Annotated in this window: 115 protein-coding genes, 2 pseudogenes, 2 riboswitches and 1 other annotated feature (2 of these 120 cut by a window edge); of the genes and pseudogenes, 28 read left to right on the top strand and 89 right to left on the bottom strand. The window is 41.0% G+C overall.

The features are described from left to right. On the bottom strand, positions 1-105 hold the 5' portion of the coding sequence (locus ACZ5AE_RS12390; protein ID WP_464572683.1) for a CBS domain-containing protein. It extends 363 nt beyond the left edge of the window; the window shows 105 of its 468 coding nt (coding positions 1-105); its start codon is at positions 103-105; its stop codon lies off the left edge, out of view. A gap of 21 nt (positions 106-126) precedes the next feature. After that, a complete protein-coding gene (locus ACZ5AE_RS12385) occupies positions 127-774 on the bottom strand; it encodes a TetR/AcrR family transcriptional regulator (RefSeq protein WP_464572681.1) in 648 nt (215 codons plus the stop codon). A gap of 285 nt (positions 775-1,059) precedes the next feature. Here ACZ5AE_RS12385 and ACZ5AE_RS12380 point away from each other — a divergent pair, with 285 nt between their 5' ends. Next, on the top strand, positions 1,060-1,212 hold the full coding sequence (locus ACZ5AE_RS12380) for a hypothetical protein (protein WP_213115881.1): 153 nt from the start codon (positions 1,060-1,062) through the stop codon (positions 1,210-1,212). A gap of 180 nt (positions 1,213-1,392) precedes the next feature. Next, positions 1,393-2,490 carry a 3-phosphoserine/phosphohydroxythreonine transaminase gene (gene serC, locus ACZ5AE_RS12375; protein ID WP_464572679.1) on the top strand — a complete coding sequence of 366 codons (1,098 nt, stop codon included), beginning with the start codon at positions 1,393-1,395 and terminating at the stop codon, positions 2,488-2,490. Between the two features lie 25 nt (positions 2,491-2,515). On the opposite strand, the gene ACZ5AE_RS12370 is transcribed toward serC, so the two are convergent. Next, the gene (locus tag ACZ5AE_RS12370; protein ID WP_464573612.1) at positions 2,516-3,094 is read right to left on the bottom strand and encodes a DNA-3-methyladenine glycosylase I; all 579 of its coding nucleotides are present in this window, start codon (positions 3,092-3,094) and stop codon (positions 2,516-2,518) included. 2 nt (positions 3,095-3,096) lie between these two features. Beyond that, complete coding sequence (locus tag ACZ5AE_RS12365) at positions 3,097-3,792, bottom strand: Dph6-related ATP pyrophosphatase (RefSeq protein ID WP_464572677.1); 696 nt, start codon at positions 3,790-3,792, stop codon at positions 3,097-3,099. A gap of 134 nt (positions 3,793-3,926) precedes the next feature. On the opposite strand from ACZ5AE_RS12365, the gene ACZ5AE_RS12360 reads away from it, so the two are divergent. Further along, on the top strand, positions 3,927-4,586 hold the full coding sequence (locus tag ACZ5AE_RS12360; RefSeq protein ID WP_464572675.1) for a hypothetical protein: 660 nt from the start codon (positions 3,927-3,929) through the stop codon (positions 4,584-4,586). A gap of 55 nt (positions 4,587-4,641) precedes the next feature. Here the strand turns inward: ACZ5AE_RS12360 and ACZ5AE_RS12355 are convergent, their stop codons facing one another. From ACZ5AE_RS12355 to ACZ5AE_RS12245, 23 genes and pseudogenes are all read right to left on the bottom strand, one after another. Next, on the bottom strand, positions 4,642-5,577 hold the full coding sequence (locus tag ACZ5AE_RS12355; RefSeq protein ID WP_464572673.1) for a manganese-dependent inorganic pyrophosphatase: 936 nt from the start codon (positions 5,575-5,577) through the stop codon (positions 4,642-4,644). A gap of 99 nt (positions 5,578-5,676) precedes the next feature. Further along, positions 5,677-6,537 (bottom strand): GNAT family N-acetyltransferase, encoded by an 861-nt coding sequence (locus tag ACZ5AE_RS12350; RefSeq protein ID WP_464572671.1) that lies wholly within the window; start codon positions 6,535-6,537, stop codon positions 5,677-5,679. 156 nt (positions 6,538-6,693) lie between these two features. Further along, the gene (locus tag ACZ5AE_RS12345) at positions 6,694-7,902 is read right to left on the bottom strand and encodes an iron-containing alcohol dehydrogenase (protein WP_464572669.1); all 1,209 of its coding nucleotides are present in this window, start codon (positions 7,900-7,902) and stop codon (positions 6,694-6,696) included. Positions 7,903-7,921: 19 nt separating this feature from the next. Further along, positions 7,922-9,445 (bottom strand): aldehyde dehydrogenase family protein, encoded by a 1,524-nt coding sequence (locus tag ACZ5AE_RS12340; RefSeq protein WP_464572667.1) that lies wholly within the window; start codon positions 9,443-9,445, stop codon positions 7,922-7,924. Between the two features lie 105 nt (positions 9,446-9,550). Then, positions 9,551-10,444, bottom strand: a complete 894-nt coding sequence (locus tag ACZ5AE_RS12335) for a R2-like ligand-binding oxidase (RefSeq protein ID WP_464572665.1) — start codon at positions 10,442-10,444, stop codon at positions 9,551-9,553. A gap of 44 nt (positions 10,445-10,488) precedes the next feature. Then, on the bottom strand, positions 10,489-12,006 hold the full coding sequence (locus ACZ5AE_RS12330; RefSeq protein WP_464572663.1) for a class I adenylate-forming enzyme family protein: 1,518 nt from the start codon (positions 12,004-12,006) through the stop codon (positions 10,489-10,491). Between the two features lie 261 nt (positions 12,007-12,267). Continuing rightward, positions 12,268-13,080: an enoyl-CoA hydratase/isomerase family protein gene (locus ACZ5AE_RS12325; protein WP_464572661.1), complete on the bottom strand. Its 813-nt coding sequence runs from the start codon at positions 13,078-13,080 to the stop codon at positions 12,268-12,270. Then, positions 13,077-14,171, bottom strand: a complete 1,095-nt coding sequence (locus ACZ5AE_RS12320; protein ID WP_464572659.1) for an acyl-CoA dehydrogenase family protein — start codon at positions 14,169-14,171, stop codon at positions 13,077-13,079. Before ACZ5AE_RS12320 ends, ACZ5AE_RS12325 begins: the two co-directional genes overlap by 4 nt. Then, entirely contained in the window at positions 14,168-15,322 is a 1,155-nt protein-coding gene (locus ACZ5AE_RS12315) for an acyl-CoA dehydrogenase family protein (protein ID WP_464572657.1), read from the bottom strand. The genes ACZ5AE_RS12320 and ACZ5AE_RS12315 overlap by 4 nt, the downstream gene beginning before the upstream one ends. 179 nt (positions 15,323-15,501) lie before the next feature. Beyond that, positions 15,502-16,293 (bottom strand): tyrosine-protein phosphatase, encoded by a 792-nt coding sequence (locus tag ACZ5AE_RS12310; RefSeq protein WP_464572655.1) that lies wholly within the window; start codon positions 16,291-16,293, stop codon positions 15,502-15,504. A gap of 29 nt (positions 16,294-16,322) precedes the next feature. Then, positions 16,323-16,724, bottom strand: coding sequence for an acyl-CoA thioesterase (locus tag ACZ5AE_RS12305; RefSeq protein WP_464572653.1), 402 nt, complete (start codon positions 16,722-16,724; stop codon positions 16,323-16,325). A gap of 71 nt (positions 16,725-16,795) precedes the next feature. Further along, the gene (locus ACZ5AE_RS12300) at positions 16,796-17,566 is read right to left on the bottom strand and encodes a 3-hydroxyacyl-CoA dehydrogenase (protein ID WP_464572651.1); all 771 of its coding nucleotides are present in this window, start codon (positions 17,564-17,566) and stop codon (positions 16,796-16,798) included. A 113-nt stretch (positions 17,567-17,679) separates the two neighbouring features. Continuing rightward, entirely contained in the window at positions 17,680-18,831 is a 1,152-nt protein-coding gene (locus tag ACZ5AE_RS12295) for a thiolase family protein (protein ID WP_464572649.1), read from the bottom strand. 176 nt (positions 18,832-19,007) lie between these two features. After that, positions 19,008-20,159: a CaiB/BaiF CoA transferase family protein gene (locus tag ACZ5AE_RS12290; protein ID WP_464573611.1), complete on the bottom strand. Its 1,152-nt coding sequence runs from the start codon at positions 20,157-20,159 to the stop codon at positions 19,008-19,010. A gap of 265 nt (positions 20,160-20,424) precedes the next feature. Continuing rightward, positions 20,425-21,957 carry a class I adenylate-forming enzyme family protein gene (locus tag ACZ5AE_RS12285; RefSeq protein WP_464572647.1) on the bottom strand — a complete coding sequence of 511 codons (1,533 nt, stop codon included), beginning with the start codon at positions 21,955-21,957 and terminating at the stop codon, positions 20,425-20,427. Between the two features lie 90 nt (positions 21,958-22,047). Further along, a complete protein-coding gene (locus ACZ5AE_RS12280) occupies positions 22,048-23,193 on the bottom strand; it encodes an acyl-CoA dehydrogenase family protein (protein WP_464572645.1) in 1,146 nt (381 codons plus the stop codon). A gap of 29 nt (positions 23,194-23,222) precedes the next feature. Beyond that, a complete protein-coding gene (locus ACZ5AE_RS12275) occupies positions 23,223-24,011 on the bottom strand; it encodes a crotonase/enoyl-CoA hydratase family protein (protein ID WP_464572643.1) in 789 nt (262 codons plus the stop codon). Next, positions 24,011-24,871 (bottom strand): crotonase/enoyl-CoA hydratase family protein, encoded by an 861-nt coding sequence (locus ACZ5AE_RS12270; protein ID WP_464572641.1) that lies wholly within the window; start codon positions 24,869-24,871, stop codon positions 24,011-24,013. The genes ACZ5AE_RS12275 and ACZ5AE_RS12270 overlap by 1 nt, the downstream gene beginning before the upstream one ends. Before the next feature lie 26 nt (positions 24,872-24,897). Continuing rightward, positions 24,898-25,701, bottom strand: a pseudogene (locus tag ACZ5AE_RS12265) (acyl-CoA dehydrogenase family protein). Next, entirely contained in the window at positions 25,701-25,853 is a 153-nt protein-coding gene (locus ACZ5AE_RS12260; protein WP_464572639.1) for a hypothetical protein, read from the bottom strand. Before ACZ5AE_RS12260 ends, ACZ5AE_RS12265 begins: the two are co-directional and overlap by 1 nt. A gap of 34 nt (positions 25,854-25,887) precedes the next feature. Beyond that, entirely contained in the window at positions 25,888-26,091 is a 204-nt protein-coding gene (locus tag ACZ5AE_RS12255; RefSeq protein ID WP_464573610.1) for an acyl-CoA dehydrogenase family protein, read from the bottom strand. A gap of 683 nt (positions 26,092-26,774) precedes the next feature. Further along, positions 26,775-26,948, bottom strand: coding sequence for a hypothetical protein (locus tag ACZ5AE_RS12250; RefSeq protein WP_464572637.1), 174 nt, complete (start codon positions 26,946-26,948; stop codon positions 26,775-26,777). 146 nt (positions 26,949-27,094) lie between these two features. Continuing rightward, on the bottom strand, positions 27,095-27,880 hold the full coding sequence (locus tag ACZ5AE_RS12245) for an enoyl-CoA hydratase (RefSeq protein WP_464572635.1): 786 nt from the start codon (positions 27,878-27,880) through the stop codon (positions 27,095-27,097). A gap of 299 nt (positions 27,881-28,179) precedes the next feature. On the opposite strand from ACZ5AE_RS12245, the gene ACZ5AE_RS12240 reads away from it, so the two are divergent. After that, on the top strand, positions 28,180-28,770 hold the full coding sequence (locus ACZ5AE_RS12240; protein WP_464572633.1) for a TetR/AcrR family transcriptional regulator: 591 nt from the start codon (positions 28,180-28,182) through the stop codon (positions 28,768-28,770). A gap of 135 nt (positions 28,771-28,905) precedes the next feature. On the opposite strand, the gene ACZ5AE_RS12235 is transcribed toward ACZ5AE_RS12240, so the two are convergent. Further along, positions 28,906-29,304 carry a PaaI family thioesterase gene (locus ACZ5AE_RS12235; RefSeq protein ID WP_464572631.1) on the bottom strand — a complete coding sequence of 133 codons (399 nt, stop codon included), beginning with the start codon at positions 29,302-29,304 and terminating at the stop codon, positions 28,906-28,908. Positions 29,305-29,553: 249 nt separating this feature from the next. Continuing rightward, positions 29,554-29,788, top strand: a binding site (T-box leader). Positions 29,789-29,831: 43 nt separating this feature from the next. Here ACZ5AE_RS12235 and ACZ5AE_RS12230 point away from each other — a divergent pair. Further along, a complete protein-coding gene (locus ACZ5AE_RS12230; protein WP_464572629.1) occupies positions 29,832-31,364 on the top strand; it encodes a 2-isopropylmalate synthase in 1,533 nt (510 codons plus the stop codon). Between the two features lie 175 nt (positions 31,365-31,539). Here the strand turns inward: ACZ5AE_RS12230 and ACZ5AE_RS12225 are convergent, their stop codons facing one another. From ACZ5AE_RS12225 to ACZ5AE_RS12125, 21 genes are all read right to left on the bottom strand, one after another. Beyond that, entirely contained in the window at positions 31,540-32,754 is a 1,215-nt protein-coding gene (locus ACZ5AE_RS12225; RefSeq protein ID WP_464572627.1) for an ABC transporter substrate-binding protein, read from the bottom strand. 150 nt (positions 32,755-32,904) lie between these two features. Further along, positions 32,905-33,612: an ABC transporter ATP-binding protein gene (locus ACZ5AE_RS12220; RefSeq protein ID WP_464572625.1), complete on the bottom strand. Its 708-nt coding sequence runs from the start codon at positions 33,610-33,612 to the stop codon at positions 32,905-32,907. Then, positions 33,605-34,372: an ABC transporter ATP-binding protein gene (locus ACZ5AE_RS12215; RefSeq protein WP_464572623.1), complete on the bottom strand. Its 768-nt coding sequence runs from the start codon at positions 34,370-34,372 to the stop codon at positions 33,605-33,607. The genes ACZ5AE_RS12220 and ACZ5AE_RS12215 overlap by 8 nt, the downstream gene beginning before the upstream one ends. Before the next feature lie 2 nt (positions 34,373-34,374). Further along, entirely contained in the window at positions 34,375-35,403 is a 1,029-nt protein-coding gene (locus ACZ5AE_RS12210; RefSeq protein ID WP_464572621.1) for a branched-chain amino acid ABC transporter permease, read from the bottom strand. After that, the gene (locus ACZ5AE_RS12205; protein WP_423802079.1) at positions 35,403-36,266 is read right to left on the bottom strand and encodes a branched-chain amino acid ABC transporter permease; all 864 of its coding nucleotides are present in this window, start codon (positions 36,264-36,266) and stop codon (positions 35,403-35,405) included. The genes ACZ5AE_RS12210 and ACZ5AE_RS12205 overlap by 1 nt, the downstream gene beginning before the upstream one ends. An 81-nt stretch (positions 36,267-36,347) precedes the next feature. Further along, positions 36,348-38,027, bottom strand: a complete 1,680-nt coding sequence (locus ACZ5AE_RS12200) for a long-chain fatty acid--CoA ligase (RefSeq protein WP_464572618.1) — start codon at positions 38,025-38,027, stop codon at positions 36,348-36,350. Positions 38,028-38,054: 27 nt separating this feature from the next. Further along, entirely contained in the window at positions 38,055-38,639 is a 585-nt protein-coding gene (locus tag ACZ5AE_RS12195) for a TetR/AcrR family transcriptional regulator (protein ID WP_464572616.1), read from the bottom strand. A 156-nt stretch (positions 38,640-38,795) separates the two neighbouring features. Next, positions 38,796-39,965 carry a thiolase family protein gene (locus tag ACZ5AE_RS12190; protein ID WP_464572614.1) on the bottom strand — a complete coding sequence of 390 codons (1,170 nt, stop codon included), beginning with the start codon at positions 39,963-39,965 and terminating at the stop codon, positions 38,796-38,798. 48 nt (positions 39,966-40,013) lie between these two features. Beyond that, on the bottom strand, positions 40,014-40,787 hold the full coding sequence (locus tag ACZ5AE_RS12185; protein WP_464572612.1) for an SDR family oxidoreductase: 774 nt from the start codon (positions 40,785-40,787) through the stop codon (positions 40,014-40,016). Between the two features lie 22 nt (positions 40,788-40,809). Further along, on the bottom strand, positions 40,810-42,015 hold the full coding sequence (locus ACZ5AE_RS12180; protein WP_464572610.1) for an acyl-CoA dehydrogenase: 1,206 nt from the start codon (positions 42,013-42,015) through the stop codon (positions 40,810-40,812). Between the two features lie 282 nt (positions 42,016-42,297). Next, entirely contained in the window at positions 42,298-42,672 is a 375-nt protein-coding gene (locus ACZ5AE_RS12175; RefSeq protein WP_464572608.1) for a PaaI family thioesterase, read from the bottom strand. Positions 42,673-42,725: 53 nt separating this feature from the next. Beyond that, positions 42,726-43,106 (bottom strand): PaaI family thioesterase, encoded by a 381-nt coding sequence (locus ACZ5AE_RS12170; protein ID WP_464572606.1) that lies wholly within the window; start codon positions 43,104-43,106, stop codon positions 42,726-42,728. Positions 43,107-43,121: 15 nt separating this feature from the next. Then, positions 43,122-44,312: a thiolase family protein gene (locus ACZ5AE_RS12165; RefSeq protein WP_464572604.1), complete on the bottom strand. Its 1,191-nt coding sequence runs from the start codon at positions 44,310-44,312 to the stop codon at positions 43,122-43,124. Between the two features lie 30 nt (positions 44,313-44,342). Then, the gene (locus ACZ5AE_RS12160) at positions 44,343-45,491 is read right to left on the bottom strand and encodes an acyl-CoA dehydrogenase family protein (RefSeq protein WP_464572602.1); all 1,149 of its coding nucleotides are present in this window, start codon (positions 45,489-45,491) and stop codon (positions 44,343-44,345) included. Positions 45,492-45,514: 23 nt separating this feature from the next. Next, positions 45,515-47,113 carry a long-chain-fatty-acid--CoA ligase gene (locus tag ACZ5AE_RS12155; RefSeq protein WP_464572600.1) on the bottom strand — a complete coding sequence of 533 codons (1,599 nt, stop codon included), beginning with the start codon at positions 47,111-47,113 and terminating at the stop codon, positions 45,515-45,517. Between the two features lie 29 nt (positions 47,114-47,142). Continuing rightward, entirely contained in the window at positions 47,143-48,054 is a 912-nt protein-coding gene (locus ACZ5AE_RS12150) for a ketopantoate reductase family protein (protein WP_464572598.1), read from the bottom strand. Between the two features lie 70 nt (positions 48,055-48,124). Beyond that, positions 48,125-48,892, bottom strand: a complete 768-nt coding sequence (locus ACZ5AE_RS12145; protein ID WP_423802068.1) for a class II aldolase/adducin family protein — start codon at positions 48,890-48,892, stop codon at positions 48,125-48,127. A 139-nt stretch (positions 48,893-49,031) separates the two neighbouring features. Next, positions 49,032-49,433, bottom strand: coding sequence for a MaoC/PaaZ C-terminal domain-containing protein (locus ACZ5AE_RS12140; protein ID WP_464572596.1), 402 nt, complete (start codon positions 49,431-49,433; stop codon positions 49,032-49,034). Then, complete coding sequence (locus ACZ5AE_RS12135) at positions 49,430-49,879, bottom strand: MaoC family dehydratase N-terminal domain-containing protein (RefSeq protein ID WP_464572594.1); 450 nt, start codon at positions 49,877-49,879, stop codon at positions 49,430-49,432. The genes ACZ5AE_RS12140 and ACZ5AE_RS12135 overlap by 4 nt, the downstream gene beginning before the upstream one ends. Before the next feature lie 17 nt (positions 49,880-49,896). Further along, positions 49,897-50,661 carry a beta-ketoacyl-ACP reductase gene (locus ACZ5AE_RS12130; protein WP_464572592.1) on the bottom strand — a complete coding sequence of 255 codons (765 nt, stop codon included), beginning with the start codon at positions 50,659-50,661 and terminating at the stop codon, positions 49,897-49,899. A 63-nt stretch (positions 50,662-50,724) separates the two neighbouring features. Next, the gene (locus tag ACZ5AE_RS12125) at positions 50,725-51,897 is read right to left on the bottom strand and encodes an acyl-CoA dehydrogenase family protein (RefSeq protein WP_464572590.1); all 1,173 of its coding nucleotides are present in this window, start codon (positions 51,895-51,897) and stop codon (positions 50,725-50,727) included. Positions 51,898-52,146: 249 nt separating this feature from the next. Between ACZ5AE_RS12125 and ACZ5AE_RS12120 the strand changes: the two genes are divergently transcribed. The 3 genes from ACZ5AE_RS12120 to ACZ5AE_RS12110 all read left to right on the top strand — a co-directional run bounded on the left by ACZ5AE_RS12120 (position 52,147) and on the right by ACZ5AE_RS12110 (position 54,397). Further along, positions 52,147-52,299, top strand: a complete 153-nt coding sequence (locus ACZ5AE_RS12120) for a YpzG family protein (protein ID WP_464572588.1) — start codon at positions 52,147-52,149, stop codon at positions 52,297-52,299. Between the two features lie 155 nt (positions 52,300-52,454). After that, on the top strand, positions 52,455-52,958 hold the full coding sequence (locus tag ACZ5AE_RS12115; RefSeq protein ID WP_464572586.1) for an N-acetyltransferase family protein: 504 nt from the start codon (positions 52,455-52,457) through the stop codon (positions 52,956-52,958). Positions 52,959-53,071: 113 nt separating this feature from the next. Further along, positions 53,072-54,397, top strand: coding sequence for an ATP-binding protein (locus tag ACZ5AE_RS12110; RefSeq protein WP_464572584.1), 1,326 nt, complete (start codon positions 53,072-53,074; stop codon positions 54,395-54,397). Positions 54,398-54,442: 45 nt separating this feature from the next. Here the strand turns inward: ACZ5AE_RS12110 and ACZ5AE_RS12105 are convergent, their stop codons facing one another. The 3 genes from ACZ5AE_RS12105 to ACZ5AE_RS12095 are packed head-to-tail and all read right to left on the bottom strand — an operon-like array spanning position 54,443 to position 58,402. Continuing rightward, a complete protein-coding gene (locus tag ACZ5AE_RS12105) occupies positions 54,443-55,582 on the bottom strand; it encodes a GerAB/ArcD/ProY family transporter (RefSeq protein ID WP_464572582.1) in 1,140 nt (379 codons plus the stop codon). Positions 55,583-55,604: 22 nt separating this feature from the next. Then, entirely contained in the window at positions 55,605-56,819 is a 1,215-nt protein-coding gene (locus ACZ5AE_RS12100; RefSeq protein WP_464572580.1) for a Ger(x)C family spore germination protein, read from the bottom strand. Then, complete coding sequence (locus tag ACZ5AE_RS12095) at positions 56,819-58,402, bottom strand: spore germination protein (protein WP_464573609.1); 1,584 nt, start codon at positions 58,400-58,402, stop codon at positions 56,819-56,821. The genes ACZ5AE_RS12100 and ACZ5AE_RS12095 overlap by 1 nt, the downstream gene beginning before the upstream one ends. Positions 58,403-58,565: 163 nt before the next feature. On the opposite strand from ACZ5AE_RS12095, the gene ACZ5AE_RS12090 reads away from it, so the two are divergent. Beyond that, a complete protein-coding gene (locus ACZ5AE_RS12090; RefSeq protein WP_464572578.1) occupies positions 58,566-58,811 on the top strand; it encodes a hypothetical protein in 246 nt (81 codons plus the stop codon). On the opposite strand, the gene ACZ5AE_RS12085 is transcribed toward ACZ5AE_RS12090, so the two are convergent. Both ACZ5AE_RS12085 and ACZ5AE_RS12080 read right to left on the bottom strand, forming a co-directional pair. After that, positions 58,808-59,011 (bottom strand): hypothetical protein, encoded by a 204-nt coding sequence (locus ACZ5AE_RS12085; protein ID WP_464572576.1) that lies wholly within the window; start codon positions 59,009-59,011, stop codon positions 58,808-58,810. The genes ACZ5AE_RS12090 and ACZ5AE_RS12085 overlap by 4 nt on opposite strands. 341 nt (positions 59,012-59,352) lie before the next feature. Next, positions 59,353-60,570: an MDR family MFS transporter gene (locus ACZ5AE_RS12080; protein WP_464572574.1), complete on the bottom strand. Its 1,218-nt coding sequence runs from the start codon at positions 60,568-60,570 to the stop codon at positions 59,353-59,355. Between the two features lie 151 nt (positions 60,571-60,721). Here ACZ5AE_RS12080 and ACZ5AE_RS12075 point away from each other — a divergent pair, with 151 nt between their 5' ends. Then, positions 60,722-61,399 carry a DUF421 domain-containing protein gene (locus tag ACZ5AE_RS12075; RefSeq protein ID WP_464572572.1) on the top strand — a complete coding sequence of 226 codons (678 nt, stop codon included), beginning with the start codon at positions 60,722-60,724 and terminating at the stop codon, positions 61,397-61,399. A gap of 44 nt (positions 61,400-61,443) precedes the next feature. On the opposite strand, the gene ACZ5AE_RS12070 is transcribed toward ACZ5AE_RS12075, so the two are convergent. Further along, positions 61,444-61,782, bottom strand: a complete 339-nt coding sequence (locus ACZ5AE_RS12070; RefSeq protein WP_464572570.1) for a phage holin — start codon at positions 61,780-61,782, stop codon at positions 61,444-61,446. A gap of 111 nt (positions 61,783-61,893) precedes the next feature. Here ACZ5AE_RS12070 and ACZ5AE_RS12065 point away from each other — a divergent pair, with 111 nt between their 5' ends. After that, positions 61,894-63,996 carry a transglycosylase domain-containing protein gene (locus ACZ5AE_RS12065; protein ID WP_464572568.1) on the top strand — a complete coding sequence of 701 codons (2,103 nt, stop codon included), beginning with the start codon at positions 61,894-61,896 and terminating at the stop codon, positions 63,994-63,996. Between the two features lie 16 nt (positions 63,997-64,012). Here ACZ5AE_RS12065 and ACZ5AE_RS12060 read toward each other — a convergent pair whose 3' ends face one another. From ACZ5AE_RS12060 to ACZ5AE_RS12025, 8 genes are all read right to left on the bottom strand, one after another. After that, complete coding sequence (locus ACZ5AE_RS12060; protein ID WP_464572566.1) at positions 64,013-64,594, bottom strand: ECF transporter S component family protein; 582 nt, start codon at positions 64,592-64,594, stop codon at positions 64,013-64,015. Beyond that, complete coding sequence (locus ACZ5AE_RS12055) at positions 64,594-65,262, bottom strand: DUF4430 domain-containing protein (protein WP_464572564.1); 669 nt, start codon at positions 65,260-65,262, stop codon at positions 64,594-64,596. Before ACZ5AE_RS12055 ends, ACZ5AE_RS12060 begins: the two co-directional genes overlap by 1 nt. 2 nt (positions 65,263-65,264) lie before the next feature. Then, positions 65,265-66,560: a prenyltransferase/squalene oxidase repeat-containing protein gene (locus tag ACZ5AE_RS12050; protein WP_464572562.1), complete on the bottom strand. Its 1,296-nt coding sequence runs from the start codon at positions 66,558-66,560 to the stop codon at positions 65,265-65,267. A 136-nt stretch (positions 66,561-66,696) separates the two neighbouring features. Then, positions 66,697-66,887: riboswitch (cobalamin riboswitch) on the bottom strand. A 138-nt stretch (positions 66,888-67,025) separates the two neighbouring features. Further along, entirely contained in the window at positions 67,026-67,493 is a 468-nt protein-coding gene (gene ribH / locus ACZ5AE_RS12045) for a 6,7-dimethyl-8-ribityllumazine synthase (protein WP_213115967.1), read from the bottom strand. Between the two features lie 19 nt (positions 67,494-67,512). After that, positions 67,513-68,706: a bifunctional 3,4-dihydroxy-2-butanone-4-phosphate synthase/GTP cyclohydrolase II gene (locus tag ACZ5AE_RS12040; protein ID WP_464572559.1), complete on the bottom strand. Its 1,194-nt coding sequence runs from the start codon at positions 68,704-68,706 to the stop codon at positions 67,513-67,515. A 38-nt stretch (positions 68,707-68,744) separates the two neighbouring features. Further along, the gene (gene ribE, locus ACZ5AE_RS12035) at positions 68,745-69,404 is read right to left on the bottom strand and encodes a riboflavin synthase (RefSeq protein WP_464573608.1); all 660 of its coding nucleotides are present in this window, start codon (positions 69,402-69,404) and stop codon (positions 68,745-68,747) included. Positions 69,405-69,555: 151 nt separating this feature from the next. Then, positions 69,556-69,703: riboswitch (FMN riboswitch) on the bottom strand. 153 nt (positions 69,704-69,856) lie between these two features. After that, positions 69,857-70,324 (bottom strand): GyrI-like domain-containing protein, encoded by a 468-nt coding sequence (locus ACZ5AE_RS12030; protein ID WP_464572557.1) that lies wholly within the window; start codon positions 70,322-70,324, stop codon positions 69,857-69,859. 191 nt (positions 70,325-70,515) lie between these two features. Continuing rightward, the gene (locus tag ACZ5AE_RS12025; protein WP_464572555.1) at positions 70,516-71,355 is read right to left on the bottom strand and encodes an SDR family oxidoreductase; all 840 of its coding nucleotides are present in this window, start codon (positions 71,353-71,355) and stop codon (positions 70,516-70,518) included. A 118-nt stretch (positions 71,356-71,473) separates the two neighbouring features. On the opposite strand from ACZ5AE_RS12025, the gene ACZ5AE_RS12020 reads away from it, so the two are divergent. Then, positions 71,474-72,475: a nuclease-related domain-containing protein gene (locus ACZ5AE_RS12020; RefSeq protein ID WP_464572553.1), complete on the top strand. Its 1,002-nt coding sequence runs from the start codon at positions 71,474-71,476 to the stop codon at positions 72,473-72,475. Positions 72,476-72,911: 436 nt separating this feature from the next. Here the strand turns inward: ACZ5AE_RS12020 and ACZ5AE_RS12015 are convergent, their stop codons facing one another. The 7 genes and pseudogenes from ACZ5AE_RS12015 to ACZ5AE_RS11985 form a co-directional block, all read right to left on the bottom strand. Further along, complete coding sequence (locus ACZ5AE_RS12015) at positions 72,912-73,112, bottom strand: cold-shock protein (RefSeq protein WP_464572551.1); 201 nt, start codon at positions 73,110-73,112, stop codon at positions 72,912-72,914. A gap of 111 nt (positions 73,113-73,223) precedes the next feature. After that, a complete protein-coding gene (locus ACZ5AE_RS12010; RefSeq protein ID WP_464572549.1) occupies positions 73,224-73,970 on the bottom strand; it encodes a Cof-type HAD-IIB family hydrolase in 747 nt (248 codons plus the stop codon). A 140-nt stretch (positions 73,971-74,110) separates the two neighbouring features. Then, a pseudogene (locus tag ACZ5AE_RS12005) lies at positions 74,111-75,829 on the bottom strand (ABC transporter ATP-binding protein). 119 nt (positions 75,830-75,948) lie between these two features. After that, complete coding sequence (locus ACZ5AE_RS12000; RefSeq protein WP_464572547.1) at positions 75,949-76,251, bottom strand: iron-sulfur cluster assembly accessory protein; 303 nt, start codon at positions 76,249-76,251, stop codon at positions 75,949-75,951. A gap of 27 nt (positions 76,252-76,278) precedes the next feature. Further along, positions 76,279-76,980 carry a CDP-diacylglycerol--serine O-phosphatidyltransferase gene (pssA, locus tag ACZ5AE_RS11995; RefSeq protein WP_464572545.1) on the bottom strand — a complete coding sequence of 234 codons (702 nt, stop codon included), beginning with the start codon at positions 76,978-76,980 and terminating at the stop codon, positions 76,279-76,281. Positions 76,981-77,168: 188 nt separating this feature from the next. Next, positions 77,169-77,948, bottom strand: coding sequence for a TerC family protein (locus tag ACZ5AE_RS11990; protein WP_464572543.1), 780 nt, complete (start codon positions 77,946-77,948; stop codon positions 77,169-77,171). A gap of 289 nt (positions 77,949-78,237) precedes the next feature. Further along, a complete protein-coding gene (locus tag ACZ5AE_RS11985; RefSeq protein ID WP_464572541.1) occupies positions 78,238-79,770 on the bottom strand; it encodes a carboxypeptidase M32 in 1,533 nt (510 codons plus the stop codon). Positions 79,771-80,019: 249 nt separating this feature from the next. Here ACZ5AE_RS11985 and ACZ5AE_RS11980 point away from each other — a divergent pair, with 249 nt between their 5' ends. The 3 genes from ACZ5AE_RS11980 to ACZ5AE_RS11970 are packed head-to-tail and all read left to right on the top strand — an operon-like array spanning position 80,020 to position 83,686. Next, on the top strand, positions 80,020-82,365 hold the full coding sequence (locus ACZ5AE_RS11980) for a xanthine dehydrogenase family protein molybdopterin-binding subunit (RefSeq protein ID WP_464572540.1): 2,346 nt from the start codon (positions 80,020-80,022) through the stop codon (positions 82,363-82,365). Next, on the top strand, positions 82,362-83,201 hold the full coding sequence (locus ACZ5AE_RS11975) for an FAD binding domain-containing protein (protein WP_464572539.1): 840 nt from the start codon (positions 82,362-82,364) through the stop codon (positions 83,199-83,201). The genes ACZ5AE_RS11980 and ACZ5AE_RS11975 overlap by 4 nt, the downstream gene beginning before the upstream one ends. Next, positions 83,198-83,686 (top strand): (2Fe-2S)-binding protein, encoded by a 489-nt coding sequence (locus ACZ5AE_RS11970; protein ID WP_464572537.1) that lies wholly within the window; start codon positions 83,198-83,200, stop codon positions 83,684-83,686. The genes ACZ5AE_RS11975 and ACZ5AE_RS11970 overlap by 4 nt, the downstream gene beginning before the upstream one ends. A 51-nt stretch (positions 83,687-83,737) precedes the next feature. Here ACZ5AE_RS11970 and ACZ5AE_RS11965 read toward each other — a convergent pair whose 3' ends face one another. Continuing rightward, a complete protein-coding gene (locus tag ACZ5AE_RS11965; protein WP_464572535.1) occupies positions 83,738-84,124 on the bottom strand; it encodes a hypothetical protein in 387 nt (128 codons plus the stop codon). Positions 84,125-84,304: 180 nt separating this feature from the next. Between ACZ5AE_RS11965 and ACZ5AE_RS11960 the strand changes: the two genes are divergently transcribed. Beyond that, entirely contained in the window at positions 84,305-86,368 is a 2,064-nt protein-coding gene (locus ACZ5AE_RS11960; RefSeq protein WP_464572533.1) for a peptidoglycan D,D-transpeptidase FtsI family protein, read from the top strand. Positions 86,369-86,396: 28 nt separating this feature from the next. On the opposite strand, the gene ACZ5AE_RS11955 is transcribed toward ACZ5AE_RS11960, so the two are convergent. Genes ACZ5AE_RS11955 through ACZ5AE_RS11940 form a run of 4 tightly spaced genes read right to left on the bottom strand, consistent with a single transcriptional unit; the run spans position 86,397 to position 91,081 of the window. After that, on the bottom strand, positions 86,397-86,852 hold the full coding sequence (locus ACZ5AE_RS11955; RefSeq protein ID WP_464572531.1) for a (2Fe-2S)-binding protein: 456 nt from the start codon (positions 86,850-86,852) through the stop codon (positions 86,397-86,399). 18 nt (positions 86,853-86,870) lie between these two features. Beyond that, positions 86,871-87,710 (bottom strand): FAD binding domain-containing protein, encoded by an 840-nt coding sequence (locus ACZ5AE_RS11950; RefSeq protein WP_464572529.1) that lies wholly within the window; start codon positions 87,708-87,710, stop codon positions 86,871-86,873. Next, positions 87,697-90,027, bottom strand: coding sequence for a xanthine dehydrogenase family protein molybdopterin-binding subunit (locus ACZ5AE_RS11945; RefSeq protein ID WP_464572527.1), 2,331 nt, complete (start codon positions 90,025-90,027; stop codon positions 87,697-87,699). The genes ACZ5AE_RS11950 and ACZ5AE_RS11945 overlap by 14 nt, the downstream gene beginning before the upstream one ends. Before the next feature lie 49 nt (positions 90,028-90,076). After that, positions 90,077-91,081 carry an XdhC family protein gene (locus ACZ5AE_RS11940; protein WP_464572525.1) on the bottom strand — a complete coding sequence of 335 codons (1,005 nt, stop codon included), beginning with the start codon at positions 91,079-91,081 and terminating at the stop codon, positions 90,077-90,079. Positions 91,082-91,213: 132 nt separating this feature from the next. On the opposite strand from ACZ5AE_RS11940, the gene ACZ5AE_RS11935 reads away from it, so the two are divergent. Then, positions 91,214-92,593, top strand: coding sequence for an MFS transporter (locus ACZ5AE_RS11935; RefSeq protein ID WP_464572523.1), 1,380 nt, complete (start codon positions 91,214-91,216; stop codon positions 92,591-92,593). A gap of 36 nt (positions 92,594-92,629) precedes the next feature. On the opposite strand, the gene ACZ5AE_RS11930 is transcribed toward ACZ5AE_RS11935, so the two are convergent. After that, entirely contained in the window at positions 92,630-92,797 is a 168-nt protein-coding gene (locus ACZ5AE_RS11930) for a hypothetical protein (RefSeq protein ID WP_464572521.1), read from the bottom strand. A gap of 470 nt (positions 92,798-93,267) precedes the next feature. Between ACZ5AE_RS11930 and ACZ5AE_RS11925 the strand changes: the two genes are divergently transcribed. Beyond that, a complete protein-coding gene (locus tag ACZ5AE_RS11925; protein WP_464573607.1) occupies positions 93,268-94,455 on the top strand; it encodes a TIGR04053 family radical SAM/SPASM domain-containing protein in 1,188 nt (395 codons plus the stop codon). A gap of 41 nt (positions 94,456-94,496) precedes the next feature. Here ACZ5AE_RS11925 and ACZ5AE_RS11920 read toward each other — a convergent pair whose 3' ends face one another. Genes ACZ5AE_RS11920 through ACZ5AE_RS11910 form a run of 3 tightly spaced genes read right to left on the bottom strand, consistent with a single transcriptional unit; the run spans position 94,497 to position 98,026 of the window. Then, positions 94,497-95,597, bottom strand: a complete 1,101-nt coding sequence (locus ACZ5AE_RS11920) for a Ger(x)C family spore germination protein (RefSeq protein ID WP_464572519.1) — start codon at positions 95,595-95,597, stop codon at positions 94,497-94,499. Beyond that, positions 95,594-96,670, bottom strand: coding sequence for a GerAB/ArcD/ProY family transporter (locus tag ACZ5AE_RS11915; RefSeq protein WP_464572517.1), 1,077 nt, complete (start codon positions 96,668-96,670; stop codon positions 95,594-95,596). The genes ACZ5AE_RS11920 and ACZ5AE_RS11915 overlap by 4 nt, the downstream gene beginning before the upstream one ends. Positions 96,671-96,691: 21 nt before the next feature. Continuing rightward, a complete protein-coding gene (locus tag ACZ5AE_RS11910; protein ID WP_464572515.1) occupies positions 96,692-98,026 on the bottom strand; it encodes a spore germination protein in 1,335 nt (444 codons plus the stop codon). A 166-nt stretch (positions 98,027-98,192) separates the two neighbouring features. On the opposite strand from ACZ5AE_RS11910, the gene corA reads away from it, so the two are divergent. Next, positions 98,193-99,143, top strand: coding sequence for a magnesium/cobalt transporter CorA (corA, locus tag ACZ5AE_RS11905; protein WP_464572513.1), 951 nt, complete (start codon positions 98,193-98,195; stop codon positions 99,141-99,143). Positions 99,144-99,212: 69 nt separating this feature from the next. Here corA and ACZ5AE_RS11900 read toward each other — a convergent pair whose 3' ends face one another. Next, positions 99,213-99,920 (bottom strand): DUF421 domain-containing protein, encoded by a 708-nt coding sequence (locus ACZ5AE_RS11900; RefSeq protein ID WP_464572511.1) that lies wholly within the window; start codon positions 99,918-99,920, stop codon positions 99,213-99,215. A 151-nt stretch (positions 99,921-100,071) separates the two neighbouring features. Here ACZ5AE_RS11900 and ACZ5AE_RS11895 point away from each other — a divergent pair, with 151 nt between their 5' ends. The 7 genes from ACZ5AE_RS11895 (at position 100,072) to ACZ5AE_RS11865 (ending at position 106,806) form a co-directional block, all read left to right on the top strand. Then, positions 100,072-101,121: a M42 family metallopeptidase gene (locus ACZ5AE_RS11895; protein WP_464572509.1), complete on the top strand. Its 1,050-nt coding sequence runs from the start codon at positions 100,072-100,074 to the stop codon at positions 101,119-101,121. A 1,122-nt stretch (positions 101,122-102,243) separates the two neighbouring features. After that, a complete protein-coding gene (gene dltX / locus ACZ5AE_RS11890; protein WP_464572507.1) occupies positions 102,244-102,393 on the top strand; it encodes a teichoic acid D-Ala incorporation-associated protein DltX in 150 nt (49 codons plus the stop codon). A gap of 15 nt (positions 102,394-102,408) precedes the next feature. Beyond that, positions 102,409-103,926, top strand: a complete 1,518-nt coding sequence (dltA, locus tag ACZ5AE_RS11885) for a D-alanine--poly(phosphoribitol) ligase subunit DltA (protein WP_464572505.1) — start codon at positions 102,409-102,411, stop codon at positions 103,924-103,926. Next, positions 103,923-105,092, top strand: a complete 1,170-nt coding sequence (dltB, locus tag ACZ5AE_RS11880; RefSeq protein ID WP_464572503.1) for a D-alanyl-lipoteichoic acid biosynthesis protein DltB — start codon at positions 103,923-103,925, stop codon at positions 105,090-105,092. Before dltA ends, dltB begins: the two co-directional genes overlap by 4 nt. Before the next feature lies 1 nt (position 105,093). Then, positions 105,094-105,330, top strand: a complete 237-nt coding sequence (gene dltC / locus ACZ5AE_RS11875; protein WP_464572501.1) for a D-alanine--poly(phosphoribitol) ligase subunit 2 — start codon at positions 105,094-105,096, stop codon at positions 105,328-105,330. Then, complete coding sequence (gene dltD / locus ACZ5AE_RS11870; RefSeq protein WP_464572499.1) at positions 105,327-106,523, top strand: D-alanyl-lipoteichoic acid biosynthesis protein DltD; 1,197 nt, start codon at positions 105,327-105,329, stop codon at positions 106,521-106,523. Before dltC ends, dltD begins: the two co-directional genes overlap by 4 nt. Positions 106,524-106,596: 73 nt before the next feature. Then, positions 106,597-106,806 carry a twin-arginine translocase TatA/TatE family subunit gene (locus tag ACZ5AE_RS11865; protein ID WP_213115994.1) on the top strand — a complete coding sequence of 70 codons (210 nt, stop codon included), beginning with the start codon at positions 106,597-106,599 and terminating at the stop codon, positions 106,804-106,806. Between the two features lie 70 nt (positions 106,807-106,876). On the opposite strand, the gene ACZ5AE_RS11860 is transcribed toward ACZ5AE_RS11865, so the two are convergent. The 6 genes from ACZ5AE_RS11860 to ACZ5AE_RS11835 form a co-directional block, all read right to left on the bottom strand. Then, complete coding sequence (locus ACZ5AE_RS11860) at positions 106,877-107,002, bottom strand: hypothetical protein (RefSeq protein ID WP_464572497.1); 126 nt, start codon at positions 107,000-107,002, stop codon at positions 106,877-106,879. Positions 107,003-107,138: 136 nt separating this feature from the next. Next, complete coding sequence (locus tag ACZ5AE_RS11855; protein ID WP_464572495.1) at positions 107,139-107,699, bottom strand: hypothetical protein; 561 nt, start codon at positions 107,697-107,699, stop codon at positions 107,139-107,141. 165 nt (positions 107,700-107,864) lie between these two features. Then, complete coding sequence (locus tag ACZ5AE_RS11850) at positions 107,865-108,233, bottom strand: VOC family protein (RefSeq protein ID WP_464572493.1); 369 nt, start codon at positions 108,231-108,233, stop codon at positions 107,865-107,867. Between the two features lie 73 nt (positions 108,234-108,306). Further along, positions 108,307-109,287, bottom strand: a complete 981-nt coding sequence (locus ACZ5AE_RS11845; protein WP_464572491.1) for an ABC transporter permease — start codon at positions 109,285-109,287, stop codon at positions 108,307-108,309. Continuing rightward, the gene (locus ACZ5AE_RS11840; RefSeq protein ID WP_464572489.1) at positions 109,280-110,194 is read right to left on the bottom strand and encodes an ABC transporter ATP-binding protein; all 915 of its coding nucleotides are present in this window, start codon (positions 110,192-110,194) and stop codon (positions 109,280-109,282) included. Before ACZ5AE_RS11840 ends, ACZ5AE_RS11845 begins: the two co-directional genes overlap by 8 nt. Positions 110,195-110,206: 12 nt before the next feature. Further along, positions 110,207-110,983 (bottom strand): SGNH/GDSL hydrolase family protein, encoded by a 777-nt coding sequence (locus ACZ5AE_RS11835; protein WP_464573606.1) that lies wholly within the window; start codon positions 110,981-110,983, stop codon positions 110,207-110,209. Positions 110,984-111,211: 228 nt separating this feature from the next. Between ACZ5AE_RS11835 and ACZ5AE_RS11830 the strand changes: the two genes are divergently transcribed. Further along, positions 111,212-112,060, top strand: coding sequence for a DegV family protein (locus ACZ5AE_RS11830; protein ID WP_464572487.1), 849 nt, complete (start codon positions 111,212-111,214; stop codon positions 112,058-112,060). Between the two features lie 123 nt (positions 112,061-112,183). Here the strand turns inward: ACZ5AE_RS11830 and hmpA are convergent, their stop codons facing one another. Continuing rightward, on the bottom strand, positions 112,184-113,449 hold the full coding sequence (gene hmpA, locus ACZ5AE_RS11825; RefSeq protein WP_464572485.1) for an NO-inducible flavohemoprotein: 1,266 nt from the start codon (positions 113,447-113,449) through the stop codon (positions 112,184-112,186). A 223-nt stretch (positions 113,450-113,672) separates the two neighbouring features. Here hmpA and ACZ5AE_RS11820 point away from each other — a divergent pair, with 223 nt between their 5' ends. After that, a complete protein-coding gene (locus ACZ5AE_RS11820; protein ID WP_464573605.1) occupies positions 113,673-114,269 on the top strand; it encodes a YdcF family protein in 597 nt (198 codons plus the stop codon). 21 nt (positions 114,270-114,290) lie between these two features. Here ACZ5AE_RS11820 and ACZ5AE_RS11815 read toward each other — a convergent pair whose 3' ends face one another. Then, the gene (locus ACZ5AE_RS11815; RefSeq protein ID WP_464572483.1) at positions 114,291-114,851 is read right to left on the bottom strand and encodes a GNAT family N-acetyltransferase; all 561 of its coding nucleotides are present in this window, start codon (positions 114,849-114,851) and stop codon (positions 114,291-114,293) included. A gap of 63 nt (positions 114,852-114,914) precedes the next feature. Further along, positions 114,915-115,343, bottom strand: partial view of a proline--tRNA ligase gene (gene proS / locus ACZ5AE_RS11810; protein WP_464572481.1) — the 3' end only. Its footprint extends 1,002 nt past the window's final position; the window shows 429 of its 1,431 coding nt (coding positions 1,003-1,431); its start codon lies off the right edge, out of view; its stop codon occupies positions 114,915-114,917.

Raw genomic sequence — 115,343 nt, 5'->3', positions numbered from 1 at the left:
CATGCCCCCAATTTTCTTTTCCACAAAAATTTTCATAACATCCTTAATTGTATCAGTTGGTTTCGCTGTAATGACGTTCATTATCATAAAATCTCTTACTTTCATCGCTAGTCACCGCTCTTTAGTTTATTCTTCATTTTCTATGCGTAAATTCTTCAAAACTTCGGGAGGGAAAACAATGCGGCAAATGACCTTTGCCAATCCCATAAAGTCCTCTTTTTTACATTGTTCACCTATCTTGGTATTTCCACTCTCTGCCAAAACCATGATAGACCAGGCAACCGTATTTAAATCCAAATCCCTCCAGGTTAATCCTAAATCATAAGCACGCTTCAATCCGGTAAGAATTCTTAAATGAATTTTTTCTCTGGCTTCTCCTAACACCTCGGCAAGTTCTGAATCCTTATGCAGTAACTCTGGCAAAACTCGGTGAAGTCCCATTCCGTTAAGCCGCTTCATATGTGCTTCTAATAATGATGCCAATAGAAGTTCAGGATCGCCGGCAGTCCAATTTGGTTCAGGAGGGAGCAATTCATCTATTTTATCCTCCAAAAGGGACATTAAAAGCTGCCGTTTATCTGAAAAATAGCGATAAAAGGTTCCAGTTGCAACCCCTGCATGGGCGGCTATTTCCTTTGCGGTTGTTTGCTCATATCCTTTTTCAATAAACAATATTCTCCCGCTTTCCAAGAGAGCATTTCTTTTTTGTTGGGCCCGTTCTTGTTTTGGAAGAATCGGAAATTCACCTACAAGTAAATCTTCACGTTCAGTCATTGGACCACCTCGGGCTTATTATAGCACAAAAACAAAAAGTGAACTACAGTTCATCTTTTTATTGACAAGTTCATAGCAGGATGTAATACTTGAACTATAGTTCATGTTATTCATTTCCTCCCCTAACACCCCTGGATTAAAGGAATTTGTCTAACATGAACAACTTTGTTAAAAAATTTTTAAAAAACAGGTTTAGTCAGGAAGGATATCATCATATTTTTCCGAATAATATAGGATAATCTTATTTTTTATTTGGTTTATTAATTTTGAAAGGTGTTGATCCATATGGCCAATCAATCTGACTCCAAAAAAATCTCCGTAAATTCAACTATTTCCTTAAAAGGAATAGTAAAAGCCATTTTCAACGATACCGTTCACGTCCAAATTGGCGGAAAGATCATTACACTGCCAAAAAAGGATTTTCTTGCTGAAAGTTAAGTGATTTATATTTAAAAATAGAAGTAAATTGTCGGTCTGCTGCTTGCATTAGCGGCAGACCATTTTTTGTTTAAAATTTGAACATACCTTTAACTCTGTATAGGAATAAATTTTTCCTGTCATAATAATACGAAAATATGATATATTCATATATATTAAAAAAACATGGGAGTGAACAAAATGAAACTACACATCAAACGGGCCTATAATTTCAATGCCGGCCCATCAGCTCTACCTCTTTCTGTATTAGAAAAAGCCCAGCAGGAGCTGATTGATTTCCGGGGTACCGGAATGTCAATCATGGAATTAAGCCACCGCAGTGCTGCTTATGAAGAAGTACATAATCACGCGATCGCACGCCTAAAGGATTTAATGAGTATTCCTGAAAATTATGAAGTACTCTTTTTGCAAGGTGGAGCAAGCCTTCAATTTTCGATGATTCCGATGAATTTTTTGGGAGAAGGAAAAAAAGCAAGTTATGTGATGACCGGGTCTTGGTCAGAAAAAGCATTTGCCGAAGCAAAGTTATTTGGTGAAGTTGCTCAGGCAGCATCATCAAAAGAAGGCAAATACCGCCGCATTCCGAATCCTGCAGAAATACAATATCAAGGTGACGAGGCCTATTTACATCTGACCTCCAATAATACAATTTACGGAACGCAGTGGAAGGAATTCCCTGCTACTGGCAATGTTCCGTTAATTGCGGACATGTCCAGCGACATTTTATCCAAGCCTGTTGATGTCAGCAAGTTTTCCATGATTTATGCTGGTGCCCAGAAAAACCTTGGACCTTCCGGTGTTACGGTGGTAATTGTTCGCAAGGAGTTTCTTGAGAAGGCTAATTCTAATATCCCTACCATGTTAAAGTACAGCACTCATGCAAAAAACAATTCCTTATATAACACTCCGCCAACCTTCGGCATCTATATGCTCGGTGAGGTTCTTGGCTGGGTACAGGAAATTGGCGGTCTTGAGGAAGTTGTTAGACGGAATGAGGAAAAGGCGAAGCTTATCTACGATGCTATTGATAATAGCAATGGTTTCTATATTGGGCACGCTGAAAACGACAGCCGTTCCCTAATGAATATTACCTTTAACTTAAAATCTGAAGAGCTGGAAAAAGCATTTTTAGCACAAGCCAAGCAAGAAGGCTTTATCGGTGTAAACGGCCACCGCTCCATCGGCGGCTGCCGCGCATCCACCTACAACGCCGTACCATACGAATCCTGCAAAGCATTCAGCGAATTTATGGAACAGTTCCAAAAGCAAAACGGATAAAACAATGGGGGACGGTACTAATGCCTCAAATTTTTGAGGCAAGAGAGCCGTCCCCACGTTTCATTCCACAGCTTTCGATATGGTCATTGACCATTCCTACCGCTTGCATAAAGGCGTAGCAGATGGTGGAGCCGACAAATTTAAAGCCGCGCTTTTTTAAATCCTTGCTCAATTTGTCGCTTATTTCCGTAGAGGCAGGTACCTCGCTTGATTCTTTGAAGTGATTGACAATCGGCTTCCCGTCAACAAATGACCAAATATAGCTGTCGAAGGAGCCAAATTCCTCCACCACCTTTAAATACGCTTTAGCGTTACCAATTACAGCATTAATTTTTAGCTTATTTCTTACAATACCATCATTTTGTAAAAGTTCTTCAATCTTTTGGTCGTCATACATGACAATCTTCTCTGCTTCAAAATTGTCAAACGCCCTCCTGTAATTCTCCCGCTTTTTTAAAATCGTATACCAACTAAGGCCTGCTTGCGCCCCTTCCAAATTCAAATATTCAAACAACAACCGGTCGTCATGAATCGGAACTCCCCACTCATGGTCATGATAATCAATATATAATGGGTCTTGATTAACCCAGCCGCAGCGATTCATACTCAAAACTCCCTTAATGGAATTAAATCGGTAAAGCAAAACCTTGTTTCACCAGTATTTACATCATTTGAAAACTTTTTCTCGCCAACTTGAAACCGGATTGGTTTATTAAAAATCGGACCATCATATACAAATGAATGATACTCGCCGTTTTCACCGCAAGGATCCACTCCTTCAGGCAGGGCTTGAAAAAACCCGTCATTAATTTCTTTTCCAGAAAAGTCCTCAGGCAGTTTGGACAAGTCTACACAGGTTATAATTGTTTTATACCCTAGCGATATAAAGCGGCGAATTAAATCTGTTGTATTCTGCGCCCAAAGCGGAAAAACCGCTGTGAAGCCTAAGGGTTTTAACTGTTCTTCACGGTACTTGCGGATATCCTCAAGAAATATATCGCCAAAAATAATATGGTCAATCCCACTCGCCTTCAATTCAGCTAATTCCCGATTCATTATTTCCCCGTAGACTTCATTGGAGCATTGCTCCGGAATAAAGATTTTTCTTAATGGAATGCCAATGGATTCCGCCTGTACCTGCAACAGTTCCTCCCTTACTCCATGTATGCTTGTCCTATTGAAGCCTTCTGTCACTGTCGTAAACAACAATTTAACCTCATATTCTTCCCCATGAATGAGTTCATGCAATGCCAGTGTGGAATCTTTTCCACTAAATGATAACGCAGCTCTTTTTTTTGCCACGAAAAAATCACCTCTTCCCCTTCTACTATTATAATTTGCCGTGGCCAGAAAAGCGAAAAAGAGGACCTAGCCCAAACGTGTCCCCTCTAATGTTTTGGAAGCATAAAATATGACAAAAAGGAGTGGAGTGAGGTATGGGTTTATACATTAATAAACGTGAACATCCTAATGTTTTTGAAAATAAACAAACGATCAATGCCCCTAATCAGTCATATTCAAGACAGGATTTCCTAACTGAATTAATCAAGGAACAAGAAAAAGCGAATGCCGCCTTAAGAAAAACATTAAGGGAACTGCAATTACGAACTCTTAAACAGGAAGAATCGCAAACTAGCCAATGGAATGATATTGGCAGCCAATTGAATAACTTGTACAAAAGCAGCCAATCGCATCAAGAAATGATGAAAATGCAGGAAAAATTTCAAGAAGAAATAGCAGACAAATTAAATCGACAAGCCGGCTTTCAAAAAGAAGTAACAGAGAAATTAAACAGCCAAGAGGAATTTCAAAATCAAATCTCTGCCAAAATGAACAAGCAAGAGGAATTTCAAGAAGACGTCCTTAGACGATTGGATCATCAAGAAGCATTAACAGAGAAAATTTCACGGCAGCTAAACTTTATTCGGTCCATCCTATTTGAACGGACCAATTATTTGGCCTCCAAAATCGAAGATGGTTACAAACTCTCCTCGGCCTATGTCTATAAACTGATGACAGGTTCTGATAAGCCGCTGACCTTCTTACTGATGAATCAAAATAATGAAGAGCGTCCGAAGTTGACAGACAAACCATGAATGATTACAAGAAAAAACGTTCATGCCACACAGAGCATGAACGTTCTTCCTTATCTTAAACACCCTTTGTGAAAGCTTCCGTTAATACCGGCACGATTTGTTTCTTACGGGAAACGACTCCTCTTAACGTCGCAGTATTATCATCAAGGGTCACATTATATGCCTTTTCCACTGCAGCAGCTTTATTTCCTAGCGCTAAGCCTACAGAATCGTTATTAAGAATATCAGTTACAACCAATAAGAATAAGTCCAAATTCTTTTCATCGATTTTCTTAGAAATAGCTGCTTCTAATTCTTCTTTGCGGGCAAGAACTTCCGCAGTATCTACAGCATTGACTTGGGCAATTTCTACTTTGCTGCCGCCCATATCAAATTCTTTTGCATCCAGTGTTAATAAATCAGCTACAGACTTGTCGCTTAAATCCGCACCAGCCTTCAGCATTTCTAAACCGTACACTTGCTCATCTACACCGGCAATTTCTGCTAATTCACGAGCTGCCGCCACATCTTCAGCCGTGCAGGTTGGAGATTTGAATAATAAGGAATCAGATATGATTGCTGAAAGCATAAGTCCTGCGATTTCTTTCTTAATTTCCTTGCCGTTTTCTTTGTACATTTTATTTAAAATTGTAGCCGTACAACCGACTGGCTCACAGCGGTAATATAACGGATCGCTTGTTTCAAAATTTGCAATGCGGTGATGGTCAATTACCTCAAGCACTTTAACATCAGTGATGTCGTTCGCACTTTGCTGGCGTTCATTGTGGTCAACCAAAATAACAGAGTTAACTTCAGAAGCAACGGTTTCTACAAGACGTGGTGCCTCTGCCTTAAAGGTATCCAACGCATATTGTGTTTCGCCATTAATTTGGCCAAGGCGGACAGGTTCCACGTCCATTCCTAACTGTTTTTTCAGGTCTGCGTAAGCAATTGCAGAGCAAATTGTATCTGTGTCTGGATTCTTATGTCCAAAAATAAGTACTTTTTCCATGTTCCTACTCCTAACCGTATTAAATTATGTAAGGACAAGCCAAATAAGGTTTCCCTATCGGAAATTATATAATAATACGGAAGAGTATTCAAAAATTTTTTATAAAAATTTCACCATCTGCACTTGTTCTGTCATCTTATTAAAGCCATGACTCATTAGGTATGCGATGATTGGACTTGAAATGGAGGCATTGACCGTCATAAAGTCTACGGTTTTTTCAGCTCCCCCGCAAATGCTGGCAAAAATAATTTTCAAAAAATCACTGTTTACTTCAGAAAACAGCTCCAGTTGATAAATAACGACTTTTTCTACCTTTCCATGGTCATTCCAAATTCTTTTAAACAAGCAATACCCCAATGGGTCGTTTCCTGTTCCATAAAAAATTTGTGCTTCGCCGTTTCTAACACTTTGCCATTGGCATTGCCAAGGTACATTTTCTTTATAAAAAGAAAGTGTTGCCAATTGTTCAGGACGGATAGACTTTACCCAGATGGATGCGGCTAAAACTGACTCGAATTCCTCAGACCCATTTAAATGAACAAGGGAGTCAACAATCTCATATCCATATCGTTTATATAAACGAATGGCCCGTTCGTTTTCCTTTATCGCTTCGAGAGTGGCAACTTCTACCCCCTCCTCCGCGTAAATCTTTAAAGTCTCCTCCATTAAAAGCTTGGAAACTCCTTTTCCACGATATTCCGTGGCTACTCCGGTACCTCCATTCCAAGCGGTTTTTTTTCCATCAATCAGGCGCACTCCATTTAAGACAATTGCTACAGGCTTAACGCCATCGAAAGCAACAATCGATAGATTCATTGAAAGCCCCTCATTAACCAACCTGGCAAAAAACAGCTCCGCAGACATTTCCAATTTTACAAAATAGCCTTCAAAACCGCGATTCCAGGCCGTGATAATATCCGTTATTTGACATTCAGATAATTTTTTAAGAAGAATACTCATGAGTCGGCCCCCTAAAATAGCGATGAAGAAAACACAAAAATGGACTGTATAGTTTATTTTAATTAAATCAAAAGCTTCCAGTTTTTACAATCCATTAGAAAAATAAATCCCATTATGGACGAGAAAAAATCCATAATGGGATGATTTCAACTAACATTATTTAACCGTCAAAGGCACAACCCTCTGCCCAATTGTCGCTATTAGTTCCGGCGGCATTGGGAAGTTTAAAGCGGCAGGATCCTTCATGACTGCCGGGATTGCCATTTTTAGTTCCTCTCCACTAATATTATATTCACTAAAATCAGCCGGCAAGCCAACTTTATGCTGCAGCAAACGAATTTTTTCGATTACTTTTGCCAATGCTTCTTCTGCCGAATTACCCTTCGAATCCACATTAAAGGCTTGCGCTAATTCAGCCGCACGAGGCAGGTACAACTGAGGAACAAGCTCCATTACGACAGGCAGGAAGACAGCGTTTGCCAATCCATGAGGAATTCGGAACAGGGCCCCGTAGGCATGTGCCATATTGTGGACCGGTATGGCATTTAATGCAAAGCTAAATGCTGTTATTCCCATTAAGCTTGCTTGCAAGAGGTCACTTCGAGCATCAAGGTTTTCACCATTTGCTACGGCGGCAGGCAGATTTTTTTCAATTAAGCGAATCGCATGCAGAGCATAAGCATCCGTTAAACCAGTTGCTGTTGGTGAGGCTAACGCTTCAATCGCGTGGGTCAGCGCATCAAACCCGGTAAACGCGGTAATCTTAGGTGGTAAGCCGACCGTCAGATCTGGATCTAGAACCGCAATATCAGCCGCAATAAACGGATTGATAATGTTTGTCTTCATTTTAATTTCCTCATTATAAATAACAGCGATAGGCGAAACCTCGGAGCCGGTTCCGGCAGTCGTTGGAATCGCGATATGTGGAATCGGGATATAGCTTGCTTGCGGGAAGGATTCGTAAACAAAACCGCCTGGAATCGCTTCTTTAATATCCGTTAAGTTTTTATGCAGTGCATACTTTACCCCTTTAACGGTATCCAGCACACTGCCGCCGCCAACAGCGAGCAAGCTATCAGCCCCCACTTCCCTCGCATAACGAACTGCTTCATTGACGCAGCTGCTTTCAGCATCTTGGGCAATGTCAAGATAAATTCCCACTAATTCCGGACCGCTGCCGTGGCCGGTCAATTCAAAAATTGAAGCTACTTTTTCAACAACACCAGCTTTCTCCAGGCCCCTATCACTTAATAGAAGAACCCGCTTGGCACCAAGACCTGCAAACATGCTTGGGATTAGTGCCCTGGAATTGGAGCCGCTATTGATCGATGTGCGCAAATTAAACTGAGATAATGTTGTTTTCATTTTCATTGTCACCTCTTCATTAATTTTGGCCAAACAGCAAGCCGTACCAAGGGCGTCTCTCAAGTTCAGAAACCATGGAGGTATGAACATGCTTCACCTGGGTATAGGCATCGAGGGAATGCTTGCCCATCTCCCGGCCAATGCCGCTCTGTTTGTAACCGCCAAACGGTGCATCATTACGAAGCATATGCCAATCATTAATCCAGACAACACCCGCCTGAAGCTTGCGAGCTACCTCATAAGCCTTATTCACATCACGTGTCCACACACCGGCGGCCAAACCGTAAATTGTATCATTGGCCATTTTAATAGCCTCGTCCAAATCGGAATAGCGGATAACTGCGAGTACAGGTCCGAAAATTTCCTCTTGGGCAATTTTCATTTCATTTGTGACATTGGTAAAAATAGTAGGTTCTATGAAGTTCCCCTCTTCACAGCCAGGTATCTTTACCTCCTTGCCGCCACAAGCAAGTGTTGCGCCTTCCTGTATACCAGCTTCAATATAGGAAAGGATGGTTTCCTTTTGCTTTTTCGAAATAACCGGACCCATATCTGTGGTTAGATCGAGAGGATTGCCAAGCTTAAGTTTACTCGTTAAAGCAACAAGACCGGCCACAACCTCATCATAAAGCTTGTCTGGTACAAAAAGCCGTGTCCCTGATTCACAGAATTGTCCGGAATGGAGGAATACACCAAATAAACTTCCCGGCAGCGCGATATTAAGATCAGCATCTTCTAAAATAATGTTCGGAGATTTTCCGCCAAGCTCCAAGGTTGTATTCTTAATCGTACCAGCAGCAAGTCCCATAATTCTTCGGCCCACTTCTGTTGAACCTGTAAAAGCGACCTTATCTACTTTCGGATGCGTGACAAGTGCCTCCCCAACCTCGATACCAGGTCCAGTGACAACGTTAATAACACCCGGCGGGACAACAGTTGATATGATTTCAGCGAGCTTTAGTGTCGAAAGCGGTGTATAGCTGGCAGGCTTGATCACTATTGTGTTCCCCATTGCCAATGCCGGAGCGATCTTCCAGCACCCGATTACCATCGGATAATTCCATGGCGTTATCGCGGCACATACACCAATTGGTTCTCTCCAAACAAAATTTTGAGCAGGACCTGGGAATGGCGGAACAGGCAGCGTTTCCGAAAACGGATAATCAACTAAAAATTTCGCCATCGTTTGAAACAAATCAACCATTTGCAAGATATCGCTACCACCGATGCGCCGGACTGTTCCTCCAGAACTGATGGCCTCCAAATAAGCTAATTCCTCAGCATGAGCGGCAATTTGATAAGAAATGGCATTAAGGGCATTCGCGCGTTCCTTCGGCTTCATGTTTTTCCAGTCACCTTGGTCAAATGCCTCACGTGCTGCCGCCACTGCCCGGTTAACATCCTCAACTGTCCCCTTTGCGACCTTTGCGACCAATTCACCAGTTGCTGGATTGCACACATCAAACGTTGCCTGACTACTAGCGGGCTCCCACTTACCATTAATGAAGTGGGGAAATGTTTGTACTTCAACATTTACTGCCATGACTACGAATCCTCCCTTATATAAATAATTGTTTTTTTAATCCAGCGAAGTACTTTTTCGTACCGTTTTAGAAAGAGGCTGCCCCGAGAACAGCCTCACTCCAAATTAAAGAACACCAATCTCACTTTCAGTTACTTTATAAATCTCTTCGATTTTCTTTCCCTGCGCCCTCGCTAAAACTTCCATCCGGACAGCAAGCTGCTTCATAGTGAAATTCATGACTTCGTCAGGACTAGCGCCAAAAGAACTGACTTCTTTTCCGTCAATCCCTTCTTGATTAAGTTTGATTGCCAGCGGGGCCAATTCTCCCATCTTTGTGGCTATAAATTCATAGAGATATGGATGTTCGCAAATTAACCGCTGCAGCAGGAAGGTCCCATAGCCGATATGCCGGGATTCATCCCGTTTCAAATTTCCGATGCCTTCCATAAGTCCTGGCATGATTCCGGCTGTTTCCAGAGATTGATAGAAAGAGAAATAACCCGTTTCTGCTAATACCCCCTCAACAAACATGTTGTAAACAACCGATGCCTCAGCAATAGCTTCCGGCGATTGATCTGTTACTAGACGTTCCATTGCAGTTGGCAGGATCTCATGGAAAATATGCTGGTAGGTTTCCGAATGAAAATGTGACAGGTCTCCTGTCTCTCCAATCGCATTTAACACCCTTCGAAAAAATTCTGTGTGCTTGGCTTCTTCGTATAAAAATGTGGTTAAAAACATTTCCTCTTCAAGACGCCCTTCTTTGGCAATAGCCATGATAAGCGGCAGCAAATCCAATGTTACAGCCTCTTCTCCTGCCTGGAACATGGAAATGAGCCGCAGGATGTCTTCCCTCTGCATTTCATTCATTGCTTGCCAATCTTTTTGATCTTGGCTGAAATCAATGTCTGCTGGATTCCAAGTTCCTACCCTCTTCGCCTTTTGATATAGACGGTAAGGAAAGGAATCCTCCATTAAACCTCGGCTGCTTGTTGTCAAAATTGTTCTTTTTCCCATAAAACATTCTCCTCTCATCGATTCCTTTATGTGAAAATTGTTTGTTAACGAACCACCATTTCTGCAGCCGTTTTGCGAAGATGCGTTTTCAAGATCTTCCCAACCCCATTTCTTGGCAGTGAATCTAGGAACACAATCCGCCGTGGTGTTTTATTTTTTGCTAAATGTTCTTGGCAAAAACGAATCAATTCTTCCTCCGTTAGCTCTGAATCAGCCTTTTTGACGACACAGGCAACCATCTCTTCCCCCATCCGTTCATCCGGTATGCCGACAACAGCCACTTCAGCAACTTGTTCATGACCATTTAAAATTTCTTCAACATCGCGAGGATAAAGATTAAAGCCTCCTCTGATGATTAAATCTTTCTTTCTATCAACTATATATAGGTAGCCTTCATCATCCAGCCGGGCCATATCTCCCGTATAAAGCCACCCATCTTTTAACACTTTCCGAGTTTCTTCCTCATTTTGATAGTAACCAGGGGTCACATTATCTCCGCGGACAATCAGCTCCCCTACTTCGCCGCAAGGAACCAGCAAACCATTTTCGTCGACTATTTTCACTTCAACTCCAGGAATCGGAATGCCGACAGAGCCCGGCTTTATTTCGATACCTTTGCAATGAGCTGTTACAACCGGTGCTGCCTCTGATAACCCGTATCCCTCAAAAACCTTTGCGCCAAACTTCTTCTCAAATGCGTAGAGCAGCGCTACTGGCAGCGGAGCCGACCCTGATCCTATCGATTCTAGACTGGAAGTATCGTATTGGTCTGCCTCTGGGTAGGACACCAGCGCATAAATCATTGCCGGAACACCAGAAAACGTTTTTACTTTATACTTTTCAATGGCACTAAGTACTTCATTTACATCAAATTTAGGAAAAACGACAATAGAACTTCCCGTTAAGTACAACACATTTGAAACCGTCAACCCATATACATGGGCAAACGGCAGGACACCCAGGGTGGTTCCACGCTCAGTCTCATTATGTTTTGCTGAGTTTTCGGCATTTGAATATAAATTTCTATGTGTTAATAAAACCCCTTTTGGATTTCCGGTTGTTCCCGAGGTATAAAGGATGACAGCGGTGTCCTCGGGCTGGACATCATCATAAAAATGATTTTCATCTCGTGCCATTACATCATAAATATTTTTTGCTTTTTCATTTGTCGGCTGATCTGCAACAATCACTTCGGGTTTAACAGGCAGCCCTTCTAAGGATTTTTCTACATTAGGAAGAACATAGGAGGATGTTATTACTGCTTTAGCCCCGGAATTTAGGGCAATAAAATGAAGTTCTTTCGGATGAAGCGTAAACATGACTGGAACGATGATGGCCCCCGCTCGGGTTATTCCTTGATAGGCAATGAGAACTTCCGGACAATTTGGCATACAGACCATAACGCGGTCCCCTTTTTCTACACCTAGCTTTTTCAAGCCGTTTGCCAATTGGTCGGCGTATTCCTTCGTTTGCACATTCGTAAGGGTCTTTTCTTTGAAGAATAAAAACGGATATTCACCATATTGGTTAATATTCGTTTCAAGAAGATCTTTTAATTTCACAAAATCGTCTCCTTTAACTCTCGCATCTATTAAACTATTTAGCATTCATAGGTTTTTGAAACCGCTATCATTTTAATAATCTCTTTATTAATATAAGAAAAAGACTCCCCCTTTCATACTAACTAGTTGATATTTCACTAACAATTACTATAAACAAAATATTCTAAAAATACAATAATTACCGTTTGACAATTTTCTTGTTTTTTCTTCGCACTAGAATAAAACACAGTGACAATGTATTGCCACTGTGTTTTTATAGAGTTATTTAAAATTTGGCTTTCTCTTTTCCAGAACAGCATGGACCCCTTCTTGGTAATCCTCGAGTTCTGTAACGATCCCCATTGCTGAAGAAATCATATCCAGAGATGTACGTAAATCGATGTTTAATCCCTGGTACACGGCCCTTTTTGTAAAACGCATAACGGTTTGCGGTCCACTCGCCAATTTTTGAACATAGTCTTCCACAAAATCCTGTAGTTTGTCATCTTCCACGACATACGTTACGAGCCCCATGTCTTTTGCCTCTTTGGCAGTTAGAACTTTTCTCGTCCAGAGCAAATCCAACGCTTGGTCGGTCCCGACAAACCTTGGTAAAAACCAAGCAGCACCATCCCCTGGCACAATTCCAACATTTAAATAACTTTCCGAAATTTTGGTGTTTTCAGCAGCAATGCGAATATCACAGGCCAAGGTCATATCAAAGCCTGCCCCAAAGGCAACACCATGCAGAACTGCAATCACAGGTTTATCAATTTCTTTCACCAGAAGAGGAATTCTTTGTACTCTTTTCCATAAAGAATTTTTTCTGGCTAAAGCGGTCGAGGAAAAATCTTCACTCCCATCGCTTTGAAGGAAGCCTTCTCCTCTCCCCATTGATTTGATATCCCCGCCTGAACAAAAGCCGCGTCCATTTCCTGATATTACCAGTACCCGGATGTCATCGGAATCCCGGACAGTCTCTAATGCTTTAATCCAAAGGTCAATCATTTCCGCACTAAAGGCATTTAAACTATCCGGCCGGTTTAAAATAATTCTGGCGACCCCATTTTCCACATTAAAAATTAGATCCGTCATTGGATTCCCACCTTTTTTGCATTATTCACAACACCAGTAATCACGGACCACAATTCGTTATTATCTAACTTTAATAGTTCGTTCGTAATGACTTGTTCCCAATCGGATTCTGTCCCAAATTCCTCGCGCCAAGACCAAAGTCTTCTGGTGCTGTGATGCAGGGTATGTTCATATGTAAATCCAATCGCCGCCAATACTTGATGTGCGATCGTATTGACTTTTCCTGCCGCTTCATTGATTCGGATCTTTGCATAGGCTAACTCTTTTGAAAAAGGATTCGTTCCGAAAGCATCAACAGCATATTTTGCGGCAATTCCAGCACCAGCAGTTTCGCCGGCAAGCGCTGCCAAATGATGCTGAATTGCTTGGAAACGGTGAATAGGCCGTCCAAATTGAGATCGCTCATTTGTATGGTTAATGGTTACATCAAGTACTTTTTCGATAGCCCCGGCCATAAGCACGCCTCTTGTTAATGCCCCTGCATAATACAGTTTCTTTGTTAATGCGCTGTAATCAACAGAAACGGTTTGACATTCGTCAATATAGACTTGATCAAATATCACTTCATCCCGTGCTTCTCCAGCCATGTTTTTACCGGGTTTAATCTCTGCTTTTTCAAGCGGTAGAACTATAAGGACGGTTCCGTCGGCCGATTCTCCCGCTGTAAGCAGTTTGTCTGCATTTCTTGCCCATGGAACATATTTAGCATTTCCGTTTACCACCCAGCCTTGACCGCTTTTTTGCAGCTGGAAAGGTTCCGAACTATTTTGTCCTGGGATCGTGATAATCCCATCAACGACAGATTCTCCCAAATCGCTTAATAACCAATTGGCTATATACGTTTCGGCAAGTGGAATGGGTGCAGAATATTTGCCCGCCATTTGCAAAATACTCAAGGCATCTTCCAGGTCTCCGCCGCTTCCCCCTAATTCCTCCGGCACTCCTACTCCAAGCATGCCGTAGGCCTCCAGGTTCTCCCATAATTCAGCAGCCCATTGACCTTTCTCCGCGTCATTAACCACTTCTTTGGTTGAATATTTTTCAAAAATCTTTTCTGCTGACTCCAAGATCATGTCTTTCATTTCACTCATTGGTTAATAACCCCCTTTGCCACAATTCCTCTAAGAATTTCCGTTGTCCCTCCACGAAGTGTAAAACCTGGTGATTGTAGAATTGATTGCGCCAGGAACCTTTCTAATCTGTTTTCAGAATCGGTTGACGGAATGACAGAAACTAGTAATCTTGTAATCTCTGGTATCTCTTGCTCAAATTGGGTTCCCATGTCTTTTACTAGAGAAGCAATAATATTAGAAGGCACACCTTCTTCCAACAAGCGGGCAATGCCAAGAGACATATTTCGAAGTGTCCACAGTCTTGAGATGAGTCTGCTAACTTCATTTAATCCCTTTGCGTCACCTTTTTCTATTAACACATTCGTTAGCTCATTTAGAAGAGGAAAGGTGCTCAAAATGCGCTCCGGACCACTTCTCTCATAGGCCAATTCCGCCATGCCCTGGGCCCAGCCATTTCCAAGTGTCCCAACTACCATTCCATCAGGAACAAACACATCTTCAAAAAAGACTTCATTAAAATGATGTTCACCTGTCATCAAATGAATTGGGCGAATGGTTACTCCCGGCGCATTTAGATCGACTATTAATTGGCTCATCCCGGCATGGCGGTTGTTGGGATCCATAGGAGTTGTCCGACATAAGACGATAGAGTAATGGGCATGATGGGCGCCACTTGTCCAAATCTTGCTGCCATTTAAGATCCACCCTTTATCAACCTTAACGGCCCGTGCCTGAAGCGCAGCCAAGTCAGATCCTGCATTTGGCTCGCTAAGGCCAATCGCAAAATAACATTCTCCCTTTGCTATTCTTGGCAGGAAGTATTGTTTCTGTTCTTCTGTCCCATACTTTAGTAAAAGCGGACCCGTCTGACGGTCGGCAATCCAATGTCCTGAAACTGGTGCACCTGCTGCCAGCATTTCTTCAGTAACTATATATCTCTCGACTGATGATCGTTCCCCGCCGCCATATTTTTTCGGCCATGTCATCCCAATCCAGCCGCGTGCTCCCATTTTCCGTGAAAAATCCTCTGAGAATCCGCTAAGCCAGCAATCGCATTTTGTTTCGATTGAACCGTTTTCAATTTCTTCTTTTAAAAACTGCCTAATTTCTCTTCTTAGCTCCTCCGTTTCTTTCGGAAGCTTTACTACAGGTATTTCCAGCGTTTTCATTTCGTACCCACCTTTTCGCTCTGCATTTAACAATTATGAGAAACATACTACTATTTAAAATTATACGAAAATTTGACTCTTTGGTCAATTTCAAATATACGCAAATATTTTTTCTTAAATAATAAAAAGGGATCCCTGTAAAAGATCCCCTTCTCCAAATTATTTTTTTCTAAAAACGTTTAATCCACTAAACAATAGTTTTGTATGTTCTTCCTAACCCCTTTCGATATTCCAAATTCCTCTGCAAGGTACGTTTCAAAATTCCCATAACAGCTTAAAATGGCGTTATAGGCAGCATTAAGATAGTCTTCTCTTAGTGGAAAGGCATTTATTAATTGTTCATATTCTTCCGTAGAAAAAACTTGAGATGCTTTTTCAAAAATATTTTGATGTCGTTCTGCTAATGTTATGTTTGAAAGTAAATAATCTTCTAAAACAGTTTCATAGGATACACCTAATGTCATCAATATTAACATTGCACCTACACCCGTTCGGTCACGGCCGCCCGTACAATGGTGGACTAGCGGCAAGTTTTCTTCTGGGCTTTTTAGCAGCGTCATTAATCTTTTGTAAGAAGGATTCTGTATTGGCATCTCAGCATAAATCTTTAAAAATCTTTCTACCGAGAATTGACGATAATAGTCTGCATTAAAACCATCGTCTTTCACAAACATATTTGTGGCTATGTTTTCTTCGCTAATCGCAGAAACCCGCTCAAGGATCGCATGCCCTAAAGGCGGATCTGGCTTCCGTTCCGCCTCTTTTTGTCTGCGATAATCAAACACTCGTTTTAATTGCAGGGTTTCTAATAGTCTTACATCTTCTTCGGTTAATCCTGTTAATTCTGCTGCTCGAAAAAGGATCCCCTTTTTTACTTTTCTGCCATCCGATGTGACCAGTCCGCCCATATCGCGAAAATTAACTGCTCCACTCAGAGACAGGATGCACTCCGGAATTGTTCCTTTTTTCATCACATTCACCTTTCACTTAGCCTATTGGATTATTTTGCACATTTGAAATGCCGCGCAATCTCGTGGACGACTGGGACACCTTTTCTCGTTGCCGTATTAAACATTACAAATGTCTTTGTTGATTCGGTAATAAGAATATCGTCTTGATTATAAATCTCTTGTTTTACGGTAAAACTTTTGTTGCCCACATTCGTTAAAGTTGTCGTAACACTCAGAGTATCTCCTAATCTAGCTTCCTTATGGTAAGAGACATCAAATTTGAGGACGACCGTACCAAGGTCTTGCTTTCTTAACTCTTTAAAACTTACTCCAGCCTGTTTGTACCATTCTCCGATCCCTTTTTCTAAAAAGAGAATATATTTCAGGTAATTGACATGGCCAAGCTGGTCGATATCCTCTGGTGTGACAATAATTGTTGTAAACGTCTGCATTTGTTTCCCTCTCTCTTCAAATCATTGTAAAAAAGAACCTCCAGTCTTTACATGGGAGGTTCTTTTGGCTATTACTTCGGCTGCATCCGAATCGCGCCGTCGAGGCGGATAGTTTCCCCGTTTAAATATGAATTTTCTATGATGCATTTTGCTAAATGAGCATATTCGGATGAGTGCCCTAAACGCTGCGGATACGGAACCATTGCCCCCAATGCCAGGCGGACCTTTTCTGGAGCTGCTGCAAGTAATGGCGTATCCATAAGCCCTGGAGCAATCGTCAAGACCCTGATGCCATGTCTTGAAAGATCTCTGGCAATTGGCAGGGTCATGCCGACAATACCGCCTTTTGAGGCGCTATAAGCTGCTTGGCCCATTTGACCATCAAAGGCAGCTACTGAAGCAGTATTAATGATTACGCCCCTTTCTCCTTCTTCGTTTGGAGCATTCTGTGTCATTTTTTCTGCAGCTAAACGAAGTACGTTAAATGTTCCAATTAAATTGACTTGTATGACTCTAGTAAAAACGCCAAGATCATGCGGCTTTTCTTTGCCGACGGTTTTTTCGGCCGCACCAATCCCTGCACAGTTTACAGCAACATGAATGGCTCCAAACTTTTCAATGGTCTGGTTAATAGCATTGACCACATCGTCCTCACTAGTTACATTTGTTTTAACGAAAAGAACACGGTCTGAACCTAATCTTTCTACTATAGCGGCTCCTCTTTCTTCCTGCAAATCAAAGATGGCTGCATATCCACCGTTTTCAACAATCGTTTCGACGGTGGCTTCTCCTAGACCGGACGCGCCTCCTGTTACAACTGCCACACTGCCGTTAATTTTCATTTAGCATGCTCCTCTTCTATTAAAATCGAAATTTTTAAAAATATGTTTATTACCCTGAGGATAGCTCATTCTGTGTGGTATGAGCATCCTCCAGGGAATTTTATTGATTTCGACTAGCTAATTCTTTCAATAATCGTGGCATTCGCCATTCCGCCGCCTTCACAAATTGCCTGTAAGCCATAGCGGCCGCCGCTTCTTTCCAGTTCATGCAGCATGGTAATCATTAGGCGGGCACCAGATCCGCCCAGCGGGTGTCCCAAAGCAATGGCTCCACCATTTGGATTTAATTTAGCTGGATCCGCTTTCAGCTCATCCATCCAGAGCATTGGTACAGGGGCAAATGCCTCATTTACTTCATAGGTATCCATATCTTCAATTGAAAGGCCAGCTTTTTCTAGCACTTTTTTCGAAGCAATGGATGGACCTGTCAACATTAAAGTCGGATCAGAGCCTACAACAGAACGTGCAACGATGCGGAACCTCGGTTTTAGACCTAATTCCTCTGCTTTTTCCCTCGACATTAATAGAATTGCTGCGGCCCCATCACTCATTTGGCTGGAATTACCCGCATGAATTCTTCCGTCCTGTGTAAAAGCAGGCCTAAGCGTAGCCAGCTTTTCTAATGATGTATCCTTTCTTGGGCCTTCATCCTGAGTCACCACTACAGTTGACCCATCCTCAAGCTTTACTTCAATCGGCATAATTTCCCGATCAAACCTGCCTTCCTCCTGCGCCTTAATAGCCTTGCGATGGCTTGCTAGCGAGAACTCATCGAGGCGCTCGCGACTATAGCCCCATTTTTCAGCAATCCGCTCAGCAGATAAACCTTGATGAATCATTTCATATTTAGATGTTAATTCTTCACTCCAGTCCGATTCCCGGCGGGATGCTCCCATAGGAATTCTCGTCATGCTTTCCACTCCGCCGGCAATGACAACATCCATGTCCCCGCTCAAAATAGCTTGTGCAGCAAAGTGGATCGCCTGTTGGCTGGAGCCGCACTGGCGGTCAATCGTTGTTCCTGGAACGTGAATCGGAAAATCAGCCATTAATGCTGCGCTGCGGGCAATATTTAGCCCCTGCTCTTCCACTTGCATTACGCAGCCTAAAATAACGTCTTCAACAATCCCAGCCGAGATACCTGCGCGGTTCACCAATTCCCTCAGAACTTTTGCAGCCAATTCATCAGGACGGACTGAGCTAAATACGCCCTTTCTTTTTCCTACAGGGGTACGTACAGCTTCAACAATAACAACTTCTCTCATTCTTTATTCCTCCTAAATATTAATAGCATACTAAACATAGAATGAACTATATTTCTTATATGAATAAAATCGATAGAGTTCTTTACCTCATCTGTTTTTGGGCAAACAAATCCTTAATCGATAATATTTCGTAAGCGCTTTTATTTTACGAATCTCTGCACAAAGTACTTTAATTATTATTCTTTGGATGGTTTAAATAGTACTCCTAATTCTTGTAAAATCTCTTCGTTATGTTCTCCGTGACCCGGCGCTTGGCGAACTGTTTTAGCCTGTGTTCTTGATAGCTTAATAGGATTTGCTACTTGTCTCATAGTGCCATGTTGAGGGTGGATAACCTCTTCTATCATTCCCCGGTGCTTGATTTGCGGGTCATGAACCATTTCTTCCATCGTTAAGACCGGGGCAACACAGGCATCGACACCATCGAAGAGATTAAGCCACTCATTTAATGTTTTTGTTCCGATTACGGCTTGAATTTCATGTTTCATCGAGGTTTGCAGATCGGCTGAGGCATTTAACTGACTAATTAGATCTTCCTTACCAATTACTTGACAGAAGTTTTTCCAAAACTTAAATTCTAAAGCTCCAACAGATATATAGCGGTTATCTTTCGTTTCATATGTCTCGTAACAGGCGAGGCGGCCGTTTAAGACAAGATCTCCGCGTTTTGGAAGTTCCCCAGTGGCTAAAAATGCTGGCAAAAACGTTTGCATCCAGGAAACCGCTCCATCCAACATGGAAATATCAATAAATTGTCCTTTCCCTGATTTTTTCGCATCAATGATCGAAACGAGAATGCCGATAACCGCCATTAAGGAACCGCCGCCAATATCCCCTATTTGAACGGAGGAGCTTATCGGTTTTCTACCTTTTTCTCCTTGCAGTTCCAATAATCCTGAATAGCTTAAAAAGTTAATATCATGACCCGGAATATCCTTGTATGGCCCGGTTTGGCCGTAGCTTGTAATCGCACAATAAATCAACTTGGGATTATGTTTTTTCAGTTCTTCATACCCAAGTCCGAGACGGTTCATTACACCCGGTCTAAAGGATTCCACCAGAACATCTGCTGTTTTCACCAATTCAATAAATATTTGTTTATTTTCTTCTTGTTTTAAATCAAGGCTCACGCTCCGCTTATTCCGGTTCAAAGAATGAAACATCGCGCTTGCTTCACCAATTTTGGGATCTCCCCATCGCGTATAATCACCTAACTTTGGGTCTTCAATTTTAATCACATCTGCCCCAAAGTCAGCCAGCATCAACGAGCAATACGGTCCCGGCAAAAGACGCGTCAAATCAAGGACACGAATACCCTCCAAAGGCATGGTCAACAGCACCCACTCCCTCCCAAAAAGATACAGCAAAAAGTAAATTATCTATTTTTAATAATACCAATTTTCACACTATTAAACAATTAATTTATTTTTAAACAAAAATTCAATAATGTGTGCGAAACCACAACAAGACATTTTGCGTTTTGTCAGTTTGGTGTAGTGTCTTGGGGAAAATATTCTAATTCATACACAAAAAACCATTTAGTCAATGCTTTTGCCTTTCGGGTTTCAGTCTTATTAAACTTCACTATTGTTTCTAATTCACCGTCGTAGTAGTTTTATATTTTTCTCTTAATTGATATTTCAAGACTTTCCCTGAGGTGTTTCGTGGAAGTTGGTTAATTTGATAGATGACTCTTGGAATTTTATAACCTGCGAGTTCTTCCCGGCAGTATTGCTGTAATTCATCTTGATTAATTTGTTTTCCTTCTTTCGGAACGATAACCGCTGCTACCGTTTCCCCCCATACTTCATGCGGAACACCAATAACTGCTGCTTCTAAAATATCAGGATGTTTGTAAAGGACATGTTCAACCTCAGTAGAGTAGACATTTTCGCCGCCGGAAATAATCATATCTTTTTTCCTGTCGACTAGGATAATGTAGCCATCTTCGTCTATTTTTGCAAGGTCACCTGTATATAGCCAGCCATTCCTAAGAACCTTTGCTGTTTCTTCAGGTTTTTTATAATAACCCTTCATAACGTTTTCACATTTAATAATAAACTCACCAACTTCACCAGGCTTTATATCCTCACCGTTTTCATCTACCACTTTTGCATCAGTACCGTAAGAAGCCCTTCCAGAAGCGCCAAACTTTGTTTTGTGTTCTTCTGGCAATAGATATACTCCTCCAGGTCCACCCTCCGTTTGACCGCACATATTATAAAATTGATCCGTCTGAAACATTTCCATTGCCTGTTTCAATAGGGCTGTTGGCATTGGGGCTGCCCCATATCCGCACCGTTTCACACTGGATAAATCAAATTGCTCCCTATTCGGAACCTGCAGCAAAAAGTTATACATAGTAGGAACTCCAAAGAATAGGCTGATTTTGTATTGATCAATATCCTTTAAGGTCTGTACAGGATTAAATTCCTGGCGGACAATTTGTGTACAGCCAAGGATTGAACCTGGGACAAGGAATAAATTCAATTGTGCGCAATGGAATAACGGGGCAAGATGAAGTAGTTGATCCTCCGGCCCCATTTTAAATGTAATGATGATTCCTAGTGCTACGTGGATAACGCGGTGATGATCCAGGACCACTCCTTTTGGCAGTCCGGTTGTTCCAGAAGTATACATGATCTCTGCATCATCTGATTCCAAAACTTCCCGTTCAGGATTATCTGCAACCGAGCTTTGGAACGTGGATAAAAGGATTTGGTTCTCTCTTTTGTTCGAACCCGCTATAACCTGAAGCTGAATCTTGTTGTTCCCTTCAGAAGCTTTAAGGACAACCTCTGCCAAATCCTCATCAGCAAAAACAATCATCGAATCCGAATCGTCTAAAATATAACTGACTTCTTTGGCAGTTAAGCGAAAATTAACAGGAACTGCAACCGCTCCTGCTTTTAAAATTCCATAATAAATAAAACAGAATAAATCGGAGTTTTTCATCATCAAGGCAACCTTATCGCCTCTTTTCACCCCATAGCTAATGAGAGCATTGGCAATCCGATTCACCTGTTCATTATATTCCTTATACGTATAAATACTTTCATTAAAAATGATTGCAGTTTTGTCTGGCTGATATCTGGCATTTCGCTCAAGTGCCTCAAAAAGATTCACTTCATATTCCTCCCATATTCAAATACATAAATAAAAAAGAAGAAAAAGGGGTGATGACTTTTTTTCACAATCACCCCACCAATATCAGCCCTATAGACCCAAGTTTTTAGCAATAATTGTTTTCATAATCTCGTTGGTACCAGCGTATATCGAACCTACTGCCACATCCCGGTATCTTCTAGCAATCTCGTATTCTTCCATATAGCCATAGCCGCCGTGCAGCTGCATGCAATCGTTGGCAACACTCTTGGCAAGGTCTGTCAGCCACCATTTCGCCATCGAGACTTCATTGACCACATTCTTTTTCTCCATATGATCGGTGATCAACTGGTCGACAAAAGTTTCGCCAATTTTGATTTTTGTGGCCATTTCGGCAATCTTAAACTGGGTATTTTGGAATTTGCTGATTGGTTTTCCAAATGCAGTCCGCTGCTTGACATACTCAATAGTCATCTCCAGCATATGTTTGCTGGCAGTAATACTGCCAATTGCCAGCATCAAACGTTCCTGCTGCAGCTTCTGCATCAGATAATAAAAACCTTTTCCTTCCTCACCAATTAAATTTTCCCTAGGCACGACCGCATCCTCAAAAATGAGTTCAGAGGTATCATTGGAATGCTGCCCCAATTTACGGAGCTTTTTGCCTTTTCGAAATCCAGGTGTTCCCTCTTCCACCACAATTAAGCTAATTCCTTTATGCTTCGGTACTGCATTTGGGTCTGTTACACATACAACGATAACGAAGTTAGCTGAATACCCATTGGTAATAAAGGTTTTTTCACCATTGATAATATAATTATCCCCATTTTTTATAGCCGTTGTTTTTACACCAGCCAAATCAGAGCCAGTCCCCGGTTCGGTCATTGCAATTGCCGAAATCATATCCCCGCTAACCGCTTTAGGCAGCCATCTTTGCTTTTGTTCTTCAGAAGCAAATTCGGCAATATAAGGGATAACGATATCATTATGAAGTCCGATTCCTCCTGCTCCCGCGCCAACCTTATCAAGTTCTTCGGTAATGACAACGGAATAGCCAAAGTCAGCGCCCGACCCTCCATACTTTTCATCTACCCATGGACAGAGGAAACCTTGTTCTCCTGCTTTTTTCCAAAATGACTTAGGTACCTGCTTGGATTCTTCCCATTCTTCAAAAAAAGGATATGCTTCCTTCTCCAAAAATTTTCTGAACGACCTTCTAAAAATTTCATGCTCCTCTGATAGATATGTTTTTGCCATTACAATGCCCCCCATTTATTAAAGTAAATTTATTGTCCCGACCAATTTGGCCTTCGTTTTTCGGCAAAGGCCCGCGGACCTTCTTTCGCATCATTACTTGCAAAAACTTGACTTGTATATTCATTATTGATGGACCATCCTTCAGGTGGAAACATCATGGAAGTATCCAATCCACGGTAAACAATCTCTTTACTTGCTTTAACTGCCAAAGGAGCATTGCAAATGATCTCTTCCGCAAGCTGAATCGCGGTATTGAGGACTTGATCATCCGGTACGACTTCGTTCACCAGCCCCCATTGTTTTGCTTCTACCGCTGAAATAGGATTTCCGGTAAGAATGACTCGCATTGCCACCTTTAGAGGAATTTGTCTTGGCAGGCGCAATAGCCCTCCTCCCCCGGCGATAAGACCCCTTTTTACTTCTGGCAGCCCGAATGATGCATTTTCAGAGGCGACAATTAAATCGCAGGCTAAGGCAATCTCTGTACCGCCGCCCAGGGCAAATCCGTTCACCGCAGCAATAACCGGCTTTGAGACATGATGTCTTACAATCCCGGCAAATCCCCATTCTTTCATTTCGTCTGTTGTTGAAAATCCCCCACCCCCTATTTCCTTTAAATCAGCCCCTGCTGAAAAGGCGCGTTCGCCGGCCCCGGTCAGAATGGCCACCCAAAGGTCTGGGTCTTCATTAAACTCCTTTAAAGCAGTTCCTGTTTCCAGCCATAGACGGCTGTTAACAGCATTCATGGCTTCCGGCCGGTTAAATGTAATCACAGCAATTCGGCCAATTCTTTCTACTATAATAGCCTGATAGTCCATTATGATTCTCCTTCATTATTCGTTTTCCACCACGGATAAAAGCTCGGCAGATCAGTACTCACCTTCATTGGAAAGTTTGGTTTTCTTTTTTCAAAAAATGCGGTAATCCCTTCTTTTACATCGGCTTGCTGACCTGTCCAATGAATCATTTTGGATTCAACTTTATGTGATTCGAAGGGATGGCTTGCACCAAGCATTTTCCACATTAGCTGCCGTGACAAGGCGACAGAAATGGCAGATGTATTTTCGGCAATTTCTTTGGCAATCGCTTTAGCAGCCGGTATTAGTTCTTCAGGGGAAACCACCTGACTAACTAAACCAATTTTTAATGCTTCCCCTGCCGGAATAATCTTCCCTGTATAAACGAGCTCAGCTGCTTTACTGATGCCTACTACTCTAGGTAAAAACCAGCCGCTGCATGCTTCTGGAGTAATGCCGCGTCTGCTAAAAACAAAACCCATTCTTGCGTTCGAGGAGGCAATCCGAATATCCATAGGAAGAGTCATGGTCGCCCCCACCCCGACTGCAGGGCCATTGATGGCAGCGATAATTGGTTTTTTCAATTCATAGATTCGTAAACTTAACAATCCTCCGCCATCTCGGTATTCCTCGATGGAAGCCTCCTTATTTTCAAATGTGCTAATGCCGCTTCCTAAGTCCGCACCTGCACAAAATGCCTTCCCATCTCCGGTGATTATGATGGCTCTTACATCATCATTGGCATCCGCTTCATCAAACACTTGAATAAGTTCGTTAAGCATTTGATGATTAAAAGCATTTAAATTCTCCCTGCTAAGAGTAATTGTCATGATTTTGTCTTTGACTGCTGTTTTTAACGTTTCATACTGAATTGTTTGCATTCTAATCACCTCAATATTTTTTCTGTTTAAATAACCATTCCTCGGCGAACCCTCTTATATATAGCCGTGTCCCAGCTTTCCTCTTGTTGGTACTTTCGTAAAATGCGACGGGCGATGGTAGCAGTATGAACCTCATCAGGTCCTTCATAGATACGTGCGTATCTGGCTTCCCGGTATATTTTCTCTAATGGAGTATCAGCGGTAACACCTCAAGCGCCGTGGACCTGAATCGCGCGGTCAATCACGTCATGAAGGACCTTTGCTCCATAAACCTTTATCATCGCGATATCAATTCGGGCCTCTTCCCCCCTGACAATTTTTCTTGCCGCTTCAAGGGTCATCAGGCGTGCCGCTTGAATCTCTGTTGCCGAATCGGCAATAAATTTTTGAATCATTTGTTTATCTGATAAAAGAGAGCCATGGGTGTATCGGTTTAAAGCCCGCTGACACATCAAATCAAAGGCTCGTTGGGCTTGGCCCAGCCACCTCATGCAATGGTAGGTTCGGCCGGGACCTAGTCTTTTTTGAGCAATGGCAAATCCATCTCTCCTCGCACCTAATAAATTTTCTTTTGGAACCCTGACATTCGTTAAGCGAATTTCACAGTGGCCGCCTGAGGTATGCCCCATTGTCGGCACGATTCTAACGATCTCAAAACCTGATGTATTCGTCGGAACAATAATCATCGATGCTCTTTTATGACGATTTGGCTCATTAGGTTCAGTCACACAAAAAATAGTGGTAAATGTAGCACGGTTGGCTCCCGTTGTGAACCATTTATGTGCGTTAATAACCCATTCATCCCCGTCCAAGTATGCTGCAGATTGTATTAATTCGGATCGGACCCAGCTGCATTAGGCTCCGTCAATCCTACAGATGGATTGATTTCCCCATTCACCATTGAGTATAACCATCTTTTCTTCTGCCCCTCTGTTCCGAACAGATATAACATCGTCCCGTCCTGAGCAGTATGGGTTCCCAAAGCGAACAGGGCAGCTTCGGAACGGCCAATTACCTCATTTATTTATATAGACGTAGTCCATAAATTTCATTCCGCCGCCGCCAATCTCTTTGGGAAGGCCTAAAGCCCATATCCCCTCTTCCTTTGCTTGGGCTTGTAATTCTTTAAGGATCCTCCTGCCTTCTTGCTCGCCTTTTTCAATGACGTTTTCTACCGGAATGACTTTTTGATCGATAAACCGTCTCATTTTGGTTCGAATTTCAATTACAAACGGACTAATAGCGTATTAATGAGAGTTTTATTTTTTCTGCCAACAACACCCCACCTTTCACCAATTACCGCAAAATTTCTACATTCATTTCTTAAGAGTATTATCCAATGCCCAATCCGTTAAATTCTTAACGAAGATATTAAGCCTGCAAATCTTTCATCCAGGTTTTACCCTGCCGCAACATTTGCATACTTGTTGTGGTCAATGTCCTTCACTCCTCTTTAGTAAAAATTAATAACAACTGTTTTGAAAGCCTTTTCATTTGTTGTTCTAATTTTTATCGGAGTCTATCTCTGAAGCCGATAATAATTTTGATACTTGATTTGTTATACATGTGGTGTGGTACAGAAAACTAGTATTTAAAATATGTAGGTAAATTTAGAGTAAGGAGAGAATGTAGAATGAACAGTAGGTTTCATTTTCTTGAAAGGGTTTCCCGCTGCAAGTATATGAAGCGAGAATAGATATAGATGACATTAATTTATCTATCAATTAACATTACTAAGTTGTCAAAAAATTAAAACAATTCATCAATATTATATATCCTTTTTTTACCTTTGTCTACTTGAAAGTCAAAAATTGAATTATTATTGAATACTACTAAACTTCTTTTAAGCCATATAATGTAAGGTCTTCAAGAGTAAAGATAAAATTACCTGCACCATTATTAATTAGCGCATAAAACTACCAAATCCTTCTTTTACAACTTCCACCATTGCTTGGACGTTTTCTGGAATTCCTGCATCCCTAAAAAAAGGCAAGCAACCGAAGAATCTGGTAAACTTACCTTTTGCAAAACACCATATTCTAATTTGATTATGACAACAAAATTTTGGCAATGACATTTATCGCCCTGCCCAATTCAACAGCAATTTTTTCACGATGCTATTCAAGTGATCCGGGATCAAACTCTAAGCAACCGTCCCGCTCTAGAAATAGGTGACTATCAAACTCCCAGGTAAAACCCGTTGATAAAAATCTTTTATATTATTTATTGATGCTTGAAGGATGGCGGCCGTTTTTCAATAAATGCCTGGACTCCTTCCCGAACATCCTCGGTGCCGAATACTTCAGCAAAGAGTTCTGCCTCCAACTCCAACCCTTCATCAAGGGAAGTATCGATTCCGTCATTTACAGCTTTCTTTATTCTGCTTAAGGCCTGCAAGGAATAACTGGCCATCTTTTTTGCCATCGAGATGGCTGTCTCCATCCCTTTGCCGCTTTCAACAACTTGATTGATCAATCCAACTTTAAGTGCTTCCTCCGCTGACAAAGGTTCACCCAAAAACATTAATTCTTTTGCTTTGGAAGGTCCTATTAATCTAGGTAAACGCTGTGTTCCGCCGCCTCCCGGGAAAAGCCCTAATTTGACCTCAGGCAGCCCGATTTTTACATGCTCCTCTGCAATCTGAATATCACAGGTTAATGCCAATTCACAGCCCCCGCCAAAAGCCAGTCCATTTAGCAGAGCAATCGTTGGTTTAGGGATTCGCTCAATAAAGTTCAATACCTCATGCGATTCTAAATTGTTTTTCTTTAATTGCTCTTTTTCCAACCCAAGTGATTGGGGGAATTCCTTGATATCTGCACCTGCCATAAATGCCCTGCTTCCCGTACCTGTTAAAATAGCAGCAATCACTTCGGAATCCTCCGCAATCGCGGTGAAAACTTCACCCAACTCTCTTATTACCTGTTTGCTTAAAACATTCATCGGTGGATTATCAATGGTGACGATGGCAAGCCCTGCTAACTTTTCAATATGCACTAATTCTGCCAATACAAAAACCTCCCTATTCGTTTATTAATTCAAGCATTTGACAGCGTTTTCATTTATACAAATAATAGCAATTTTTAAATTAATTTACAATTCATTTATTTTTTAAATTTTAGTTCATTTTTTTCGCGAATGATGCTTCTTTTCTATATATCATTCATTTCGAAGTTTTAGTATAATAATTTAATAGGTTGATTTTTTAGAATAATTAATATACTATTTAAACTAACAGTAAAAAAATAAACTACAATTTAAATAAATAATTTCATAAAACATAATTAAAAGGGGTGGGTGTGAGTCAAATGTCTTCATTTAGGGAACAAAAAATAGCGAAGAAAAAAAAAGAAATCCTGCGTTCTGCTGCAGCCGTCCTTGCTGAAAAAGGATACCATGGAACCACTATGGAGGAAATAGCCGCCCAGCTATTAATGACTAAGGGCTCCATGTATTACTATTTTAAGAACAAGGATGATATTTTATATCACTGCCATCAGATGATCATGGAACTATGTCTTGAAAAAATCGAGGAAGTCGTAAACAGTGATTTAAACCCAACTGAGAAGCTTGAAAGTGCCATCAAAGCCCACATCCTGCTTTCCATAAAAGAAAAATCAATGTTTATGATTATGGATAAGCCATATCAAAAATTTACTGATGATCAGTTGAACGAAGTACTTGATGCGAGAAGAACCTATTCTCATTATTTTGACAAAATTTTAAAAGAGGGTATTGAAAAGCAAGTATTTAATATTGATGATTTAAAAATGGTTCGGATGATTATTCTTAGTGCCATAAACTATATTCAACAATGGTACAACCATGATGGCCCGCAAACAGGCGAAGAAATTGCAGAATCCTATGCTGCAAATCTTCTAAAAATGGTTGTTAAGTAGTATTAAATTTCTGACGCCCTCCCTTTGTAAAAAAGGAGGGCGTTTTCGTTCCGGCCAATAAATTGGCAGCAGGTACTTTTATGTCCTCAAAAATGCACATACCAATCTTGTCATGAAATACAATAAGTAATTTGTTTACTTATATTTGCGCATTACTTTAAAAGTTCCGGTAGACTTCGCAAAAACATTGCCGCTATCGTCTTCGATTGTTGCTTCTGCTGTTACAATACTCCTGCCCAGCTGGATAATCTTTGCTTTTGCATATATAGTTTCCCCATTTTGAACGGGTGCAAAGTAATTAATACTCATGTTTATCGTAACAATTGGATGTTGCACCACTGAGCGTGTTGTAGCCCCCATCACTGAGTCAAGAAGAGTAAAATACACTCCTCCATGAATGCCCTGATTGACATTTAAATGTGATGGCCCTGTTTCAAGAGCATAAACCACTTTTCCTTCCTCAAATTCTATTATTTTAATCCCAATTAAATTGTTGAATGAACTGCTCTCATAAATTTTTCGAAGTTCTTCCATTGAAGATTCTACAACCAATATTTTTCACCTCTATTATTTTATTAGGATGGTAAACAACCACGTTGCTTCCATCCTAACTGACTAAATCTTTTATACCTTGTCTACTTTATATACTTTATTTTATATATAAAAACTTTTATCTTCAACAAAAAGGCGAATAATTCAAATAATTTAATTTATTTTCGAAAAAATATTGATTTACGTTTTTTTGTGTAGTACCATATGTTTAAATTGAAATCTGAATATTATTAATTGTCTATGAAAAGGAGTTTGGTTATTCTTTCCTTATAGAGAGCCTGTGGTTGGTGCAAACAGGCAGGAGAAATAATCTGTCTCGCCTTGGAGACTTTCTTCTGAATTAACAGTAAGAAGAACGGGCTGCAAACCGTTATGCATTTGTTTAAGTAATACCTTTACTTACCGAGGCTGTTTTCCGCAAGGGTACAGCGAATGAGGGTGGTACCGCGCGGATTGCGCCCCTCAGGTTAAGTGAAGGTATTTTTTATTTTTAGAAGGAGGGATTATACATGGAAAAGAGGATTTATTTTTTTGATACCACATTAAGAGATGGAGAACAAACACCTGGAGTCAGCTTTAATTTGGATGAAAAAGTGGAAATTGCCCAAAGGTTGGAAAATCTAGGGATTGATATTATTGAAGCAGGATTTGCCAATGCCTCGCCCGGTGATGCCGAGGCAATCAGAGCGGTTGCAAAAGCAGTTTCTAAGCCAATGGTGGTCAGCCTTGCACGCACCAATAAGGATGATATTGATGCTGTCATTAACACCTTGGGGGATATTGACAATACTGGCATACACATCTTTATCGCTACCTCCCCTATCCACCGCGAGCGCAAATTAGGTATGACGAAAGAACAGGTTTTGGAAAAAGCGGTTGAAAGCGTATCCTATGCCGCAAAATATTTTAAACATATCGAATTTTCCTGTGAAGACGCAACTCGTACCGAGCTTGAATTCCTTTCTGAGGTAGCAGAAAAGGTCATCGAGGCGGGAGCAACTGTCTTAAATTTTCCTGATACAGTCGGTTATACAACTCCAGAGGAATATACGAAACTTTTTCAATTCGTCCTTGAAAACGCAAAGGGTATTGAAAAGGTACGGCTGAGCTGTCATTGCCATGATGACCTAGGGATGGCACTTAGTAATAGCATTGCAGCCATCCAGGCAGGGGCTGTCCAGGTAGAAGGCTGTATTAATGGAATCGGTGAGAGGGCTGGAAACGTCGCCCTTGAAGAAGTGGCAGCACTTTTGGAAACACGGAAGGATTACTTCAACATCCAGACAGGTATCAAACTTAAAGAAATCGCCAAAACGAGCAAGCTTATCAGCAGGCTGACCGGGATTGCCATTCCTCCGAATAAAGCAGTAATTGGCGGAAATGCTTTCTCCCATTCTTCCGGTATACATCAGGATGGCGTGATTAAAGATAAAGCAACCTACGAAATCATGACGCCGGAAAGTATTGGTTTTAATGAAACAAAATTAGTTCTAGGCAAGCTATCAGGAAGGAATGCGCTTAAAAAGAGATATGAAGAACTCGGCTATTCAGTAAACGAAGCTCAACTAAAAGAGATTTTCAAAAAATACAAGGAATTGGCCGATCGGAAAAAGGATATTTTTGATGAAGATATTATTGCCCTATTGGAAACCCAGCCAAAAAATACAACTCCTTCTTCCTTTAGATTTCATGACTTTAGCTTACAGATCCTAAATCATAACCAATATCGTGCTTTTGTCAACATTATCGGCTCAGAAAATAACGATATAGAAGGAATTGGGGATGGTAATGGGCCGATTGATGCTATCTACAAAGGAATCGATTCAGCACTAGGTCTTGAGCTTGAGTTAATTGACTATAAGATCAATTCTATATCTAAGGGAAAAGACTCAATTGGAGAGGTTTTTGTTAAAGTCCGGAACAATGAAAAAATGGTTTCAGGAAGAGCGATTAACGTGGATATCATTGTTGCCAGCGCCAATGCCTATATAGATGCTATTAACCGCTTAAAGGCAGCAAATATAAAAACACTAAAAATATAAATGAAAACTCGCCGATTGGCAAGTCCGTTAGGACGGTTCATGAGGCGTAGTTGAATTTATGTGTTAGGAAAGAATAAATTTGGAAAATTTATTCTTTTCTATTAGCTAAATGAAAACTCCCCCTTGAAACCTTCCTTCAAGGGGGAATTATTTTGTACCTGTTTTTTAAATATTATTATTTAACTTTAATAGGTACAATCTTACCATCTTCAACCGCTGCCACTTCTAAATCACCATCGAAGCCGCCGCCTTCAAATTTGTTGAAAACATAAACTTTTGCTTTATCAGGAACATTTTCTACACCTTTTTGCATTGCTGCTTGAATTTTTTCAGCATCATCTACAGACCCGGCAGCCTTCATTGCTTCCGCAAAGATATACATCGCAATATAGTTTAATCCTGCTTCAGAACCAGGGACTTCTTTATACTTGTCTTGATATTTTTTAACAAAATCAGGAATAACTGGGCTGATTTTGGACTCTGCTAACGGCATTACGCCGATTGCACCGTTAAGCATATCGTATGAACCTGTTACTTTCTTCATTTCATCCAATTTGGCCTGGTCCATCACGATGAAACCACCTTTAAAGCCAAGTTCACGGGCCTGCTTGATAACTTTTGCAGTTGGTTCAGATGGACCACCGACAAATAGAACATCTGGCTTTTGTTTCAACGCATTCGTTACAACTGTAAAAAAGTCTGTTTCTTTAGCAAAGTCAATTGCAGATTCAAATACCACTTTACCGCCTTGTTTTTCCCAATAAGGCTTCAACTTTTCAGACCAATCCTTACCGTACTGAGAAGATGTTGGAAGGAACGCAATCTTCTTACCGAATTTCTCCATTTCATAATCAGTAAATGGCTTTAAATATCCATCGTAACGTGGAGGAATACGAACTGTCAGCTTGTTGCCCACTTCAGATACTTTCGGTTCACTTGTGTAAGCACCAATGAGGAATTTATCCTGCTGGTTGAAAACCTGCATTGCAAATACGCCGCCGCTGTGCGGAGTAAAGATGATTGGCGTCTTGTTTTCCTGAAGCAATCTCTTTGCGTTTGCACCTGTTTCGTTTGGAAGGTATTTATCGTCAAGAGAAACAATATTAAACTTGTACTTTTTGCCGCCAACTTCGATACCGCCGGCGCCGTTAAGTTCCTCAACAGCCATTTTAACACCGTTCAATGTACGCTCACCATAGAACGCAGCAGGTCCGCTTAACGGTCCTGAGTAACCGATGTTTACTGTTCCAGCATCTCCAGATTTGCTGTCTCCGCCGCCTGAAGAAGACTTATTTCCAGTAGTCTTCTCGCTTGTGCTGTTACAAGCGGCAAGACTAAATACCATTACCAAAGTAAAAATAATCATAAATACCGATTTCATTCTTTTCATTGGTTTTCCCCCTTAATAATTTTCGAAAGTTTGGTTAAAGATCCTTAGTGATAGCCTGGGAACCACCCCCTTTAAGATAATCGAAAGCTGTTATGCTTCAGGACCAGGCGGTTGAACCTATTACAGTCCATGCCACCTGAGTGCTGCTCTTTATGCTCCGATGTAGGCTTTTCTTACCTCATCATTAGCAAACAACTCTGCTGAAGTACCTTTAAGGACAATTGTTCCGTTTTCAAATACGTATCCTTTATCCGCAATCTTTAATGCTGCATTTGCATTTTGTTCGGCTAAAAGGATGGTTGTTCCCTCTTTGTTAATTTTTTGGATAACTTCAAACATTTGTTCAACTATTAATGGAGCCAGCCCAATTGAAGGCTCGTCCAATAACATTAGCTTCGGCTTTGACATGAGTGTTCTGCCAATGGCAACCATTTGCTGCTGTCCTCCACTTAAAGAACCGGCTGGATCGTGGCGCTTATCCTTTAAAATCGGGAACAATTCATACACATGCTCCAGCGAGTGCTTGATTTGGTCTTTCTTTCGGCGATGGACATACGCACCCATTTTTAAGTTCTCCTCCACAGACATGGCATGAAATAGCTTTCTGCCTTCCGGACACTGGCCAATTCCCCATTCCACGATTTTGTCAGCTGAAGACTTATTTAAATTCTTTCCTTCAAAAGTAATCCCGCCTACTGATGGTTTGTTAAGGCCGCTTATCGCCCGGAATGTTGTACTTTTCCCGGCACCATTTGAGCCTAGTAAAACGACAATCTCTCCTGCATTTACCTCAATATTGATGTCATGAACGGCTGTAAAGCTTCCGTATTTGACAGAGACATTATCAAGTTTAAGCACTGGCACTCCCTCCCAAATAAGCCTTAATGACCGTTTCGTTATTACGAATTTCCTCCGGCGTACCTTCAGCAATTTTTTCGCCATAACTTAGAACCATAATTTTATGGGCTATTCTCATGATCATTTGCATCTTATGCTCAATCAGGCAGACCGTAATTCCTTTCCCCACCATCTTCTGCATTAATTCAGCCAGACCATCTGTTTCACTGGGATTAACTCCGCCTGCCGGCTCGTCAAGGAAGACGATTTCTGGATCAGTAGCCAGGGCTAATGCGAAAGCTGTTCTTTTCTTTTCTTCCTGGGTTAGTCCGCCTGCCGGTTTATTCGCTAAATGCTTTAAATCGACAAATTCCAGCACTTCCATCGCTTTTTCACGGCATTGCTGTTCTTCTCTTTTCAATCTTGGTGTTCTTAAAATAGCATCAATCAGATTGGATTTAGTTCTTAAACGATGCCCGACAATAACATTGTCCAAAACAGTGGCCTGCTCAAACAGATTGGTTGTCTGGAAAGTACGGGCCACCCCAAGCTCTGCAATTTTATTAGAAGGAAGTTTCGTAATATCCTGCCCTTTGAAAATGACCTGGCCTGATGTAGGACTATGAAAGCCGCTAATTAGGTTGAAAAAAGTGGACTTACCTGCCCCGTTTGGACCAATGATAGCATTGATTTTCCCTTTTTCAATTGTAAAGTCGACATTATTGACTGCAACGTTACCGCCGAATTTCTTTGTCAGGTTTTTAGTCTCTAAATAACTCATGCTTACCCCTCCTTCACCTGATTTTCAGGCCGCAGTTCACTTTGGATATACGAATCCTTCCTGACAGCCTGCTGCTTTTCTTTCTTGGCCATGCGCTTTCGGTACACGTCTGTGACTCCGCCAACGATTCCGCGCGGATAAAAAATAACAAGGATCGTTAAAAGTGGTCCGAAAATAAGCATGCGGTACTGTTGAAAATCTTGAAGCAGCTGTGAAAGCCAAATAACAATCATAGTTCCAATCAGTGGACCAGTAAGTGTTCCGATACCGCCAACAACCAGGTAAGTCAGCAAATCAAAGATAATCGCAATGTTTCCGATATCCGGGCCGATGAAGCGTACAAAAGACGCATACAAAACTCCGGATAGCCCTGCAAAAAATGTTGATAATACAAACACTGTTAATTTATTTCTCCCAGTTGCAATTCCAATGGTTAGTGCTAAGTCTTCACTATTTCGAATCGCAATGTATGATCTTCCTGTAAGTGAATTAATAATTCGGTACATAACCAAAATGACTAGGAGAAGGAAAAATAAAACTAGATAATAATGTGATTTTTCCGTCTCAAATGTAATTGGACCGAAGCCTTGAGGTGCTGGAATCCCAATCAGACCACGAACACCTTCTGTTAAACTTTCCCACTTGTCTATCACGAGATAAATAATATAACCTAAGCACATTGTGTAAATGGCGAAAAAGTGTTCACTCGTTCTTAGTGCAATTAAACCTACGATCAACCCTATTAAACAAGTAATTACCAGCGATAAGACAAAGGCGAGCCAGAAACTCATATGGGCTTTTACTGTTAAAATCCCCAAACCGTATGCCCCAATCGCAAAGAATCCCGCATGTGCCAATGAAAGATAACCCGTATAGCCTGCAAGAAGGTTTAGTCCATAAACCCCAATCATCCAAATAAACGCTAAAGTCATTACGTGAATTAAATAGGTATTTGTTGTGATTAATGGAAACACGATAGAAACCAATACTAACAGAATGATAATATTTCTTTTGTTAAATACCGTTGACATTAATGTCCCCCCTTTGAAAACAATCCGGTTGGTTTAACCGTAAGAATAATAACGAGGATAAAAAAGGCAATAATGTCCTTATAGTCATTTGAAATGTAGGTCGCTCCCAAACTCTCGCTGAAGCCGATGATATAGCCGCCGACGATCGCCCCTGGAATACTGCCCATTCCGCCAAGAATAATAATGACAAAGGCTTTTAATATAACTAGCTGCCCCATACCTGGGAATACTAGATTAATAGGTGCCGAAATAGATGCAGCAATAGCTGCAAGTCCACCTGAAATCATAAAGGTCAACATCGCAACCCGGGTTGTATTGATTCCCACAAGGTTTGCACCCTCACGATTCTGTGACATCGCAATGATGGTGGAACCGGTATAGGTTTTTCTTAAGAAGAAATTTAATAGAATCATAACGATGACTGCAGCTACTACGATTAGAATTCTTTGCATTGTCAACGTTAATCCAAAAACCTCAACCACGTTGCCATATGGAGTAGGCATGCTCTGGTATTCAGCTCCCCAATAATATTGAGCGAAAGCTTCTAAGAATAAGAGGATACCAATGGCTGCAATTTTATCTTGGATTGGCGGCGATTCCCGAAGAGGGTGAAAAACCAGCCTTTCCATTAATACCCCAAGAAGACCAACAACGATGATCGAAATAAAAATGGCAATCCAGTAGTGAAGTCCAAATTTGGTCATCATGGTCAGCGTTATGTATCCGCCCATCATGTATAGTGCACCATGAGCAAAGTTTGGAATGTGCAAAATTCCATAAACTAGGGTTAAGCCTAATGCTACTAGTGCGTAAACACTCCCTATGGTTAAACCGTTAAACAACTGCTGAATAAGAATATCCATTGCTCTCCTCCTTTGTTTTTGTTAGTATAATTTTTTTCAAGAGGGGCCATCTCTAATATGGGCTCTCTTGATCATACACGTTTAATGCACCTGATTCTGAACAACCTTTGCATTTTCCTCTTCCTGAAGGGTGCGCCAGAGAATTTTGCCGCTGGAGGTCATTGGAAATACCTCTCTGAACTCAATCATGCGTGGATATTTATAGGCGGCCATGTGATGCTTGGACCACTCGATAATTTCTTCCTCGCTGACTTTGCCTTCATACCCTTCATTTAAGATAACAAAGGCTTTAACGTTTTCCCCTCTTCTAGGGTCTGGAACACCGACAACACAGGCTTGCTGAATTGCAGGATGCTTGTAAAGGTATGACTCGACTTCAGTTGGCCATACTTTGAATCCTGAGGCATTAATCATGCGTTTAACACGATCGACCATAAAGAAATATCCATCTTCATCAAAACGGCCAATATCCCCAGTACGGAAAAATCTTTTCCCATCAATCTCAAGATATGCTTCCCGATTTTCGTCATCACGGTTATAGTAGCCAACCATTACCTGCGGTCCATTGACAATAATTTCACCGACTTCACCTACTCCAAGTTCCTTTCCAGTTGACGGCTCGATAATTCTGGCGTCGACATCAAAGGAAGGGATCCCAAGACACTGCATTTTTGGACGATTCGGCGGATTGAAATGTGTCTGAGCAATTGTTTCTGAAAGTCCATAGCCTTCAATAAATCGCAAACCAGTCAGGTTAAATAATTTTTCACCAACCGCTTCTGGAAGAGCTGCTCCTCCGCCAGCTAAGTAGGTTAAGGAAGCAATGTCCTCCACCTTCAGATTTGGATTTGCAAGAAAATCGACAATCATAGTGGCGATTGTGACCCAATGGGTGCAGCCTAAGCTCTTTATTAATTCCACTGCCGCATCCCGATTCCACCTCGTCATAATGACCATCATGCTTCCGCTGAAAATTGGCATGTGCATGCTGTGCACCATACCCGTCACATGGAAAAGCGGCAAGGTCATCAAATGGATGGCATTTGGTGTTGTAGCGGACCAGTGGTAACAGCCTACAGTATTTGCATTGACTGACCGGTTAGTATGCATACAGCCTTTTGGAAGACCTGTTGTCCCTGATGTGTATGGCATAACTGCCAAATCATCACCTTTTGCTGTATGTTCCGATGGAGTAAGATTTGCCTGAATCGCATCAACCCAGTTGTAATGATTAGGATTGTTAACCACAAATCTTGGTGCCTCCACCTCTTTTGGAAGCATTTTTTCAAAACCTTCACCTATATAATCTGAATAGGCTGCCAGGAGCAGATGCTCCAAGGAGGTTTTTCCTAACAGAGGCTGAACTCGATCTAAGAGTTCTTGTCCAGCGATTACTGTTTTAATTTCACAGTCGCGAATGTAAAATTCCAGTTCATCCGCAACTAGCATTGGATTAATTGGGACTACAACAGCGTTGGCCCTTAGAATGGCGTAGAAACCAATCACAAATTGCGGGGAATTTTGCATAAAGAGCAGGACTTTGTCCCCTTTTTTTACTCCTAACTTACGCTCTAAATATCCGGCCAGGGCATTTACTTCTTCATCTAATTGCTGGTAGGTCAATTTATTCCCATAGTAGAAGATAGCATCCTGATCAGGATAACGGGTTGCACTTACACTAAGATTGTCATAGAGTGAAGTGGCAGGGACTTTCAATGATTTTGGGATTTTAGGCCAATGCTGATAATGAAGAGTTAACAATCTCGATCTCTCCTTTTTGCAAGAATGCTAGATGTTCGGCGTGTAAACGCTGTCATTGCTTATTCCGTTTAAAATAAGGTCAAGAAATATATCCGCAACCTTTTCTTCAGGGACCTCTCCCTCCGGGTTGAACCAATAATAGCTCCAGTTGGTCATGCCAAGAATAGCCATTGTTATTATATCGGCGCGGCCATTTTGGAGGATTCCCTTTGTGATACCTTCTTCAATTAATTTTTGGACATTATGACGAAATGCGCTTCGTTTTTCCTTAATTTCCAGAAAATTATCTCTGCTTAAATGGCGCATTTCTCTGGTAAATATCCGGGCACTTCTCAATTCGATTTTAATGGTGCTAATCTGCATTAGAATCATCTCATGCAGTTTTTTGGCAAAATCATACAAAGGATTATTCAAGATTTCTTCTTGCTGTTTGATGATTGACTCAATATACAACAAATGAATTTCCTTTAATAATTCCTCTTTACTGTTGAAATAGTAATAAAACGTACCCTTTGTTACACCCAGTTCCTGGACAATATCTTGTACCGAAGTTGACTTAAAACCATTTTTATCGAATAGTAAAATCCCCGTCTCCATTATCTTTCGCTTCATCGGTTTATCCTTTCAGCATTTAAACTAAAGTCCTGCTGTAATTGAATGTGGCTACAGCGTCTGACACCAAAATTGACTTATCTCTTAAAATAAGGTGTTTGGTCAAGTTTGGTGTCAGACACCTAGGATAGTACCACTACAGTCAGTACCTTGTTTTTATTCGCTCTCGATGATTGTTGCGATTCCTTGGCCGCCGCCAATGCAGGCGGTAATAAGGGCATATCTTCCACCGGTGCGTTTGAGTTCGTAGCATGCTTTGGTGACGAGGATGGCACCTGTTGCTCCCAGCGGGTGGCCATGGGCAATGGCCCCTCCGTTAACATTGACTTTTTCCATATTCATTTCAAGCTCACGGTTGCAAGCAATTACTTGCGCTGCAAAAGCTTCATTGATTTCGATTAAGTCTATGTCTTCTAGGGATAATCCTGATTTTTCAAGAACCTTTCTAACAGCCGGAACAGGGCCGATTCCCATGATATTTGGGTCAACACCTGCAACTGCAGAGTGGCGAATCACAGCAAGAGGAGTTAAATTTAATTCCTCCGCTTTTTCCCTGGACATGATGACTAGAGCCGAAGCTGCGTCATTTAGACCAGAGCTGCTGCCTGCAGTGACTGTTCCATCCTGAAGGAATGCTGGCGGCAGTTTTGCCAATCCTTCAAGGGTGGTTTCCGGTCTTGGGTGCTCATCTTTTTTGAACACAATCGGATCACCTTTTTTAACAGGAATAGTGATGGGAACGATTTGTTCGTCAAAGCGGCCTTCTTCCATAGCAACTTTCATGCGCTGTTGGCTTTGGTACGCGAATGCGTCCTGCTCTTCCCGCGAAATATTATATTTTTTCACGAGATTCTCTGCCGTAATCCCCATCGGCGGATCACCGATTTCTTTAGGAGAGAGCTGTGACTTACGGAAACTTGGAGGATTTGCACTAAACGGTTTTTCCGCCCGGTCCATTAAATAAGGGGCACGGCTCATGCTTTCAGTTCCGCCTGCAATGTAGATGTCCCCATCTCCGGATTTGATAGCCTGAGCTGCTAAATTAATAGCATTAATCCCAGAACCGCACTGTCTGTCGATTGTCAGACCCGGAATGTCGATTGACAGCCCCGTTTGTAATGCCGTTAACCTAGCAATATTTCCACCGCCTGATAAAACATTTCCAAAAATTACATCGTCTATCATATCAGGCGTGATTTTTGCTCTTTTTACCGCTTCTTTAATTACTTCTGCACCATAAACATGTGCTGGAACACTCGCTAGTGCACTTCCCTGCCTGCCAATGGCAGTTCTAACTGCCGAAACAATGACAGCATCTCTTTTCATTAAGCGAATCCCCTCCTGCTTTTTTATATTTATGATTCCAATGATTCCTTACATCACATGCGAGCCGCCGTCTACAACGACGATTTCCCCGGTTACAAAGTCTGAAGCTCGTGAGGCAAGGAACAGTGCTACACCTTTCATATCTGTATCAGTTCCAAACTTACGTAATGGAGTGCCCTCTAAGATGGCTTCACCGCCAGCATCAAGAAGACCTTTTGACATTTTTGTTGGGAAGAATCCCGGTGCAATTGCATTAACATAAATACCATGGTGTCCCCATTTCACAGCTAAATCTTTTGTGAAAGTAATGACTGCCCCCTTGCTGGCATTGTAACCAATCGCATTCATGTATTTTGGATTTGACCCCTGCAGGCCTGCTACAGAAGCTATATTAATGATTTTACCGCCCTTTTGTTCAATCATTACTCTTCCGACTGCTTGAGACATTAAGAATGTACCGGTTACATTCGTATTCATTACCTTGTTCCAAGCCTCAAGCGGCATTTCTTCTACGGGTGCTCCCCAAGATGCACCACTGTTGTTGACAAGAATGTCGATGCGTCCGAACTTTTCTATCGTCCGTTCCACAACGTTTCTAACATCTTCAGGGTTCGAGACATCACATTTTAATGCTAGACTCTCGACGCCAATCTTCTTTAATCCTTCACTTACTTCCTCACAGGCTTCTAGTTTGCGAGAACAAACCACGACATTGGCGCCTGCCTCTGCAAAACCTTCGGCAATTTGCTGGCCAAGGCCTCGGCCTCCGCCGGTTACAATTGCGACTTTACCTGTTAGATCAAAAAGTTCTTTAACATGCATCTATTTGTTCCTCCTAGTACGATTAACGGTATTTTTTCAATTCGTAGCGGGCAATAGCGCGCTTATGCACTTCATCCGGACCATCAGCCAATCTTAGTGTACGGATATTTGCCCAACTTGCGGCTAGAGGAGTGTCCTGGCTCACACCAGCGGCGCCAAATGCTTGAATGGCACGATCAATTATCTTTAATGCCATGTTAGGGCCTACCACTTTAATCATAGCGATTTCGCCTTTTGCCTCTTTATTTCCAACAGTATCCATCATGTAGGCCGCTTTCAATGTAAGTAAACGGGCCTGCTCGATTTCGATTCTTGCTTCAGCAATCCATTCCTGAACAACGCCTTGCTCGGCAATTTTCTTACCGAATGCAGTCCGTTCTTGTACGCGTTTGCATAACAGTTCAAGTGCCCGTTCAGCCGCACCGATGGTTCTCATGCAGTGATGGATTCTTCCTGGTCCAAGACGTCCCTGTGCAATTGCGAAACCTTTCCCTTCGCCCCAAAGCATATTTGAAGCCGGTACACGAACATTGTTGTATTCAATTTCAGCATGGCCATGCGGCGCATGATCATAGCCAAATACTGTCGTTACACGCTTGATTGTAACTCCCGGAGAATCGAGCGGTACTAGAATCATCGATTGCTGCTCATGTTTTGGTGCTGTTGGATCATTTTTACCCATAACAATCGCAATCTTACAGCGAGGGTCTCCTGCGCCCGATGACCACCATTTTGTTCCATTGATGACATATTCATCGCCATCACGGATAATGCTTGCCTGAATATTGGTGGCATCTGATGATGCAACATCCGGCTCTGTCATTGAGAAACAGGAGCGAATTTCGCCATTTAACAACGGCTTTAGCCATTTTTCTTTATCTTCTTCAGATCCGTAACGGACCAATACTTCCATATTTCCGGTATCAGGTGCAGCACAGTTAAACACTTCTGGCGCAAAATGGACTCGTCCCATGATTTCGCAAAGCGGTGCATATTCAAGGTTCGTTAAACCGGCACCGTATTCACTCTCTGGTAAAAACAAGTTCCATAAACCAGCCTGCTTAGCCTTTTCTTTTAATTCTTCCATGATTGGCGGAATCTTTGAAAATGGATCGTTTTTATCAATTTGATCATGATAGAGCTGTTCATTTGGATAAATATACTCTTCCATAAATTCAGTAAGCTTTTTTTGCAATTTTACTACCTTATCGGAATAACTAAAATTCATCCTTACCACTCCTCTTTTTTCTACATACTAACTAGTTGGTATGTCGAATAACCTAATATTATTAAAAATTTTTCGAATATTCAATTCGATATTTTCGACAAATTTCTCATTGTTATAGTAGAATTATATTTTTATAATTTTTTTACGAGCAGCTTTTCGAATTACTATATAATTCAGCAATCATTCTTAAATAAACAAGGACGCATTCCGTAAGAAATCCCTATATTAATCTAGTATTTTTAGTCGAAACTTTTTTAAAAATAATATTGGGAAATTTCTTCTCTATGCATTTCTGACTATCTTATAGGTACCGGTTCCTTTGGCAATTAATGTTGGATTATCATCAATAATTTCCGCTTCCATCACAGCCAATTTATAGCCCTTTTGGAGAAGTTTAGCCCTTGCAAAAAGATGGCCGGTATTTGCTGGAGCAAAATAGTGAACATCCAGATTCAAAGCTGTAACCGGGCATTGATATAGGGAACGGAGAGCGATTGATTGCACCGTATCAAGCATCGAGGCGTGAACTCCTCCATGCAGGCTTTTATTCGTATTTAGCAGGTCGTTTTTTATTGAAAGCTTCAGCAAAATCTCTTCCTCTGAGGAATTTACGAGTTCAAATCCGATATGCTTAAAAAATGGATTCCTTTCCATCATTTCATATATCTCCCAATCCAGTCGGGGCACCCTATCACCACCTTTCAATTACTTCATTGTTTAATCGGACTCGCCTTGAACATGCCTATAGCCTTTGCAGCTACAGCACCATCCTGTCCAAATACGATTCCCTCAGCTGTTATAACTTTTTCTTCGATATTCAATATTTTTGTTTTTGCATGATAGTTTTCTTTCGGCCTAAGATCAAAAAAGGACACGTTAAGGTTAATCGTCGTAGCGAACGAATTTGTTTCCAGGGAGGCTGTCGCCCCCATAGAAATATCCAGCATCGTGGAAAAAACGCCAGGATGGACTGTTCCATCATCCTGCAGCAAAATAGTCTGAAGCGGCAAATCAAGGTGAAACGTGTCAGTTTTAGTACTGTTAAAACCCAAGTATTCAAAAAATGTCGATCTCGTAACTGGTAATTTCACATTTCCTGCCCTTTCCTATTGGTAAACTGCTTCAACCAGGATTGCCATTCCTTGGCCGCCGCCAACGCAAAGAGTGGCAATTCCGTATTTTTCACCACGGCGTTTCAATTCATAAATCAGCGTTGTCATAATCTTCGCACCAGTGGCACCAAGCGGATGGCCCAAAGCAATCGCACCACCATTCACATTCACTTTGGATGGATCTAAGTTTAACTCACGAATAACAGCAAGTGATTGCGAAGCGAACGCTTCATTCAGTTCGATTAAACTAATCTCATCAAGCGTTAAGCCTGTGCGTTCAAGGAGTTTTTTCACTGCAGGAACCGGGCCGATACCCATAACTTCAGGTGATACTCCAACAGCAGTCCAATCGACAATTCGCGCCAACGGTTTTAAGCCTAATTTCTCGGCATGACTGCCTGATGATAATACTAGCGCAGCCGCCCCGTCATTCCGCCCACAGGCATTACCAGCCGTAACCGTGCCATTTTGTTTAAACGCCGGCTTTAGGCGGCTTAATGCCTCGATGGTTGTTTCAGGTCTTGGGTGTTCATCCTCCGTAAACCAAACGGATCCTTTTTTCCCTTTGACTTCTACAGGGACAATCTCGTCCGCAAAGCGTTTCTCACTGATGGCTGCAGCCGCTCTGCGCTGGCTTTCCACCGCAAATGCATCCTGGTCCTCGCGGGAAATCGAAAATCTCTCAGCGACATTTTCCGCCGTTATTCCCATTCCAAGCCCGCTGCCGTATGTCTCCTTAGGCTGCTGGCCGGCCTCAGTATTGGAGTCAACCAGCTTTGGATTATCACCGCCAAAACGGGTGTTTCTTAGGTAAATAGGAGCATTACTGAGGCTTTCTGTTCCCCCAGCGACTACAATATCTGCATGACCAAATGCGATTTGCTGAGCCCCTGAAGCAACTGCCTGCATTCCTGAGGCACACAAACGATTAATCGTAAATGCTGGCGCTGTTTCCGGAACCCCTGCACGAAGCGCAGCTACTCTGGCTACATTGGAGGATTCTGTCGTTTGTCTAACCTCTCCTAAAATCACTTCATCGACTTGCTCAGGCTTAATACCGGCGCGATCAACAGCCTCCTTAATTGCAACCGCTGCCAACTGTCCGGAATTAAGACTTTTTAATGTACCACCATATCTCCCAACTGGAGTTCTTACTGCACTTAAAATGACAATATCATTTTGCATACTAAATCCCCCTGTCCCTAGATTAATAGTTTAGCTGTATTCCTTCTCTAACTGAGCAGCAATAATGTTTTTCTGAATCTCTGAAGTTCCTTCATAGATTCTTGTGATCCTCGCATCACGATAAAAGCGTTCAACCGGATAGTCTGCAATATACCCAATTCCTCCATGGATTTGAACGGCCTTATCAGCGACACGATTGTAGACCTCGGAACCATATAACTTCAGCATCGCTGCTTCTTTAATGACCTTCATTCCTTGGTCGACCATCCAGGCAACGCGATACGTAAACGAACGCAATGCTTCGATATCTACTGCCATCTCGGAAAGCATGTGACTGACTGCCTGGTTCCTAATGATTGGTTTGCCAAATTGAATTCTCTCAAGGGCATATCGCGTTGACATATCGAGAAGCTTTTGGCAGGAGCCCAAATTGCGGGATGCCAAACCAGCACGTCCGTTGGCAAGAATTTTCAGGGCATTCATATAGCCGCGACCTTCTTCACCAAGCACATTTTCCACTGGAACCTCGCAATCTTCAAAAATCAATTCTGCTGAATGAGACCCTCTTAAGCCCATTTTTTTCTCAACAGCCCCCACCCTGAAACCGGGGAAATCCTTTTCTACAATGAACGAGGTGATACCCTTGACCCCTTTAGACGGGTCGGTCACAGCCATCACAGTGAAAACGCTCGCTTCAGTAGCATTAGTAATATAATGCTTCAAGCCGTTTAAGATAAATTTATCGCCCTTACGAACAGCGGTTGTTTTCAAGTTAGCAGCATTGGACCCCGCTTCAGGTTCGGTTAAGGCAAATGCGCCAATTTTTTCACCGCTTGCCATTTCTGGCAAATACTTACGCTTTTGCTGCTCATTTCCCATTTCAACAATCCCGACCGAACCGATGCCAGTATGGGCGCCAATTAACGTGGTATAGCCATTATGCGTCTGGCCGATTTCCTCGTATAAGGCACATTTGCCGACCATGCCGATTCCAAGGCCGCCGTATTCCTCAGGAATACTTAAACCGAAAAGCCCCATCCCTTTTGACATATTGATAATTCTCTCCGGAATTTGGTTCTCCTCTTCAATTTGCATCGCAACCGCTTCGACTTCGGTTTGAATAAATTCTCTTACATTCTTTTTTAAAAAGAGAATATCCTCATCCAGTTCAAAGTTCATGACCAAATCCCCTCCGTTATGCTTTAAGCCTTTTTTGCTTCTTCTACAAGGATTCTTTTTAAGAGCTTTCCTACTGTGTTTCGAGGCAGGGATTCTCTTATTTCAAATTCTTTCGGTACTTTGTAGCGGGTAAGGTTTTGGTAGCAATGTTCCTTTAATTCTTGAATATTGATTTCCTTACCGGCTTTTGGAACAATATAGGCCTTGACGATTTCGCCGGCTTCCTTATCCGGAATCCCGACTACAGCTGCTTCTAATACAGCAGGATGTTCATATAAAACCCCTTCAACCTCCTGAGGGTAAACATTAAAGCCCCCGACAATCACCATTTCTTTTTTTCTTCCAACTATATAAAAGTAGCCCTCTTCATCCATCGTTGCCAAGTCACCGGTATAGAGCCAGCCATCTTTAAGTGCTTGGGCCGTTTCTTCTGGTTTATTCCAGTATCCAAGCATGACCTGCGGCCCCTTTATTAAGATCTCACCGACTGTCTTTTCCGGTACATCCACACCATTTTCATCAACAATCCGACAGTCTGTAGCTGGCAGAGGAATCCCAATGCTGCCTATTTTGCTTACGCCATCAGGCGGATTCCGATGAGTAGTAGGAGAAGTTTCCGATAGTCCATAACCTTCCCCAATCGGCACCCCCGTTAGGTCCTTCAATTTTTTCATAATTTCAATCGGCAATGGAGCCGATCCGCTTGTACAGACTTTAAAGCAGGTTAAATCATATTGATCTATTCCTGGGTAATTAGCAAAAGCATTATACATTTTTGGAACTCCCGGGAAGAAAGTTGGCCTGTAGGTTTGAATAAGTCCCAGAACCTTCTCAAGCTCAAACCGATTTACTAAGAGAATGGCCGCCCCGAGGTAAATTGGCAGATTCATGCCGCTTGTCATACCGTAAACATGGTAAAGCGGGATTGCGGTCAAAATTATTTCCTGTCCGTAAACCATTTTACTTCCATAAAGAACCTTGCTCTGAAGCACATTCGCGATCAAGTTAAAATGCGTCAGCATGGCACCTTTCTTTTTACCGGTTGTTCCTCCTGTATATTGAATAACTGCAATGTCTTTCTTGGCTGAAATTGAACATGTTTCCTGTAAAGGAACGGCATTTTCAATTAATTCCGAAATAGTGTCATTGGCATAATTTGAATCACCTGTAGAATATATCCTCTTAAATGAATAAATTTCAGAAATATTCACAATTTTTTCAAGACCATCCGGCTCAGCTACCAAATAAGCGGTTTCAGAATCATTGAATATTTCTAGCAGTTCCCTAGGTGTATAGTGCGGATTGATTTGCACGACAATCATCCCAAGCTTCAGGGCTGCATAATAGGAAACAACATAAATAGGGTGATTTCCGACCATCAACCCCAGCCGTTCCCCTTTTTCTGCTCCATGCTCTTTCCAAGCAGCTGCCAGCCTGTCAACCTTATCTTTCAAGTGATAGTAGGTCAACTTTTCATTTTCATAAATAATTGCCGTCTTCTCAGGGTATTTTTCAGCTGTGTGATCCAAAAATGTGTAAAGGCTCATTTCTGGAAATTCTATAGAAGATGCCGCAGTTTCAGGATAGTGGCCAAGCCAAGGACGTTTGTGTTGTAATTGCAATTCAGACACCTCTTTTAGCACATGATTACTCAAACGTTTCTCGTTTGAAAGTTTAAAAGATGATAAATAGTATTTAGGATTGGGGTTTCCACCCCTAATTCTTTTCCTTTTTTCACGATATAACCAGCAATTGATTCCAGTTCCAGCGGTTTTCCTTTAAGTTTATCCTGGAGCATCGAGGTTTGGTGGCCTTGGGCAAACTGCCCTTGCATCATGATCGTTTCATATTGGTCTTCCTCGATTTCAACACCTGCTGCTCTTGCAACAGCAATAGCTTCCTGACAGATTTTTATAGCCGTTTCTTTTAATCCCTTGTCCTCATAAATAGCCCCAACCTTTGCTTCTATTAAGGCAGTCAGCGGGTTGAAGGTGACATTCCAAAGTAATTTTTTCCACTTGATTTTTAAAATGTCACTAGTTGGAAAGGCTTCAATATTAGCACTGTTAAAAAGCTCTTGAATGACATTGAGTCTTTCCTGTAAATCTTCCTGTAAAGCTCCAAATACTAGCTTTGGCGGGACACCGATTTGTTTTACAGTGCCTGACTCCGTCACACCCGCTTGTATATATGCAGCCGCAGATAAGACCCGGCCTCTGCCAAATACGGAAGCAAGAACATCTTCATTATCTACCCCATTTTGGAGAGTCATAATCACGGATGATTCCTTTAATACGTGGGTAAACTTCTCAGCCATTTCCATGGTGCTGGTTGACTTAACACAAAACAACAGCAGATCTACATCGATAAAGTCCTCATAACAATCGGTGAACTTTGCCTCCACTGTGAAGGATTCGGAATCGCTTTCAATTGTCAGTCCATTTTCCAGCATTCTTTCAAGATTTTTTCCCCGAGCTAAAAAAATGACCTCATTACCCGCCCTTTTTAAAAGGCCGCCAAAATAACCACCGACCGCACCTGTACCGGCCACGCCAATTTTCATGCTGTATCCCCCTGAATATTCCATATGTATCGCTCTGAAAGGGATTCACTTCCCCCTTCAGAGAACATGATTAATCTAATAAATCCGGTTGTTCCTTGACAATCCGATTCCATAATGGCTGGAACTGAAACCATCCCGCACTGGAAGTACCGACCGTATTATAAGTATTGCTGGCACTTTCGTTATCAATAATCACCGGTTTACCAACTGCTTCAGCAAGAAGCTGTGCCTGACAGGAGCGTTCCATCGTAATAAACCACCAGGCAGCCTCATCAACAGACCTTCCGACCGTTAAAAGACCATGGTTTCTTAGGATACAGGCTTTCTTATCACCAAGGGCTTGGCCAATCCGTCTGCCTTCTTCAATTTCATGAACAACTCCAGTAAAATCATCGAACAAGGAATGATCCTGGTAAAATGCACATGCATCCTGTGTAATTGGATCTAGAAGGCGTCCTAGCGAAGACCATGACTTCCCATAAACTGAATGTGCATGGGCAGCTGCAATAATATCGGGCCTTGCAGCATGGACTTGCGAGTGAATAGCGAATGCGGCCCGGTTTACCGGATAATTTCCTTCGACAACTTCACCTTGATGATTGCAGAGAATTAAGTCAGAAGCGCTGATTTGGCTGAAATGCATGCCGAACGGGTTTACCCAGAAGTGATCCTTCAATTCAGGGTCGCGTGCAGTAATATGACCGGCGACACCTTCATCAAATCCAAATTTTGAAAATAAACGGAAGGCAGCAGCCAATTTTTGTTTTAAATGCTGGCGTTCCTCTTCGACAGAGGAAAATACCGGCGGCTTATAACTTAATTTTAATTTGACCGTCATATAATCATCCCTTTTTAAATTTAAATTTGATGTGATTTAAGCTCCAATCAGCAACCGATAACAATAAACCCAGCATTCAGAGGGGAGTCCATCTTTCGTGCCGGGTCTATTGCTTCAATCTGCAATTCTGTCTTTCATGTTAGTATAGCTGGTATACAACTTCGCCTTTTATTACATCCTTACCTTGCTGGTTCACAGCCTGGACATCGAAGCGAAGCTGATTATCTTCCTTGTTCTTTAAAGATGCCTTTAACGTAATCACGTCATTTAAGAAAACCATACCTTTAAAACGGATTGAGTAATCCTTGACAAAGCCTTCTTCATAATATTCCGTAAACAGCTTGGCCAGATTTCCCATCGTCCACATGCCATGAGCAATGATCCCCGGCAGACTTGCTTTTTTTGCTTCTTCGTCAATTGTATGGATCGGATTAAAATCTCCGGAAGCACCTGCATATTTAATCAGGTCTATCCTGGAAACAGGTGATAACTGGATTTCCTTTAAGGAATCACCGGTTTGCAATTGAGTAAGTGAACTCATTTCGCCAACACCTTCCTTACAGCTTCAGATATGACTACAGTGGAGCTAGAAGTGAAAATGACATTTCCTTCTGAATCCTCACCACAGTTTTCCATAACCAGGAAGCCCATTTCTCCAAAGTTCCCTTTTTTCTCAAAGTAATTTTTCACTTGAGAATAACAATAAATTTCCTCACCTACAAATAATGGGCGCGCATAATGGAAGGACTGCTCCCCATGAATCAAGCCTATATTAGGCAGGTGTAAGCCTTCAATCACCCCATATTCAAATACCCTTGGAAAAGTTGGAGGGGCAATGTTCTTTTGGTAACGTGAGAGCCTGCCGGCATCCTCATCGAAATAGATTGGATTCAAATCGCCAATTGCTTCGGCAAATTTCTTAACGGCTCCTCTTTCAACCGCATTTTTCACTTTATTAGATCGCTTGCCAATTTGATCTTTGAACAATTTAGCTCACTCCTAAATTAACATTTTGGTCCGCCAGCAACATAGATAACCTGCCCGTTCACAAACCCTGAATTCTCATCTGCAAAGAACGCAACTGCATTTGCTATATCAGCAGGTTTACCGCTTCTGCCGACAGGAATATTCGATACACTTGCTTGGATCATTTGTTCAAAGGAAATTCCAATTCTTTCAGCCGTTGCTTTTGTCATATCCGTTTCGATAAATCCAGGAGCAACCGAGTTTGCTGTGATTCCATAACGTCCAAGTTCAATTGCAAGGGTTTTCGTAAAGCCCTGAAGGCCTGCTTTTGCTGCTGCATAGTTTGCCTGACCCCGGTTGCCTAGTGCAGAAGTTGAAGAGATATTGATGATCCGGCCATATTTTTGCTCAACCATGTATTTTTGAGCAGCTCGTGCAGCATTAAAGGACCCTTTTAAGTGAACATCCATGACTGTCTGCCAGTCAGCATCAGTCATTTTGAACAATAAATTATCGCGGATTACCCCAGCATTGTTAACAAGAATATCAATGCGGCCAAAAGCATCATGGACCTCTTTAACTGCAGCCTCTACCTGCTCAGGATCCACAACATTGGCAACCTTCGCATAGACTTCATAGCCTTTTTCTTTCAGTTCGCTAGCTGTTTCACTTAATGCCTCTTCATTTAAGTCGATTAGAGCAACTTTGGCTCCTTCTTCTGCAAAATACTCGACAATACCTTTGCCGATTCCACGGCTTCCGCCAGTGACAAACGCAACTCTTCCTTCAAATCTTCCAGCCATTTTTGTTCCTCCTTGCATCCGTATGTTTAGTTTATTTTTCAGACAACGCTTACAATAAGCTTATTAAATACCTAGTTTCACATGGCCCTTAATCAGGTTACGAGAAATAATCAGGCGCTGAATTTCATCAGTTCCGTCGTAAATTCTCCAAAGTCTGGCTTCACGGTACCAGCGCTCAATTGGCAATTCTCTTGTATAACCCATACCGCCATGAATCTGCATAACTTTGTCAACCACACGGTTACCCATATTAGCACCATAAAGTTTTGCCATGGATGCATAATGACGATTATCTTCGCCTTGATCAAGTGTCCATGCTGCGTTTAACACAAGCCATCTTGCTGCTTCAATATCAACAGCACTATCGGCAATCATCCATTGAATCGCTTGTCTTTCTGCAATTGGTTTACCGAAAGTCTCGCGTTCTTTTGCATAATCAATCGCCATTTGCAATAAACGTTCTGCTGTACCAACCGCTCTAGCACCAACAACCCATCTTGCAAAGCCAATCCACTCAAGTCCAAGATTATAACCTTTATGCAGTTCGCCAAGAATGTTTTCTTCCGGAACGCGGACATTATCAAATACCAATCCGGCTGGGCCCCATTCTCCCATGGTATGTATAAATTCTGATTTCCAGCCCATATCACGGTCTACGATGAAGCATGTTACACCTTCACGGCCTCTTGTTTTTTGATGCAATTCTTTATCAGTAATCGCAATGGCCATAACGAAATCTGCTTCATTTCCGCCAGTAATGAATGTTTTTTCGCCATTTAGGACCCATTCATTGCCATCTTTAACAGCGGTCATTTTAATGTTTGTCGTATCAGATCCAGCACCTGGTTCAGTCATAGCAAAACAGGATTTCTTTTCACCGTTAATAGTTGGAATTAGGTATTTTTTCTTTTGTTCTTCATTACCATAGTAGAGGATGTTATCAGCAGAACCACCAAATGAGAATGGTACGAATGTTTTGGAAACCTCCATGTAAACAAGTGCCATCATCATTTGTCCAAGATCGGCACCGCCGTATTCTTCTGGTGTGTTAATTCCCCAGAAACCGGCTTCCTTAGCCTTTAACCGTAATTCTTGTAATTTGCCCTCCGGCAGGCTTGGCTTACCTTCCCGCTCTCTTCTAAGAACTTCATTTTCTAGTGGCATTAGTTCTTTTTCAACAAACTTTCGAATCGTCTGCTGAACCATTTTTTGTTCGTCTGTTAAACGTAAATGCATGACCTTCACTCCATTCTAGGATTCTAGTATTTTACTGCAATTAATATTATGCCGGTTTAGTTTATTACATACCTACCGGTTGGTATGTTTAAGATTATTTTATTTCGAAATTTCAGAAAAAACAAGTTTAAATTTAAATTTATATTTAAATTTTTTTCAGATAGACTATTTTTCATTTTCTTAACAAATGATAAAGATGATATTCATCGCGAATATCATCGTTTCAAAATCCTAATTTGAGGTGATTTGATGAGCTACAGAGAGCGTTTAGATGCACACTCGGATATGTTTGTAAAAAATTCGACAAGGCATAAGCGTCAGAAATCTCAGGTGAATGGCGAAACGCAAATGTCTCAAAACAACATCATCTTAAGGAGTAATGCCAAAGCCCACCGCTGGTAGGGATTTGACAGTGAAACGAATCAGGAAACCTTTTTCCGGGACAGCATTCCTGGGAAAAGGTTTTTCTTTTTATATTCGAACGGATATTGATTTTGATTGGTAGAAGGGTTACCATAAAATCTAGCTAATTATTCAATTTATTGGAGTGTTAGGTCATGTTTGAAGAATTCATAATTAGAAATGCAGAAATTAAGGATTTAGAAGATATTGTTCACATATATAATACAACCATTCAAAGCAGAATGGTGACTGCAGATTTAGAGCCTATCAGTGTTGAAAGCCGGACGGAATGGTTTCACGATCATTCACCTGAATTTCGGCCATTATGGATAGTAGAACAAGATGGGAATATTTGCGCATGGGTAAGCTTTCAATCCTTTTACGGGAGACCTGCCTATAATGGCACTGCTGAAATCAGTATATACATTCATCCCGATTACCGCGGTAAGAAGCTTGGTAAATATCTGATCCAAAAAGCGATCGAAGCCTGTCCGAAAATTGGCATCAAGACCTTGCTTGGCTTTATATTTGCCCATAATGATCCAAGCATTAAACTCTTTAACAGCTTTGGTTTTGAAAAATGGGCTCATCTTCCAAAAGTAGCCGAATTAGATGGGATTGAAAGGGACTTGCTTATCCTCGGCAAAAGAGTTTACTAAACATTTGAACCTTGCCTGATTTTCCATGAATATGATGTTTATAAATCATCCATTATCTAGTAATATAGATTAAAGAAAAATATAATACCCAGTTAGGTGAATTGGAGATTTTCATGCAGAATAAAAAGCTGATTATCATCTACTTTTTTACTAGTTTAATATGGATTTATGGTTCAAACTATCTGGTTTCGCATTTTGTACCAGAATCTTATACAGAAATAATTGCACGGATTAAGGAAATTTTTTATATAATGGTCACCGGTGCATTCATTTATTTCTTTATGAATAAATCGAATGAATTAAACGCCTCAAAGGAAGACCAGCAGCGCCTTTCTACCCTGATTAATTCAATGGTGGACTTCGTCAACTTTAAAGATGGCGATGGCAGATGGATTGAAGCCAATGATTTCGGCTTACAGCTATTCCAGCTTGAACATGTTGATTATCGGGGCAAAAAAGATTCCGAATTGGCCGAGCATACGGATTTTTATGCCGAAGCTCTTAGAAATTGCGAGATTTCGGATGAAGAAACTTGGCAAAATAAAAAAATTACCCGTGTAGAAGAGGCTCTTCCCCTTCCAGATGGGTCTGTAAAAGTTTTCGACACGATCAAGGTCCCTCTCTTTCATTCCGACGGTTCTAGGCAAGGGCTCGTTGTTATCGGCCGGGATATAACGGAAAGAAGGGAAATGTTAAAACAACTCGAAGAACGGGAAGAGCGTCTGCGAAGAACTGAAAAGCTGTCGGTAGTCGGTGAACTGTCAGCAAGCGTAGCCCATGAAATTCGCAATCCTCTCACTTCCCTTAAAGGCTTCGTACAGCTCCTAAAAGTCGAGGATGAAAAACACCAGTTTTATTATCAAATCATGCTCGATGAGCTGGACCGAATTAATCACATTGTCGGAGAACTGCTATTGCTGGCGAAACCTCAGGCCGTACAATTTACAAATGCGGATGTAAAAAAACTTTTAAATGATGTCATTTCATTACTAAGCTCTGAAGCCAGTTACCATAATGTCCAAATTGAAGCCCATTTTCCAAATGAAGAAATGACGGTTGAATGTGAGCCGAACCAATTGAAACAATTGTTCATAAATATCATAAAAAACGCGATTGAAGCTTCAGGGAATGGCAGCATGGTTAGCATTTCTTTTAAAAATATGGAGCCTGGAATGATCTCGATTGTTGTCGAAGACAACGGCTGTGGTATTTCTGAGGAAAGACTTGCTAAAATTGGCGAACCTTTTTATTCATCCAAAGAAAAAGGAACCGGTTTAGGATTGACTGTTAGCTTTAAAATTGTTCAATCACATCATGGCACCATTCATTTTGAGAGCAAGGAAAATCAAGGAACATCCGTTCACATTGGACTCCCAATAATGCAGGCAAGCAATTTTCAATCCCATCATGATAACAAAAAACAGCCTTCACTGAGTTAAATCAAGGCTGTTTTTTTGCTATATATGCTAAAGCAACTAATACTATTACTGACTGGATTGTTGATTAGGCTGCTGGGTCGATTGCTGTTTCGGTTTCTTCTTTCTATTTCTAATAAACGCGATAACTAGTAATAATAATGGAAAGATAATTTGAAAGGGCCAAGATAAATAGATGGTAACTACGTATAACCCCTCCTTGATATGTTCCGCAAAATTCGTAGCAATCATTACCGATGCCAATAATATTATAAAACCGATGGGAAAATTCAGCTTTTGATGGCTCTTTAATTTGAATAAATCGGTCGCCCCAATCACTGCCGCATAATAAAAGATGGTAATTTTAAAAAAGCCCCCAATTACCAAATAAAGCATAAAAAATACATCCAGCCGTTCAATAAAATTTGCTAATTGAATTTTCCCAATTGTGGTTAATAACGGGAAATTGGACCGTACAAAAAGATCTGGGCCTAATACCGCAACGTTAACTACTGCGGTAATAGCGATATTGATACCGGCTAAACTCATTCCTCCAATACAGGCGATTTTGACCTTTTTTGGATTGTTTAAATAAGGAAGCAGCATGGTAAAAACAATCATTTCCCCAAACGGAAAGACGAGGGTTTCTTTTAGAAATGTTCGAAGTACAGGTTGAAAGCCATTCTCCATCATTGGTTTGAGATTTTCAAAGTGGATAAGTCCCGAACCTGTAACAAGGATCATTCCGGTAATTGCCATAAAATAAATTAAGGCAAAGTACAACTCTCCAATTCTTGCAATCACCTCAAATCCTTTATGAATCCCATAAATAATGGTCAAAATCATTAAAGAGTTAATGACAACTATAGGAGTAGCTGTGTAAATAGTCGTTGTCAACAGCTCTCCGAAGTCCCGTAATACTCTTGTGGCAACATAAATAAAGTAGATAATATAGAACCACGCAAGTGTTCTGCCAATCCATTTTCCCATTATTTTTTGCAGATAGCTTGTCAATGGAAGTTCCGGGTAATATTTAAAAAGCTGGTAATAAACAAAAAAGGTTAAAACTCCTCCCGCCAGTCCTAATAAAATGCTAATCCAAGCATCTTGCCTTGCACTTGCTCCAAGCCCAACAAGTAATGAGCTTCCCATTTCAAATAGGACTACGAGGACAAACATCTGAGATGCTTTAATTTTTGCGTTTTCCATTCATTATCCCCTCACTAAGGGTTCATTGATTGATATCAAACCAAAATGGCTTCGTCCGGATTCCTTCACGGCGAATATAAGAATCCACCTTTACGTCTACTTCAAGGTCAGCAAATCGATCTTGCCAGTTCCCCTTTAGTTTTTTCCAAAGCTTAGGATTTTTCCTGTGTATTCTTTCCCCGAATCCAAAAATATCGCTTTTCTTCTTTTGAGCTTCGATTATCGTTAAATGAATTTGCTTTTCTATTTCTTTTGCCACGGACTTATCAATTTTTTCGATTACCTTCGGGTCTGTTAAATCCACCGTTGTATTTGCTTCACTTATCCATCCTTCAAATTCAATCCCTATATTTACAATAGGCTTTCCTTGTTTTATATTTACGCTGACCTTTGTTTTAGATCGTATCGGGGCCATCGTGACGGCATTTTTTTTTCCATTCCAATCAACATTAATAGAAGTGCTTTTAACCTTATTCATAATCCATACCACGCCGCGGGCCTTTTCTCGGTCAATCCATCCTGCTAGCTTGCCATTTCTAAAGATAGCCAATCCTGATGAAGCAAGAACAGCCTCTGATTTTGTCTGCTGAAGATCATCAGATTTGCCGGACATCTTTTGGTTGCCGGAAATTTTATACCCATTTACAAACGGTTCTCTCCCATGACTGATAAGGCCGTTTATGAATTCATCAATATTTACGCTCATATTTTCACCTAACGACATTTCGGTCGATTCTATTTCTTTTGTAATCTTATTGACAGGCAGTTTATCAAGATTAGCCAGTGCTGAGACCAACTTTTCAGCACTTGTTTTTCTTGCTACGACTAGCTCAGTGGTCGTTCTAAATTCCGGGTCACGATCCAGGGCATCCATAATATCAAGGAGCCCATCCTTCGCCACTTCCTCACTTACGGCAATTAAATTGGTATGGGCATAATATAGACGTCTGGAAATTTTGAGGGTAGCTTTTCTGGCTGCTTCAGTAAGTGTATCCCCTAAACTTGTATAGACCGCAATTGGCATACCCTGTCCTCCGCCTCCGCCACCCCCTTGTCCGGAAGCTACATTTCCAGGATTCACAATTTGAAATGACACCTTAAACCTCCGCTCTTCACCTTTATCAATGCCAATTGCCATGACAAAGGCTAAATCTGTCAGCTCCTTTTGATTCCAGCATGCGCTTAGAATTGGCAGGTACAAACCGATAAGGAAAAAAATCACAATGGTTTTTCTCATTATGATTCACCTTTCGAATCTTGATTATCATCTTGCTTCGGCGGCCCTGGTTTCTGATGATCCCCCGCTCGCACCAAATTTCCCTTACTTATAAATTTAGGGCGGTATTTCATAGCCCAAATAGGATATCGGATAAATATATCTTGCTGATTTTGAGCATTAAAAGGTGCAATCGGCATCATATATGGAATCCCAAAAGAACGAAGTGAACATAAATGGATGGACATAAACATTAACCCTAGTACAATTCCATATAAACCTAGGAAGGTGGCCAATGCCATCATCGCAAAGCGAATCAATCGAGCAGCAATTGCCATCATGAAGGTTGGTGTTGAAAAATTGGCAATAGCTGTAATTGACACAACAATAACCATGATTGGAGAGACAATTCCCGCTTGAACGGCTGCTTGACCAATAACTAAAGCTCCTACAATGGAAACCGCCTGACCCACCGCCCTCGGCAGCCTCAACCCTGCTTCCCGTAAGATTTCAAACGTCACTTCCATGATTAATGCCTCTACGAATGCCGGAAACGGGACATTCTCTCTTTGAGCTGCAATCGCAATGGCTAGAGTGGTAGGAATCATTTCCTGATGAAAGGTTGTTGCTGCAATATATAATGCCGGACCCATCAAAGCAATTAAAAAAGCCAAAATTCGTAGAATGCGAAGACTAGTTGATATATCAAAACGGGCATAATAATCGTCCGGTGCCTGAAAAAATTGTGCAAAAATGGCTGGTACTGTAATCACAAAGGGTGTTCCATCCACTAAAATGGCAATTCTCCCCTCCAATAAATGAGAAGCTATCACATCCGGCCTCTCGGAATGATGCGTTGTCGGAAAAGGTGTCCACGTTTGGTCTTCAAACAATTGCTCAATATAACCTTCCGCCATCACAGCATCAATGTTAATTTGATTTAGCCGTTCCTTCACTTCCCCAATAATTTTTTCATTAGCGATTCCCTTGATATACATAATGGCAATGTCGGTTTGGGCAACGGTACCCAGCTTCATCGACTCCATCCATAAATTTGGGCTTTTTATCCGCCGCCGTATTAATGCAGTATTAGTTCGAATTGTTTCGGTAAAGGAATCCTTTGGACCACCGATGGATAATTGAGTACTTGGTTCGGAAATGGAACGTTTATCCCAGCCTTTTGTTTCGACATTGATTGCTTTGTTGTAGCAGTCTAAAAAAAAGAGTGTATTTCCCGAAAGAAAAGAATCAAACACTTGATTCCATTCAGTAGCAATCTGAAAATTCCCTAAACCTGTTGCTTTCTCCATTAAAAACTGAAACGGATCTTGATTACCATTGAATCCTGAATTTAAAAGAGTCTCATTAAAAAAATCATTGATAAGCTGTCCATTTGCAAGTCCATCTATATATACTATAGTTCCTTTATGACAACCAATCTGATACTCACGGAACAGCAAGTCCGTACTGTTTCCTAATTCTTCTTTAATTCGTGAAACATTTTCTTCGTAATTCCTATGAATAGGTTGTTCTTCAGGCTTTTGCGGATCGTTGTGCTGTCTAACATTATCATTCTTTCGTCTTTTTTGTTTATTTTTCAACATGGTAGAGAAAATCGACACAATTTCCGCCTCCTTATCAGAACAAAATGGATATATCAGGTAGATTGCCCAAAAGTAATTGGGTTATCCAAAATTTTCATTGTATTAATTGGTTAAGCATAACTAACTGATATTAATAAAAGAATAACGATAATATTATTAGAAGGTGACCTATTTGAAAATATTACTCGCATCCGTTCTTATCACTCTAACCCTTGTAATGTTAATTATTTCAATAGATATGATAATGGGCACTAAATTTTCTGGAATTGTTACGAAAGAACTGAATCCGTTTAGGGTTATGGAACCTGCGGAAAATATTATCATCATTTTATTTATCCTCTATTTCTTCATTAAATCCGTTGTAAATTTTATAAAGAAAAGAAATGAAAAAACAAACAGCTCGCCTTAATGCGAGCTGTTTTCATTATTTGTTTCTGTAATATCCGTTGTTTTATGCTTCCTTCTTAGCAGCGTTACTAAAATCGAAAACCGATTCCTCCATTTTTCTCTTCGCTTCAGATTTGGTCCGAACACATATCGGTTCCAAAAATAATAAATCGTTTCCTCAATCACGAAAATCGACAAAATTACTATCGTCAACCAGAGCATTTATAGACCCTCTTTTCAAAAGGATTAATTAATCCTATTCAAAAAAAGAACTATCTATCCTATTATTTAATCAAGGCTCTTTTCGTAAAGTTTGTTGTTTTTGGGAATAACACTGTCCGTTCCTTTCCGCTACAGGCGCTCAGCAAACCCGCGGGGAGGAAGTCGAGCCTCCTCGACGTTCCGTCTGCGGGGTCTCGACCTTTCCTCTATTTCCCGCAGGAGTCAAGCGCCATTCGCTCCAATCCACTCGGTGTTTTCAATATAGTTAAAAGCAACAATCTCTGAGAAAAGAGCCTTAATCAAAAATCCCAAATCGTGGATATTTGATAATATGTATACGGTTAAAATGTCTCTGACTTGACTGTTTTTGACCTGATATACGTTTTGTTTCCTGCTGTAAAGAAAATAATACTGGCTAGGGTTATAACTGAAATAATCCAAAACATGAACTGACCATGAAGGTTGCTTAATAAATATCCGCCAATGATTGGACCAAGAAAATTTCCAATCTTTCGGAACTGCCCCGCACCAAAGTATGTCCCGCGTAAATGTTCAGGTGCTAGCTTGTCCATCATCATACTATTGGATGGGAAAATCAAGATCTCCCCAACCGTTAATAGCACCATGGCGATAATTGCAGTCACCCAGCCCTGAATAAAGCTGAACCCGATTAATCCGGCAGCCATAAAGACAGCACCGAACACCATTCCCTGCATCAAACTCAACTTTTCCGCGATATGACTGATAGGCATTTGCAAGAATACAACCATGACAGCATTGATGGTAAGAAGCCCCGAGAAAATCACCACTCCATCCTCCACTGATTTTTCCAAAAACTGTGGCAGGTTAGAGTCCATTTGTGCATAACCCATGTTAATCAAAATAATTCCAACTAATAAATATCTTAATGCTTTATCTGTCTTAATGATTTTAAACGCATCTGACGCAGAAACCACTTTCTTTGGAGCAGCTTCATTTGAGACCACAAGTTTATTCATGAACCAAAATAAGATCACTGCATACAAAAGATAGGTACTGCCTGTAATGGCAAAGGACACCTTTGCAGATGTATTGGCAAAATAGGCTCCTAGAAGCGGACCAACAGATGCCCCGATATTGATGGCAGTGTAACGTAACGAATAAACCTTCATACGTTTCGCCTTTTCAGTTAAATCAGCCATAAGAGCTTGTGAGGTTGGTTCGAAAAAGGATGTACAAAGCCCATTAAGAGCGTTTAGAAGAATGAACAAGATTTGAGAATTAGCAATGGTAAAACCGTAATAAACAATTGCCAGCATAAATAAAGCAGTAAGCATGATCGGTTTTCTCCCGAATCGGTCTGATAGATGTCCACCGATAAATCCCCCTACTGTCCCCATTAACGGGCTCATCCCTACCGTCAGTCCGATGATAATGGGCGAAACCTCCATATGCCTTGATAAATAAATAGACAAAAATGGCAGGGTCATGAATGCGGAGCCTCTTGTTAAAACAGTTCCTAATAATAATACCCAAACAATCGGATGGAACTGACTGATATAATTTTTTACTTTTAGCATTTGATATTTCCTCACAAATTTTTAGATATTTTCTAGTAAACTATTTTATTAGAAAAATGTAAAGAATTTATTGCAGATAATGAAATGTTTCATCAAACGTTTTCTTGGCAATAAAAGAATATTATACAAGCTTTGATTGGAGCGTTGGATTATGAAACTGGCTTATATAACAACTGACCTGATTGTCGGCTTTGTCCTTCTCATTATATGGATAAAAATCATCGGCAGAAAAATTATTAAAAGGGCGACTCCCTTTACTTTCATTTCCTCCATTGTTTTAGGCGAATTAATCGGTAACGCCATCTATGATGATAAAATCAGTTTTTACTATATTTTATATTCGATGGTCCTTTGGGGGGCGCTTCTTATAACTGTCGAATATCTTGCCCAGAAGTTCCTAACCTTTCGCGGCATGGTTGAAGGAAAACCCTCGGCCCTGATAAAAAACGGTGTGGTGGACCGGCAGGAATTGAAGAAAAACCGTATGAATATCAATCAGCTGCAAAGCCTGCTCCGGCAAAGTGAAACTTTTTCGATACGTGAAGTCGCTTTTTGCTATCTTGAGGCAAACGGCTCACTAAGTATATTAAAAAAGACAAAGTATCAAAAAACCACTCAAGAAGACTTTAATATGCCTCCCAAGCCTGTCTATGTGCCCGTAACAATTATACGGGATGGTGAGGTCTTATGGGATGAAATTACCGATTTAGGTTATGATGAAGCATGGCTTACATCTCAGCTAAATTCACGTAAAATCACGGACTACAAGAATATTTTTATTGCTGAATGGCTGGAAGGGGAAGGTTTATTTGTACAAACCATTTCATAACACAGAGAAAAAGAGGCTGTCTCGCTTGACGGCCTCTTTTATGGTTAATTTGGATCTTTATAATTTAAGGCTCGGGTACTGTCACCATACCCTTTGGTCGTCGGGTCTTGTACAATTCCTAACAATGATAGCAATACAAAAACAGCATTTGCCAAGGTAATTACCCAATCCTGAAGTGCATCCGAAAGCTGGAAACTAGTTATGCCCAAGGAATTTAATCCACCTAGTATTATTTGCGCGACAATAAATAGCTGCGAGATAAAGGCAATCACCCAGTTCCGGTTCTTGAACCGGACTTTCCAGTTAATCATGATACCATCCCTTTCCACAAAAATGATTAATCTTTCTACTAACATATGCTTTGATTGGAATTGGTTGTCCACGATTGTCTTGTTATTAAAAGATTTCTATTTAAACGTCTTTATTGGTCTTTTTTTACTTGAATATTTATAATAGGAAGAAGCAAAAAATCACACGAAGGTTAGGAGATCATTATGGACAAACTGCGCCCAATCTGGGAATTAGTCGTCCGTTTCTGGAAAAAGAAACATTTAACTCAAATTCTATTGTTGATTTGTCTAGTAGCCGTGCTTTCAACTATTTCATATTTTGGCTGGCTCGCCTCACGAGCAAATGTCCAATCATTAAAGGAAGGCCTAAGCCAGCCGACAGTTGTTTATGATAAAAACGGCAATGTTGCTTCAAATGTTGCAACAAACCGGACAAAAGGTGTGAAAATTGAAGAACTGCCAAAATATGTTCCGAATGCGGTGGTAGCTATCGAGGACGAGCGATTTTATGAGCATAGCGGTTTCGATATTCAGGGGATAGCCCGCGCCTTCTTCGGTAACTTATTCGCCGGCAGGATTACTGGAGGAGGAAGCACCCTTACGCAGCAACTTACCAAAAACGCGCTGCTGTCGCCAGAACGCACCTATAAACGGAAGGCTGAGGAATTATTTTTAGCAGTTAAAATTGAAAAAGTTTATTCTAAAGACGAAATTCTGCAAATGTATCTGAACCAAGTTTATTTCGGCAGCGGTGCCTGGGGAATTGGCAATGCCTCAAAGAAATATTTTAACAAGGATGCTAAAGACATGTCTATTAGCGAGGCAGCAATGATTGCTGGTCTCCTGCATGCGCCGAATTATCTTGATCCTTATAAAAATTATAAGGGAGCCATGGACCGTAGAGATGTCGTGTTGGGTAAAATGAAGGAACTTGGAATGATAACTACAGCCCAGTACAGCCAGGCTAAAAAAGAAAAAATCAACCTCCATGACGGCGGCGGCAGCTTCGTTGAGCGTAAATACCCTTATTATGTTGATGCTGTTTTAAACGAAGCCATTTCCCGATACGGCCTAACGCAGGATGAAATTTTAACAAGAGGCTACCGGATTTATACGGAAATGGATCAAAATTTACAGGCTGGCCTTGAAAAGGTTTATGCTAATAAATCCTTGTTTCCTAGAGGAATGGGAGGAGAAATCGTCCAAAGCGGCTCAGTCTTGATGGACCCAGCATCAGGCGGTGTACTTGCCCTCGTTGGGGGACGCGGTGAACAAGTATTTCGGGGCTTTAACCGGGCGACGCAATTAAAGGCGCAGCCAGGGTCTTCAATTAAACCGCTGGCTGTCTATACACCAGCACTTGAAGAAGGTTACACTTATTCATCTGAGCTGGTTGATGAGCCGCTTACATTTGGCAATTACAAGCCGGAAAATTTCACGAAAACATATCAGGGCAAGGTTCCTTTGTATAGGGCTTTGGAAGACTCCTTAAATGTTCCGGCCGTTTGGCTTTTGGATCAAGTTGGTTTAAACAAGGGGCTTGATACCTTAAAACGTTTCGGTATTCCTGTAGAAAAAGAAGATAGAAACCTGGCGGTTGCACTTGGCGGGATGAGCAAAGGCGTTTCCCCTCTGCAGATGGCCAACGCTTACACTGTTTTTCCAAATGGCGGGAAGCGTCAGGACAGCCATTTGATTACAAAAATTGTCGGTCCAACAAACAATATTATCGCTGAGCGGGAAGCTAAAACAACCAAGGTGACCTCCAAAAAGGTGGCAAATGAAATGACCTCCATTCTTCTAAATGTGGTTGAATCTGGTACAGGTCAAAAAGCTCGCATCCCGGGAGTACAAATTGCCGGGAAAACTGGTTCAACACAGCTTCCTTTTGCTGATATAAACGGCACAAAGGATCAGTGGATGGTCGGTTATACGCCAAATCTGGTAGGGGCCATTTGGATTGGTTTTGACCAAACAGACCGACAGCACTACCTTCCAAGCTCAAGTTCTTCAAATGTAGTGCCTATTTTTAGAGAAATCATGAGAACATCAACAAATTCTCTTCCAAAGGAAAATTTTGATGTTGTGTCCATAAATGCTAAGCTAGCCGGGGAAACAAACCCTGCTGAAAACATACAAGACCAGGCTGAGGAAATTGGCAAAGAATTAAATGAAAGTGCTAAGAAGATTGGGCACACGATAAAAGAACAAGCACCTGAATGGAAAAAAGGTTTAGAGGAAGTACTTTATAATGTTGGCGAAAAGGTCGATTCGTTGATTCAAAAACTGCAGAGTATGCAAAAATAGCACGCCGTTTGGCGTGCTATTTATTTTCTATTATCTCTATTGGATGCTGTCGAAATGTTTTTTCCTTATGCCTTTGTAAAAGCTTTAGCAGCACTGGACCAAGGGTTAAATAAAACAAAAAGTTGCCGGCCGCATGATATAAATCAAATGGAATCCCTCTTAAGTAGTAAACCCAAAAAGCAGCCGGACCGCCAATGAAGAAGACGTTTAAGGATACTATTAATCCAAAAAACAGTCCGGTAAATCCGGCGTATACGGATAGAAGCAGATGAGGGATTTTTTCATAAAACCTTCCGATCATGCCCGATACAACGGCAACTGTACCCCATGCGATCAACTGCATGAAAACAAATAGCCCAAATCCCAGCACCAAGTTAGAACCTATCACGGTTAGGATAGCGATAATTAATCCGAACCGAGCTCCATAAATTAATGCCGAGCAAATAATAATGACCGTTGATGGCTGGACATTGGGAATCATCCCCATATAAATCCTGCCTACAATGCTTAAAGTTGCTAAGCACGCCATTAAAGTCATGTTCCTTAACGTTAAAAGATGCCGGACCTTGGGCTTAACAATGGAAAGAGGGTTACCCATCACTTATCCTCCCTGTAATCCAGTACATAATTCCATTCAAGCGTATCTCCGGGATTAACATCCTTAACACCAGATGAACGGTCCCCTTTGACACCATTTATTCTGTAACTCCAGCCGCTGTATGGTCCTTTATCAAACTCACGCCACCCGCCGATACCTTTAGTATAAAGCATGGCACCGGACCCGGTGGTTTCAAGCTTAACGCCTGCTTCTTGACAAGCTTGTTTCAAAACATCGGCTGCCTTCGTTTGTTCGTTTATTTCCACTTTTCTAGGCGCAATTAAATAGCCATCAGGCGTCTTTATTGAAACAGTTACTGTGTCCTGCTTTTTTTCAACTGCCTGTGCAGATGCTGGTGCCGAGCTGCTGACTGGCTGCTGCGTTACCGTTGAGGTTTGTTTTACAGGCTGAGTAGTTATTACTTTTACTGTTGAATTTTTTCCACCAGTATCAGACGACGTTGCTTCTTCATCAGAAACAATCCCTTCTACATTCTCTACAGTTTCAGCAGCGGTTTGCTGATCCTGCTGAACTTGTTTAACCTGAGGGGTGGTTGTTGTCGTTGTAATCGTTTTGCCCGGAGTATAGCCATATAAAGCATAGCCAATCCCGCCGATAACCAAAAGCCATGATGCAATATCACCGATGATTTTCTGCCAGCCTTTCATGGTTACACCCCCAAGAACTTTCTTCTAAGAACTAAAGCCAGTGCCCCAATAAATGCGGTAGTTCCTCCTACCTTGAGGTTATTAGGATTGATGGTACCACTTTCTTTTTCAACTTTAACCTCGACTTTGGGTTCACTCACTGCTGTTTGAACTGCCGCTGGCTGCTGGACGACAATCACTTGCGGCTGTGAAGATGTTTTTCCTGTAGATCCTGCTGCGCCGGCATTATTATTCGTAAGGATTTCCCTAACTACCTCTTTTGTTGACTCTGAGACAGGTAATTTTGAAACGTCTGTTGTCGGTGTGACAGTCACATAATTATTGTTGTTTACTACTGTTGGTGTTGGAGCGGGTGTAGAGGGCTGTGATGGTACAGGCTCCTCATTTGCTTGATATGGAAAACTAAAAAGTTTGTCTCCCGATTTAAATTTATCGTAAGCCACTAAAGCTTGAAAAACCTGCTCTGTTGCAAAACTATTCTCTGCCGTTTCAGACTTCATCCATTTATAGCCGCCATTTCCTATTTCATAGGTGAATAGATGGTTAACAGGATTTTTTCCATCCTTAGTGAATTCTGTCGAAGTCGGGTCAACCCCAATAGAGGAAAGTCCAATTACCACTTGGGCTGTTGAAGATGAATTTTCTCCCCAATTATCAAAACCGCCATTAGCTGTTTCAACCGCTTTTAAATAAGTGACGGCACTATTGATGTCAGCTTTGACAACAGCATCTGACTTATGCTTGCCTAAAGCAGTCAACACCATTCCTGTTGTATCCGGATCAGCTTGTTCACTTGTTGATCCAGCCCAGTTCCAGCCGCCGGCGGTTGAATCCATAGATGTAATCTTGTCAATAAGTTTATCCTTAGTCCATAACGCATCAGTTGGGATAGTGTAATCTGCACTATCTAATGCAATTAAGGCATAAACATAGGCTGTAAATGAGGTCAAGGAAGTATCACTGTAAGCCATTTTTATTAAGTCTTGCCCTTCAAAATTAGCCGGATCTGCCCCTAATGCACGAACAGCCAAGATTGTTTTATGAAGTTCCGTTCCTTTTAAATCAGTTCCATTTACCCTGCTTTTCAGCTTCATTAGATAGTCCTGCTTGTTCGCTGTCGTAAGTTTCCCTGCTTTTGAAAGCGTAATTGCCAGCCAATCTGAATTTAGCTCTCCTGCCTGAACATGTTCAGCAGAAGAGGCTATCTGGGTGCTGACATCCTCAGCTGCATAAGCATTGTAAGGTACCGCCAGCGCAAGTGCACCCGCAATTACCATCAACTTTGTTGCTTTTCTCATTTTTTCTCTCTCCCTTTCTATCTTTACCCAAAACTTGACATAAAAAAATCCTCCTATCAGCTAGGAGGAGGTGTTATGTATGCTAAGTAACAAACGAGTGACGTTTCCTGCTTAACACTCTCCCATCCACGTAGGCATTTGTGTTTAAAAACAGGCAGGTTTCCTGGCTCATGGTCATTGCTTCCTATGTCTTCCCATCTTTGCGACAGTGACATCGTATAGGTTGCTCCCATTTACAGTGGCGGGACCGCGTTGGCTTTTAACCAACTTCCCTATTAAGCTAAGAGTCTTGTTTTAGACTTTAGCACCAGTTTTTTTAAAGATTATTTTTTTATGCTGTTATAATTATAGTAAAAGACTGGTTCATTTGTACATGTTTTTTATTTTTCTTTTCATTTTAATATTCAATTTTTTGAATTAAACAGGCAGAGAGCACCCTAAAAAGGTGCCCCCTAAGTTTTCTCTTTATTCAAAATTCCTTGTTAGGTTGGCCATTTCGATTGCGCCAGAAGCAGCTTCCCAGCCTTTGTTGCCTGCTTTTGTACCAGCCCTCTCGATTGCCTGCTCGATTGAATCTGTGGTCAATACCCCAAAGATAACTGGAATGCCCGTGTCAAGCGTGATGCGGGATACTCCTTTTGCCACTTCATTACACACGAAATCAAAATGTGGTGTGGAACCGCGGATAACTGTACCAAGAGTGATAACTGCGTCATATTTTTTGCTGTCAGCCATTTTTTTTGCGATTAATGGAATCTCAAATGCGCCTGGAACCCACGCGACATCCACATCAGCCTCATTCACTCCATGGCGCTTTAAAGCATCCTGTGCCCCAGACAATAATTTGCTTGTTATAAATTCATTAAAACGTCCAACTACGATTCCGACTTTCAGTCCTGTACCAACTAAATTCCCTTCAAAAATATGTCCCATTTTCTATTCCTCCGTATTTTTAATAATGAAGCAGATGACCTAATTTATCATGTTTGGTTCTTAAATAACTTTCGTTTTCGGGTCTCATTTCCATTTGCAGCGGTACCCGCTCGACTACCTCCAGATCATATCCCTTTAGTCCCTTAATTTTGCGCGGATTATTCGTTAATAACATCATTTTTTTGATGCCAAGATCTCTTAAAATTTGTGCACCAATTCCATAATCCCTTAAATCAGGCTTAAAGCCGAGTTTTTCATTTGCCTCTACCGTATCATAGCCTTGTTCCTGAAGCTCATAAGCCTTCATTTTGTTAAGGAGGCCAATGCCTCTGCCTTCCTGGCGCATATACAACAGGACACCATTGCCGGCTTGTTCAATCTGCATCAAAGCGGCGTGGAGCTGCGGACCGCAGTCACAGCGGTAAGATCCAAAAACATCACCCGTTAAGCATTCCGAATGAACCCTGACCAGAACTGGCTTCTCCGGGTCAATTTCACCTTTAATGAGTGCAACATGCTCTTTTTCGTCTACCATATTGGAATACCCGATTGCTTTAAAATCACCATATTCAGTCGGCAGCTTGATTTCCACTTCCCTTTTTACCAATTTATCCTTCTGATTTCGATATTCAATCAGATCTTTGATCGTAATCATTTTCAGCCCCAGATTATCTGCGATTTTTCTAAGCTGCGGGACCCGTGCCATCGTACCGTCTTCATTCATGATTTCACAAATCACGCCAGCAGGCTTGGCTCCAGATAATTTGGCAAGATCGACAGCTGCTTCTGTGTGACCTGTTCTTCTAAGGACGCCGCCTTTTTTAGCGATAAGCGGAAAAACATGGCCAGGCCGTTTAAAATCGGCAGCTTTTGACTGAGGATCAATCAAATTCATGATTGTTGCTGACCGTTCAAAGGCAGAAATACCTGTTGTAGAATTTTTATGATCAATGCTGACTGTAAATGCAGTCCCATGCGGGTCGGTATTGTTCGCTACCATCGGCATTAAATCCAGCTTTTTTGCTAATTCTTCCTCAATCGGAACACAGACAAGACCTCTCCCGTGGGTCACCATCAAATTAATAACCTCAGGAGTTGTTTTTTCTGCAAGCGCTATGAAATCTCCCTCATTTTCTCTATCCTCATCGTCGCAAACGATGATAACCTTCCCGTGTTTCAATTCTTCGATTGCTTCTTCAATCCTGTCAAACATGCTGTATCACTCCTTTGTTTCAGTTATTTCATGCGATTTTATAAAAATCCATTCGCTTCTAAAAATTGGGCTGTAATACCTGATTGGCCTTTAGGCTTCTGATTGTTCGAGTAATTATTCATAAAATGAGCGACATATTTGCCAATCATATCGCATTCCAAATTTACAATCTCACCCGGTCCTTTTATCCCGACCACAGTTTCCGACATTGTATGGGGAATTAACGATAATGTAAATGAGCTTTCGGACACTCCAAATACCGTTAAGCTTGTCCCATCCACTGTTATGGATCCTTTATAAATGATGTATTTCAATATTTCCGGCTCGGCCTCAATTTCATAATACACAGCATTTTCAAGCGCATTTTTGCTTTTAATAACCCCGGTGCCATCGATATGCCCCGAAACAATATGGCCGCCAAACCTTCCTCCTGCCGCCATTGCCCTTTCTAGATTTACTTTTGAGCCGCGCTTTAACGAATTTAAACTAGAGGCTTTAACCGTTTCCGGCATGACGTCGACAGTAAAGCGGTTTCCCGTAAAGGAGGTGACAGTTAAACAAACCCCATTGACAGCAATACTGTCTCCAAGATGAACATCGGCGAGAATTTTCTTCGCTTCAATCGTCATCACAAATGAATTACCAGTCCGCTGTATAGCCGAAATAGTACCAATCTCTTCAATAATTCCGGTAAACATCATTCTTTCTCCCTTCATTAGGGTTTCCAGGGATTTAAGATTCTTCTAAAAAAGCAAAAAGACCCTGTGGTAAACACCTTCAGGGCCTGTTAAAGACAATAGAAAAATAAGGGTTAAAAAAGGCTAAAATTCGCCAATTTTTAATCCTGCTATTTCCCTTCTCCCATCCAGACTTTAACTGTCGGCTCCGGAATTTCACCAGATCCACCGTTTAACGAAATTGTTAACCGGGTCACGGACTAAGAAGCATGCGCTTCATCACCGCCGGTAAGGACTTTCACCTTGCCCCGAAGGAATTACTGTTAAATTATTTTAATAATATTATACAGAAGTGTATCTGTAAAGGAAACCGAACTGCAAAATTAAATGAAAACCTGCCGATTGGCGAGTCCGGCAGGACAAAGACAGAGACGTATTTGAATTAATACTTTTCTATCAGCTAAAAAAGGGCTTTATTTATAAACCATAACTGGCAAATAAATTTCAAAATGAAGATCACCGTTGACATTTTGCTCTTTGTGCTCTTCCTTATAAATCTCTAAACTTAATGCTTGATGATCCTGCTCATAGCCATATTCTTTCATCCACTTAAACAAAAGGTTATATGTATTTTTTACTTCTTCGAGTTTTCCTTTATGGGTTGTTACCACATAATTTTTACTTGGAATCGTAAAGCCAACCATTCCTTCCGGGATTTCTGTAATTTTTTCAACGGGTGCAGTAACGTAATAGGTAAACTCCGTCTCCCGGCTATGAAACGGGGCAATCAGAACCTGTTCCTCTGTCTTAAAGGAAATCTCCTTTATGCGTTGTTCTAACTCTGTAAACAGCTTGGGTATAATACTAGATTGCGAATAACTTCCATTCCATGAAATTCCAACTACTCTCAATTCATCTTTTTCTACCACTTGGATATCCATGTTAAAACCCCCCTTTTTTCTATCTTATTTCTAATATTCTCACAATATCCTTAAATTCCTGCCAAAAAAATTGGACTTTTTCAAAAATTTATTATTTTAGAAAAGTCAAAAAACAACCAAAGTGATAGCTGTACTTTATTCCTAAATGTTGGAATTAATTCCAAAAATATTCCACAAGAACTTCCGAACATTTATCTCTTTGACAGTTTGTTTAATAGAATCCTCTCCCATCTGTTCCAGGGAATAAGATTTTTAATAAGGATGGCAGTTTTAACACCTTTACCAATAGGAACACGTAGTTTTGGTTTTTGCATTTTGGCTATTGTTGCGATTTTTTGGGCTACCTCCCGTGGGTCGCCAAACTTTTCCTCTCCGGATTGAATGTAATCTTCCATACCTTCCATTATTTTAAAGTACGGTGAATCAGGTTGGGATCGAGTGATTTGTTTTCCTGATGACCAAATACTGGTCCTGTACGAACCAGGCTCTACCAGGACAACATCGACGCCAAATGGCTTCATTTCCAAACGAAGGCATTCACTCCATCCTTCAAGGGCGTGCTTTGAAGCCACATATGGTGACATTGCAGGAAAGGCGACAACGCCGCTGATGCTGCTAAGATTAATGATTTTCCCATGACGCTGCTGCCGCATATATGGCAATACGGCTTTTGTAACTGCCATCACGCCAAAAACGTTTGTTTCAAATTGTTTGCGGTATTCCTCCATCGGGAGCTCCTCGACAAAACCGGCAGCAGCGTAGCCGGCGTTGTTGACCAGCACGTCGATACGGCCGAGCTTTTCTGTAAAAATGGTAAGTTGATGGATGGAGTCTTGTGAGGTGACATCTAGTTGGTGGATAGTTATTTTATCTTCGATGTTTTCTTTCTTGGCTTCTGAAAGGAGTCCACCGCTTTTTTCAGGGTTTCTCATCGTCGCTATAACATGAAAACCCGAGCGAGCAAGCTCCAGAGTAGTTAATAGGCCGAATCCACTTGAGGTACCAGTGACAATTGCAATTGGTTCGTTCATGATAATCTCCCCCTTAAATAAAAATGTAACAAATTTTTGACAAATTCCCGCAAAATTCAGCAGGAAATTTTCTTCTTTTTGAGAAAGATTAATGGGAAATTAAAAAGGAGTGATGAATTTGATAATAAAACCACGCTTTATCCCACTGATGATTCTTATTTTAGAGGCCTTGGTAAGGCGTCTACGGAAAAACCATCCAAAATGGCAGCTGATTTCAGATGAATTAGCCGGACGATGGGCCGGATACCGGGGTGAACAATCGATTGATTTCTACCTACACTCTCTCCCCGAAAAAGAATACCATATTTTCCACGATTTGAACCTTCCCGACGGAGAGTACAACTGCCAAATTGATACCTTCCTTACAACTACCAAAAGCGGAATTATCATAGATGTGAAAAATTATAAGGGAAAGATTTTAATTGACACAGATTCAGAACAATTAATTCAAACAGTTAATGGTGAAGAATATACATACCCCTATCCAATTTTTCAGGTAGAAAGGCATCAAAGTGTCCTTAATAGAGTGCTTACTGAATACAATTTACCACCGTTACCCATCGAATATTTAGTAGTTTTCAGTAATCCTAATGCCATTCTTTCCTTTGCCGGGAGAAATGGATTGAAGGTCATGCAGCGCATCTGCAAATCCCCTAGTATTCTTCATAAAATGCAGTTATTTGAGAATTTCCATAAACAAGAGATATTTGACCCAAATGATCTTCGGAAATTTGATAAACTTTTGTTGAAGCTTAAAACTGTTCCAACAAAGCCAATTCTCAAGAGATTTGACATACATCAGGGTGATTTGTTGCCGGGGGTGCATTGTCCAATTTGTTTACATTTACCAATGCAACGCAAAAACCAAAATTGGTATTGTTCATTTTGTAATACCTTTGTTCCAAATGCCCATCTTTACACTATACAGGATTGTTTTTTATTATTTGGGCCTAGTATTACCAATCAACAGTTTAGGGTGTTCGCGCAAATATCTTCGCCAGATCTTGCACGTAGATTACTTCATTCAGCCAATCTCAAATATGTGGGTGATAACAAAGCGAGGGTCTATTTTCCTACAGAAATCCCTTTTATTCACCCAACAAATTTCTGGAAATATTAGGTGCTTGTATGATTCGCTGATAAATTTGAAAATCCGCTGATATATTTAAAAATTCGCTGATATATCATTAAAATTCGCTGATAAAATCAAAAATCCGCTGATATATCATAAAAATTCGCTGATATTTTTTTTCTTTCTTGAAAAATCGATTTCTTATATAACCGGATTATCGGTATTTACATGATTTTCTCAATAAACACGGCGCTTTTTTCTAAAAAATTGTAATTTTGCTTTTAAAAAGGAAACTTCCGCACGAATTTTCGGCCCAATTCTAACTATTTTTAAGCAAACCTCCATGCCCACTCCCAACCGTTAGTTACCTTTTTAAAAAAGCCAACTAATAAAGGCCGTTAGCGCACCAAAACGCGAACAGCCCGTTTATTTTTGCGAAATAAAAAACAGACCCTATAAAAGAGTCTGTATTTTTTAACAGTTATTAAGCCTTTTGGACATTCACGGCTTGCGGACCACGCTGGCCGTTTTCGATTTCAAAAGTAACTTCTTGTCCTTCGTCTAAGGTTTTGAAGCCCTCGGTTTGAATTGCAGAGTAATGAACGAAAACGTCTTCTCCGCCATCTCTTTCAATAAATCCAAAACCTTTTTCACTGTTAAACCATTTTACCTTACCATGTTCCATTTCTTTCGGTGCCTCCTAGCATAATCCCATAACTAAATTTTGCAAAATAATGCTTGCACATTTATTTTTACCTGTTTGCTTTCATCATATACTAACCCAAGCAAAAAAATTTTATTTATCCAATACCCATTTGCGAATAGCCTTCGCCACGCCATCTTCTTCATTAGTGGCAGTCACCCAGTCAGCATTTTCCTTTACAATCTCCTGGGCATTTCCCATGGCTACGCCCATACCAGCTTCTTTAATCATTGCCAGATCATTACGGGAGTCTCCGACGGCCATTACATTTTTCATCTCAATTCCGAGCCGCTCGCACACAAGCTTTAATCCCTGTGCTTTGTTAACACCTAAAGCGTTTACCTCTATATTGAATGGGGCGGAATTTGACAGTTCAAATTCACCCTTAGCCTCTAGCTCTTTTATCACAATTTCTCGCACGTCATCATTATGTATATTAAAACCAAATTTCATCCATTCAACCGAATGCAAATCCTCTGGCATTTCATTGTGCCAGTTTCGTTCCGTACTAATTGCCCAAAATGTCGCTTTATGCTCATTGGCCAACTTCATCATCCATTCGATTTGTTCAGATTTTACGAGCGATCTTCTCACAAGTTCGCGTTTTTCATCCCAGATCTCACTCCCATTTACCGTCACCAAAAAGGACGAAAGATTTAGAGAATCGGCATGATTATGACTATTTAAAAAAGAACGTCCTGTACTTAAAACAACAAATACGCCCTTATCCTGTGCTTCTTTGATTGCCTTGCGGTTTGCCTCTGAAATTTCATGCTGATTATTTAATAAGGTCCCATCCATATCAAGTGCAATTAATTTAATATCTATATGGTTATTCAATCCTCTTACTCCCTCCTATTCTGCTCATTACATTAGATTACCATTTTTGTATACGACTTTTCAAAGAAGGCGGCTTTGTTGTTTACATAAATAGTAACTTAAAAAAATCCCTGCAAAATTTCGCAGGGAGATAACAATAATTAGGTTTGTTGATATTGAACCCGATGAATGCTGGCAAAAATACCGTCTTTTTCGAGCAGATCATCATGTGTACCCTCTTCGGCAATTCCATCTTCCGTAACGACGACAATGCGGTCAGCATTGCGGATGGTTGCCAATCGGTGGGCGATTATCAGCGTTGTTCTATTTTGCGCTAGCTCATTTAATGAATCCTGGATTACCTTTTCCGTTTCAGTATCCAGAGCAGAGGTGGCTTCATCCAAAATAAGAATGGGTGGATTTTTCAAGAACATCCGGGCGATAGCAAGCCGCTGCTTTTGACCGCCAGATAGCTTTAAACCTCTCTCGCCAATTTGGGTCTCGTATCTATCCTGCAGAGAAGCAATAAACTGTTCCAAATGAGCGCGGCGTGCGGCCTCCTCAATCTCCCCATCTGTAGCGTTTTCTTTTCCATATGCGATGTTTTCACGAATAGTCCCAGTAAAAAGAAAAACATCCTGTTGGACAATGCCAATTTGTGAGCGCAGCGATTTTTTCTTGATCTCGCGAATATCAATACCATCAATCGTAATCCGGCCGCTGCTCACATCATAAAACCTTGGAATCAGTGAGCAGATAGTAGTTTTACCAGCACCAGATGGCCCTACAAAGGCTACCGTCTCACCTTCACGAATATTTAAATTAATGTTTTCCAACACTGATTTATGGGAATCATATCGAAATGTTACATTACAAAACGCAATATTTCCCCGTAATGAAGATACCGAAACAGCTCCATCAGCATCTTGCACTTCTGGTGCACAATCAATCAGTTCTATAAATCTCTTAAACCCCGCCATGCCCTTTGGATACAATTCCATAATGGCACTAATTTTATCAATTGGTTTAAAAAGAACATTGACATACAGGACAAAGCCGACCAGTTCCCCGTAGGACAAACTGCCGGTAAAGCTAAGCCATGCGCCGTACACTAAAACGATAATCGTAATCAGTCTCGTCATCATGTAAATGCCGGACAAACTGAACGACATAACCCGGTATCCCCCCAGTTTTGCAGCCCGATACTTGTGGTTGTTTTTTCGGAATCTATCAATCTCAAATTCTTCTTTAGTAAAAGATTGAACGACACGGCTACCGGAGACGCTATCCTCAACGCGGGCGTTGACATCCGCGATACTTGAGTACATCTGCTCCCACGCTTTGTTCATTTTTAGATTGCAACCTACAACCAAAAGAATTAAAAACGGAAGAACCAGCACTGTTACCAATGCGAGCTTTACGTTAATCGTGAACATGATCCAAAAGGCTCCAATAAATGTCATCACAGCAATAAACACATCTTCTGGGCCATGGTGGACAAGTTCGCCAAGGTCAAATAGATCGTTTGTAATCCGGCTCATGATATGTCCGGTTTTCATATTATCGAAGAAACGGAATGACTGTTTTTGGACATGCTCAAACAGCTCCTGCCTCATATCCGTTTCAATATTGATACCGAGCTTGTGTCCCCATTAGTTCACGACAAATTGCAATAAGGTACTTATTAAATAGAGCATTAATAAGCCTATACTGACAGAAACAATGGCTTGCCAGTTGCTGCCCGGCAGCAAATCGTCAATAAACCATTGAACCGCAAGTGGAAAGGCAAGCTCTAACACCGCTACAATGACAGCGCTACCAAAATCTAAGATAAATAGTTTTTTATGTGGTTTATAATAGGAAAAAAATCGCCAAATCATGAAAGTCTCCTTTTCTTTAATAATCACAGTAATAGGATTATATGAGAAAATAAGGAATAATTTCAAGGTTTTTGGCAAAACAAAAGAGCCAAAACTTTTCTTTGGCCCTTACTTGATGATTAATGATGATGATGGCCGCCTCTTGATGGGTTGGTAATTACCCACTCTTCGTTAGGTACTTGGAAAAATTGAATCCAAACACCATCCAACCATTCATTATCCTTTTCTAGTATAAAATCGATATCCTTATCGGATTTTACCACTACGTCCTTGTCGGTTGGTGTATCCAGCATTAAGTCATAATGGGCATGATCGCCGTGAATGTTGGAAACATAGACGCGAAACACTTTGCCCTCCGCTTCCTTTTGTCCAAGCATTTTTTTCAATTCTTTAGCGGCACTACGATTTACTTTTACCTTCATTCTTCTTAAACCCTCTTTCTAAATTGATTAACGAGTATTTCGTTTCCTTTTCTCTCTGACCAGCTGGAACCAAATAAACGCGATGTATAATGGGATGGCGACATAAAGAAAGTACGGAAAACGATATTGTTCTTTTTTGAAAAATAAATAAATGGCGCAGCCTAAAAAAGCAGTGACAATAATTCCGTATTTGGGCAGAGGAACATCTTTAAGGCTTGGTATTTTAACAGTGCTTACCATTAAGAAACAAATTACAAAAAAAGCGATAGGGAGAACGATTGACGGCATTTTGCCGTGAAACAGTGTTAACAGCGTTAACACCCCTCCCCCAGCCGTAATGGGTACACCAGTAAAATACTTTAATGAAGATTTCACTGCATTAATGTTGAAACGGGCTAAACGATAAGCTCCGAATAATGGAAACAAACCTGAAATCGCCATGCCCATGATGCCATATGTAGAAAAGTAGGAGTAATAAGCCATCATCGCAGGTGCAACACCAAAGGTAACGATGTCAGCGAGTGAATCAAGCTCCTTCCCAAGCTCACTTTCCACACGCAGTATTCTGGCAATCCGTCCGTCCATGCTATCGAGCATCATCCCGATTAAGATTAGTATGGCCGCATTCTTATAGTCCCCCTGGGCCGAATACATGACTGACAAAAAGCCAAAAAATAAATTAAAAAGCGTAAACAAATTTGGAATACTGTTTCTAATAATATGTATCACTCCAATTTGAATAATAAAAGGGATTATAAATTAATACCCTCTTATTCAAAATCATTCCTCTCTTATTAATATCAATTAGGTTACGTTACTATGTCAATAGTATATCATAACATATTTTAACAAAATAAATTGCAAAAACATAGAAGAGGCTGTTCCGTATTGAAACAGCCCTGCTTTTTATGATTTCATTATGAAGCTTCTTTTTCTGACGTTTTTAACACTTTATCTTTAGAGAAGAACCATCCGGCAGCTGCAATTCCAACTAAGACAAAGTAAAACAATACCTTCCACTCTGTTGAGTGGGCAAAATCTTCATTTAATACTGCCAGTTCAGGATGTGAAAGTGTATAGACAGCCAGTTTTACCCCGACCCAGCCAACAATCGCAAATGCGGCAATTTCAAGGCCCGGGCGTCTTTCGAGAAGTTTAACAAACATATTTGCAGCGAACCGCATAATCACTAAGCCAATTATTCCGCCGGCAAAGATGACCAAGAACTTTCCTCCGTCTAGTCCGCCAATATTCGGAAGCGGTGTATTAGGAAGAATAACTGCCATGGCAACAGCTGCAAGAATAGAATCAACAGCAAAAGCAATGTCGGCTAATTCCACTTTAAACACGGTGGTCCAAAATCCGCTTTTTTTACCAGTTTCCTTTTTCACTTTTTCTTCCGCTTTTCTTTTCACTACTTTACGGAAGATGTGATTTCCAGCCATAAATAATAAATAAAGGGCACCAATGGCTTGAACCTGCCATACATCCACTAGGAAGGAAATGGCGAAAAGAGAAGCAAAACGGAAGATAAATGCACCAGCTAAACCGTAAAACAATGCCTTTTTCCGTTCCTCCTCTGGGAGATGTTTCACCATTATCGCCAATACCAAAGCATTATCTGCTGCTAGTAAACCTTCTAATGCCACCAAAATAATTAAAACCCAGCCGTACTCCAACAATAGAGATAAATCCAATATACAATTCCTCCTTTAAAAGGTTTTGGTTGATAAAATACCCTTTTGCCAAATAAAAAGGCCTTTACCGAATACAGTAAAGGCCTAAAAAAGCATATAAAAAGACCTTCACAGTAAAGTAAAGGTCTTGCTAACAACGTTCAGGTTGCCAATAAAGCCGGAGAATTAATTCTCGGAATGACGACTTTATTGTAGCAGCTACTCCCCTTTAAAAAGGAAATATTTTATTACTAATACTATATTAAACTTTTAAAAAGTTGTCAATGTAAGATCTAAGAATACAAATATTTTACAGTTCATATACTGAGGAGTATTTTTTCTCAAGGTATTCCACTAAATAATCAGCATTCAATTCTTCCCCTGTTACCTTGACAATTAATTCATTCGGTGTATAAAGCTTCCCATATTGATGGATGTTTTCTTTTAACCAGTCTTGAATCGCATTAAACCTGCCATTTTCAATAAGCTGATGAAATTCCGGCAAATCCCGTTGAATCTTCCTAAGAATTTGCGCCGCATAGAGGTTCCCTAACGAATAAGATGGGAAATACCCAATGCCGCCAAACGACCAGTGCACATCCTGCAATACCCCCACCGTATCAGAAGTCGGAGTAATTCCTAGGTAATCCTGGATCTTTTGATTCCAAATTGCTGGCAAATCCTTTGCTTCGATTTCACCAGCGATTAGGGCCTTTTCGATTTCATAGCGGACCATAATATGCAAATTATAGGTCAGCTCATCTGCCTCAACACGGATGAACGATGGCTCAACTGTGTTAACAGCCCGATAAAACTCATCAACAGACACATTTGCAAGCTGCCCTGGAAAAGTTTCCTTAAGCTTTGGATAGAAATAATTCCAAAATTCTAGACTGCGGCCGACCATATTTTCTAAAAATCTTGATTGAGATTCATGAATCCCAAACGAGGCACCGCTTTGAAGTACAGATTCCTCATATTCCGGATTAATATGCTGTTCGTAAATGCCATGACCCGCTTCGTGGATCGTGCCAAATAAGGCAGAGCGCACATTTTGCTCCAAATAACGTGTCGTCAAGCGGACGTCCCCGATATTCACTGTTTGTGCAAACGGGTGGACAGTCTCATCCAATCTTCCAGCCTCCATATCAAACCCAATGATTGGCAGGATATAGCGATTAAATTGTTTCTGCTTTTCGACTTCAAAAGGCTGGCTGAAAATTTCCGAGTTTGTTGCTTTACCCTTCTTTTGAATTCGATTCAATAACCGTACACTGGATTCTCTTAGCTTTGCAAACAGCGGATCCAGTATTTTTACGGTTAAACCAGGTTCAAATTCATCCAGCAAAGCATCGTATGGATGGTCCTCATAGCCATATATTTCGGCGAACTTCCGCTTGTACTCCACAATCTTTTCCAGATACGGCAGGAAACGCCCGAAGTCGTTATTTGCTCTTGCCTCCTCCCAGGCATCATTTGCCTGTCCTGTCAGCACGGAATAGTCCTGGAACATGGCTGCGGGAATGCTTTTAGATTTCCCATAGAAAGCCTTATATTCTCTTACCTTCGCTTTTGTTACTTCATCTAAGACTTCGGAATTTGCAGGAAGTGTTAAAGTAGTAAGCAGTTCACCCATTTCAGGAGAAACCGATAATTTAAAAACCTCAGTCCTTAATGTGCCGGCTGCCTTTGCAAAAACGTGTCTCCCTTTTTTTGGTGCCATCACCTTCTGGTCCCAGTCAGCCAAACCGATAATACTTGAGTAATGCGTTATTTTTTCATCTAACAACTTAAATTTCTCCAATGCCTCTTGTAACTTCGGCTTCAATACCTTCTGTTCCATATTAGCCCCTCCCTGTATCTATTTACCAATTGATGAAAAAGTTTCAAGTTCATCCCCATTTATTATAAAGGATAACTGGTCGTTAGGGAAAAAATTCGAAATCCCTTTCATAATGAATTTTATTTCTTTTCTCCCTCGGTTTTATGTCTGTATAAATTTTACAAATAGGAGAAAAATACAAACATTGTTTAATATTTACGAACTTATAAATGGAAATTTATTTCCTTACTCCAAGGAGGGCAATATAATATGCAGGAAAACATTTGGATGTCGGTCGGAAAACCTGAGCATCGAATAGATGCTTTGGAAAAGGCTTCAGGCACCATCAAATACCTGGCCGATTATTCATCGCCCGCACTTGCCCATGCGAAATTAGTTACAAGTACTCATGCCCATGCCAAAATAAACACTATAGATGTTACAGAAGCCTGGAAAGTATCTGGAGTTCGAGCGATTGTGACTGGTGAAATGTTTCCATACCACATTGGCCCGATACTAGCAGATCGCCCACCGCTTGCATATGAAAAAGTGCGCTATTATGGCGAACCTATCGCCATTGTAGTGGCTGATCATGAATATCAGGCAAAAAAAGCCGCAGACCTTGTTAAGGTCGACTATGAACCACTGCCGATTGTTAATTCCGTTAGGGAGGCATTTCAGAGCGGCGCACCTCTAATCCATGAAAATTCAGGACAGTACATGAAAATTATCAGTAATGTTTACCCTGTTCAGGGAACAAATATCGGGAGTCATATCAAAATACGCAAAGGTGATTTCATAACTGCTTGGGAAAAGTGTGAAGTGAAAATAAAAGAAACCTATTCTTTTAACCTTTCAGATCATGCTGCTCTAGAACCACGATGCACAAGAGTGGAAATTAGCCCAAACGGGAAGGTTATTGTCCATTCCACCACCCAGTCGCCATATACGATAAAAAAGGTGTTAAATCAGTTTTTTAATATTGAGGTGGGTAATGTTGTCGTTCATGTACCCATGCTTGGCGGTGCTTTTGGAGGGAAAGGAACCGTTCAATTAGAACCGCTTGCTTATTTGGCGTCCAAGGCGGTAGGCGGGAAAATGGTTAAACTAGAGTATGACCGGGAAGAGGATTTGATAACAGCCCCCTGTCATATTGGCTTAGAAGCTACGATTTCGCTTGGAGCTGATAATAACGGCAGACTTATTGCAGGGCAATATACCTTTTTAATTGATTCAGGGGCCTATACTGATCAGGCAGCCGGGATTACGAGGGCCATGGCTCTTGACTGTACAGGTCCATACAACATACCAAACGTTTGGTGTGACTCCTATTGTATGTATACAAACCATCCTTTTGCGACCTCCTTCAGGGGGTACGCACATCCAGAGCTGACTTTTGCTGTGGAGCGGACGATAGACCAGCTTGCCAAAAAGTTAAATATCGATCCAATTGAACTGCGAAAAAGAAACATTATCAAACCGGGCAATACGACCCCAACACAGACCGTCCTTACAGCGAGTAATATTGGCGATGCGGAAAAATGTTTGGAAAAGGCGAAGGAACTAATTCAATGGGATAAAGGGCAGCGCCTTGAAAACAAGAATGGCAAGGTGATCACAAGGGGCATTAGCACCTTTTGGAAAACATCGACAACTGCAACAAATGCGCAGGCAGGTGCCATCCTAACATTTGAATCTGATGGCAGTGTGAATTTAAACTGTGCCGCGATTGAATTAGGACAGGGCACTAAAACAATCCTTGCGCAAATGGCAGCCGAAAGGTTGAAGATGGAACTAAACAAAATCCATGTCACAATGGAGGTCAATACCCAAAATGATCCGCACCAGTGGCGGACAGTTGCCAGCAGCACCACATTTTTAGCCGGCCGGGCAGTTATGGCAGCTTGCGATGATGCCATTTCACAGCTTAAAAAAACAGCCTCAATCGCAATGGAATGTTCTGCAGAGGATTTAGAAGTCGGCGGCGGCCGGGTATATTTAAAACCAAACCCCGAATATGGCATAAAAATCGAAGATATTGCCCTTGGATATAAATATCCCAATGGCCATACCGTTGAAGGACAAGTAGTCGGCCACGGGAAATATGTCCAAAGACATCTAACACCGATGGATAAGGAAACAGGCTTCGGAAAACCCGGCCCTTGGTGGTCAGTTGGAGCCCAGGCAGTTGAAGTGGAATGGGATTCCAAAGACTGTACCTACAAAATTTTGAAGGCGGTAACAGTGCTCGACGGCGGCAGAATCATTAACCCGGCAACCGCCACACAGCAAATGCGGGGCGGCATGTATTTAGGACTTAGTTTTGCCAGTCATGAAGCGTTTATTTTTGACGAAAAGGGAATAGTCCAAAACAAGCAATTACGAACCTATCAAATCATGAGGTTTGGCGATCATCCAGTAGAATACCTTGTTGATTTCGTAGAATCACCTGCAATTGATGGGCCATTTGGGGCAAGGGGAATTGGTGAATATGGAGTTATCGGCATGGCCGGTGCCTTGGCAAATGCCCTCTCATCTGCTGCCGAAGTGGATTTAAATCATTTGCCATTAATCCCCGAACTGATCTGGAAGACCCGGGAGGAAAAGCTGAAATGATCCCATATGAATTTGAATATTATAAGCCTGCTTCTATTCAAGAAGCGATTCAGACCTTTAAATCACTCCAGAATCAGGGTAAGACCGTTATTTATTATAATGGGGGCACAGAATTCATTACTTTTTCCAGGGTAAATAAGATGACAACCGAAGCAGTTATTGACCTAAAAGGAATTCCAGATTGCAATGTAATAGAATTTGAGGGTGACGAGCTTGTCATCGGCTCTTCCCTCTCATTAAACAAAATTTCGGAAACAGACCTTTATCCTTTGCTAAGTCAAACAATAAAACGGGTGGCTGACCATACTTCACGTAATAAAATTACACTTGGTGGGAATCTGAACAGCCGGCTTATCTACCGGGAATGCCTTTTGCCCCTATTAGTAGCGGATGCAAAGGTAAAAATTGCCGGTGATGAGGGTCAGATAACCTTGCCAATAAACATTATTTTCGAAACGGAAATAAAGCTAAATCCAAGTCAATTCATCGTCCAGATACTTATTAACAAAGCAAATATCAATCACCCATTTGTCAGTCTGAAAAAAACGAAAATTTCTAAAGTAGGATATCCCATTGTTTCGCTCGCGGCTGTTGAAAAGGACAAGCAGATCCTGGCGGCATTCAGCGGAATTTGTGAATTCCCTTTCCGGTCAAGCGAAATGGAGGCTGCTTTAAATGATACCTCCCTTTCAATTGATGAACGAATTGAAAAAGCGCTCACCCTTTTGCCTGCCCAGATTATCGAAGATACTCAAGCCTCAGCCGCATACCGCCAATTTGTATTAAAAAATACACTAAAGGAAATGCTGGATAATTTGGAGGCTGCGAAGGCATGAACACAAATGGTACGGAAAAAACAATCGTAAAATTACATGTAAACGGTGATTCAAAAGATGTTATGGTTCGATCTGCTGATACCTTGCTAGAAACACTGAGGGAACAGCTTGGCTTAACGGGTGCTAAGAGTGCATGTCAAAATGGGGACTGTGGGGCGTGCACAGTTTTGATTAATGGGGAACCACAGCATGCCTGCCTGTCTCTAACAGTAGAAACCGTCAATCAACCGATTATTACTATAGAAGGGTTGATGAATTCGCCCATTCAAAAGATATTTGTCGAAAAATGGGCCATTCAATGTGGATTTTGTACACCTGGCTTTATTTTAAACTGCCACGCCCTGGCAGCTAAACATCCAGATGCGGATGATACAACCATCGAAGAATGGATGCAATCCAATCTTTGCCGATGCACAGGATACCAGGAAATTCGCGATGCGGTCAAAACAGTACTGCAGAATAACAAAAATGATTCTGCCTCTTAAAAAATACAACCCAGCTTAAAGTATGATCCATAAGCTGGGTTGTATTATCATTCATCCTTTCTTGAAACTGTTATTGGTAGTATTCAGAGATTCAATCAAACTTAGGGTTTGCGAGGCCTGTTCAATCTGCTGCTGAACCTGCTCCAATTGCTGCTGCTGAGCTGTGGCAGCCTGGGTCACGGCTATACCCTGCATCAAATCAAGCTGTTGGACCGCCTGCTGAAGCTTTTGTTGTGCTTGCTGCATGCCTTGTGGATTTGCCATTGAAACATTTTGCTGAATGGTTTGCGAGGCTTCCTGCATAGTTTGCAATGCCTGTTTCTTTTGCGCCTGAAATTGCTGCTCCATGGCCGGCCTGTTTTCCTGAAGCTGCTGAGTCGCTTGCTGCATTTTTTGCAGTTGGTCCATTTGGGATTGCTTTTGCTGCTGTTTTTTCACAACTGCTGGACCCCTTTCCTTTGAAGTTGTCAAAACTTAGTTTTCTATATTTAACAGGATAATATCCAAATAGAAAATATCACTTTATGAAAATAATTGGCCAATTTATTCGTTATGCATCTTTTTACAATAAGGCATAATAATTTTATCAATTCGCAGGAAAAAGGAAGTGAAAGCTGATTGGAAAAGGAAAAAAAGAAAAAGTCCCATTTTCCCTTTCGTTTAAATTTCCTTTTTTTCAGTGTGTTTTTATTGTTTTCCATCCTCATTCTAAGGCTTGGCTTTGTTCAGATTGTCTATGGAGAAAATTTCAAGAGGGATTTGGAACGAAAAGAAGGAATTACAGTAAGTAACCCAGTTCCAAGAGGGAAAATGTTTGACCGGAATAACCGAGTTATTGTGGATAATATCCCGAAAAGCGCCATTACCTTCAGCAACGAAGGATTTTCGCTAACAGAAATGCTTGAAACAGCTGAGAAATTAGGAAAACTAATCGATAAAAATACAGATAAACTAACCGACAAAAATAAAAAGGATTATTGGATTATAAAAAATCCAAGGCAAGCGGATGCAAAAATCACCAGGAAAGAAAAGGAATTGTTTGCTGCAAAGAAATTAACGGATCAGGATTTATATAAATTAAAACTAGAACGCATAAGTGACGCGGAGATGAATTTATCAGAGGAGGAACTAGAGGCAGCCGCCATATTCCGAGAATTTACCAGCGGGTATAAATTCACTTCACAACTTGTTAAAAATGAAAACGTAAGTGATGGGGAATATGCTGTTGTCAGCGAAAATCTCGAGTCCCTTCCGGGCGTCGATACGACTACCGATTGGGAGCGGTCCTACCCTTTTGATTACACACTGAGGTCTGTCCTTGGCAAAGTGACTAATTCGGATGAAGGACTCCCGGCCGACCAGCTGGATTATTTTTTAGCAAGAGGATACAGCCGTAATGACCGGGTTGGCAAAAGTCAACTGGAACTGCAGTATGAGGAAGTATTAAGGGGATATAAAACAAAAGTTAAAAATGTAACCGATAAAACCGGAAGGGTCATTGAATCGCTGCCTGTCTCAGACGGCCAAAAAGGGAAAGACCTTGTCTTAACCATTGACATGGACCTGCAGAAAGCTATTGACAAGATCATCGAAGAAGAACTCTGGGCTGCCAAAAAAATGCCGGGTACTGCATTGACTGACAGGGCTTATGTTGTTTTAATGAACCCCTTTACTGGCGAAATATTGGCCATGTCCGGAAAGAAAATTGTCAAGGATTCTTCTGGGAGAAAAGTTATGGAGGATGATGCCCTTGGCACGTTTACAACTACATATAATGTTGGTTCCACGGTGAAAGGGGCAACTGTCTTAACCGGATATAAAACGGGAGCGATTTCACCTGGAACGGTATTTGATGATGCCGGAATTAAAATTAAAGACACTCCGCTTAAAAAGTCTTATGCTTATTTAGGAAGATTAAATGAAATTGAGGCGTTAAAAAAGTCCTCTAACGTTTATATGTTTCATACAGCCTTAAGAATTGGCAACGCGCATTATGAATACGATAAGCCATTAAATCTTAAAAATACTCAAGCGTTTGAGACCATCAGAAATTCCTTCGCTTCATTTGGTCTTGGGACAAGAACTGGTATTGATTTACCAAATGAGCAAACTGGATTTAAAGGAATGAGCAGGCTTCCAGGATATTTGCTCGATCTGGTCATCGGACAATATGATACCTACTCAGCAATGCAGCTTGCCCAATATGTTTCGACCATCGCTAATGGCGGCTATCGAATGCAGCCTCATGTCGTGAAGGAAATCCGCCTGCCTGCTTCGGGAACGGAGGAGCTGGGTTCCGTGGCAAGGGAAATTTCTCCTGTCGTTTTAAATACAATTGATGCCAAAAAGGAATGGCTGAACCGAGTACAGGCGGGCTTTCGCAAAGTCATGCAAGAACCGGGCGGTACGGCCTTTAAATTTTTCGAAGGTGCTGCTTATGCACCTGCCGGAAAAACAGGTACAGCAGAAGCCTTTTATGATGGCCCATTAAGAAGCCGCTTTGGTGATATTCCTCCAGCAGTTATGAACCTAAGTCTTGTCAGCTACGCTCCAAGTACTAATCCTGAGGTGGCCATGGCCGTTTTAGTTCCATGGGCCTTTCAAGGAGATGAAGATAACAAGGCTAATTTAAAAATTGGCCGAAGGGTTTTGGATACCTACTTCCAATTGAAAAAACAATAAGGGTAAAGGGTGCTCCTTTAGCACCCTCTTATTTTTTCTCCAAAACACTTTTTACTGCCTTCTCGATTTCGGCATAACCTGTGCACCGGCAAATATTGGATTCCAGCCATTCCTTGATCTTATCGTTACTTGCATCTGGGTGCTGTTTAATTAGTGCATGGCAGTTCATGATAAATCCTGGTGTACAATATCCGCATTGAAAGGCGAAATTTTCTACAAAGGCTTTTTGGATAGGTGTATCCTTTAGCCCTTCAATTGTTGTTATCTCTTTTCCAATGGCCTCAACGGCCAGCATCAAGCATGATTTCATCGGCCAGTCATCCACATTTACCGAACATGCTCCACAATCACCATTTAAACAGCCTGGTTTTGCGCCTGTCAGCCCAAGTTTTCCACGCAGTACAAATAAAAGGGTGTCCGCAAATCTGGCGGTCACCATTCGCTTTTCTCCATTAACATTCAATGGAAAAGTGTGCAAGCTCATTAAAAGCTCCCCCTTTTTTTACACTGTCATTCCATCCAAAGCTCGAAGGACATCAATAAACAAATTCTTTAATACAAATAGGCGGTATTCAGTCGATCCTTCAATATCGTTTAAAATGGGCCGGGGCAAAACAGTAAGTGCACTTTCGACTCTTGCCTCACCAGTCACTCCCTGTCTGTTTATTGCTTCCTCCACTTCCCTCGAACGGAATGGAAACGGGCATAGTCCGCTAATGGCAACGCGGATTTCCCTATCGATTTTAAGAGCCGCAATAGTAATCAGAGGATAGCCTGTGTCCCACTGTTGACGCCGTTTTATACTGATAAAAGGTGCCTCAACAAACCTTCTTTCAGTAGCTATTTGAACGAGAAATTCTCCTTTTTCCAACTGAAGTTCTCTGTTAAAAACATCGTGAATAAACGCTGTTTTCACACCTTTAGGGCCAATAAGAACCACCTGGCTATCCGCTAATAAAAACGGCAATACAGCCTCCCGATAAAAAATTTGTCCGCATAAATTGCCTCCGACTGTTATCTTCCCTCGGGCAGTGTGATCGGCAATTTCCCTTGAGGTCTTTGTTAAGAGGGGGAAAGGGTTTGCCTCTTCGATTTCTGATAAAGATAAGGTACTCCCTACAACCAAATAATCCCCATCCATCTCCATAACTCTGCCTTCTGCTATCCCCTTAATATCAATAACAGCATCGGTATGAGCCAAATCAATTCTTCCAAGTGTAATAAGTTCAGTTCCGCCGGAAAAAAACATCGGCTTTTTTCCTTGCTGTGCTAAGTATTGGTATAATTCAACAGCTTCGTTGAGCGATTGCGGCCTGTAATAATCAAAATCAAATGGAAGCATTTTTTGCTGCCTCCTTTGTCTTCCATACTAATTCTGGAATGAGCGGCAAGTGGTTCAGGGATACTCCCGCCGCCAGTGACAATGCATTTCCCAATGCTCCAGGCATCCCCATCAGTCCGTGCTCCCCGACACCGCGGGCACCATATGCGGAATCAAGGGCAGGGGTCTCAATAAAGCCAACTAAATATTCTGGGTTCTCTCCGTAGCGAAGCGGACGATACGTTCGCAGCTGTGGATTTAGGACTCTGCCAAGTTCATCAAAATAAAAAGTTTCTCTGCCGGCAAAAGCGAGTCCCATGCTCATCGCCCCCATTACTTGGCCGAGGGCTGCCTTTTCATTCATAACTTTCCCTATATCGACGACCGTGCACGCCTTAACCAGTCTGTAGGTGTAATCCCGGCGGTCGAATTCAATTTCAACACCATAAGCTGCAGGCGTCCATTCCGGGCCCGGTTTTCCAGCGCCGGTCTCAGGATCTAAATGGCTAAGATGCCTTAAAACAATATTGCCCTTTCCGATAATTTGCCCGCCAATGGCGTTCCCATTTGGATACTTATAGCCGTAGCCAATCTCTTTGAAATGTAGTCCGATCGCAGGATCATCGCGTAAATATACCCGGCTTCCTCCCACCTCTAAATCTTGGATCGGCGCCCTTAATACACAGGCTGCAATCTCTTTTAACTGACGAATAACATCTTCCGCTGCTTCTAAAACCGCTCTCCCAGCCATATAGGTACCACGGCTGGCCACTGTTTTCCAATGTTCGGGTGTCGTCTGGGTATCCACCTCCATCCGCACATGAATTTTATTGACATCCATTTTCAACCGTTCAGCAAGAATCTGCGCGAGAACCGTTTTCGTCCCGGTGCCAATTTCAATCACACCAGACATTAAATTGATGCTCCCGTCCCGGTTAAACGTCAAAATTACCCCTGAAGGTGCATCAGGGTCAATCGTTGATGTTTTCCAGCTGCAGCTTATCCCTTTTACCCTTACGTACCGCTCATTTATTTCTTTTACAGGTCCTTCATTCCAATTGAACAGTTCACTTAATTTCTCAATACATTTTCGCAAGTCCCCAACATTACTTCGATTCAAAAGAACTCTTGTCGGCGTTGTATCCCCTGGCTGAATGGCATTAATATATCGGAGCTCCAGCGGGTCCATGTTTAATTTCCCGGCAAGGATATCCATGGTTCGCTCGATTGCAAAGGAAAGCTCTGAATGGCTGAAGCCCCTGAATGGTGCAGCATACGGGTGGTTTGTATACATACAATAGGAATCGCACCAGACATGATCAACCTTATAAGGGCCGGTACAATCTACCGCGCCAGACCTCGTTACATCTATCGCTTTATCGGAATATGCGCCCCCATCCCATAAGTATTGAATCTCAGCAGCCTTTAGTTTCCCGTTGCGGTCTGCGCCAAATTTCACGGTGGCATCCAGGCCGATATGGCACGGAGAAGTCAGTATATCTTGTTCTCTTGTATTTAAAAGCTTAACTGGCTTTCCGCCGACTTCCTTTGAGGCGAGGTAGGCAAGTACCTCAAGCTGGACGGATGCCTTACCGCCATAGGCACCGCCAACGAATGGTGTATGAACAATAATTTTTCCGATGTCCTCCTCAAAGTAATCGGCAATTAACCGTTTTGCCATGAAGGGTGCCTGAGAAGAGGTCATAATGGTAATTTGTCCATCAGGTAATATCTCAGCTGTAGCACATCTTGTTTCTATCGCCGCGTGGTCGGACGGGGCAAATGAAAAGCTCGCTTCGACCACAACATCACTCTCAGCCCAGCCTTTTTCCATATTTCCTTTACGGATTTTAATATGAGTAGCAATATTGGTGCCGGGCACCGGGTGAGAATCCTCTTCTTTTTTGTATTCACCTAACCGTTCATGAACCAAGGGGGCATCCCTTCTAAACGCTTGAGTAGGTGAATTAACGACAGGCAATGGTTCATATTGGACATGTATCAAATCAGCAGCCGTTTTCGCCTGCCCGGGAGTATCTGCCACTACCAGGGCAACTGGTTCGCCGTGATACCTAACCTTATCAACGGCAAGAGGCGGCCGGTCCCGAATGGCCTCACCCGTCAGCGGATACCGCTTTCCTGCAATAATTGCCCTGACTCCCGGAACCTGCCTGGCCTTCGAGGTATCAATGCTGACAATCTTGGCATGGCCATATGGACTAATGACCATTTTTGCTGACAGCATTCCGCTGGTTTGGTAATCATGTGTGTATTTGGCCCGGCCCGTCACTTTATCGAATGCTTCCTTGCGAATGACACTTTTACCAACGACTTCCAAATCAGATCCCTCCCCAACTCTTTCTTTTTCCTCGTCCAGTAAATGCCGGCTAATCAGGTATAGTCCATAAGTGCTCTCCTTTTTCACGGAGCGGTTTTCTACATGCCTCGATCATTTCCGCAATGATACTTATGGCAATTTCAGTTGGCCCCTTCGCCCCGATTGACAATCCAACCGGTGAATGAACCCATTCCGGAATTTTCTCTCCATTTAGGAGTCTTGAAGTTCTCTCTCTAGGTCCAAGAACCCCTAAGTATCTAATATTCTCAACTAGCATCGGCAAGAGAATTTCCTGATCCCTTTGAAAATGATGCGTCATAATCACGACAAAATCATAGGGTGAAAAAATGAGTTTCCTTAAAAGCTCCCCGGGGAACCCTATTAAAAGCTCGTCTGCTGCAGGAAAATTTTGTTCCTGACAAAGCGCTTCCCGCCAATCGCACACCGTAACGGAAAAACCGGTTTCTGCCGCCAAAGAAACGAGCGATTTTGCATCCGGCCCAGCCCCAAAAACGATTAACCTTGGCTTCGGCTGATAGATGTGCTGAAAAACGATGCCATCTGTCATCAGCCCACTCTTGGAGACAAAATTAATAATAGGAAATGAGCCTCCCCAACAGCCAAATGCTTCTCCTTTTTCAGGAACAAAAACATACTCCCCCAAATGGCCCAAGTTCTTAAAACCTGCCACTTTGATATTGTTATCGAGTAATTTTTTTACCAATTTTATATCTTCTTCCAGCTTCTGGTTAATCGGCTCAAGCAAAATACCAATAGTCCCATTGCAGCCCTTTCCCCAGCCTATGTCATCTTCCTCAGTCAAATCGTACCAGACAAGCTGAGGCTCTTTGCTATCAAGAACTTTTTTTGCCCATTCCGCTAAATCGGCTTCCACACAGCCGGCACTTACCATCCCAGTCTGAGTTCCGTCGTCTATAAAAATCATCGAAGAGCCTTCTCTTTTATAGGCAGATCCCTTTACATCAACAATAGTTGCCAGCACTTTTTTTCCGGGATGGTTAAGTACATTAATTATTTGAAAAAAATCATCCATGACTCTCCCCCGCTTCAACACATAAAGTCCTACCCTATTTATATGGCCGGGTAGGCTATTCCTAGAATGAAAATTCATTATTTAACGGCTAGAGAGGATTGCTTAAGGACATGCTAAAACAAAAATACGGGAATGATTGACTTGAAACAAACACGTGCGTTGTTTATAACAGGCGTTGCCTCGGGAACCATGCTGAACCCCCTAAATTCATCGATGATCGCTCTGGCATTACATAGCATTCAGAAGGACTTCCAACTTTCCTTTTCAACCGTATCCTGGTTAATTACCGCCTTCTATTTATCGAGTGCTGTAGCACAGCCGGTAACAGGAAAAATTGGAGATATATTCGGCAGGAAAAACACCTTTTTGTTTGGACTAGTCCTTGTTGCCCTTTCAGCTATTGGTGCTCCTTTCTCTACGACCTTCCTATTATTAGTGGTAATGAGATTAGTTCAATCGATTGGCAGCAGTGCGATTTATCCTTCAGGGATGGCGTTAATCAGGGAACATATCAAAGAGCGGCAAGCATCTGCCCTCGCCGTTTTGTCAATTTTCGCCTCGGCAATGGTTGCGCTTGGGCCGACGATCGGCGGCTTCTTAATTGTCTGGGGAGGCTGGCCGGCGATTTTCTGGGTGAATCTTCCTTTTGTTTTCCTTAGTTTCACGCTTGGCTGGTACATGTTTCCTAAGGATGTGAGACAGGATAAGGAAACGGTTAAAAGGTTATTCTCCAACCTTGATTTTTGGGGAATGTGCTTTTTTGCTGCTGGAATGGCATTATTTTTATGGTTCTTGCTTTCCTTTGAAAAAAGTGTCCATTATTCAGCAGGGATTGGAGGCTTACTCTTTTTTGCTTTATTTGCTTGGAGAGAATTGAGGGTTAAAGAACCATTTATTGATATTCATATTTTTAAAACCAACCCTCAACTGACTTTGGTTTACGTGCAGTTCATTTTGTTAAATATCTTTTTTTATTGTTTATTTTTCGGTCTGCCTGCTTATTTTCAGGAGGCAATGGGGCTTGGCGTAGAAAAAAGCGGCATGCTTATGCTGTTTATGTCGGGAGTCAGCATTATCATATCAACATTTGCAGGGAAATGGGCAGATAAATCTGGTGTGTATCAGCCGATTATGGCGGGGGCATTTTTATCAATTATTGGGGCCTGTTCCTTTACATTCTTTTTTGTTGGAGCTTCCTATATGGTGATTGGAATCCTGTTATCGATTATGGGGCTAAGCTATGGTATTGGCAATGTGGTACTTCAAGTGGCGATGTTAAAAGAAAGTCCAAAAAAAATAATCGGCACAACTTCCGGATTGTTTCAAACCTGCCGATATCTAGGCTCGATTTTTTCCACCATCATTCTTGGCATGATATTTGGAGCTGAGGCATCGCCTGAAAAAATGAAAATCGTTGGCAGTATTATGATTATTCTTGGAACGGCCAGCTTTTTAATGAGTGTATGGTTTTCTAGGCAATCACTACGATTCGGGAATTTTAAACAAGTCTGAAGAAAAGGAACAAGAGCTTCATTGGCCTTTGTTCCTTTATTTCTTTTCCATCAGCTTCTTAATTTCTTCCCTTGGACTCCAGCAATTGAATTTATAGCTGGACTTTGTCTCATATCCTAAGCGTTTACAATAGTAAAACATTCCTTCCGCTTTTCTCTCAGCTTTAAAATGCTGACAGGTTGCGCAGCAATGATAATCTTTCATCAATATTTCCTCCTCTAAAAGGGTTTCTTAATCTATTAACTTTTCATTCATAATTTTTTCATATTTAAGCATTATGATAAAAATAGGTTCGATATTGGAACCATTCAACCTCCGCCCCCCTTTTAATAGATATTGTTTTTGCCCGGCCTTTCTTGGCCGGGTATTTTTTTATGTATAGTATATAGGTAAAATATATTTTCTTATACTATTACTTTCTAATTTTTTGTAATAAGAAAAGACCTTTACGAATTGCGAAAGGTCTTTTCAGTCTTTTATAAATTGCTGTTTGCGACCAAGATAGCGAGATTTACAAATAGGTAAGACTGATATCGCTGATAGTTGAAAAGACATTACTAGTAATGTAGAAATATTGTAACAAAGCGACCATTCACTAGAAGACTACAATTTTATAATGGACCTATAAAGCATTTTTAGGGTTACAAAAAAATCTATGAAACTTGGTGATAAAAATGCAAGGATTTAGTAAGGGACATCTTCAAGGAATGGGGCATGGCCACCCAAATGGAGGAGGAAAAACAATTGATTACGATCAAAACCCATTTATCGTCATTTGGGAAGTTACCAGGGCCTGCCAGCTAAAATGTGTACATTGCCGGGCAGATGCACAGCTAACACCTGACCCGCGGGAGCTATCTAACGAAGAAGGAATCAACCTCATTGATCAGATTTATGATATGGGCAATCCAATGCTTGTTTTCACTGGCGGGGATTGCATGATGCGTGAAGATCTATTTGAACTGGCGGATTATGCCATCAAAAAAGGCATGCGGGTTTCAATGACGCCAAGTGCGACACCGAATGTTACGATCGAAAGAATGAAACGGGCAAAGGGGGTTGGACTTTCCCGCTGGGGCTTCAGCCTTGACGGTCCGACACCAAAAATTCATGACCATTTCCGAGGGACACCAGGTTCCTTTGAATTAACCCTTGAGAAAATAAAATACCTAAACGAATTACAAATGCCGCTGCAAATAAATACTGTTATATCAAGATATAATTACGACCATCTGGAGGAAATGTCCAAGCTGGTTGGAGAGCTGGGTGCTGTCATGTGGTATATCTTCCTGCTTGTACCAACAGGAAGAGGCCAGCTGGATGCCTGCATATCACCCAGAGAGCACGAAAAAGTTTTCCGCTGGCTTTATGAATTGAGTAAAACAGCCCCCTATGATATTAAGACGACAGCGGCACAGCATTACCGCCGTGTTGTCCTTCAGCAGAAAACACGTGACCATCTGATTGAAAAAGGGAAGATTCGCTACGAGGATTCGATTACAACCGATTCCGCCTCGATGCACGACGGGCTGAAGCGGGCGCCAAAAGGCGTAAATGACGGAAATGGCTTTGTTTTTGTTTCCCATATTGGCGATGTGATGCCAAGCGGCCTTCTGCCGATTGTGGGCGGGAACATCCGCGACGAGCCTTTGGCAAAGATTTATCGTGAGTCAAAAGTATTTAAAGAGCTGCGCAAGCCTGATAATTATAAAGGAAAATGCGGCGTATGCGAATACAACAAAATCTGCGGCGGTTCCCGTTCGAGAACTTACGCCGTCACCGGAGATTATTTAGAAAGTGAGCCATTCTGCGTTTATATTCCCCTAGCGATGCGGAATAAGGAAACTGCACCGATTGAATGATAAAATTTTAAAAGGGCCTTCTTGACAGAAAGCCCTATTCTTCATTCTATTAATCCTGTATCCGTTAGATTAACCTTAGTATCTACTTTAAAGACTATTTTTGGATATATTTGTTTCCATTCCTCCCAATCATTTTCATTAAAATGGCGGGATCGATAGCGCAGTCCAAAACCAATTGGGTCAAGGTCGGACTTCTGAATTTTCACCAAAACTTCTTTAATAAAACTGTTAACTTCTTTTTCTACTTCCTTTTCATATTCGGCTAATTTCGTATTGGGGATTTTTCTGTTTGTCTCCTCTACGATTCCCTTTATTTTAATATCAAATTTTATGAATGGAGATTTCCCCTTTGGCGTATATATTTTATACTTTGAGTTAATTTTTTGCGTATCGATAAAAAACCTGGTTTTACCCTTTCTTGCCCATATCGCTGATTTTTCCTCCTTATTTAATAGGAAGTTCATGGCTTTTGTTTCCTCAGGATTAAGGGTGAGTTTCATCTGACTTTTATTAAAGAGACTGGTGGTATTGATTTCAAATAAATCCTTTTTAGCTTCCACAATCGGCAACATAGGGTCCAACCCCCTTTCAATCAGCCTCATCTTAAAATCGAACAGGAAATCTGGCAGAATATAAGGTGTTTCCGAGCCGTCTTTTCCCATCGCAAGAAATAAAGAATTGGAGGGAATTTGTTCTGATTTCGGTTTAACCTTAAGGACTTCCAACGCACTAGGCTTGGCTACCGCCACCCACGAAATCAATTGAATATCTCTGCGTCGTGAAAGCCAATAGTATATCCCCGCATTACCCTTTTGTTTTGCCAGCTCCTCCCCAACCAAAATCAACTTGGCGTGACTAAAATCAATCTCCTTATCCACTTTTGTTTTAATAATGCGAACAGCATCCGACATCGAGTCCGCTTGTTCCGATACAATCGTGAATTCGTTTGGCTGTTGTTTTGACCCGCTAGGTACGGCAAGTTTTAGGTGGACATCATATTTTTTTGAACTGTTCGCGGCAAGATCGACCCCAATACTGACGACAAACAGGCGCTTATCGATATCCTTGAAACCGCACCCAGTCAAAAGTATAGAGCCGATGACAATGATAGCTGCAACAGTCCAATTCTTTGCGTAGTTCATGCTAACTGCCTCCTTGCCCATAAGCTAAAAGAAATCACAATGACTACTTCAACACCAATTCGGGCAATCATCCAATAGACCGTAATTTGATTTAAAAGGATTGTTTCAAGGAACATGACAGCAATTACCGCGCACCCAGAGTAGCCTGAAAGGACAATCCATTTCATCTTTTTGTTTTCCTTTTTCCTAAACATCCCCTTAAATATTTCAAACGTGTTATGCCAATGTATTGAGATGCTCATAAGTGTAATACTCATATAAAACAATAAAAATATAAAAATGACTCGTTCTATCGGACTATAAACGAGGCGCAGGGAATCTGACGTCGAAATCCAAGGGTATAGATATTCCTGGGCACCGTCGGATCCATGAAACCCGATTGGAATTAAAAAGGTAGTAAACAAATTGAAAATACCCATAAAAAGGACAATAACAAAGTTCCAAACTTTAAGTTTTTCTTTAATTACTCGATTAAAAATAACAAGATTGGCATAACCGCTAAATACGTAAGAAGCTGCAGCAATGGATTTAATACTTGGCCGATCGAACAGATGGGTGCCAACTTCAAGAATGGAATCCCAGCTAATATAATCAGTGGTAAAGGCTTTAAAAATGATGAAACCGATTAACGGTGTATTCATAAACAGGACAATTTCTAAAATATACATAACTCTTTCAGTAGGAAGCTGAATTATAAATATAATAGCGATTAAATAAATTGACAGCAGTAATAATCTTGGCATTTCCGGGTTGATAAACCGGGTTAAGACATCAATAAAACCAACCAGAGTTATGAGACCAGCGGAAAACCCGGCAAGTTGAATAGTGCCGAAATGGAGAATTGTTAACCACCGGCGCTTAAAAAATTTATCGGCAATTTCAGGGAGCCCTTGCCCTGGGAATTTCGTGATGGCTTTACTATAAAGGCAGGAAAGGGTAAAACCAATCGGTATGGCAATCAACACACCCATTACCGCTCCTTCATACCTGTATTCAATTAAGATTTTCGGTATAAAAATGATTACGTTAATTAACATATTGATTAATATTAAATAGAGAAAATATCGGTTCAATCCCCTCCCTCCTTACCTAAGTTATTTTTTATTTGGCTTCGTTTGTATTAATGTAAGGAATGGCTGGCCAAAGCTGTCAAGCTTAACCATGTACGCAATAAACAACAAAAACCCGATACCTACACCGACTAGCCCGAACACAGTGGCGAGTCCCAAAACGATATATTTGACAATTCTTACTGAAAAACTGAAGGCGTTAATAGGGACAACAAAATTGGAAATGGCTACAGTCGATACTATGATAATCATAATGTTACTCACTAGCCCTGCCTCCGTTGCTGCCTGTCCCAAAATTAAACCGCCTACGGTTGTTGCCGTTGGTCCAATCGCTTTAGGCAGACGTATGCTGGCCTCTGTCAACATTTCCATCATAAACAGCATCAGCAATACTTCAACAAATGAAGGATACGGAACAAGATTGCGGCTCCCAGCAATCGATAAGGCCAATTGCACCCGATATATCTCCGGATTATAACTAGTTGTCGCCACATACAGCCCCGGTAAAACTATGCTGACAAAAAGGCCGATATAACGCAAGGTTTGCAGGAATTTCCCAACCCAATAAGTTTGATAAATATCAGCCATTGAAGCCATAAAGTCCTTCATTGAAGTCGGCAATACAACTGCAAATGGCGAACCGTGGATTAATAAAATTATTTTTCCTGTAGACAAGTTTATGGCGACTCGGTCCGGTCTTTCTGTCACAAGCATGACTGGAAACAGGGAACGATTACTTTTTTTGATGCTGTCAAGCAGCTGTTCCCCGGTTTGAAACATATTAATCTTGACATCGCCCAAAAATTCTTTGATACGGCCTAATGTTTCCATGTCAGCAAATCTAGTGTCATAAAGGAGCATCACCTTCGTCTTGGAAATAGTCCCCACTTGCGAAGATTCAACTTTCAGTGTTGCTTCCGGATAACGATGCCGGATCAGTCCAAGATTTGTCGGCAAGCTTTCGCTAAACCCCGATTGCGGCCCTTGAATTGTCGTTTCCACCGTGGTATCTTGAACGGCATTATTACGGTCAACCTTGCAGTCAAATAAAAAAATATAGTCCTGATAAAAAAGGACTGCTTCTCCCCTAAGCAAACTTTCGACCGTTTGCTCCACGGTCTTAAACGTTGATATTTTTGGATGGGATTGAAGGTAATCTAGAAATAACTCAGTGCCTTGGATTTCAAAAAAAGGTTTAAGGACATATTGGCCCAAAACCTGTTCATCACTAATTGATTTTATATAATAGGTTTCTAGATATTTTTCCTTGGTGAAGTTTTCTTTAAAAACTACATCTTCCGCCTTTTGAATTTTGTTCATTAGGCTTTTTTTGATGGATTCCACTTTAGTAGTCGGCATATGTCTCCCTCTTAAACAACTGCTTTGTCCGTTACTGTCCCACAATGGCTGGTATTTTATTCTAAAAAGAGAGGGTATTTATGGGTAATGTTTTTGGTTTTGCGACGTGTTTAGTGGTATTATCTTAGTAGTTTTTTTAACATTTGTGTGCTTTTAAGGAGTCTATATGATAAGAACCATTGCTATAAAAAACAATAAGGAAATCGTCGAAGATGTGGATATCGTTCACTTGGTGAAAGGTAATTTCCAGTGGTACTGGATTGATTTTAATCAGCCGACTGAAGAGGAAATCGAATTCCTTAGGGACCCACTTTCTTTTCACCCATTAGCGATTGAGGATTGTATCCATCATTTACAAAGGCCCAAGCTGGATTATTATGAAAACTATACATTTTTTGTCACTCAATCATTAAACCTGGAAACGATTTCAAAAGAAGAAGTGGATTTCTTTCTTAGCGGAAACTATATTGTTACCTTTCATCATAGCCCTTCAATGGAAATTAATGAGGTATGGAACCGTTTAAGTCAATCTCCACATATTCAAAAATGGGATCCGTCCCATGTGCTTTACAATATTATTGATAAAATGGTCGATAACTATTTTCCTCCTGTTTATAAGATTGAAGACCGCTTAAGTGAGATTGATGAGAATTCATCAGGCAGATCGATGGAGTTTTTATTGGAGGATTTGTTCGATACTAGGCATCAGCTTCTCTCGTTACGACATACGATTACACCGATGCGAGACCTTATCTATCGAATGTTAAATTCGCAGAGGATGACGGAAATGCAAGGGAAAATGGTCTATTTCTCCGATATTCATGACCATTTGTTGAAACTAACGGAAATGATTGAAGCAAACAGGGAATTAACGACAGATATCCGGGATAGCTATATATCCATCAACTCGCATCAGACAAACCATGTCATGAAGGTCTTGACTGTCATCACAACCATTTTTATGCCACTTACTTTTATTGCCGGCCTCTATGGAATGAACTTTCATTATATGCCAGAACTTAATTGGAAATATGGATACTTTTCTGTCCTTTTACTGATGTTCCTAGTCGGGATTTGGATGTTCCTATGGTTTAAGAAGAAAGGATGGTTTAAGTAACTAAAGGGGTGTCCTTAACAATTTATTTCATACTTTTGGGACACCCTTTAAATTCTCCTGTGATATCATTTAACTTTTTTCCCCCGGATTGTAATAGTAAGGATTCCCCTTATGTTCCTTTATTACATCATTATCAATAAATAACTTGCCGTTTTCTAAATAAGTGGCTAATATGATGTTCTCCACTTTATCACCCGTTTTTTCTACCTCGTTCATCAGCCAGCCTTGTTCTAGTTGGAGATATTTTAGATTATGATAAATAATTTGCCCGTCCATAATAAGAGGTATTGGGACATACTCTTTCTTCACCTTTAAATTCAAATCATTCGGCTGAATTGGCCGGTATTCTGATTTGGGTATCACACTAATGCTTCCCGTTTCCTCCATCACAGCAAGATCAATATTTTGCGTATCTGTATACCCTTGCACCCTTAAATGTGATAATAATTCATTCATCGGCATTCGCACCTTTTTCAGTCCTGTCCGATCAATATCACCATTACGAATTAACACTGTAGGACTTTCGTAGATAATCCATCTTAATTTATTATGTAATGATAGACGAATTAAAATTTTATATAATACGACTGTTATTGCTGCATAAGTTAAAGCTTTGCCTAGTTTATTTACTTCAATAGGCGTACTAATAATATTTGTTAGGACAAAGATATACAAAAGATCGAAGGTATGCATTTGCGATACAGCCTTTTTGCCTGTCACCCTTAAAAATACGTATCCTGCTAAAAATACGATAATTGTTCGATAGATTAATTCCAAAATGTATCTCCCCTAGCAATAGTAAGACGACCTTTTATCACGATGTTAGTATTAGATTTTTTTTTGCATCTAAACCAGATGCATTTTTATTAACATAGAAATTTAGATGTATAATAAAAGGGATCGCTATTTTAGAGAGGAGAACGTAATTGTGGCATATCCAAATACGGAAGATACGATGAATCTATTAACAGAGTTAGTCTCCATTCCAAGCCCATCCGGCAATACGAATGATGTGATTACCTTTGTTGAAAAATTCTTTGCTGAATTGCAGATTGAAACGAAAAGAAATCGTAAAGGCGGCCTTATTGCAACATTGGAAGGCAAAGACAAAAGCCAGCATAGGATGCTGACCGCTCATGTGGATACCCTCGGTGCCATGGTAAAGGAAATTAAAGCTAATGGCAGGCTTCGCATTGACCTGATTGGCGGATTTAAATATAATTCCATTGAAGGTGAATACTGCCAAATCGAAACATCCAGCGGCAAGAAATATACCGGAACCATCCTGATGCATCAAACATCCGTCCACGTTTACAAAGATGCCGGAAAAGCGGAACGGAATCAGGAGAATATGGAAATTCGAATTGATGAGAGGGTACATACAGCAGAAGAAGTCCGCTCACTTGGAATTGAAGTCGGAGATTTTGTTTCATTTGACCCGCGTGTTGAGGTGACACCGAGCGGATATATCAAGTCCCGCCACTTGGATGATAAAGCAAGCGTGGCTGTTCTCCTGCAATTAATAAAGCAGCTTAAAACAGAGAATATTATTCTGCCATATACGACTCATTTTTTAATTTCAAATAATGAAGAAATTGGTTACGGAGGCAATTCCAATATTACGCCGGAAACGGTTGAATATTTAGCGGTAGATATGGGAGCAATGGGAGAGGGACAGTCAACCGATGAATACACAGTATCCATCTGTGTGAAGGATTCCAGCGGTCCATATCATTACGGCTTACGTAAACATCTAGTGCAGCTTGCAGAGGCAAACAATATCGGATATAAGATTGATATCTATCCACACTATGGGTCAGATGCCTCTGCTGCCATCCGGGCAGGACACGATATCGTCCATGGTTTAATCGGCCCTGGCATCGATTCATCACACGCGTTTGAACGGACCCACAAATCGTCGCTAGAAAACACAGCCAAGCTTTTGTATCATTACATTCAATCTAAGTTAATTTTATAAAGCCTTCTAAATAAAAATAATTGTACAGATACTCGGGAATGGATATTGTCCCCAGCGATTTTTTTATGTTGTCTAATACCTTTTTTAACGATTGTCTCTGCTAACAGGCCAGTTGATTTCCGCTCCGGGCATTCGCTTTCCACGAGGAGGTCCTGGAGCCTCCTCAGCGCTGAAAGCGAATGCGGGGTCTCCAGTGACCTCTCTATCCCGCAGGAGTCGAATGCCCTCACTCCAATCAACTGGGAGGCAAATCAACTAGAGTATTGCAAGACACTTTTCATCCTAATTAAATATGGCCGATCTATTTTTTTGGAAGGCTGCAGAAGGGATCGTTTATTCATTAGCATTCTTTAATCTTTTTTGTACTTCACTAGCTTTATGAAGGACATTTCCTTCTTGGATTTCTTTGATTTTGTCCTTCATCAGCTTTATGAGGGACATTTCCTTCTTGGATTTCTTTGATTTTGTCCTTCATCAGCTTTATGAAGGACATTTCCTTCTTGGATTCCTTCGATTTTGTCCTTCATCAGCTTTATGAAGGACATTTCCTTCTTGAATTCCTTCGATTTTGTCCTTCATCAGCTTTATGAAGGACATTTCCTTCTTGAATTCCTTCGATTTTGTCCTTCATCAGCTTTATGAAGGACATTTCCTTCTTGGATTTCTTTGATTTTGTCCTTCATCAGCTTTATGAAAGACATTTCCTTCTTGAATTCCTTCGATTTTGTCCTTCATCAGCTTTATGAAGGACATTTCCCTCTCAAATTCCTTCGATTTTGTCCTTCATTTGTTTTATGAGGGACTTTGGTTATGCATTGTGAGTTGAAGGTCTTTATTGAATACACCCGTTGTGCGGAAGGCGCGAAGACTCTTGCGAGAGTACGGGGCAATGGAGCCTCCTCGGCACGCACGCGAACTGCTCGCGCCTGGAGCGCAAATCAACAAACTTTTCAACTGCCTGTACTCCCCCCCAATTCCTTTGGAGTTTCTTAATTAAATTTAATAATTTATTAAGTTTTTATTTATTGAGGCAGGAATAAAAGCTATTTATGATTAGTTAGTACAGTAAATAAGCGGTTCATTTTACCTACGTCAAAAACAACAATATTGGAGGATTTACCAATGTTTGCTAGATTGAGAGTTTTCTTTGCCAATCAAAAGATAAAATGGTTTGGCGGATTTTTTTATTACTTGCTTATCCTCCTTTTACTATTCTTTATGTACGGCTTCAACGACGCAAGCGCAGGTGCTTATATTTATAACGATTTTTAATGGGAGGCATCCAAGATGAAAATGTTATCAAACCTTCAGAGTTTCGCACTTACAAATCCAAATACATTGGCATATATCTCTCCCACTGAAGAAATCACTTATGGTGAGTTATGGAGACAATCGGAACAAATTGGAGCATATATTCTCAACCAAATGAATGAAAGAAAAACTCCGGTGATTGTCTACGGCCATATGGATGCTTCCATGATTAGTTCTTTTTTGGGCTGTGTAAAAGCGGGATTAGCTTATATCCCCGTAGATACCTCCATTCCAATCGATAGAATCATGACGATCATAAGCCTTTCACACGCGGAATTGTTTATCAATACAACCGGGATGGACCTTGATTTTGATAACCTTCCTGTCACTATTATTAATTTTGAAAAAATCATGGTTAGACAGGAAGCAACAAGCCCTATCCATGTTGAAAATTGGGTTGACGGTGATGAAAACTATTACATTATCTATACATCCGGCAGTACGGGCAATCCAAAAGGTGTGCAGATTTCCGCTGATAATCTGCAAAGCTTTGTCGATTGGATGTTGAACGACTTTCCAATCACAAGTAATCAGCGTTTTTTAAACCAGGCGCCCTACTCTTTTGATCTTTCCGTAATGGACCTATATCCAGCACTTGCAAGCGGAGGGACTATTTTCGCTATTACAAAAGAGATGATTGACAAGCCAAAGCTGCTATTCGAAGCATTAGCAAAATCAAAAACAGAGATCTGGACCTCAACTCCGTCTTTCGTGCAAATGTGCTTAATGGATCCATCCTTTAACCAAGAGCTATTACCGGAACTGCGTATATTCTTATTTTGCGGTGAAATCTTGCCGGCAGCGATTTGCCAGCAGTTAATGGGACGATTCCCTTATGCCAGGATTTATAACACCTACGGGCCTACGGAAGCGACGGTTGCGGTAACCTCCGTTGAGGTAACAGCAGAATTGCTTGAAGCGAATCCTAATCTGCCAATTGGAACACCTAAAGCAGATACCCAGATTTTCATTGTCGATGAAAATGGTACCCTCGTCCCACCAGGAGAAAAAGGTGAAATGATAATTGTCGGTCCTAGTGTAAGTAAAGGCTATCTTGGGGAAAGAGAGTTGACCGAAAAAGCATTTCTTCGTTTCGAAGATAAACTGGCCTATCGAACAGGTGACGCTGCCTTTATCGACGAAAAAGGTTTTATTTTCTACAAAGGCAGAATGGATTTTCAAATCAAACTGCACGGCTACCGGATGGAATTGGAGGAGATTGAACATCATATTGCCAATTCCAAATATGTTAAATCTGCAGCGGTAATACCATTTTACCAAAATGACAAAATAGAGTATTTACTTGCAGCCATTATTCCAACTGCTCATGAGTTTGAAAAGGAATTTCAGTTGACCAATGCTATCAAAAAAGAACTCAGCGGGGTTTTGCCCGCCTATATGATTCCGAGAAAATTCTCCTATTTTGAAGAACTGCCAATGACGGCAAACGGAAAAATGGACCGCAAAAAATTCAAGGAATTGGTGTTGCAATGACACCATATGGTTCTTTTACATTCTTTATCATCCTTGCTTTACTTTTAGCGCCAACTGCTATTCTGGGACTTATGGGAAAAAGGTTTCACACTTACAATATGGTGATTACGGTTGCTGCCCTGGTCTTAATCTTCGCTTCATCTCTTAAGCAAGCTGCGGCCTTAAGTCTATTTACCGTCTGGCAGGTTGTATTAATACAGTCATATATTTCTTACAGAAAAAAGAGCAATCGCAATGGCGTCTTTTATGGTGCCGTAATTCTATCGATTTTACCGCTTGTTCTTTCCAAGCTGCTGCCCTATTTTTCAAATGTTAATTTCATCGGTTTTCTAGGGATTTCATATTTAACGTTTAAGGGCACACAATTAGTGATGGAAACAAGGGATGGACTTATTAAGAAAAACCCTCCCTTTCCCCGTCTGCTCTATTTTATCTTGTTTTTCCCGACTATTTCTTCGGGCCCGATTGACCGCTATCGCCGTTTTGAAAAAGATATGGACCTTGAAATATCAGGTGAACAATATAAATTGTTGCTTTACGAAGGAATCAATAAAATTTTTCGCGGCTTCCTATATAAATACATTATCGGATACTCTATTAATCACTATTTTATAGCCAATCTAAGATTTATTGCTCACAGTCATCTTGAGAATCATCTTTATTATATGTATGCTTACAGCCTTTACCTATTTTTTGACTTTGCCGGTTATAGTGCGTTTGCAGTTGGTGTCAGCTTTATTATGGGGATTAAATCACCGGAAAACTTTAATAAGCCATTTCTCAGCAGAAATATAAAAGATTTCTGGAACCGCTGGCATATGAGTCTTTCTTTTTGGTTTAGGGACTATGTCTATATGAGATTTGTCTTTTGGATGACTAAGAAGAAATGGACAAAAAACAGGTACCTGCTCTCAAATCTGGGCTACATTTTGCTGTTTTTATTAATGGGAGTCTGGCACGGACTTGAGTTTCAATATATCATTTATGGGATTTACCACGCTGTTTTAATGGTTGCCTATAATTCTTTTGAGCAAATGAATAAAAAGCATAAATGGTGGCCGCAAAATAAATGGACAAATTTCATCTCGATTGTGATTACCTTTCATTTCATTTGCTTTGGTTTTTATATTTTCTCTGGACAATTATTCATAAAGGAGCTTGATTAAGATGGAATTCAAAAATGAAGTGCTTTCTTTGTTGGCAGAAATTTGTCAAGACGATATTGTGAAGGAAAATCCGGATATTGATTTATTTGATACCGGTTTATTAGATTCATTCGGAACAGTCGAACTGCTTGTTCAAGCTGAGGAACATTTCGGTATAACAGTTCCAATTACAGAATTTGACCGTGAAACTTGGAATACACCGAATCAGATTGCCAATCAGCTGGCTGATTTAAAATGAAAAAAGCCATATTTTCTCCCATCCTCATAGCCTTTCTTGGATTGGTTATGATCATTGGGATACCCAATAATTGGATTATCGGTATGATTCCAAAAAACAGGGTCGCACAAGCAGCGACAGAATTAAATCCATTTATGTTTCAAGGTAAGTATGTTCAGGATAAGATGCTTGAGGATCCTCGTTATTTACCTATTTATGGGTCTTCTGAGCTGGCAAGGCTAGACCGTTTTCACCCGAACAATTATTTTCAAGAAACTAGTGCTGATTTTACCCCTTTTCTTGTTGGCCGGGGAGGAATGGAATCGTTAATCCATTTTCTAAACTTTTCAGAACATGCCCAGCAGCTCAAGGGCAAGAAGTTAGTCTTTTTTCTGTCTCCTCAATGGTTTCAACCTGAAGGCACAGACGAAACCCATTTTGTTCCAAACTATTCCTCTTTACAGGGATATGATTTAGCATTTAACAAACATATTAATCCAGATCTTAAGAAAAAGGCTATGAAACGTCTTTTACAGTTCTCTCCTGTACAAAACGATCCGATTCTTTCTACAATGTACCTAGCGGAATTGACAAAAGATCCGTGGATTAAAAGGGAGAGTTATCTGGTACGTCCGATTGCGTTCACATATCGGGAGTTATTGGAAAAGAAAGATCTTTATTATACGTTAGCTGGCGGTTTCCCACGTAACCGGGAGATAAGCCCCTCGGTTAAAAATAAATCATGGACTGAATTAGCCGAACAGGCAAACCGATATGGGGAGAAAAGAGCAACGAATAATGCCTTTTATATTAGTAACTATCAGTATAATAAAATTCGAAAATTATTGCCTTCATTAAAAAACTCAAAAACCGGTGCTTCTTATGGCAAATCACCTGAATACGATGATTTTGAACTTGTCCTTGATCTTTTAAAGGATTCAGGGGCAGAACCATTATTTATTTCAGTTCCGGTCAATGGTAAATGGTATGACTATACTGATTTCCCACAAGAAGGCCGGACCGCCTACTACGATCGTATTAAGAAGCAAATTGAAGCGAACGACTTTCGGGTTGCCGATTTCTCCAATCATGAATACGACCCCTACTTTATGAAGGATACTATTCATATTGGTTGGAAAGGCTGGGTTTATGTTGATAAAGCCATTAAAGATTTCTATGATGGAAATAAAAATACATCAGTAGCCTTGGAATAGACAGTGCTAGAATAATGGCGTGTAAATCTGTATAATATACCTGAACAAATAATCATCGCTAGGAGATGAAGGAATGTTTTCCAACATTGGAGTACCAGGATTGATTTTAATCTTAATTGTAGCATTAGTTATTTTTGGTCCAAATAAACTGCCGGAAATTGGCCGTGCCTTTGGTAAGTCCATCCGTGAATTTAAAAATGCCACCAGCGGGATTGCTGACGATATTAAAGCAGAAATACATGAAGACATTAAAGAGGCAAAAAAAGTTGACATTACAAAATAATTTCTAAAAAGAGGGCTGTCTCAAAACACAAGGGGTTCCACACGTGTTGAGGCAGCCCTTTTTCTAGTCATTATCTTCTTGATTTTTCTGCCAATCCCTGGAGTTGATTCATGATTTTTTTACGGGACTTGTCATTCCGCATTAAATACGCAGCCCCTAATGCTACGGTTGTCATCAATAATTTTTTTCGATCCATACATATACCCCCCTTTCATGTCTCCCTTATAAAATTCCCCTTCGGCAAGCTTTTAATAATGTAATTTTTTATATTGGGATAAACGCTCAAAAGGAAAAGCCAACTAGAAATAATTGGCTTTTCCTTTAAGATTTTTTTATTCAGCGAGTTTTTCTTTCAGCTTCACATTATGTTCCTTAAATTGTATTAATAAATGATTAAGGGTTTCTGCTGCCTTTTTCGAATCGTTCTTCTCTACCGCAAGCCTAAGGTCATGAAATGTTTTCCATTTCACCATATCTTTTTCACCATGAGCCTTTTTGATAAATTCTTCTTTGGTAATTTTCCCTTCATCTAATTGTTTCTTAAGCTCAGTCATTTTTTGCATTTTCTCTTTCTTCCATTGCTCCCGTTTTACGGCATTTTCCGGACCCATCCATTTGGTGCGAAGAGCATTTCTCTCCTTCAGAACAGCCTCCCATTCTTTTTTCTTATCTGGAGTATATTTCTCTACCCATGATAAAAGCAGCTTCTGCCGTTCTGCCATTTTAGCCTGCCAGTCACGATGATTCCCATGTTCGTGCTTAGCCTCTTCCGCTTCGCAGTCACATGGTTTTTCAAGCTGTTTCCCAGTAGTGTCAGGCACCATATTCGCCTTCCCAAGACCAGGTACCACCAAGAACAGTCCCAATAATAAACAAGCAATTTTGCTTTTCATAAAAATCTCCTTTCTAAATCTTTTATATTTCCGAAACCAATAAATGTAATTTGGCACGTATTTATAATTCCCCATTTACGAAAAAAAATTTACCATTTTGACAAAATTTTAGTGATTATATTGATTAGAAAAAGAGACAGCCCGCTTGTGACAGCGGGCTGTTTTCTATATCCATTCCAATAACTCAAGGCGGTTTCCGAATGGATCATGCAGATGGATTCGGTTTGCACCAGGGAGATTGTCGTCTGCAGTAAAAGGTATATTGTTATTACTAAGATGCTCTTTTAAGGCAGTGATGTTTTCCACAACCAAGGCAGGATGGGCTTTTTTAGCGGGGCTAAAGGGCTCCTCTACCCCAATATGAATTTGGAACGTACCAAACTCAAACCAAACGCCACCGCGTTTCTTTAATTCCTCCGGTTTCTCCACCTCGGCTAATCCTAAAATTTCTCCAAAAAATTTTCTCGCTTCTTCTTCACAACCTTTTGGAGCAGCTAGTTGAACATGATCAATTTTTTTGACGACAAATGACATATTGAATCCCCCCCATTTACTTCATTTACACCTTTTATTTTACAAAAATTTAAAATTTCTAACAAATGTTAATTTAGTAAACATCCCGCTTAGTAAAAATCATAAACGATACCATTAATGCTGCCGCCCACCACACAAAAAGAGTGAGCAATGAAAACGACAGCGTCATACCTTCAATTGGTGGTGCGTTCCCCTTCATATAGTCCGTTAGTCTTAAATTCACCATAAAAAAGTATTTGGCCGATTTCCACGATGAAACCATGTTATTTAAAATCGCCCCAGAAATTAAGGCTGCCAGCATAACCCCCATGCCTGCCGCGGTACTGCGGATTAAAACCGATAACATAAACGACAAGGTGCCTACGACGATGGCCACAAACCAAACGAGTCCAAAATCCATTAATAAAAACTTCCAAAGACTTAAGAGCCTTACATCGGATGTATTTAACCCAGTATCGGTAACGCTGAATCCAGTCAGGATCGGTGTACCCCACCCTTTGTATCCGAAAACAAGTCCAGAAATTCCATATGAGAGAATTCCGGCAATGGCAATAATTAATGAAACTGCCAGGCAAAGTGTTATGTATTTGCTCAAGAGGATTCTCCACCTTTTGACAGGTCGAGTTAAAAGCAGTTTGACAGTGCCCAGACTATGTTCAGATGAAACTAAGTCACTGGCTATTACCATCACCATCAAAGGAATAAACAGGTCAATCGAATTTTCTAGAAAAATCCTCATAAAAGTTGGCGCCCCAGGTTCTGAGGGATTTATATCATGTTCAAGGTAATACTGCTGCTGCTGAAGCGAGATTTGCAGTTGTTTTTTCCATTCGTCTGAAATCCGGCTGCTCGATAACCGGTTGGTTGTGTCGACAATCTGCTGCTGAAGGATGGTCCGCCAATCACTGGTGCCCAATTTCTCCCGCTGTGTTTCAATCTGCTTATATTGAGCATAAGTAAACAACATGACAAGGACCCCAATGATGATGCCAATTACGATTAATCGTTTCTTGGCTATCAGCTTAAGCATTTCATTTTGAATCAATTTATGCAATTGTCTCACCCCCAGTAAGCTCAAGGAACAAATCTTCGAGTACAGGAAGCTTACGATGAAATTCAAGCACCGAAACCCCAGCTTCAACAAGTTGTTTATTCCATTCAGGCGTTCTTTGTTCGTCGAACTCTGTTAAAATGGTACCGTCTTCTTTTTCTTCTATTGCTGTCATACCTTCTAATACTTGTTTTCCTTTGTCAAACGGAGCAAGACGCCAGACGACTCTTTCACGATTTGATAACAACTTTTCAACAGTATCAATGCGAATGATGGCACCTTTTGAAATAATGGCAACACGGTCACACAATAACTGAATTTCACTTAATAAATGGCTCGAGACAAGGACACTCAAGCCCTCCTGTTCAGCCAAAAAGCGGATAAATTCCCGCATTTCACGAATTCCGGCAGGATCTAGTCCGTTTGTCGGCTCATCTAGAATAAGGACCTTCGGATTTCCTAATAGTGCTTGGGCGATTCCCAGGCGCTGCCGCATACCAAGTGAGTAAGTTTTTACTTTATCTTGTATTCTTTCGGTCAAGCCGACAAGCTCGGTTACTTCCTTAATTCGTTCTTCGCCGATCCCATCTAGCATTCGCGCAAAATGAAGCAGGTTATTATAGCCCGACAAATATGGGTATAACTCTGGATTTTCGACAATACAGCCCAGATTTTCCATGGCCTTTTGAAAATGATCTCTAATGTTAAAACCACAAATTTGTATTGTTCCGGAGGTTGGCTTGATGAGACCGACAAGCATACGGATTGTCGTTGTTTTGCCAGCGCCATTTGGCCCGAGGAAACCGAATACCTCTCCTTCCCGCAACTCAAAGCTTAATCCCTTGATAATCTCTTTACGCCCAATTACTTTTTTCAAATCCCTAACGGACAATGTTATTTTTTTCTCCATAGGTTTAACTCCTTACCATGTCATCAATGCAGCTACTCGTTCAGCTATTAGCCGATACCCTTTTTGATTTGGGTGGAACTTATCCGAATATAAATAATCATTTACCTTCAATTCAAATAAATCGAACGTCGGAACAAATACGATTTTAGGGAATACGGCACTAACTTCAGCACTGTCGTAATTCCATTTTCGAACGACTTTAGACATTTCTTTTCCTTGATTTAATTCTATGAAAGGATTGTATAAACCAACAAAGAACACATTGGCAGTCTGGTTATGCTTGCGGATTTCAGTGAAAATAAAATTCAAATTATCCAGATATTTTTTCTCGATGGCTGTTATATCTACCGCTTGAAAATCTATTAAACCCTGCCCGCCTCGAAACAAATCGTTGCCGCCAATCGTCACCAGCACAACATCTGCCTTTTGGATTTGTCTTCCGACCTCCTCCTCCTGAACCTGATTGCGAAGCTGCTCAGATCTTTGGCCATTAATGCCGAGGTTGGTCAGTTGAACAGTCTTTTTGGTTTTTTCCTTGATTTCGTCTACTAGGACACCTACATAGCCTTTACCCGTCTCATCACCTGTTCCTCGTGTTAAAGAATCTCCCAGAGCCACTACGACTAAACCCTTTTTATGTTCAGCTTTCTGCTCCGAAACGGATGGCTTTGAGATTTTTTCTGATGGACCTGCATAATATTCCCCAACTGCCCAGCCAAGTCCTGCCAGCCAGAGGAGACAAAGGAGGGCTGCCACGCCCGTTATCGCACGAATTGAATTCTTACCCAATTTGTTCATCCTTTCTGACCTTCTTCTATCTTTTAATTTAAACACTAATTGTTTGGGAAGCAAATTTGAATTGTGAATTTTAAGCGAAACTAAAAATATTTATTGACTCAATAATACGATTCTAGTATCTTTTATGTAGTTATGAAAACTACATGATTTGTTAATCTAAAATGTAAGCTATTACAAAAGTCAATACATCTATTGAAATACGCGGAAGGAAGAGGACTTATGAACAAGGCAAAGATCGCATGGATTACCGATACAACATCTTCTCTCTCTTTGGAATTTATCGAGAAAAATGACATACATGTTGTCCCGCTGCACGTTGTTATTAACGATGAATTTTACAAGGAAACGATTGATATTACTCAAGAGGAATTTTATGAACAAATGAAAAATGAGGATGGAAAATTTCAATCGTCCCAGCCGTCCATCAATGATTTCCTAGAGCTCTATGAAAGGTTGAAGGAGGAATATGATTTCGGGATTGCTATCCATGCATCAAGTGTTCTAACCGGTACCTATCAAACTTCCGTATTAGCCGCTAATATGGCTGGCTTTACACTTTACGCAATTGATTCTCTTACAGGTTCATATCCGCTTTCCTTTATTATTAATAGAGGGATTGAGCTTGTTGAACAGGGACTTGAAATTGAAGAGGTTGTAAACCAGTTAAATGCTTTGCGTGATCATACGCGCCTATTTTTAGTCCCTTCTAATCTCGATCAGCTGCACAAAAGCGGCCGCGTCTCAGGCGGACAAAAAATCCTAGCATCTCTTCTAAATATTAAGCCGATATTAGCCATCGAGGAAGGTACAGCAAAAATTAAAGATAAGGTCCGTTCCGATAAAAAAGCCTTTGCTTGGCTAATAAAAACATTAAAAGAAGATTTGGAAACAAAAAAGGTCCAAAAAGCGGCTATTCTTCACGCGAACGATTCAAAAAAGGCTTCAGAACTGGAGAAATTGCTCCATGAAACCTTTCCAAACCTGAAAACCGAGATAATGATGCTGATAACCGTTGCAGGAGTTCATACCGGGGTCGGGACGACAGGTCTTTCCTGGGTTTGTGAATAAATGAAAACTCGCCGATTGGCGAGTCCGATAGGACGAAGACAGAGACATAGTTGAATTTATACTTTCCTATTAGCAAAAAATAAAACCCGAATTTCCATTCTTGGGAATTCGGGTTTTTGTTTATTAAACTGTAACTAAGTCCTCAGAACGTTCGGCAATGGCTGAATCTTTTTCATTATTTTCTAAACTTCCCATTGGTCCAAAGAATTCAAAGTGGATTCTCTCTTCAGTTACCCCAAGTCCTTTTAAATAGCCATTAATGGCCTTCATGAATGGAACCGGTCCGCAGAAATAGAATTCAGCATCTTCGATTGCAACATTCTCTTGCAACCATTCACGTGTCACATAGCCTTCAACATCGAACCGGTTGTTTTGGCGATCATCTTCTGTTGGAGCATCGTAGAATATGCAGCTATTTACATTGTCAAGCTGTGCAAGTTCTTCAACTTCTTCCCTAAGCGCATGGACATTACCATTTGCAGCCGCATGGACGAAGGTTACCTTTCTTTCCGGCTGAAGTTCTACGACTGTCTTTAACATACTCATCATTGGCGTTAAACCTACACCGCCGCTAAGTAATACGACCGGATTCGTTTTTTCAGTATTTAACACAAAATCCCCTGCTGGCGCACTTACCTTTAAAATGTCTCCTTCTTTTACTTCATCATGAAGGTAATTAGATACGATTCCATCCGGATTTGGAGTACCAGCCTCGCGTTTCACGCTGATTCGATAGTAATCTTTTCCCGGAGCATCTGATAAGCTGTATTGACGGATATGGGTAAACTTTTCCCCTTCAATCTCTAGTAAAATACTAATATATTGACCTGGTTCAAAGCCGGCAATTTCTTTTTGGTCTTCAGGCTTTAAATAGAAGGAGGTAATGACATCACTTTCGACAACCTTGTGTTCAACGATAAAGTTGCGGAAACCGTCCCAGCCGCCTGTTTGATTAGCTGCTTGGTCATACATTTCTGCTTCCACACTGATGAAGGCACCAGCAATTACTTCATAAGCTTGAGCCCAGGCATCGATAATTTCATCAGTTGCTGCATCTCCTAAAACATCCTTGATGGCAAGTAACAAATGTTTTCCAACAATCGGATAATGCTCAGGTTTGATACCGAGGCTTCTATGCTTGTGGGCGATTTGTTTGACAACTGGAATAATGGCTTCAAGATTGTCAATATACATTGCTGCAGCATACACCGTTCCGGCAAGAGCTTTTTGCTGTCTTCCCTGTTTTTGGTTAGCATGATTGAAAATGTTCAATAATTCAGGATGGTTCCCGAACATAAGCTGATAAAAGCGGGTCGTAATTTTTTCACCGTGTTGTTCTAAAACTGGAACTGTTGATTTAATAATGTCAATTGTTTTTTGTTCTAACATCTTTATCACTCCTCTTTGTGTTTCCACTATATATGTAGTGAATTGTATATCCGTAATGAATTATATGATATAAATCATAGAGTGAAAGTGATGTAAATCACATTTTGCTATTTTTGAATAATTCAGACTATTACTTTAGTCCGCAAAATTTTCCAGCTAATTCATTTATAATGTAAAATAAAGATTATTAGTAAATTATTGAGGTGCAAAATTAATGGTAAGGATTCGAAAAAAAGTATTTTTATTGTTTTGGGTAATATTTGCGGCGGGGATCATTTATGCAGCCCTTTTACAATATAAGATTTCCTTAAATTATGGTGTAGTTCCATCTAAAAATGCTGATTACCTAATTGTTCTAGGCGCTAGAGTGAAAGGCACCGAACCATCGTTAACATTAGTAAGCCGAATAGATGCAGCTGCCAAATATTTAAAGAAAAACTCGAGGACGATAGCTATTGCTTCGGGAGGGCAAGGTCCCGGAGAGGATATATCTGAAGCAGAATGTATTAAAAGAGAACTGCAGAAACTTGGGATTAACGAATCTCGGATTGTTTTAGAAGCTAAATCAACTGATACATATGAAAATATACGTTTTTCAAAAAAGCTCATTCCGATATCTGCTAAAGATGGTGTTGTAGTAACGAATGACTTTCATCTCTATCGTGCCTTATCACTTGCAGCTGACGCAGACCTAAAGGTACAAGGGCTTCCTGCGGAAACACCGTTGATCGCTGTCCCAAAATCATATTTTCGTGAATATTTAGCGATTACAAAATATTATTTAGTAACATCCCTAGATAATATAAAAACTCGACTCTAGTGGTCGAGTATTTTTATTCCTTTATTTTATTTTTGCAAAAACACATGTATCTCTCGGTTCATTTCCATCAACAGAATTACTATCATTTTTTAAAATGCCTTCCAGGTCAAACCCCAGACGTTCAGGAATGGCCCTGCTTTTCACGTTTTGGGAATCACAGCGGATTTCAACCCGCTTGGCTTTTAATTCTTGAAAGGCAAAATTGGTAATCCTCTCAACTGCTTCCGTTATGTAACCTTTTCCACTATGCCGTGTATCAATCCAGTAGCCAATTTCAAATTTGGGAACATCCCAATTGATCCTATGCAATCCGGAAGATGCAATAAATTCACCGGTTTCTTTATGAAAAATATGCAATCGCAGATCTTCTCTAGCGAGGAATTTCGCATGCGCTTCACGCATGTTAGCCTCTACCTCTTCTGGAGATTGATCGCGGTGGGCCCAGGGCATCCACGGCTTCAGTTCGGTCAAAGAAGTCTGCATTGCCTCATACACCGCTTTCCCGTCACCCGGCATCGGCTTACGAATAACTAATCTTTCTGTGTAAAATTCTTCTGGGAAATCTAGTAAAATAGGTTTCATTATTATGCACCTCCAAAAAAATGGGCTCTTCCGTTTTGAAAGAGCCCCCCAAAAAGGTATTTATTAATATGCTTTTGCCCAGTAAACCATCTTATCTGCGTCTTTTCCGCAGCAAACGCATTTAGCTGATACTTTTTCCTGTTCGAATGGGATACAACGAGATGTAGCCCCGGTATCTTCTTTGATTTTTTCTTCGCAGTCCAACTCGCCGCACCACATAGCTTTGATAAAGCCTGGCTTTGCTTCTAAAGATTCTTTTAATTCAGCAAGTGTCGTGGCAACCGATGTTCTTTCTTCACGATGCTTCAATGCTTTGTTGTACAGGTTCGACTGAATCTCCTCAAGGAGCGCAGCAAGCTTCTCTTCTAATTGGTCCATAGAAACGACGATTTTTTCCAAAGTGTCGCGGCGTACCAAAACTACCTGCTTGTTTTCGATATCCTTTGGACCAACTTCCAAACGGACAGGGATACCTTTCATTTCATACTCATT

Source organism: Neobacillus sp. S1227, assembly GCF_055385255.1.
Note: the sequence above shows the minus strand (reverse complement) of the source record. Positions and strands in the feature narration are given on the sequence as shown.

Coding starts and splice junctions, on each gene's coding strand:
- ACZ5AE_RS12385 (WP_464572681.1), bottom strand. CDS start 774: ATGACTGAACGTGAAGATTTACTTGTAGGTGAATTTCCGATTCTTCCA.
- ACZ5AE_RS12380 (WP_213115881.1), top strand. CDS start 1,060: ATGGCCAATCAATCTGACTCCAAAAAAATCTCCGTAAATTCAACTATT.
- serC (WP_464572679.1), top strand. CDS start 1,393: ATGAAACTACACATCAAACGGGCCTATAATTTCAATGCCGGCCCATCA.
- ACZ5AE_RS12370 (WP_464573612.1), bottom strand. CDS start 3,094: ATGAATCGCTGCGGCTGGGTTAATCAAGACCCATTATATATTGATTAT.
- ACZ5AE_RS12360 (WP_464572675.1), top strand. CDS start 3,927: ATGGGTTTATACATTAATAAACGTGAACATCCTAATGTTTTTGAAAAT.
- ACZ5AE_RS12355 (WP_464572673.1), bottom strand. CDS start 5,577: ATGGAAAAAGTACTTATTTTTGGACATAAGAATCCAGACACAGATACA.
- ACZ5AE_RS12350 (WP_464572671.1), bottom strand. CDS start 6,537: ATGAGTATTCTTCTTAAAAAATTATCTGAATGTCAAATAACGGATATT.
- ACZ5AE_RS12345 (WP_464572669.1), bottom strand. CDS start 7,902: ATGAAAACAACATTATCTCAGTTTAATTTGCGCACATCGATCAATAGC.
- ACZ5AE_RS12340 (WP_464572667.1), bottom strand. CDS start 9,445: ATGGCAGTAAATGTTGAAGTACAAACATTTCCCCACTTCATTAATGGT.
- ACZ5AE_RS12335 (WP_464572665.1), bottom strand. CDS start 10,444: ATGGGAAAAAGAACAATTTTGACAACAAGCAGCCGAGGTTTAATGGAG.
- ACZ5AE_RS12325 (WP_464572661.1), bottom strand. CDS start 13,080: ATGACGGATCTAATTTTTAATGTGGAAAATGGGGTCGCCAGAATTATT.
- ACZ5AE_RS12320 (WP_464572659.1), bottom strand. CDS start 14,171: ATGAGTGAAATGAAAGACATGATCTTGGAGTCAGCAGAAAAGATTTTT.
- ACZ5AE_RS12315 (WP_464572657.1), bottom strand. CDS start 15,322: ATGAAAACGCTGGAAATACCTGTAGTAAAGCTTCCGAAAGAAACGGAG.
- ACZ5AE_RS12310 (WP_464572655.1), bottom strand. CDS start 16,293: ATGAAAAAAGGAACAATTCCGGAGTGCATCCTGTCTCTGAGTGGAGCA.
- ACZ5AE_RS12305 (WP_464572653.1), bottom strand. CDS start 16,724: ATGCAGACGTTTACAACAATTATTGTCACACCAGAGGATATCGACCAG.
- ACZ5AE_RS12300 (WP_464572651.1), bottom strand. CDS start 17,566: ATGAAAATTAACGGCAGTGTGGCAGTTGTAACAGGAGGCGCGTCCGGT.
- ACZ5AE_RS12295 (WP_464572649.1), bottom strand. CDS start 18,831: ATGAGAGAAGTTGTTATTGTTGAAGCTGTACGTACCCCTGTAGGAAAA.
- ACZ5AE_RS12290 (WP_464573611.1), bottom strand. CDS start 20,159: ATGCCTTTGGAGGGTATTCGTGTCCTTGATTTGACGCGTCTTTTGCCG.
- ACZ5AE_RS12280 (WP_464572645.1), bottom strand. CDS start 23,193: ATGGCAAAAACATATCTATCAGAGGAGCATGAAATTTTTAGAAGGTCG.
- ACZ5AE_RS12275 (WP_464572643.1), bottom strand. CDS start 24,011: ATGGACTATCAGGCTATTATAGTAGAAAGAATTGGCCGAATTGCTGTG.
- ACZ5AE_RS12270 (WP_464572641.1), bottom strand. CDS start 24,871: ATGCAAACAATTCAGTATGAAACGTTAAAAACAGCAGTCAAAGACAAA.
- ACZ5AE_RS12250 (WP_464572637.1), bottom strand. CDS start 26,948: ATGTCATTGCCAAAATTTTGTTGTCATAATCAAATTAGAATATGGTGT.
- ACZ5AE_RS12240 (WP_464572633.1), top strand. CDS start 28,180: ATGTCTTCATTTAGGGAACAAAAAATAGCGAAGAAAAAAAAAGAAATC.
- ACZ5AE_RS12235 (WP_464572631.1), bottom strand. CDS start 29,304: ATGGAAGAACTTCGAAAAATTTATGAGAGCAGTTCATTCAACAATTTA.
- ACZ5AE_RS12230 (WP_464572629.1), top strand. CDS start 29,832: ATGGAAAAGAGGATTTATTTTTTTGATACCACATTAAGAGATGGAGAA.
- ACZ5AE_RS12225 (WP_464572627.1), bottom strand. CDS start 32,754: ATGAAAAGAATGAAATCGGTATTTATGATTATTTTTACTTTGGTAATG.
- ACZ5AE_RS12215 (WP_464572623.1), bottom strand. CDS start 34,372: ATGAGTTATTTAGAGACTAAAAACCTGACAAAGAAATTCGGCGGTAAC.
- ACZ5AE_RS12210 (WP_464572621.1), bottom strand. CDS start 35,403: ATGTCAACGGTATTTAACAAAAGAAATATTATCATTCTGTTAGTATTG.
- ACZ5AE_RS12205 (WP_423802079.1), bottom strand. CDS start 36,266: ATGGATATTCTTATTCAGCAGTTGTTTAACGGTTTAACCATAGGGAGT.
- ACZ5AE_RS12195 (WP_464572616.1), bottom strand. CDS start 38,639: ATGAAGCGAAAGATAATGGAGACGGGGATTTTACTATTCGATAAAAAT.
- ACZ5AE_RS12190 (WP_464572614.1), bottom strand. CDS start 39,965: ATGAAAAGAGATGCTGTCATTGTTTCGGCAGTTAGAACTGCCATTGGC.
- ACZ5AE_RS12185 (WP_464572612.1), bottom strand. CDS start 40,787: ATGCATGTTAAAGAACTTTTTGATCTAACAGGTAAAGTCGCAATTGTA.
- ACZ5AE_RS12180 (WP_464572610.1), bottom strand. CDS start 42,015: ATGAATTTTAGTTATTCCGATAAGGTAGTAAAATTGCAAAAAAAGCTT.
- ACZ5AE_RS12175 (WP_464572608.1), bottom strand. CDS start 42,672: ATGATGGAAAGGAATCCATTTTTTAAGCATATCGGATTTGAACTCGTA.
- ACZ5AE_RS12165 (WP_464572604.1), bottom strand. CDS start 44,312: ATGCAAAATGATATTGTCATTTTAAGTGCAGTAAGAACTCCAGTTGGG.
- ACZ5AE_RS12160 (WP_464572602.1), bottom strand. CDS start 45,491: ATGAACTTTGAACTGGATGAGGATATTCTCTTTTTAAAAAAGAATGTA.
- ACZ5AE_RS12150 (WP_464572598.1), bottom strand. CDS start 48,054: ATGAAAATTGGCGTGGCCGGTACAGGTGCGGTCGGTGGTTATTTTGGC.
- ACZ5AE_RS12145 (WP_423802068.1), bottom strand. CDS start 48,892: ATGACGGTCAAATTAAAATTAAGTTATAAGCCGCCGGTATTTTCCTCT.
- ACZ5AE_RS12140 (WP_464572596.1), bottom strand. CDS start 49,433: ATGAGTTCACTTACTCAATTGCAAACCGGTGATTCCTTAAAGGAAATC.
- ACZ5AE_RS12130 (WP_464572592.1), bottom strand. CDS start 50,661: ATGGCTGGAAGATTTGAAGGAAGAGTTGCGTTTGTCACTGGCGGAAGC.
- ACZ5AE_RS12125 (WP_464572590.1), bottom strand. CDS start 51,897: ATGCATTTACGTTTAACAGACGAACAAAAAATGGTTCAGCAGACGATT.
- ACZ5AE_RS12120 (WP_464572588.1), top strand. CDS start 52,147: ATGAGCTACAGAGAGCGTTTAGATGCACACTCGGATATGTTTGTAAAA.
- ACZ5AE_RS12115 (WP_464572586.1), top strand. CDS start 52,455: ATGTTTGAAGAATTCATAATTAGAAATGCAGAAATTAAGGATTTAGAA.
- ACZ5AE_RS12110 (WP_464572584.1), top strand. CDS start 53,072: ATGCAGAATAAAAAGCTGATTATCATCTACTTTTTTACTAGTTTAATA.
- ACZ5AE_RS12105 (WP_464572582.1), bottom strand. CDS start 55,582: ATGGAAAACGCAAAAATTAAAGCATCTCAGATGTTTGTCCTCGTAGTC.
- ACZ5AE_RS12100 (WP_464572580.1), bottom strand. CDS start 56,819: ATGAGAAAAACCATTGTGATTTTTTTCCTTATCGGTTTGTACCTGCCA.
- ACZ5AE_RS12095 (WP_464573609.1), bottom strand. CDS start 58,402: ATGTTGAAAAATAAACAAAAAAGACGAAAGAATGATAATGTTAGACAG.
- ACZ5AE_RS12085 (WP_464572576.1), bottom strand. CDS start 59,011: ATGCTCTGGTTGACGATAGTAATTTTGTCGATTTTCGTGATTGAGGAA.
- ACZ5AE_RS12080 (WP_464572574.1), bottom strand. CDS start 60,570: ATGCTAAAAGTAAAAAATTATATCAGTCAGTTCCATCCGATTGTTTGG.
- ACZ5AE_RS12075 (WP_464572572.1), top strand. CDS start 60,722: ATGAAACTGGCTTATATAACAACTGACCTGATTGTCGGCTTTGTCCTT.
- ACZ5AE_RS12065 (WP_464572568.1), top strand. CDS start 61,894: ATGGACAAACTGCGCCCAATCTGGGAATTAGTCGTCCGTTTCTGGAAA.
- ACZ5AE_RS12060 (WP_464572566.1), bottom strand. CDS start 64,594: ATGGGTAACCCTCTTTCCATTGTTAAGCCCAAGGTCCGGCATCTTTTA.
- ACZ5AE_RS12055 (WP_464572564.1), bottom strand. CDS start 65,262: ATGAAAGGCTGGCAGAAAATCATCGGTGATATTGCATCATGGCTTTTG.
- ACZ5AE_RS12050 (WP_464572562.1), bottom strand. CDS start 66,560: ATGAGAAAAGCAACAAAGTTGATGGTAATTGCGGGTGCACTTGCGCTG.
- ribH (WP_213115967.1), bottom strand. CDS start 67,493: ATGGGACATATTTTTGAAGGGAATTTAGTTGGTACAGGACTGAAAGTC.
- ACZ5AE_RS12040 (WP_464572559.1), bottom strand. CDS start 68,706: ATGTTTGACAGGATTGAAGAAGCAATCGAAGAATTGAAACACGGGAAG.
- ribE (WP_464573608.1), bottom strand. CDS start 69,404: ATGTTTACCGGAATTATTGAAGAGATTGGTACTATTTCGGCTATACAG.
- ACZ5AE_RS12030 (WP_464572557.1), bottom strand. CDS start 70,324: ATGGATATCCAAGTGGTAGAAAAAGATGAATTGAGAGTAGTTGGAATT.
- ACZ5AE_RS12025 (WP_464572555.1), bottom strand. CDS start 71,355: ATGAACGAACCAATTGCAATTGTCACTGGTACCTCAAGTGGATTCGGC.
- ACZ5AE_RS12015 (WP_464572551.1), bottom strand. CDS start 73,112: ATGGAACATGGTAAGGTAAAATGGTTTAACAGTGAAAAAGGTTTTGGA.
- ACZ5AE_RS12000 (WP_464572547.1), bottom strand. CDS start 76,251: ATGAAGGTAAAAGTAAATCGTAGTGCCGCTAAAGAATTGAAAAAAATG.
- ACZ5AE_RS11985 (WP_464572541.1), bottom strand. CDS start 79,770: ATGGAACAGAAGGTATTGAAGCCGAAGTTACAAGAGGCATTGGAGAAA.
- ACZ5AE_RS11980 (WP_464572540.1), top strand. CDS start 80,020: ATGCAGGAAAACATTTGGATGTCGGTCGGAAAACCTGAGCATCGAATA.
- ACZ5AE_RS11975 (WP_464572539.1), top strand. CDS start 82,362: ATGATCCCATATGAATTTGAATATTATAAGCCTGCTTCTATTCAAGAA.
- ACZ5AE_RS11970 (WP_464572537.1), top strand. CDS start 83,198: ATGAACACAAATGGTACGGAAAAAACAATCGTAAAATTACATGTAAAC.
- ACZ5AE_RS11955 (WP_464572531.1), bottom strand. CDS start 86,852: ATGAGCTTGCACACTTTTCCATTGAATGTTAATGGAGAAAAGCGAATG.
- ACZ5AE_RS11950 (WP_464572529.1), bottom strand. CDS start 87,710: ATGCTTCCATTTGATTTTGATTATTACAGGCCGCAATCGCTCAACGAA.
- ACZ5AE_RS11940 (WP_464572525.1), bottom strand. CDS start 91,081: ATGGATGATTTTTTTCAAATAATTAATGTACTTAACCATCCCGGAAAA.
- ACZ5AE_RS11935 (WP_464572523.1), top strand. CDS start 91,214: ATGATTGACTTGAAACAAACACGTGCGTTGTTTATAACAGGCGTTGCC.
- ACZ5AE_RS11930 (WP_464572521.1), bottom strand. CDS start 92,797: ATGAAAGATTATCATTGCTGCGCAACCTGTCAGCATTTTAAAGCTGAG.
- ACZ5AE_RS11925 (WP_464573607.1), top strand. CDS start 93,268: ATGCAAGGATTTAGTAAGGGACATCTTCAAGGAATGGGGCATGGCCAC.
- ACZ5AE_RS11920 (WP_464572519.1), bottom strand. CDS start 95,597: ATGAACTACGCAAAGAATTGGACTGTTGCAGCTATCATTGTCATCGGC.
- ACZ5AE_RS11910 (WP_464572515.1), bottom strand. CDS start 98,026: ATGCCGACTACTAAAGTGGAATCCATCAAAAAAAGCCTAATGAACAAA.
- corA (WP_464572513.1), top strand. CDS start 98,193: ATGATAAGAACCATTGCTATAAAAAACAATAAGGAAATCGTCGAAGAT.
- dltX (WP_464572507.1), top strand. CDS start 102,244: ATGTTTGCTAGATTGAGAGTTTTCTTTGCCAATCAAAAGATAAAATGG.
- dltA (WP_464572505.1), top strand. CDS start 102,409: ATGAAAATGTTATCAAACCTTCAGAGTTTCGCACTTACAAATCCAAAT.
- dltB (WP_464572503.1), top strand. CDS start 103,923: ATGACACCATATGGTTCTTTTACATTCTTTATCATCCTTGCTTTACTT.
- dltC (WP_464572501.1), top strand. CDS start 105,094: ATGGAATTCAAAAATGAAGTGCTTTCTTTGTTGGCAGAAATTTGTCAA.
- dltD (WP_464572499.1), top strand. CDS start 105,327: ATGAAAAAAGCCATATTTTCTCCCATCCTCATAGCCTTTCTTGGATTG.
- ACZ5AE_RS11865 (WP_213115994.1), top strand. CDS start 106,597: ATGTTTTCCAACATTGGAGTACCAGGATTGATTTTAATCTTAATTGTA.
- ACZ5AE_RS11860 (WP_464572497.1), bottom strand. CDS start 107,002: ATGGATCGAAAAAAATTATTGATGACAACCGTAGCATTAGGGGCTGCG.
- ACZ5AE_RS11855 (WP_464572495.1), bottom strand. CDS start 107,699: ATGAAAAGCAAAATTGCTTGTTTATTATTGGGACTGTTCTTGGTGGTA.
- ACZ5AE_RS11850 (WP_464572493.1), bottom strand. CDS start 108,233: ATGTCATTTGTCGTCAAAAAAATTGATCATGTTCAACTAGCTGCTCCA.
- ACZ5AE_RS11840 (WP_464572489.1), bottom strand. CDS start 110,194: ATGGAGAAAAAAATAACATTGTCCGTTAGGGATTTGAAAAAAGTAATT.
- ACZ5AE_RS11830 (WP_464572487.1), top strand. CDS start 111,212: ATGAACAAGGCAAAGATCGCATGGATTACCGATACAACATCTTCTCTC.
- hmpA (WP_464572485.1), bottom strand. CDS start 113,449: ATGTTAGAACAAAAAACAATTGACATTATTAAATCAACAGTTCCAGTT.
- ACZ5AE_RS11815 (WP_464572483.1), bottom strand. CDS start 114,851: ATGAAACCTATTTTACTAGATTTCCCAGAAGAATTTTACACAGAAAGA.